Source organism: Psychrobacter sp. H25 (assembly GCF_059076335.1).
On sequence record NZ_JCACRV010000001.1, the window covers coordinates 2,537,549 to 2,652,891 of the forward strand.

General features: G+C 43.6%; 85 protein-coding genes and 1 pseudogene (2 of these 86 running past the window's edge). 54 read left to right on the top strand and 32 right to left on the bottom strand.

The features are described from left to right. The 3 genes from rpoB to AC5JPO_RS10400 form a co-directional block, all read left to right on the top strand. Positions 1 to 1,684: the 3' end of a DNA-directed RNA polymerase subunit beta gene (gene rpoB / locus AC5JPO_RS10390; protein ID WP_443525566.1), read on the top strand. 2,435 nt of this gene lie to the left of the window's left edge; the window shows 1,684 of its 4,119 coding nt (coding positions 2,436–4,119); its start codon lies beyond the left edge, outside the window; the stop codon is at positions 1,682 to 1,684. 151 nt (positions 1,685 to 1,835) lie between these two features. Then, positions 1,836 to 6,053 (top strand): DNA-directed RNA polymerase subunit beta', encoded by a 4,218-nt coding sequence (gene rpoC / locus AC5JPO_RS10395; RefSeq protein WP_443525568.1) that lies wholly within the window; start codon positions 1,836 to 1,838, stop codon positions 6,051 to 6,053. A 166-nt stretch (positions 6,054 to 6,219) separates the two neighbouring features. Continuing rightward, complete coding sequence (locus AC5JPO_RS10400) at positions 6,220 to 6,744, top strand: DUF6586 family protein (protein ID WP_319050989.1); 525 nt, start codon at positions 6,220 to 6,222, stop codon at positions 6,742 to 6,744. 114 nt (positions 6,745 to 6,858) lie between these two features. On the opposite strand, the gene AC5JPO_RS10405 is transcribed toward AC5JPO_RS10400, so the two are convergent. Continuing rightward, positions 6,859 to 9,513, bottom strand: coding sequence for a penicillin-binding protein 1A (locus AC5JPO_RS10405; RefSeq protein WP_443525570.1), 2,655 nt, complete (start codon positions 9,511 to 9,513; stop codon positions 6,859 to 6,861). Positions 9,514 to 9,705: 192 nt separating this feature from the next. On the opposite strand from AC5JPO_RS10405, the gene pilM reads away from it, so the two are divergent. The 11 genes from pilM to AC5JPO_RS10460 all read left to right on the top strand — a co-directional run bounded on the left by pilM (position 9,706) and on the right by AC5JPO_RS10460 (position 26,746). Continuing rightward, positions 9,706 to 10,761, top strand: a complete 1,056-nt coding sequence (gene pilM, locus AC5JPO_RS10410) for a type IV pilus assembly protein PilM (RefSeq protein ID WP_319050987.1) — start codon at positions 9,706 to 9,708, stop codon at positions 10,759 to 10,761. Continuing rightward, a complete protein-coding gene (locus AC5JPO_RS10415) occupies positions 10,761 to 11,408 on the top strand; it encodes a PilN domain-containing protein (protein WP_443525571.1) in 648 nt (215 codons plus the stop codon). The genes pilM and AC5JPO_RS10415 overlap by 1 nt, the downstream gene beginning before the upstream one ends. Beyond that, positions 11,405 to 12,124, top strand: a complete 720-nt coding sequence (locus AC5JPO_RS10420) for a type IV pilus inner membrane component PilO (protein ID WP_319050985.1) — start codon at positions 11,405 to 11,407, stop codon at positions 12,122 to 12,124. Before AC5JPO_RS10415 ends, AC5JPO_RS10420 begins: the two co-directional genes overlap by 4 nt. Then, positions 12,124 to 12,657, top strand: coding sequence for a pilus assembly protein PilP (locus AC5JPO_RS10425; protein WP_443525573.1), 534 nt, complete (start codon positions 12,124 to 12,126; stop codon positions 12,655 to 12,657). Before AC5JPO_RS10420 ends, AC5JPO_RS10425 begins: the two co-directional genes overlap by 1 nt. Positions 12,658 to 12,684: 27 nt before the next feature. Next, a complete protein-coding gene (locus AC5JPO_RS10430; RefSeq protein ID WP_443525574.1) occupies positions 12,685 to 15,039 on the top strand; it encodes a type IV pilus secretin PilQ in 2,355 nt (784 codons plus the stop codon). Between the two features lie 203 nt (positions 15,040 to 15,242). Next, on the top strand, positions 15,243 to 15,803 hold the full coding sequence (aroK, locus tag AC5JPO_RS10435; RefSeq protein WP_443525576.1) for a shikimate kinase AroK: 561 nt from the start codon (positions 15,243 to 15,245) through the stop codon (positions 15,801 to 15,803). Between the two features lie 106 nt (positions 15,804 to 15,909). Then, on the top strand, positions 15,910 to 17,019 hold the full coding sequence (gene aroB / locus AC5JPO_RS10440) for a 3-dehydroquinate synthase (RefSeq protein WP_493853931.1): 1,110 nt from the start codon (positions 15,910 to 15,912) through the stop codon (positions 17,017 to 17,019). 163 nt (positions 17,020 to 17,182) lie between these two features. Then, positions 17,183 to 18,298, top strand: coding sequence for a hypothetical protein (locus AC5JPO_RS10445; RefSeq protein WP_443525579.1), 1,116 nt, complete (start codon positions 17,183 to 17,185; stop codon positions 18,296 to 18,298). Positions 18,299 to 19,180: 882 nt separating this feature from the next. Continuing rightward, positions 19,181 to 23,644: a glutamate synthase large subunit gene (gene gltB, locus AC5JPO_RS10450; protein WP_443525580.1), complete on the top strand. Its 4,464-nt coding sequence runs from the start codon at positions 19,181 to 19,183 to the stop codon at positions 23,642 to 23,644. Between the two features lie 265 nt (positions 23,645 to 23,909). Beyond that, a complete protein-coding gene (locus AC5JPO_RS10455; protein ID WP_319050978.1) occupies positions 23,910 to 25,331 on the top strand; it encodes an FAD-dependent oxidoreductase in 1,422 nt (473 codons plus the stop codon). A 203-nt stretch (positions 25,332 to 25,534) separates the two neighbouring features. Beyond that, the gene (locus tag AC5JPO_RS10460) at positions 25,535 to 26,746 is read left to right on the top strand and encodes an FUSC family protein (RefSeq protein ID WP_443525581.1); all 1,212 of its coding nucleotides are present in this window, start codon (positions 25,535 to 25,537) and stop codon (positions 26,744 to 26,746) included. Between the two features lie 94 nt (positions 26,747 to 26,840). Here the strand turns inward: AC5JPO_RS10460 and AC5JPO_RS10465 are convergent, their stop codons facing one another. Beyond that, the gene (locus AC5JPO_RS10465; protein ID WP_443525582.1) at positions 26,841 to 27,968 is read right to left on the bottom strand and encodes an ABC transporter substrate-binding protein; all 1,128 of its coding nucleotides are present in this window, start codon (positions 27,966 to 27,968) and stop codon (positions 26,841 to 26,843) included. A 368-nt stretch (positions 27,969 to 28,336) separates the two neighbouring features. Between AC5JPO_RS10465 and AC5JPO_RS10470 the strand changes: the two genes are divergently transcribed. Continuing rightward, positions 28,337 to 29,134, top strand: coding sequence for a 3-oxoacyl-ACP reductase (locus AC5JPO_RS10470; protein ID WP_443525583.1), 798 nt, complete (start codon positions 28,337 to 28,339; stop codon positions 29,132 to 29,134). 66 nt (positions 29,135 to 29,200) lie between these two features. On the opposite strand, the gene AC5JPO_RS10475 is transcribed toward AC5JPO_RS10470, so the two are convergent. After that, entirely contained in the window at positions 29,201 to 30,040 is an 840-nt protein-coding gene (locus AC5JPO_RS10475) for an HAD family hydrolase (RefSeq protein ID WP_443525584.1), read from the bottom strand. Positions 30,041 to 30,359: 319 nt separating this feature from the next. Here AC5JPO_RS10475 and AC5JPO_RS10480 point away from each other — a divergent pair, with 319 nt between their 5' ends. The 3 genes from AC5JPO_RS10480 to AC5JPO_RS10490 all read left to right on the top strand — a co-directional run bounded on the left by AC5JPO_RS10480 (position 30,360) and on the right by AC5JPO_RS10490 (position 32,577). Continuing rightward, positions 30,360 to 30,899, top strand: a complete 540-nt coding sequence (locus AC5JPO_RS10480; protein ID WP_443525586.1) for a hypothetical protein — start codon at positions 30,360 to 30,362, stop codon at positions 30,897 to 30,899. Between the two features lie 432 nt (positions 30,900 to 31,331). Next, positions 31,332 to 31,805 carry a BLUF domain-containing protein gene (locus AC5JPO_RS10485; protein WP_319050971.1) on the top strand — a complete coding sequence of 158 codons (474 nt, stop codon included), beginning with the start codon at positions 31,332 to 31,334 and terminating at the stop codon, positions 31,803 to 31,805. A gap of 310 nt (positions 31,806 to 32,115) precedes the next feature. Beyond that, on the top strand, positions 32,116 to 32,577 hold the full coding sequence (locus tag AC5JPO_RS10490; RefSeq protein ID WP_443525587.1) for a BLUF domain-containing protein: 462 nt from the start codon (positions 32,116 to 32,118) through the stop codon (positions 32,575 to 32,577). Positions 32,578 to 32,808: 231 nt separating this feature from the next. Here AC5JPO_RS10490 and parC read toward each other — a convergent pair whose 3' ends face one another. Then, entirely contained in the window at positions 32,809 to 35,115 is a 2,307-nt protein-coding gene (parC, locus tag AC5JPO_RS10495; protein WP_443525588.1) for a DNA topoisomerase IV subunit A, read from the bottom strand. A gap of 567 nt (positions 35,116 to 35,682) precedes the next feature. Between parC and AC5JPO_RS10500 the strand changes: the two genes are divergently transcribed. From AC5JPO_RS10500 to AC5JPO_RS10525, 6 genes are all read left to right on the top strand, one after another. Then, positions 35,683 to 37,326, top strand: coding sequence for a vWA domain-containing protein (locus tag AC5JPO_RS10500; protein ID WP_443525590.1), 1,644 nt, complete (start codon positions 35,683 to 35,685; stop codon positions 37,324 to 37,326). A 354-nt stretch (positions 37,327 to 37,680) separates the two neighbouring features. Further along, positions 37,681 to 39,408 (top strand): AMP-binding protein, encoded by a 1,728-nt coding sequence (locus tag AC5JPO_RS10505; RefSeq protein ID WP_443525592.1) that lies wholly within the window; start codon positions 37,681 to 37,683, stop codon positions 39,406 to 39,408. A 501-nt stretch (positions 39,409 to 39,909) separates the two neighbouring features. After that, a complete protein-coding gene (locus tag AC5JPO_RS10510) occupies positions 39,910 to 41,709 on the top strand; it encodes an AMP-binding protein (RefSeq protein WP_443525593.1) in 1,800 nt (599 codons plus the stop codon). A 182-nt stretch (positions 41,710 to 41,891) separates the two neighbouring features. Continuing rightward, on the top strand, positions 41,892 to 42,608 hold the full coding sequence (gene rph / locus AC5JPO_RS10515) for a ribonuclease PH (protein ID WP_194364566.1): 717 nt from the start codon (positions 41,892 to 41,894) through the stop codon (positions 42,606 to 42,608). 117 nt (positions 42,609 to 42,725) lie between these two features. Continuing rightward, positions 42,726 to 43,217, top strand: coding sequence for a hypothetical protein (locus AC5JPO_RS10520; RefSeq protein WP_443525594.1), 492 nt, complete (start codon positions 42,726 to 42,728; stop codon positions 43,215 to 43,217). 263 nt (positions 43,218 to 43,480) lie between these two features. Further along, a complete protein-coding gene (locus AC5JPO_RS10525; RefSeq protein WP_443525595.1) occupies positions 43,481 to 44,251 on the top strand; it encodes a hypothetical protein in 771 nt (256 codons plus the stop codon). 111 nt (positions 44,252 to 44,362) lie between these two features. Here AC5JPO_RS10525 and hemJ read toward each other — a convergent pair whose 3' ends face one another. The 6 genes from hemJ to serB all read right to left on the bottom strand — a co-directional run bounded on the left by hemJ (position 44,363) and on the right by serB (position 50,318). After that, on the bottom strand, positions 44,363 to 44,797 hold the full coding sequence (gene hemJ, locus AC5JPO_RS10530) for a protoporphyrinogen oxidase HemJ (protein ID WP_319050960.1): 435 nt from the start codon (positions 44,795 to 44,797) through the stop codon (positions 44,363 to 44,365). A 319-nt stretch (positions 44,798 to 45,116) separates the two neighbouring features. Continuing rightward, positions 45,117 to 46,238, bottom strand: coding sequence for a biotin synthase BioB (gene bioB / locus AC5JPO_RS10535; protein ID WP_443525597.1), 1,122 nt, complete (start codon positions 46,236 to 46,238; stop codon positions 45,117 to 45,119). Positions 46,239 to 46,537: 299 nt separating this feature from the next. Further along, positions 46,538 to 47,044, bottom strand: coding sequence for an SCP2 sterol-binding domain-containing protein (locus AC5JPO_RS10540; protein WP_443525599.1), 507 nt, complete (start codon positions 47,042 to 47,044; stop codon positions 46,538 to 46,540). 189 nt (positions 47,045 to 47,233) lie between these two features. Then, on the bottom strand, positions 47,234 to 47,626 hold the full coding sequence (aciT, locus tag AC5JPO_RS10545) for an AciT family ciprofloxacin tolerance protein (protein WP_443525601.1): 393 nt from the start codon (positions 47,624 to 47,626) through the stop codon (positions 47,234 to 47,236). 289 nt (positions 47,627 to 47,915) lie between these two features. Then, positions 47,916 to 48,911, bottom strand: coding sequence for a DUF368 domain-containing protein (locus AC5JPO_RS10550; protein WP_443525603.1), 996 nt, complete (start codon positions 48,909 to 48,911; stop codon positions 47,916 to 47,918). Between the two features lie 219 nt (positions 48,912 to 49,130). Further along, positions 49,131 to 50,318, bottom strand: coding sequence for a phosphoserine phosphatase SerB (gene serB / locus AC5JPO_RS10555; RefSeq protein WP_443525604.1), 1,188 nt, complete (start codon positions 50,316 to 50,318; stop codon positions 49,131 to 49,133). A 399-nt stretch (positions 50,319 to 50,717) separates the two neighbouring features. On the opposite strand from serB, the gene AC5JPO_RS10560 reads away from it, so the two are divergent. From AC5JPO_RS10560 to AC5JPO_RS10585, 6 genes are all read left to right on the top strand, one after another. Beyond that, positions 50,718 to 52,148, top strand: coding sequence for a hypothetical protein (locus tag AC5JPO_RS10560; RefSeq protein ID WP_443525605.1), 1,431 nt, complete (start codon positions 50,718 to 50,720; stop codon positions 52,146 to 52,148). 175 nt (positions 52,149 to 52,323) lie between these two features. Further along, complete coding sequence (locus AC5JPO_RS10565; protein ID WP_057761656.1) at positions 52,324 to 52,560, top strand: PA3496 family putative envelope integrity protein; 237 nt, start codon at positions 52,324 to 52,326, stop codon at positions 52,558 to 52,560. A gap of 264 nt (positions 52,561 to 52,824) precedes the next feature. Then, positions 52,825 to 53,382 carry a YecA/YgfB family protein gene (locus AC5JPO_RS10570; RefSeq protein WP_319050953.1) on the top strand — a complete coding sequence of 186 codons (558 nt, stop codon included), beginning with the start codon at positions 52,825 to 52,827 and terminating at the stop codon, positions 53,380 to 53,382. A 158-nt stretch (positions 53,383 to 53,540) separates the two neighbouring features. Beyond that, positions 53,541 to 53,975, top strand: a complete 435-nt coding sequence (locus AC5JPO_RS10575; RefSeq protein WP_443525607.1) for a YbjQ family protein — start codon at positions 53,541 to 53,543, stop codon at positions 53,973 to 53,975. A gap of 76 nt (positions 53,976 to 54,051) precedes the next feature. Then, on the top strand, positions 54,052 to 54,549 hold the full coding sequence (locus tag AC5JPO_RS10580) for a YbjQ family protein (RefSeq protein ID WP_443525608.1): 498 nt from the start codon (positions 54,052 to 54,054) through the stop codon (positions 54,547 to 54,549). 422 nt (positions 54,550 to 54,971) lie between these two features. Then, a complete protein-coding gene (locus tag AC5JPO_RS10585; RefSeq protein ID WP_443525609.1) occupies positions 54,972 to 55,895 on the top strand; it encodes a bile acid:sodium symporter family protein in 924 nt (307 codons plus the stop codon). Positions 55,896 to 56,062: 167 nt separating this feature from the next. Here the strand turns inward: AC5JPO_RS10585 and AC5JPO_RS10590 are convergent, their stop codons facing one another. Then, on the bottom strand, positions 56,063 to 57,229 hold the full coding sequence (locus tag AC5JPO_RS10590; protein WP_443525610.1) for a formate/nitrite transporter family protein: 1,167 nt from the start codon (positions 57,227 to 57,229) through the stop codon (positions 56,063 to 56,065). A 312-nt stretch (positions 57,230 to 57,541) separates the two neighbouring features. On the opposite strand from AC5JPO_RS10590, the gene AC5JPO_RS10595 reads away from it, so the two are divergent. The 4 genes from AC5JPO_RS10595 to AC5JPO_RS10610 all read left to right on the top strand — a co-directional run bounded on the left by AC5JPO_RS10595 (position 57,542) and on the right by AC5JPO_RS10610 (position 63,638). Then, the gene (locus tag AC5JPO_RS10595; RefSeq protein ID WP_443525611.1) at positions 57,542 to 60,475 is read left to right on the top strand and encodes a valine--tRNA ligase; all 2,934 of its coding nucleotides are present in this window, start codon (positions 57,542 to 57,544) and stop codon (positions 60,473 to 60,475) included. 578 nt (positions 60,476 to 61,053) lie between these two features. Beyond that, complete coding sequence (locus tag AC5JPO_RS10600; protein WP_443525612.1) at positions 61,054 to 62,400, top strand: AAA family ATPase; 1,347 nt, start codon at positions 61,054 to 61,056, stop codon at positions 62,398 to 62,400. A 3-nt stretch (positions 62,401 to 62,403) separates the two neighbouring features. Then, positions 62,404 to 63,384, top strand: coding sequence for a DUF4435 domain-containing protein (locus tag AC5JPO_RS10605; RefSeq protein ID WP_443525613.1), 981 nt, complete (start codon positions 62,404 to 62,406; stop codon positions 63,382 to 63,384). A gap of 122 nt (positions 63,385 to 63,506) precedes the next feature. Next, a complete protein-coding gene (locus AC5JPO_RS10610) occupies positions 63,507 to 63,638 on the top strand; it encodes a hypothetical protein (protein WP_265088134.1) in 132 nt (43 codons plus the stop codon). 89 nt (positions 63,639 to 63,727) lie between these two features. Here the strand turns inward: AC5JPO_RS10610 and AC5JPO_RS10615 are convergent, their stop codons facing one another. Beyond that, positions 63,728 to 64,624, bottom strand: a complete 897-nt coding sequence (locus AC5JPO_RS10615; protein WP_443525614.1) for an ABC transporter substrate-binding protein — start codon at positions 64,622 to 64,624, stop codon at positions 63,728 to 63,730. 637 nt (positions 64,625 to 65,261) lie between these two features. Between AC5JPO_RS10615 and AC5JPO_RS10620 the strand changes: the two genes are divergently transcribed. The 3 genes from AC5JPO_RS10620 to AC5JPO_RS10630 all read left to right on the top strand — a co-directional run bounded on the left by AC5JPO_RS10620 (position 65,262) and on the right by AC5JPO_RS10630 (position 67,415). Beyond that, a complete protein-coding gene (locus AC5JPO_RS10620; protein ID WP_443525615.1) occupies positions 65,262 to 66,209 on the top strand; it encodes a DUF2971 domain-containing protein in 948 nt (315 codons plus the stop codon). Between the two features lie 341 nt (positions 66,210 to 66,550). After that, entirely contained in the window at positions 66,551 to 66,973 is a 423-nt protein-coding gene (locus tag AC5JPO_RS10625) for a YbaN family protein (protein WP_443525616.1), read from the top strand. Between the two features lie 232 nt (positions 66,974 to 67,205). Beyond that, the gene (locus AC5JPO_RS10630) at positions 67,206 to 67,415 is read left to right on the top strand and encodes a cold-shock protein (RefSeq protein ID WP_045453470.1); all 210 of its coding nucleotides are present in this window, start codon (positions 67,206 to 67,208) and stop codon (positions 67,413 to 67,415) included. A gap of 194 nt (positions 67,416 to 67,609) precedes the next feature. On the opposite strand, the gene AC5JPO_RS10635 is transcribed toward AC5JPO_RS10630, so the two are convergent. Next, the gene (locus AC5JPO_RS10635; protein WP_443525617.1) at positions 67,610 to 68,734 is read right to left on the bottom strand and encodes a YeiH family protein; all 1,125 of its coding nucleotides are present in this window, start codon (positions 68,732 to 68,734) and stop codon (positions 67,610 to 67,612) included. Between the two features lie 246 nt (positions 68,735 to 68,980). On the opposite strand from AC5JPO_RS10635, the gene AC5JPO_RS10640 reads away from it, so the two are divergent. Continuing rightward, positions 68,981 to 69,916: a LysR substrate-binding domain-containing protein gene (locus AC5JPO_RS10640; protein ID WP_443525618.1), complete on the top strand. Its 936-nt coding sequence runs from the start codon at positions 68,981 to 68,983 to the stop codon at positions 69,914 to 69,916. Between the two features lie 102 nt (positions 69,917 to 70,018). Here AC5JPO_RS10640 and AC5JPO_RS10645 read toward each other — a convergent pair whose 3' ends face one another. Beyond that, positions 70,019 to 70,480, bottom strand: coding sequence for a universal stress protein (locus tag AC5JPO_RS10645; protein ID WP_057761630.1), 462 nt, complete (start codon positions 70,478 to 70,480; stop codon positions 70,019 to 70,021). 141 nt (positions 70,481 to 70,621) lie between these two features. Beyond that, complete coding sequence (locus AC5JPO_RS10650) at positions 70,622 to 71,083, bottom strand: universal stress protein (RefSeq protein ID WP_443525619.1); 462 nt, start codon at positions 71,081 to 71,083, stop codon at positions 70,622 to 70,624. A 331-nt stretch (positions 71,084 to 71,414) separates the two neighbouring features. Between AC5JPO_RS10650 and AC5JPO_RS10655 the strand changes: the two genes are divergently transcribed. Next, complete coding sequence (locus AC5JPO_RS10655; RefSeq protein ID WP_443525620.1) at positions 71,415 to 74,495, top strand: insulinase family protein; 3,081 nt, start codon at positions 71,415 to 71,417, stop codon at positions 74,493 to 74,495. Between the two features lie 71 nt (positions 74,496 to 74,566). Here the strand turns inward: AC5JPO_RS10655 and AC5JPO_RS10660 are convergent, their stop codons facing one another. Beyond that, entirely contained in the window at positions 74,567 to 75,130 is a 564-nt protein-coding gene (locus AC5JPO_RS10660) for an NUDIX hydrolase (RefSeq protein WP_443525621.1), read from the bottom strand. 345 nt (positions 75,131 to 75,475) lie between these two features. Between AC5JPO_RS10660 and AC5JPO_RS10665 the strand changes: the two genes are divergently transcribed. Continuing rightward, positions 75,476 to 76,210 (top strand): NUDIX hydrolase, encoded by a 735-nt coding sequence (locus AC5JPO_RS10665; protein WP_443525622.1) that lies wholly within the window; start codon positions 75,476 to 75,478, stop codon positions 76,208 to 76,210. Positions 76,211 to 76,357: 147 nt separating this feature from the next. Here the strand turns inward: AC5JPO_RS10665 and AC5JPO_RS10670 are convergent, their stop codons facing one another. Together AC5JPO_RS10670 and nhaA are read right to left on the bottom strand one after the other, a co-directional pair. After that, complete coding sequence (locus tag AC5JPO_RS10670) at positions 76,358 to 77,698, bottom strand: oxygenase MpaB family protein (RefSeq protein WP_443525623.1); 1,341 nt, start codon at positions 77,696 to 77,698, stop codon at positions 76,358 to 76,360. A gap of 442 nt (positions 77,699 to 78,140) precedes the next feature. Beyond that, a complete protein-coding gene (nhaA, locus tag AC5JPO_RS10675; RefSeq protein WP_319050935.1) occupies positions 78,141 to 79,343 on the bottom strand; it encodes a Na+/H+ antiporter NhaA in 1,203 nt (400 codons plus the stop codon). 477 nt (positions 79,344 to 79,820) lie between these two features. Here nhaA and AC5JPO_RS10680 point away from each other — a divergent pair, with 477 nt between their 5' ends. After that, entirely contained in the window at positions 79,821 to 80,576 is a 756-nt protein-coding gene (locus tag AC5JPO_RS10680; protein ID WP_443525624.1) for a TSUP family transporter, read from the top strand. A gap of 96 nt (positions 80,577 to 80,672) precedes the next feature. Here the strand turns inward: AC5JPO_RS10680 and AC5JPO_RS10685 are convergent, their stop codons facing one another. The 3 genes from AC5JPO_RS10685 to radC form a co-directional block, all read right to left on the bottom strand. Beyond that, the gene (locus AC5JPO_RS10685) at positions 80,673 to 82,049 is read right to left on the bottom strand and encodes a dicarboxylate/amino acid:cation symporter (RefSeq protein WP_319050933.1); all 1,377 of its coding nucleotides are present in this window, start codon (positions 82,047 to 82,049) and stop codon (positions 80,673 to 80,675) included. Between the two features lie 497 nt (positions 82,050 to 82,546). After that, on the bottom strand, positions 82,547 to 85,477 hold the full coding sequence (locus tag AC5JPO_RS10690) for an acyl-CoA dehydrogenase (RefSeq protein WP_493853932.1): 2,931 nt from the start codon (positions 85,475 to 85,477) through the stop codon (positions 82,547 to 82,549). A gap of 360 nt (positions 85,478 to 85,837) precedes the next feature. After that, a complete protein-coding gene (gene radC / locus AC5JPO_RS10695; RefSeq protein WP_443525626.1) occupies positions 85,838 to 86,521 on the bottom strand; it encodes a RadC family protein in 684 nt (227 codons plus the stop codon). Between the two features lie 242 nt (positions 86,522 to 86,763). Here radC and coaBC point away from each other — a divergent pair, with 242 nt between their 5' ends. Together coaBC and AC5JPO_RS10705 are read left to right on the top strand one after the other, a co-directional pair. After that, positions 86,764 to 88,173: a bifunctional phosphopantothenoylcysteine decarboxylase/phosphopantothenate--cysteine ligase CoaBC gene (gene coaBC / locus AC5JPO_RS10700; protein ID WP_443525627.1), complete on the top strand. Its 1,410-nt coding sequence runs from the start codon at positions 86,764 to 86,766 to the stop codon at positions 88,171 to 88,173. Positions 88,174 to 88,230: 57 nt separating this feature from the next. Further along, entirely contained in the window at positions 88,231 to 89,013 is a 783-nt protein-coding gene (locus tag AC5JPO_RS10705) for a TSUP family transporter (RefSeq protein ID WP_443525629.1), read from the top strand. 165 nt (positions 89,014 to 89,178) lie between these two features. Here AC5JPO_RS10705 and AC5JPO_RS10710 read toward each other — a convergent pair whose 3' ends face one another. From AC5JPO_RS10710 to AC5JPO_RS10725, 4 genes are all read right to left on the bottom strand, one after another. Continuing rightward, a complete protein-coding gene (locus AC5JPO_RS10710; RefSeq protein WP_319050928.1) occupies positions 89,179 to 89,385 on the bottom strand; it encodes a DUF2905 domain-containing protein in 207 nt (68 codons plus the stop codon). A gap of 12 nt (positions 89,386 to 89,397) precedes the next feature. Then, positions 89,398 to 90,327, bottom strand: coding sequence for a histone deacetylase family protein (locus tag AC5JPO_RS10715; RefSeq protein ID WP_443525631.1), 930 nt, complete (start codon positions 90,325 to 90,327; stop codon positions 89,398 to 89,400). 146 nt (positions 90,328 to 90,473) lie between these two features. Beyond that, positions 90,474 to 91,316 (bottom strand): type III secretion system chaperone family protein, encoded by an 843-nt coding sequence (locus AC5JPO_RS10720; RefSeq protein WP_443525632.1) that lies wholly within the window; start codon positions 91,314 to 91,316, stop codon positions 90,474 to 90,476. Positions 91,317 to 91,371: 55 nt separating this feature from the next. Further along, complete coding sequence (locus AC5JPO_RS10725; RefSeq protein ID WP_443525633.1) at positions 91,372 to 92,439, bottom strand: hypothetical protein; 1,068 nt, start codon at positions 92,437 to 92,439, stop codon at positions 91,372 to 91,374. Between the two features lie 161 nt (positions 92,440 to 92,600). Between AC5JPO_RS10725 and ccmA the strand changes: the two genes are divergently transcribed. The 5 genes from ccmA (at position 92,601) to ccmE (ending at position 96,015) form a co-directional block, all read left to right on the top strand. Further along, on the top strand, positions 92,601 to 93,230 hold the full coding sequence (ccmA, locus tag AC5JPO_RS10730; RefSeq protein WP_443525634.1) for a heme ABC exporter ATP-binding protein CcmA: 630 nt from the start codon (positions 92,601 to 92,603) through the stop codon (positions 93,228 to 93,230). A gap of 45 nt (positions 93,231 to 93,275) precedes the next feature. After that, a complete protein-coding gene (locus tag AC5JPO_RS10735; RefSeq protein ID WP_372863650.1) occupies positions 93,276 to 94,022 on the top strand; it encodes a heme exporter protein CcmB in 747 nt (248 codons plus the stop codon). A gap of 205 nt (positions 94,023 to 94,227) precedes the next feature. Then, positions 94,228 to 95,016, top strand: coding sequence for a heme ABC transporter permease CcmC (gene ccmC / locus AC5JPO_RS10740; RefSeq protein ID WP_319050922.1), 789 nt, complete (start codon positions 94,228 to 94,230; stop codon positions 95,014 to 95,016). Positions 95,017 to 95,032: 16 nt separating this feature from the next. Continuing rightward, positions 95,033 to 95,254, top strand: a complete 222-nt coding sequence (gene ccmD / locus AC5JPO_RS10745) for a heme exporter protein CcmD (RefSeq protein ID WP_319050921.1) — start codon at positions 95,033 to 95,035, stop codon at positions 95,252 to 95,254. A gap of 260 nt (positions 95,255 to 95,514) precedes the next feature. Then, the gene (ccmE, locus tag AC5JPO_RS10750; RefSeq protein WP_443525636.1) at positions 95,515 to 96,015 is read left to right on the top strand and encodes a cytochrome c maturation protein CcmE; all 501 of its coding nucleotides are present in this window, start codon (positions 95,515 to 95,517) and stop codon (positions 96,013 to 96,015) included. Between the two features lie 109 nt (positions 96,016 to 96,124). Here the strand turns inward: ccmE and AC5JPO_RS10755 are convergent, their stop codons facing one another. The 7 genes from AC5JPO_RS10755 to AC5JPO_RS10785 all read right to left on the bottom strand — a co-directional run bounded on the left by AC5JPO_RS10755 (position 96,125) and on the right by AC5JPO_RS10785 (position 104,803). Further along, positions 96,125 to 96,973: an aldo/keto reductase gene (locus tag AC5JPO_RS10755; protein ID WP_443525638.1), complete on the bottom strand. Its 849-nt coding sequence runs from the start codon at positions 96,971 to 96,973 to the stop codon at positions 96,125 to 96,127. A gap of 438 nt (positions 96,974 to 97,411) precedes the next feature. Continuing rightward, entirely contained in the window at positions 97,412 to 98,377 is a 966-nt protein-coding gene (locus AC5JPO_RS10760) for a MetQ/NlpA family ABC transporter substrate-binding protein (RefSeq protein WP_443525639.1), read from the bottom strand. Between the two features lie 167 nt (positions 98,378 to 98,544). Continuing rightward, on the bottom strand, positions 98,545 to 99,231 hold the full coding sequence (locus AC5JPO_RS10765) for a methionine ABC transporter permease (protein WP_443525641.1): 687 nt from the start codon (positions 99,229 to 99,231) through the stop codon (positions 98,545 to 98,547). Between the two features lie 19 nt (positions 99,232 to 99,250). Further along, the gene (locus AC5JPO_RS10770; RefSeq protein ID WP_443525642.1) at positions 99,251 to 100,021 is read right to left on the bottom strand and encodes a methionine ABC transporter ATP-binding protein; all 771 of its coding nucleotides are present in this window, start codon (positions 100,019 to 100,021) and stop codon (positions 99,251 to 99,253) included. 254 nt (positions 100,022 to 100,275) lie between these two features. Continuing rightward, on the bottom strand, positions 100,276 to 102,429 hold the full coding sequence (locus tag AC5JPO_RS10775) for an ATP-binding protein (RefSeq protein WP_443525644.1): 2,154 nt from the start codon (positions 102,427 to 102,429) through the stop codon (positions 100,276 to 100,278). 81 nt (positions 102,430 to 102,510) lie between these two features. Continuing rightward, positions 102,511 to 103,233 (bottom strand): response regulator transcription factor, encoded by a 723-nt coding sequence (locus AC5JPO_RS10780; protein ID WP_058025471.1) that lies wholly within the window; start codon positions 103,231 to 103,233, stop codon positions 102,511 to 102,513. A gap of 292 nt (positions 103,234 to 103,525) precedes the next feature. After that, positions 103,526 to 104,803, bottom strand: coding sequence for an efflux RND transporter periplasmic adaptor subunit (locus AC5JPO_RS10785; RefSeq protein ID WP_443525646.1), 1,278 nt, complete (start codon positions 104,801 to 104,803; stop codon positions 103,526 to 103,528). A 698-nt stretch (positions 104,804 to 105,501) separates the two neighbouring features. On the opposite strand from AC5JPO_RS10785, the gene pilG reads away from it, so the two are divergent. The 6 genes and pseudogenes from pilG to AC5JPO_RS10815 form a co-directional block, all read left to right on the top strand. Further along, complete coding sequence (gene pilG, locus AC5JPO_RS10790; RefSeq protein ID WP_114701589.1) at positions 105,502 to 105,879, top strand: twitching motility response regulator PilG; 378 nt, start codon at positions 105,502 to 105,504, stop codon at positions 105,877 to 105,879. A 170-nt stretch (positions 105,880 to 106,049) separates the two neighbouring features. Next, the gene (locus AC5JPO_RS10795) at positions 106,050 to 106,412 is read left to right on the top strand and encodes a response regulator (RefSeq protein WP_319050912.1); all 363 of its coding nucleotides are present in this window, start codon (positions 106,050 to 106,052) and stop codon (positions 106,410 to 106,412) included. 3 nt (positions 106,413 to 106,415) lie between these two features. Continuing rightward, a complete protein-coding gene (locus AC5JPO_RS10800) occupies positions 106,416 to 106,946 on the top strand; it encodes a chemotaxis protein CheW (RefSeq protein WP_443525647.1) in 531 nt (176 codons plus the stop codon). Between the two features lie 528 nt (positions 106,947 to 107,474). Beyond that, a pseudogene (locus tag AC5JPO_RS10805) lies at positions 107,475 to 108,536 on the top strand (methyl-accepting chemotaxis protein); the annotation flags it as partial. 116 nt (positions 108,537 to 108,652) lie between these two features. Then, positions 108,653 to 109,591, top strand: coding sequence for a CheR family methyltransferase (locus AC5JPO_RS10810; protein WP_443525649.1), 939 nt, complete (start codon positions 108,653 to 108,655; stop codon positions 109,589 to 109,591). A gap of 30 nt (positions 109,592 to 109,621) precedes the next feature. Next, positions 109,622 to 115,343, top strand: partial view of an Hpt domain-containing protein gene (locus tag AC5JPO_RS10815; protein ID WP_443525650.1) — the 5' portion only. It continues 1,226 nt past the right edge of the window; the window shows 5,722 of its 6,948 coding nt (coding positions 1–5,722); the start codon lies at positions 109,622 to 109,624; its stop codon lies beyond the right edge, outside the window.

The window sequence follows — 115,343 nt, forward strand, 5'->3', positions numbered from 1 at the left end:
GCTTGCACTTGGTCAGAACATTCGCATCGCATTTATGCCGTGGAATGGTTACAACTTCGAAGATTCAATCTTGCTATCTGAAAAAGTCGTGAAAGAAGATCGCTTCACTACTATTCATATCCAAGAATTGACTTGTGTGGCTCGTGATACCAAGCTAGGTACAGAAGAGATCACTGCTGATATTCCAAACGTTGGTGAAGCAGCGTTATCAAGCCTTGATGAAGCAGGTATCGTTTATATCGGTGCTGAAGTTGACGCTGGTGATATTCTAGTTGGTAAAGTGACGCCAAAAGGTGAAACACAACTAACGCCAGAAGAGAAACTACTACGGGCTATCTTTGGCGAAAAAGCGGCTGACGTGAAAGACACTTCACTACGCGTACCAACTTCAAGTAAAGGTACGGTTATTGATGTACAGGTCTTCACTCGTGATGGCGTTGAAAAAGATGCACGCGCAAGAGCGATTGAAAAATCGCAGCTTGATAGCTATCGCAAAGATTTGAAAGAAGAGCTACGTATCTTTGAAGAAGCAGCACGTGGCCGTATTGGTAATCTCTTAGATGGCCAAAAAGTCAGCGGCGGGGCTGGTCTAAAAGCGGGTACGGTAATGGCTTTGGCTGACATGAAAGACATGAGCCTTGAGACATTGCTTGATATCCAACCAGTAGAAGAAGAAATCTCTGAGCGTTTGACCCAGATTTCTGATTACTTGGTTGATAAGCAAAAAGATATCGATGTGAAATTTGCTGAGAAAAAACGCAAATTGACTGCTGGTGATGACCTGCAACATGGCGTACAAAAAATCGTTAAAGTATATCTAGCGGTTAAGCGTCGTATTCAGCCTGGTGATAAGATGGCTGGTCGTCATGGTAACAAAGGTGTTGTATCGCGCATCATGCCAGTTGAAGACATGCCTTATGATGAAAATGGTAATACCGTTGACATCGTATTGAACCCGCTTGGTGTACCATCTCGTATGAACATCGGTCAGGTTCTAGAGACGCATTTGGGTATGGCAGCGAAAGGGTTGGGCGAGAAGATTGACGGTATGCTCAAATCTCAAGCAGCAATCAAAGAGCTACGCGACTTCTTGGATAAAATTTATAACCAAGTTGGCGGTGAGCAAGTTGATCTTGATAGCTTGAATGATGACGACATCATGGCGCTAGCAGCTAACTTACGTGGCGGTGTCCCAATGGGTACAGCGGTATTTGATGGCGCAAGAGAAAGCCAAGTCAAAGATCTGCTTGAGCTTGCTGGTATGGATCGCGATGGTCAGCAGACACTGTATGATGGTCGTACTGGTCAGAAGTTTGACCGTAAAGTAACCGTTGGTTACATGTACATGCTTAAATTGAACCATTTGGTTGATGACAAAATGCATGCGCGTTCAACGGGTTCTTATTCTCTAGTGACGCAGCAGCCACTCGGCGGTAAAGCTCAGTTTGGTGGTCAGCGCTTTGGTGAGATGGAAGTATGGGCACTAGAAGCTTATGGCGCGACGTACACGTTGCAAGAAATGTTAACGGTGAAGTCGGATGATGTTGAAGGCCGTACGCGTATGTACAAAAACATCGTTGATGGTGAGCAGTATATGGATCCAGGCATGCCTGAGTCGTTCAACGTACTGACCAAAGAAATCAAATCACTGGGTATCAATATTGAGTTAAAACAAAGCAACTAACCCATTGTTTAACTTAGTTGTCCACTAAAGGCAGTCTGCTTTGTTGCTGCTGCTTTTAGTGATTTGTCTCAACCCTATTCATTGCCTTCATTCATCTCATCCGCGTCTATAGTACGCTGTCAGATGATTATAAAGATAACGGAGAAGCAACTTGAAAGATTTACTCGATATCATGCAAAGCCCTACCGGCAACGGTAACCAAGAGTTTGATAGCATTCAAATTACTTTAGCCTCACCTGACGTCATCAAGTCATGGTCGCACGGCGAAGTGAAAAAGCCTGAAACCATTAACTATCGCACGTTCAAGCCTGAGCGTGATGGTCTTTTTTGTGCCAAAATCTTTGGCCCAGTAAAAGATTTCGAATGTTTATGTGGTAAATATAAGCGCCGTAAGTTCCAAGGCGTTATCTGTGAGAAATGTGGTGTTGAAGTTACCACTGCTAAAGTTCGTCGTGATCGCATGGGTCATATCGACCTAGCCAGTCCTGTGGCGCATATCTGGTTCCTGAAATCATTACCAAGCCGCATCGGTCTATTGCTAGACATGACGCTACGTGATATCGAGCGTGTTCTATATTTTGAAAGCTACATCGTAACTGAGCCTGGTCTAACTAGCTTAGAAAAGTACCAGTTGCTTGATGATGAAGATTATTACAAAGCGCTTGAAGAGTTTGGTGACGAATTCACAGCCAAGATGGGTGCTGAAGCCGTTCAAGACCTATTAAAAGACATCGATATCGATCTTGAAATTGATGAGCTACGTGAAGCGATTCCACAAACTGGTTCTGAGACTAAGCTTAAGAAGATGTCTAAGCGTCTCAAATTATTAGAAGCATTCCGTGATTCTAATAATAAGCCTGAGTGGATGGTAATGAATATCTTGCCAGTACTACCACCAGATTTGCGTCCTCTAGTACCGCTAGAAGGTGGCCGCTTTGCGACATCAGATCTAAACGATCTATATCGCCGCGTGATCAACCGTAACAACCGTCTTAAGCGTCTACTTGAGCTAAGCGCACCTGATATCATCGTACGTAACGAAAAGCGTATGTTGCAAGAGTCAGTAGATGCGTTGCTTGATAACGGTCGCCGCGGTCGTGCCATCACTGGTAGTAACAAGCGTCCATTGAAATCTTTGGCAGATATGATCAAAGGTAAGCAAGGTCGTTTCCGTCAGAACTTACTTGGTAAGCGTGTCGATTACTCTGGTCGTTCGGTTATCGTTGTAGGTCCAACACTACGTCTACATCAGTGTGGTCTACCGAAGAAAATGGCACTAGAACTATTCAAGCCATTTACTTATAACAAGCTATTGTCTCATGGTCTAGCGACTACGATTAAAGCTGCTAAAAAGATGGTAGAGCGTGAAGAGCCACAAGTGTGGGATATGCTGGCCATGGTTATCCGTGAGCATCCAGTACTCTTGAACCGTGCACCAACACTTCACCGTTTGGGCTTGCAAGCATTTGAGCCAGTATTGATCGAAGGTAAAGCAATCCAGTTGCATCCGCTTGTTTGTACTGCATTCAACGCCGATTTCGATGGTGACCAAATGGCCGTTCACGTGCCATTGACGCTAGAAGCACAGCTTGAATCACGTGCCTTGATGATGTCTACCAACAACATCTTGTCACCTGCGAATGGTGATCCGATCATCGTACCATCTCAGGATGTTGTACTGGGTCTATATTACATCAGTCGCTCGTCTATCAATGCCAAAGGCGAGAGCATGATTTTTGCTACCGTTAATGAAGCATTGCGTGCAATTGGTTCAAACGATCTACATGTAAACGCTAAGATCAAAGTGCGTGTTACTGAGACGCAAATTGACGAAGACGGCAACGAAACCAAAGAGATCAGTATCAAAGATACGGTTGCTGGTCGTCTACTTATCTGGAACATCATGCCTAAAGGTATGACGTTTGATGAGTGTAACCAAGAGATGACGAAGAAAAACATCTCTCGTTTGATTAACTCTTGCTACCGTAAAGTTGGCGTTAAAGAAAGTGTTATGTTTGCTGACCAACTGATGTATCTTGGTTTTGCTCAAGCAACGCTATCTGGTGTGTCTATCGGTATCGATGACATGGTCATTCCACCACTGAAAAAGAATATTATCGAAGTGGCAGAAGGCGAAGTTCGCGAGATCGAAGATCAGTTCGAGCAAGGTTTCGTAACTGCTGGTGAGCGTTATAACAAAGTCGTTGACATTTGGTCACGTACTAATGACAAAGTCGCTAAGGCGATGATGGACAACTTGGCAACAGATAAAGTTATCAACGCACAAGGTGAAGAGGACGAGCAGAAGTCATTCAACTCTATCTTCATCATGTCGGATTCTGGTGCTCGTGGTAGTGCGGCACAGATTCGTCAGTTGGCAGGTATGCGTGGTCTGATGGCGAAACCAGATGGCTCAATCATTGAGACACCGATTAAAGCTAACTTCCGTGAAGGTTTGACCGTACTACAGTACTTCATCTCAACTCACGGTGCACGTAAAGGTCTAGCGGATACCGCACTGAAAACAGCTAACTCGGGTTACCTAACTCGTCGTCTGGTTGATGTGGCGCAAGATTTGGTTATCACCAGCGATGATTGTGGTACCGAAGAAGGCCTACTCATGAAACCACATATCCAAGGTGGTGAAATCATTGAGAAGCTAGGTGAGCTAGTACTGGGCCGTGTTACTGCACGCGATGTTGCGTACAATGATGATGCTGATAAGATCTTGATTCCAGCGGGTACATTGATTGATGAGTACTGGGTTAACGTTCTAGATAACAACGCAATCGATGATATCTGGGTGCGCTCAGTTATTACTTGTAATATCGAACATGGCGTGTGTTCACAGTGTTATGGTCGTGACCTTGCACGTGGTCATAAAGTGAACATTGGCGAGTCAGTTGGTGTTATGGCTGCTCAGTCTATCGGTGAGCCGGGTACTCAGTTAACCATGCGTACGTTCCACGTGGGCGGGGCCGCGAGCTCAGCTTCTGTAGATAACAGCATCTCTGTACGTAATGCTGGTCAAGCGCACTTTGAGAACATGAAAACAGTACAGCATACTGATGGTCACTTAGTCATCGTATCGCGTTCAGCTGAAATCGCATTGACCGATGAGCTTGGCCGTGAGCGTGAGCGCTATAAAGTACCATATGGTTCAAGCGTCCTTGTAAAAGACGAAGAGCAGGTTGAAGGCGGTCAAACTATCGCTAAATGGGATCCGCATACGCATCCAATTATCACAGAATTTGCTGGTACAGCACGCTTCAGTGACATCACTGATGGTATGACTGCAACAGTAAAAGTTGATGATGCGACTGGTATGAGCTCGTTTGAGATTCTAGCGACTCGTGACCGTTCAAGCTCAGCAAAAGACTTACGTCCTGCGATTATCTTGAACACTGATGAAGGCAAAGAAGTGGTTTACTTCTTACCAGCTGAAACGATCATCCGCGTAAGCGACGGTGAAAAAGTAGCAGCCGGTTCGATTCTAGGCCGTGTACCACAAGCGTCTTCTGGTACAAAAGATATTACTGGTGGTCTACCACGTGTTGCTGACTTGTTCGAAGCACGTCGTCCAAAAGATCACGCCATCATGGCAGAAATGACTGGTGTGGTTAGCTTCGGTAAAGAGACCAAGGGTAAAAACCGCTTTATTATTACTAATGAAGATGGTGAAGTACATGAAGAGCTAATCCCGAAATGGCGTCAAATCAACGTCTTTGAAAACGAGACAGTAGCACGTGGTGAGGTTATCGCTGATGGTCCACAAAACCCGCATGATATCTTACGTCTGAAAGGACAAACTGCGCTTGCTGACTATATCGTCAATGAAGTACAGGACGTTTATCGCTTGCAGGGCGTAAAAATCAACGACAAGCACATCGAAGTTATCATTCGTCAGATGCTGCGTAAAGTTGAAATCACTGACGGCGGCGATTCAAGTCACTTCAAAGGTGATCAGGTCGAGTATGCAGATATCAAAGCATTGAATGCGAAGCTAGAAGCGGAAGATAAATTCCCAGTACAGTTTGAGCGTCAATTGTTAGGTATCACCAAAGCAAGTCTTGCAACTGAAAGCTTTATCTCAGCAGCGTCATTCCAGGAGACAACCCGTGTACTAACTGCGGCTGCTGTGACTGGTAAAGTGGATGAGCTACGTGGTCTGAAAGAAAACGTGGTTGTTGGTCGCTTGATTCCTGCAGGTACGGGGCTCGCTTACCACAAGGCACGTAAAGAAGCAGCAGATCAGAAGCTACAAGATAAAGATCTTAATGCCGCTTTCGATATGACTGCAAGCACTGATAGCAAAGACTTCGCTAGCTTTGATGAAGCATTTGCTCAAGAGTTGAATCAAGACAACTAATCGTATTAAGTATCTTGATTCATTCTTAATTTGATAAAAAGCCAGCCTAAGTTGCTGGCTTTTTTGTGCGTGTAAAAAACTGAGAAAGGCATGGTGCTATCATCTAAAAAAATAGTACACTGGGAAATAGGCTCTAATTCACTATTTATAAAAGGACAATTAGCAAATGGCAGGTAAAACACGCGTCGCTAAATACCAAGCAGATCGAACCAATCAAAAGCTATATTTTTGTCGTTTATCTTGCCAAGCAGCAGGCGGTTCCAATGACAAGCAGTTATACCAGGCACATTGTGAAACCGCTATTTTCCATTTGCATGGCGCACTATTAGCATTTATTCAAGAACTGGGTCATTTCTATAGTTTAAACATGACTGCACCAACGTTGCTCGATATTGAGCAAGCACTGAGCGAGCGTACGCAAGTATCTCCTGAGATTCAGCGCTTACAGCAATTGCAGCAGCAAGGTTTTGTGGCAAATATAGAGCGTGCTTATCAACGCTGTCTCTATGCGGTACCACCAGATACTGTTGTAGACAATACACCAAACGACAACTCAGTATCACCAGATCTTATTGTTAATGTTGTTACTCTATCGAATCAGTGGCTACCTGATGAGGCCACGATACGCGAATGGCGTCAACAGCTTTTAGAGTTGATTGAGCAGTTGCGTGCAGGGATGGTTGAGTTCTAATAAAACTGCTTGGAAGTATAAATGAGATAATAACTAATAGCATAAAAAAAGACCTGTTCAGTGATTACTGGACAGGTCTTTTTGCTCTAAATACGTGCTATAAATTTATAGAAACTACTCTGGCATTGGTGGCATACGCTGAACGGGTGTTGCTGACAAAGCATTTTGTGATGATCCGTCAGTACTCCGACTGTTGCCCGATGCCTGTGTCTGTGAAATGCTTGAGTTTTCGATAGGTTCAGGGGCAGTTGGTTTGCGCTGCTGGGTTTGAGTTTTAACCGGTTTTGCAGGTTGATTGGTATCGGACAACTCATCATCGTCAGCAGCATTAGAGACAATGCCATCATCAGTCATTTCTATAATTTGCTGTTGTTGCTTTTTAGATTTTGAGCGATTATTGATAGATACCCACTGATTTGGTGTGTCTTCGAGCTGTGCTTTCATGAAGTCTATCCAAACGGGCAGGGCGGCCACGCCACCGTACTCACGGCGACCCATAGATGTCGGTTGATCAAAGCCCATCCATACTACTGTTGCATTGGTAGGATGAAACCCTGCAAACCAGGCGTCTTTAGCTTCATTGGTGGTACCAGTTTTGCCGCCAATATCATCACGTCCCAAAGCTTTTGCTCGTACTGCAGTACCGCGCTGCACGACATCACGTAGGATATCTGCCATCTCAAATGCGACTCTAGGTTTTAGTATTCGCGGTGCTTGTTTGGCCATGATGTACTGTACAGCAGGCGCTTTTAAGCGATCTGACTGTGGACCTGCGTTGTAGATCGTATCATCAGCAACAGTAGTAGCTTCTTCTTCAGTCTCTCCATCACTCTCTAAGTCTTCAGTAGTCGACTCATCGGTGGTGCTAGTCTCATCTTCGAGTGATTGATTGTATTCCTCTAATAGCGTTTTATTGACCTCTTCGAGTTGCTCGTTGAAACACAATGCACAGGCTTGGAGAGGGTTGGCTTGGAATAGTAGCTCGTTCTTATAGTTATAGATTTGCTCAATAAAGTAGGGCTGTACACGATGACCACCGTTGGCAAAGGTCGAATAGGCCGTTGCCATTTGTAAAGGAGTTGCTTGTCCTGCGCCGAGTGCTAGCGATAAAGTCGTTGGTAGTTTTTCTTTGTCTAAGCCAAACTCATCTAGTAAGTTACGGGCATCGGAGATACCAATGGCCTGTAGTAAGCGGATAGAAACCAAGTTGCGAGACAGGTACAAACCACGGCGCAAGGTGATATCGCCCAAGAAACGTTCGTCCGAGTTTTTAGGTTTCCAGTCCCCTACTTGTATAGGACGATCTGAGACAATACTATCTGGACGATAGCCTTTTTCTAAAGCAGCGGTGTAGACAAGCGGTTTAATGGTTGAACCAGGTTGACGCCAGCTTTGTAAGGCTCGGTTAAATTTACTGTGGTTAAAGTCAAAGCCGCCTACCAAGGCATTGACAGCACCAGTTTCTGGATTCAAAGAAACCAAGCTACCTTGTACTTCAGGTATTTGACCCAGTTGCCAACTGCCATTGTTAGTAGGTATTACGCGAACGATATCATTTTTGCTGACCACTTGGCTGGCATTATCAGGGTAGTAACCGATACGGTTGGCAGAGATATATTTACGTGCCCAGCGCATACCAGACCAGTTGACTGTTACGTTTTCACCTGACTTCAAGGTCGCTTCAAAACTACGAGCGTTGACTTTGGTAACTTTAGCAGGGGACATATTGCTATAGCGCTGGAAATTTTCGAGAGGCTCGTCATTTGCTTCGGCACCGCGCCAACCATGACGGTGCTCATAGGCCACTAAGCCTGTTAGTATGGCAGCTTCTGCATCTGTTTGTGCTTTGCTATCGACCGTGAGACGTACGCGCCAACCGCCATGCATGACTTGCTCACCGTAGCGTTCAACTAAGGTAGCACGCGTCATTTCTGCTAAATAAGGCATATTTACATCAAGCTTTTCTTGATATAGTTTGATGCCCACAGGTGAGTTTACGGCTTCATCATGTTGAGCCTTGGTAATGTAGCCAAGCTCATGCATACGGCCAATAATCCAGTTGCGGCGAGTCAAAGCCCGCGTAGGATTGGCAACAGGATTGTATTTAGAAGGGGCTTTTGGTAGACCGGCAAGCATTGCCATCTCAGCAATACTTAAACTGTCTAATGATTTACTATAATACTTTTTGGCAGCAGCGCGAATGCCGTAAGCGCCTTCGCCCAAATAAATCTTATTGACATATAGAGTTAAAATATCATTTTTACTCAGCTCGTCTTCGATTTTACGTGCTAAAAATAATTCCGTCAGTTTACGATTTAAGGTACGCTCTGGACTCAAAAAGTAATTTTTGGCGACCTGCATGGTGATAGTAGATCCACCAGTTTGACTATCGTCATCAGTCACAACTTCAGTAACTGCGCGCCCAAGCCCTTTGATACTAATACCACTATGCTGAAAAAAAGAAGCATCTTCTGCTGCTAAAAAAGCATGAGTCAAATCTTTTGGTATTTCATCAAAAGTGACTGGCAATGATAAACGGTTACCATATTGACCAATCAATTTGTCATCGCTACTATAAATCTGCAATGGCATTTCTAGGTTGGCAGTTTTGATTTCTTGAGTGCTAGGCAGAGTCGGCGATAAATACATCGCCATGCCATAAAAACCAATGGGCACAGCAAGTGCTAAGATGACTGCCAATGCTAGGCAAGCGACAAAAAGCCCCACCAAAAAGTGAATGAGACGAGCGGTAGCATTTTTTTTGGCCATAATAAGACTTATTAATTAGAGTTTGTAGCGGATAACTCATTATACCTTGAACAAAATCAGCAGGTCATAATAAATGTGTAAGTAGGCCTTAATATATTTTTAAACGCTTGAATCTATCAATTAAGTAAAGTATTGTATTCAATTATTACAAATAACTATCAGATTGTACACTTAATATAAGGTATAGAGTTTGTGAGGCTATTTACTTCTAAAAGTCGACATTTGATTGGTGTGGATATTTGTGCCACTTCAGTGAAGTTGGTTGACATACAGCGCCAACAAGGCATGTTCCATCTCAAATCTTATGGTATCGAGAGAATACCGGAAGGTATAGTCGTTGACAAACTCTTAGTAGACACAGAAGCGGTTGGCAACATTATAGCCAGTCTAGCGAGACGGTGCCAGGTAGCGGGCAGTAATGCGGCAACAGCTGTGTCAGGATCTGCTGTCATTACCAAAATCATTGACATGGATATGGTACTAAACGATGTTGAGCGCGAAGCACAGATACGTTTGGATGCTGACCAGTATGTGCCTTATCCACTAGAAGACGTCAATCTCGACTTTGAGGTGCTAGGCCCGTCTTTAGTTGATGACAATATGGTGCAAGTGTTGCTCGCAGCCTCTCGCTCAGAAAACGTCGACCAACGTGTTGATGCCCTCACATTTGGTGGTATGCAAGCCAAGGTCATGGATATTGAGTCGCATGCTATTGAACGCGCTTTTGGGTTGATGGTAGACAATCTGCCAAACATGCCAGAGTTGGTTGCATTGGTAGATATTGGTCATAATCAAACTACCTTGTATATCGCAAAAAATGGCGAGTTTATTTATAGTCGTGAGCAGTTATTTGGCGGGGTGCAACTGACAGAAGCCATCCAGAATCGCTACGGATTATCGTTTGAAGAAGCAACGCTGAGCAAGCGTGAACGTACTTTACCTGATGATTACTATCCTGAAATCTTGACCCCCTTTATAGAAAGTACCATTCAACAAATCACTCGTTCTTTGCAGTTTTATTTCTCTTCTAGTCAGTACAGCAGTATTGACCATGTAGTACTTGCAGGCGGTAGTAGCTCTATCGCAGGTCTCGCTGGATTGGCACAACAAAAACTCGGGGTGAGTGTTAGTGTGGCCAATCCATTTACCAATATGACCATTGCGCCTAATATTGATAATGAACAATTGACCATTGATGCACCAAGCCTAATGGCTGCATGCGGTCTTGCGTTAAGGAGCTTTGACTAATGGCTCGTATTAACCTTTTACCTTGGCGACAAGAAGAGCGTGACCGTCGCAACAAAGAGTTTATGACTCTGGTAGTCGCAGTGACTCTACTCACTTTACTGGCTGCATTTGCTTCATGGAGCTATTTCAATAATGAGCTCGATGAGCAGCTTGATGCCAATGCATTAATTGAACAAGAAAACGCACGCTTAGATACGGCACTCACTGAAATTGACAGTTTAGAGCAGCGCCGTGAAGATATTATCTCGCGTATGCAGGTTATTCAGGACTTGCAGGGTCGCCGTCCGGTTCCTGTACGCTTATGGGATGACTTGGCTCGTGCCATTCCACCAGCACTATATTTGAACAACCTAAAACGCGAAGGCGATGTTTTGACTTTGACAGGCCTTGCAGATAACCCAAACATTGTGTCGAGCTTGATTCGTAACTTAGATAGTAGTAAGTGGATGGGTAACTCGGCAGTGAGTAATATTCAGCAGAATATCAGTGCTTATGAAGCAGCCCCAGTACTTAATAACACTGTCGCTACTGGCGAACAACCACGTCCTGTATACCCTGAAGACAGTTATGTGCAGTTTGTGGTAACGACTAAAGTACAATCTGAGACACCTGTTCCTGCTGAAGATGGTGTGGGAGGGGAGTTATGAAGCTTGTCCGCAAGAAAAGCCTAGTCAAAACTAAGAAAACGGCGTTAAAACCGAAAAAGCAGTTTGACTTAAATGAATTCCGCCGCAGCTTTGAATCGTTGGATTCTGAGAACTATGGCAGCTGGCCATTACCAGTAAAGGTAACGGTAATTGGTCTTATTATTACCTTTATCGCGGCACTGTCATGGGCGCTACCAATTAGCAGCAAAATAGATGAGATCAAGGCAGCTGAGAGTCAGCAACAGACCTTGCTTGACAGCTACCGTGAAAAAGAGTCACGTGCGCGTCACTTAGAAGCTTATCAAGCGCAAGTTGTGCAAATGGAAACTGAATTTAATACCTTGTTAGATCAGTTGCCAAAAGATACCCGTGTGTCAGAATTGGTAGAAGGTATCAATATGACAGGTGTCGGTAGTAATATTCGTTTCCAAGATATATCAGTAGAGCCTGAGATTGAAAACGAATTCTTTATTGAGCAGCCGATCCGTATCGCGGCTTTGGGTGAGTATCATCAATTTGGTAGCTTTATCAGTGGCCTTGCTGCATTACCTCGAATCATTACTATGCATGATTTTGAAGTGAGTAACCCGCAGCCGAGTTTGGATGTTTTACCAGAACTGAATTTGGTACTGCAAACGAAGACTTATCGTTCCAAAGAAGCTGCTCCTGAAGATGAAGCAGCAGTCGCTACTGATACAAACGCAGGAGGCAACTAATGAGTATACAAAAATTACCCATGTTGTTGGCTTTGAGTGTCTCAGCTGTATTTATGGCTGGCTGTGCTGACCGTATCGGAATGGCAGAGCAAGCGATGACTGATATTCGTAACCAGCCAGCACAGCCTATCGAACCACCGCCTCAAGCTGAACTGGTAGAAGATTTTGTCTATAGTGCCAGCGCGCAGCGTAGTCCTTTTCTACCGCCAAGCTTGGTCAATGTACAAGGTCCTACGACGTCTATTGATGGCGTCCGCCCAGACATTACAAGGGTCAAAGAACCACTTGAGCAATATGAGTTATCGCAACTGATCTTTCGAGGAGTCGTGGTTTCACCCGAAGGTCAGCGATACGCATTGGTACAACGCCCTGATGGTTCAGTTGCTAGTGTAAAGGTAGGTGATTATCTTGGATTGAATGACGGCCGTATTGTTGAAATCACGCCGACCCAGATTAACTTGATTGAAATTGTGCCAGACAGCCGCGCAGGGTTTGTTGAAAAACCCCAGTCGCTGGTATCCCCCATAAGCTAAGTCGGCAGATTTTTTGAGGAATAAATAATGACAGTACGCAATAACAAGGTAATGACGATGAGTAACCGCGTTTCTTCTGCTTTTGCCATTTCAGCATTGGCAGTGAGCATGGTAGCAGTAAGCAGTAGCGCTCATGCGGCTCAGCGTATCAATAATGTCTCTGTGGTACAAACGGCACCAGCAGTGACACAAATGCGTTTGGGGTTTGCAGGACTACCTGTATTGCCGGCAGCCTACCAACTTGATGATCCTAGCCGCTTAGTACTAGATTTTGAACAAGTGCAAAACGGTCTTACTAGTCGCTTTAACGAATACAATATTGGTATGGTCAACGATGTCACCACGTTGAGTAGCGATAGCACAACGCGCCTTATCGTTGGTCTCAAACAGTCAGGAAATTACACCACAGCGATTGAGGGTAATGATCTACTATTGACGATTACTGATCCTAACCGCCCAGTGGTAACTGATGACCCTATACAAGATGTCCTTAATAACAACAATGGTATAACCACCACGGCAGTCGTGACACCAATTGTCGAGACGAGTGCTACTCCTGTGGCGGCTGTCCAAACAACCAGTACCACAGTAGTAAAAAACGAAGTGCCAGCCGACACGATGGTGGTAAGAGTTAATCCACTACTAAATCCGCAGCTCGCTTCCTCACAAGTAAGTAGACAGTACAGTTATGACGGTCTAAGCGCGGTCAATTTTTCGGCAGGTAGTGACGGTGGTGGCAACGTCAGTATGGTACTGGCCAATGAAGCCATCCCAGTGGACGTACAGCGTCAGGGTAACAAGCTTGTGGTACGCCTAACGGGCAGTACGGTTCCTAGAAACCTGTTGCGTCGATTAAATATTAATAGTGGTCTGGTTAGTAGTATTGATACAAAAAACCAAGGTCAAAATGGTGTTGTCACTATCAACATGACTGAGGACTACGAATATCAAGCTTACCAGTCAGGCAATCAATTAAATATCAGTATCAATAGGCCTGAGCTGCTACGTGAGCCGACGCTTGAAGAAAGAGTATATAGCGGCGAGCCGTTGTCTATGGAGTTTCAAGACGTTGAAATTCGTAGTGTTCTAGATATCTTAGCGCAGTTTACTGAGATGAATGTTGTGGCTAGCGATTCAGTCGCTGGTAATATTACGTTGCGTCTGATTAATGTACCTTGGGATCAAGCGCTTGATATTATCTTAAAAAGTAAAAATTTAGGTAAGCGCGAAAACGGTAATGTCATTTTGGTCGCGCCTTCTACAGAGCTTGCAGAGCAAGAAGCTCGTGAGCTAGAAGCACAACAAGCGGTTCAATCTTATGCACCGCTCCGTACTGAATATATTCGTCTGAGCTATGCAAAAGCACAAGATGTCTTAACACTTATTTCTCAAGGCAGCGGCGCATCGAATAACAACAGTAGTCTGTCAAATCGAGTAGATGACAACAATACGTTATTATCCAGTCGTGGCACGGTAACGATTGATGAGCGTACCAACACACTCATCATTAAAGACGTGGCGGATAGCATTGAGAATATCCACAAATTAATCAGTAAAATCGATATTCCTGTTCGACAAGTCATGATTGAAGCGCGTATCGTGAGCGCCACTGATACTTTCAGTAAAGAGATTGGCGTAAGCTGGGGTATCTTGTCTAGTGGCGCAGCTACTAACCGTAACTTATTGGTTGGTGGTAGTAATCAGACGTTAGCAGATCTTAAAGATTTTGATATAGAAACCACGACAATTAACGGACAAACGGTTTCTTACCCTTCTTATGATATCACTAGTCCTGACAACCTCAATGTGGATTTGGGTATTGATAATGCGGCTGGCAGCATTGCCTTTGGCTTACTAAATATTTCTGATTACATGCTCGACCTTGAACTGTCCGCCTTGCAAGCAGACAATCGCGGTGAGGTCATTTCTACGCCGAAAGTGTTGACCGCTGATAAGCAAACCGCGAAAGTCTCTTCTGGTACACAGATTCCTTATCAGGAAGCCTCAGCTAGCGGTGCAACTACGACCAGCTTCAGAGAAGCAGCATTGAGCTTGGAGGCCACACCGAACATCACACCTGATGGTAAGATTGGCTTGCAGTTGCTTATCACCAACGGCACGCCAGTGTTCACTAATGGCATCGTTGCTATCAATGAAGACTCTATATCAACCAACGTCACTATCGAAGATGGTCAAACGGTTGTACTGGGCGGAATATTTAGAAACCGTACCAACAATAATGTAGACAAAGTGCCTTTCTTAGGTGATTTACCATACATCGGTCGCGCATTCCGTAGAGATGTCCGTAATAACAACAAGGAAGAGCTACTCATCTTTATCACACCAAAACTGATCAATGATGGTACTAGTCGTCTGAACTAACCGTCTATCTATTGCGCCTTAGTTAAAAAGCAAGCCATCGTGCTTGCTTTTTTTGTGCGCGAATCAAATATCTCTAAGATTGCGATATACCTACATTGGCTAATGGGCAGGACGCTCTAAATATTACTGACAATAATCATGGCGCATTACTAGCCAGAATATCAATGACGTTGTATCATAGCTAATTTAGCTGAGTGAGTATTATGGTGCAGGAATTGCCGTCGGTGTTTTTAGTGGGACCGATGGGAGCAGGGAAGACAACGATTGGCAAATTGCTTGCCAAGCAACTGGGTCGAACTTTTGTAGATAGCGATTGGTATATTGAATCGCAAACAGGTGCCGATATTGCTTGGATATTTGCCAAAGAAGGCGAAGCAGGTTTCCGTGAGCGTGAAACACGTGCCATTGATGAATTGACTCAAACGCCCCAAATCGTATTAGCGACAGGCGGTGGTGCGGTCATGTGTGCCGAAAACCGAGCGTTTTTAAAACAACGTGGCATTGTGGTTTATCTAAATGCACCCGTTGATGTACAAATGGCACGCACTGCTAAAGACAAATCGCGACCACTCCTACAACAGCCTAATCCCAGAAAAATCTTGCAAGAGCTATATAGCATTCGTGACCCATTATATCGTCAGGTTTCGCATATTATTATGCCCACTGGTCACACCTACCCACGCCATATGGTCAATCAGTTATTGCAGCAGCTAACCACGTTTTTTGACTGTACTGATGCATCGCTGACAGATAATGAGAAATAGGTCGATATTATAGATGTTAATTTTTAATAATTTTAACTGTTAACAATAGTATCGACCTGTCAATTCAGTTACTTTTACCCTAATAAAAATGCTTAAGGAGTGTCTCATGACAGCATCACTATTTCATGATCGCCTAACTGTTCACGCTCAGAGCCATGACTATCCAATTGTTATTACTGAAGATGCTGAGGTAGAAAACAGTAGTATGGCAAAACAGATTGCCCCTTATATCAGTGGTCGCCAAGTATTAATTGTCACCAATGATACGGTCGCCCCCCTGTACCTAAAAGCATTGGAAGACGAGCTGGCAGAGCAATTCACAGTAAAGGTTTGTGTGTTGCCAGATGGTGAGCAATACAAGAACCAGCAAAGCATTGATAAGATCTATGATGCACTAATGACAGAGCACTTCAATCGTGACGTCACACTTATTGCGCTTGGCGGCGGCGTGATTGGTGATATGACAGGTTTTGCTGCAGCCAGTTTTATGCGAGGAGTGAACTTTATCCAAATTCCAACAACACTATTATCACAAGTTGATTCTAGTGTCGGGGGTAAGACGGGTATCAATCATGCACAAGGCAAAAACATGATTGGCGCGTTCTGGCAGCCGCAGATGGTGCTTGCAGACATGAGTACGCTCAAAACCTTACCTGCGCGTGAGCTATCGGCAGGCGTTGCTGAAATCATCAAATATGCGCTTATTATGGACGATGCATTTTTGGTATGGCTTGAAGAGAATTTGCCAGCGATGATGGCACTAGATTTGGCTGTGCTTGGTGAAGCCGTGAAGCGCTGCTGCCAATACAAAGCAGATGTCGTAGCGCAAGATGAAAGAGAATCCGGTGTACGTGCATTGCTTAACTTTGGACATACCTTTGGTCATGTGATAGAGACTCATCAAGGTTATGGCAATTGGTTACACGGTGAGGCAGTAGCCGCTGGCATGATGCAAGCTGCTGAATTATCCCAAAAAATCGGTTGGTTGACCCATGATGATGTTGCACGCATTAGACGCGTTCTAATTCTAGGTAATTTGCCAATTACGCCGCCTGCAATTGATGCACAAACGGCTCTGAATTTAATGGGTCACGACAAAAAAGTCAAACACGGACAAATCAGGCTGATTTTGTTAAAATCAATAGGCAGTGCGGTGTTAACTAATGATTTCGATTCGGCACTGTTATCTGAAGTGTTATCACAACATAGCGCATAGTTTATCAAAATCTTAGCGATCAGTTGTTTATATCAAGCGTTGGTAAACACTTTTGATGAGCGTTTTTGATAAGTACTGAGGTTATTAAGGTTACTGACGGCACCTCTGCTAGAATGAGTATTTCTACACTCCTCTTAAATGTGTTTTTACCAAGGATATCTCCATGGCAGCATCAAAATCGACGACGCGTACCGCTAGGCAGTCACACAGTCGTCAAGCATTGATTTGGCTAGTAGTGACGCTGCTGTTGGGCGTTGTTACCGCCCTAGTGTGGATGCTCAGTCAGACACCAGCAATGGGTGCCAAAATCGAAAACGAGCCGGTATCAGTGCCGCAAATGCTAGCAGAAGAGTTTGAACAGCCATTGCAGATCGAGTCGCTACATGAGCTTGATACGGATGTGCAGCCAATCAGTTTTGATGCAACTGTCCGTGATTTACGTAACTATCCTGATGAGTTCAAGGATAAGCGTTACTTACTCGCTAATAAAGGCAAGTGGACCGTGCAGGTGATGAACGTTGCTGAGAATGATGTGATTGTCAGCTATCTTGAAGGCCGTGCGGATCGTGATAAGTTTGCTTATTTTCGCTACCTTGATGAAGAAAAACAAATCCGTTATATGTTGACTTATGGACTGATGAGTAGTCCACAAGAAGCGGCAGGCGCATCTAAATTGGTAGATTTTAAGCTACCTGCTAATGTGCGAGTGCTGCCAGAAGAGATCAATCGATATGTCAGTATTATCGATAACTACGAACGCCCTGATCCAGTAAAAGACTTGAGTACCAAGCGTACGCGGGCTGTGAATCTTAAGCCGACTAAACGTGAAGTACCAGCACGTCAGCAGGCTCAAGCAGTCAATAATACTAGTAACAATCAAGCTACCGATAGCGGGTCTAGTCAAAGCAGTCAGAGTACCGCTAGTAGTAGCCGCAGTACAGAAGAAAGCATCCGCCAGTCAGTCGATACCTCAGCCACGCTATCCGTTACTGAAGAGCGTACCGTTGGAGGAGAGCCACAGTCTACTCCTGAAGCACCAGCAAAAACTGAAAATGATGCCAATAAACCAAAACAGGACAACAAAAAGCCAGTAACGCCAGCACCTGAAAACAATACGACTAGTAAAAAACCACCAGTCGTACCTGCACCAAAACCACCAAGCACAGCTAATACTGGCACCAGTAACAGCTCAAACGCTACCAATAAACCTGCTAGCACAAACGCACCTAAAAATAACAGTGATAGCATAAAGACACTGATAGAAGATAAAAGCAACTGATCTTTATTTGTCGTTGCTTATAGAACCCACTAGCCAAATAGCTAGTGGGTTTTTTTGTGCTATTTTCTAGGTTGCTAATAGTAGGTCTGAATAATTTAAAAGAGATATCAACGGAGATAAACTGATATATATCAACGCAGCGAAGCCTTATATGGTCTTATTACATTAAATTTTTAATAGCGTTGTTGTCTATCCTATAACCAATAGTAATAAGTCTTCTTACAAATTATGGCTGATGAATCGACAGAAAAGACTAGATTTTTTGTGAATCATTAACTAATATAACTGTGGGCGACGTTCTGTATAGTTATCGTAAAAACTGTTTATTAAACAATCATTTAGTTATAAATCCAAGGTTTTTTTGGTTTTGTAACTATAATTTGTTGTCTCAAGCGCGGCTACTTGCCATCTACAATAAAGTTATCGTAAGTGACGCAACCTCTCTTATTATCACTCTTTTTAGGGTGAATAAAGCGCTTGAATACAGAGCGTCAGATATTCAAAACGAACCAAATGCACGGTTATTAAATGGTCAGATGTCCAGCCTTCATTGCTAGACATGACAACATAACAAACGATGCTTAAACGAATGACATAAGATATTAATGAGTAAGTAACTGGCATTTAGGAGTATAAGTTACCCCGTTGCCAAGGGCTGCTACTTACTGTCTATTAATATATGAAGCATATGTCACGACATTATCTAATGACCAGGAGGGTCAGGGGTTTACTTGCTGCTAGAGCATGATGTCTATTGAGCCTCGCGCCATTTACTAATTCGAGAAAACCCGAATATCCATTATCAGCCCGTTCTGCCTACGGGTACCAGCTTATATTCCGCATTGGAGGTGTAAGTTGCCCGTCTACTTAAAAGGACAAGCTATGTCGATGATTTCCTCGCAAACACACCTGGCCACGCCAGATGATTTTTCTGATAATTGCGGTTTTGGTCTGATTGCTCATATTGAAGGTCAAGCCAGCCATGACTTGGTAAAAACCGCCATTCATAGTTTAAGTTGTATGACACACCGCGGCGGCGTAGCAGCTGATGGTAGAACTGGTGATGGTTGTGGCCTGCTATTAGCAACGCCTACCGACTTTTTTAAACAGATTGCCCATGAGCAGCAATTTGCAATCACAGATAATTTTGCTGTTGGTATGGTGTTCGTCAATTTGGACGATGATAAAGCCAAACATAGCCAGCAAGTGCTAAGCGATGAGATTAAAGCCCAAGGATTAGAAGTAGCTGGCTGGCGCGATGTGCCACTTGATTTGAGCATCGTCGGTGATATTGGCCGTGAAACGTTGCCAGACTTTAAGCAAGTATTCGTCAACGCGCCAGATGATTTGGCTGCGGATGACTTTAATCGTAAGCTGTTTGTCGCACGCAAAAAAGCAGAGCAGCGCTTGGCTGACGACGAGCTGTTTTATGTCTGTTCATTGAGTTGCCAGACAATTATCTATAAAGGTCTGGTGATGCCTTCAGATCTACCAGCATTCTTTTTAGATTTACAAGATGAGCGCCTGGCGTCACATATCGTTGTGTTCCATCAGCGTTTCTCCACCAATACATTGCCGCGCTGGCCATTGGCACAGCCATTCCGTTACCTTGCCCATAATGGCGAATTGAACACCATCACAGGTAACCGCAACTGGTCTAAAGCACGTACGCCAAAACTCAAATCAGATAAACTGCCTAACTTGAATGAGCTGACACCACTTGTAAATAGTACAGGCTCTGACTCATCAAGCTTAGACAATATGCTTGAAGTGCTAATGTCTGGTGGTATGAATCTGTTCCATGCAATGTCGATTTTGGTGCCACCTGCATGGCAGAATGTCGATAGTATGGACATGGACTTACGCGCGTTTTATGAGTTTTACTCGCAGCATATGGAAGCGTGGGATGGTCCAGCAGGACTCGTGATTCAAGATGGTCGTTATGCCGTTTGTATGCTTGATAGAAACGGTCTACGTCCGTCACGTTGGGTAACTACCAAAAATGGCTATATCACTGTTGCCTCAGAGGTTGGCGTTTGGGATTATGAGCCAACGGACGTATTGGCAAAAGGCCGTGTTGGGCCTGGTCAGATGCTAGTAATCGATACGCTAACAGGTCAAGTGATGGATACCACAGCCATTGCAAACTTACTGAAAAACGCACATCCGTACCGTAGGTGGTTACGTGAAGAGGCGACGCGTGTTCGTGATGATGAGCGCTTAGAAGAAACTTTGGCCACGCAATCGTGCCGCGGTGACAAGTTAAAAGCCTTACAGAAGATGTACCACATCACCAATGAAGAGCGTACAGAAATCATTCGCCCCAATGCCGAAAACGGTCAGGAACCAGTTGGCTCGATGGGTGATGACACGCCAATGGCAGTGTTGTCACAGCAAATTCGCCATGTCGGTGATTTTTTCCGTCAGCAGTTTGCTCAGGTAACCAACCCACCAATCGATCCACTCCGTGAATCTATTGTGATGTCATTGCAGACATGCTTAGGTGCTGAGACTAACGTATTTGCACCATCAGCGAGAGACGCGCACCGTATTATCTTGTCGTCACCAGTTTTGTCAGCCAGCAAGATGCAGCAGCTTGAAAAACTGGATGATCCAGCGTTTAAGATGGCCCGTATTGATCTAAACTATGACCGTACTCTGGAGCTATCTGATGCTATCGTCGCTATTTGTGAGGAAGTGGCAGATAACATCCGCTCAGGTCATACGTTGATTGTCTTATCTGATAGAGATATCGATGCAGACAAAGTACCGGCCAACGCTATTATGGTTACTGGCGCCGTACACCATTACCTTATCGCTCAGGGTATTCGTACCGATGCCAACTTAGTGATTGAGACAGGTCTTGCTCGTGACTCGCATCAAATAGCAGTATTGATTGGCTTTGGTGCAACCTGTGTGTATCCATACCTAGCATATGATGTCATTGATGACTTGGTTGCTACTGGTGAGCTGCTTGGTGATCCGATCCAAGCACGCGTCAATTTCCGTAAAGGCCTGGATAAAGGCTTACTAAAAATCCTTTCGAAAATGGGTATCTCTACCATTGTCTCTTATCGCGGGGCACAGCTGTTTGAAGCAGTTGGTCTATCAGAAGAAGTGGTAAATCTATGCTTTAAAGGCGTACAAAGCCGTATCAAAGGCGCTACCTTTGCAGATCTTGCTGCTGACCAAGCGCAACTGGCTGCCAATGCATTTAAGCGCCGTGCACCACTAGATCAGGGTGGCTTGCTCAAGTTTGTCTTTAACAAAGAGTACCATGCTTTTAACCCTGATGTGATCAACAGCCTACATACAGCAGTACGTACAGGTGATTATGAGAACTATCAGAATTATGCCAATCTGGTCAATAGCCGTCCGGTTGCGACGTTACGTGATTTGTTGCAACTCAAAACTGACAACAGTATTGATGTCAATGATGTAGAGGATATCTCTGAGATTTTAACCCGTTTTGATTCAGCTGGTATGTCGTTAGGCGCGCTATCTCCTGAAGCGCACGAGTCAATCGCGATGGCTATGAATACCATCGGTGGGCGCTCAAACTCTGGTGAAGGCGGCGAAGATCCTGCGCGTTACGGTACGCTGCGCAACTCAAAAATCAAGCAAGTTGCCTCTGGTCGTTTTGGCGTGACGCCTGCCTATCTACGCTCAGCTGAGGTGATGCAGATTAAAGTTGCTCAAGGCGCTAAGCCAGGTGAAGGTGGACAGCTGCCTGGTGGTAAAGTAAACGCGCTGATTGCACGTTTACGTTATTCGGTGCCAGGAGTGACACTGATCTCACCGCCGCCGCATCACGATATTTACTCTATCGAAGACTTGGCGCAGTTGATTTTTGATTTAAAACAAGTCAATCCAGACGCATTAGTATCAGTTAAATTGGTGTCGCGTCCAGGTGTGGGAACAATCGCAACGGGCGTTGCAAAAGCCTATGCCGATCTGATTACTATCTCAGGTTATGATGGTGGTACAGCAGCGTCTCCGCTATCGTCTATCCACCATGCAGGCTCACCATGGGAGCTGGGTCTGGCTGAGACTCATCAGTCTCTACGAGTGAATGGATTACGTGATAAGGTACGTGTTCAGACTGATGGTGGCTTAAAAACAGGACTGGATGTCGTCAAGGCCGCTATTCTTGGTGCAGAAAGCTTTGGTTTTGGTACCACGCCGATGATTGCGGTTGGTTGTAAATACCTACGTATCTGTCATTTGAACAACTGCCCAACAGGCGTAGCTACCCAAAAAGCCAAACTGCGTGATGAGCATTTCATTGGCGAAGCAGAAATGCTGATTAACTTCTTTAAGTTTGTGGCGACCGAAACACGCGAATGGTTAGCAGCGCTAGGGGTTCGTAGTATGGAAGAGCTGGTCGGTCGTACTGACTTGCTCGATATTTTAGAAGGCAATACTGAAAAGCAGCGCCATCTTGATTTGACCCCATTGCTATTTAGTCATCCAGCTAGTGTGGGCAAAGCCCAGACGTGTCAAGTGGAGCGTAACGAGCCATTTGATAAAGGGTTACTTGCTGAACAGATGATTAGCGATATGATTGTGAATATTCGCCAAGGTTCAGGCGGTGATTACAACTATTTCGTTGGTAACTGTGACCGCTCTATCGGTGCTCGTATCTCTGGTGAGATTGCACAAGTATGGGGCAACCTTGGCATGAGTGATATGCCGATCAAGCTTCGTCTTACTGGTACAGCAGGTCAGAGCTTGGGTGTATGGAATGCGGGCGGTCTGAATATTGAGCTTGAAGGCGATGCCAATGACTATGTCGGTAAAGGTATGGCAGGCGGTGAGATTGTTATTTACCCGCCAAAAAATTCGAACTTTACAGCACAAGAAACCGCCATCATTGGTAATACCTGCCTATACGGGGCAACAGGCGGTAAGCTATATGCTGCTGGTACAGCAGGTGAGCGTTTTGGGGTACGTAACTCAGGTACGCATGCTGTCATCGAAGGCACAGGTGATCATTGCTGTGAATACATGACAGGCGGTATCGTGACTATCCTTGGACGTACTGGCCTCAACTTTGGTGCTGGTATGACCGGTGGTTTTGCTTATGTACTCGATATGGAAGGAGATTTCTTTGATCGCTGTAACCATGAGCTGATCGATCTCAACCGTATCTCAAGCGAGCAAACCGAAGAGCATCGTATTCACTTGCAACAAGTGATTGAGACTCACGTAGAAAAAACAGGTAGCGCATGGGGCCAGACCATACTAGATGACTTTGAACATTACGTTCGTAAGTTCTATTTGGTGAAGCCAAAAGCGGCAAATATCGCAAGCCTCCTCAAAACCACTATGGCAGATCCTCAGTAGTCGATCTGTAATGCTTACTCAGTAACGATCATTTGCTATTTATGACTTTATGATCGCTACTTGGTAGGCATAGAGTATCGATAGTTTTGATTAGGTTAGCCAGCGTTCCGTTTTTAGAGACGTTTAACTCACAGGTTTTTAGCAGGTAAGCGACCACAGTACATCATAAGTCTCAGTGTTAACCCAAATAGGGTAGCAGATAAATGAGACATTGCTGATGGTCGCCGCTCACTATAAAAGAACCTTAGATAAAAGAGATAGCACCATGGCAAAACGCTTAGAAAATAATTTTCAGTTTTTAGATGTACCTCGTTTTGATCCCACCAAAAAAGACATTGCCACACGTTCAACAGAGTTTGTCGAAATTTATAAACCGTTCGAAAACGAAGCCGTTGCACAGCAGTCGCATCGTTGCCTTGAATGTGGTAACCCTTACTGTGAGTGGAAATGTCCAGTCCATAACTATATCCCTAACTGGCTAAAACTGGCCACCGAAGGACAGATCTTTCAAGCAGCTGAACTCTGCCACCGTACCAATACGTTGCCTGAAGTTTGTGGTCGTGTTTGCCCTCAAGATCGTTTGTGTGAGGGCGCTTGTACGCTGAATGATGGCTTTGGTGCCGTGACTATCGGCAATGTAGAAAAATACATTAACGATACTGCGTTTGCATTGGGCTGGCGTCCAGATATGTCTGAAGTCGTTTGGACAGACAAAAAAGTCGCGGTCATTGGTGCAGGACCAGCGGGTCTTGGCTGTGCAGATATTTTGGTCAGAAATGGCGTCAAACCTGTCGTCTTTGATAAGCGTCCTGAGATTGGTGGTTTGCTGACTTTTGGTATTCCTGAGTTTAAAATGGAAAAAGACGTCATGCGCAATCGCCGTGTGATCTTTGAAGACATGGGTATGGAGTTCCGCTTAGAGACTGAGATCGGCACTGACGTCACTATTGACGAGCTATTGGCTGAGTATGACGCGGTCTTTATGGGTATGGGAACATACACGTATATGCGCGGCGGCTTTGCAGGTGAAGAGCTGACAGGCGTTTATGATGCGCTAGATTACTTGATTGCCAATGTAAACCGTTGCAATGACTGGGAAAAAGATGCCGAAGAGTATATCGACTTCAAGGGCAAAAGAGTGGTGGTACTAGGCGGCGGCGATACAGCGATGGACTGTAACCGTACCAGTATTCGCCAAGGTGCTGAACAAGTGGTCTGTGCCTATCGCCGTGATGAAGAAAATATGCCTGGCTCACGCCGCGAAGTAGTCAATGCACGTGAAGAAGGCGTTGAGTTTTTATTCAACCGTCAGCCTACCGAAATCATTGGCTTAAATGGTAAGGTTAATGGGGTTAAGGTCGTGACGACTCACTTAGGTGAGCCAGATAACCGCGGTCGTAGGCGTCCTGAGCCCATTCCTAACTCTGAAGAGATTATCCCATGTGATGCGGTCATTATGGCATTCGGCTTTAGACCCAGTCCTGCTGATTGGTTTGAAGGTTATGAGGTTGAAATGGATCTCAATGGTCTTGTACTGGCTCTTGAAGAGCAGCCTTACAAGTTCCAAACCAAAAATCCAAAGATCTTTGCTGGGGGCGATATGGTTCGCGGTTCTGATTTGGTCGTCACGGCGATTTGGGAAGGTCGTCAGGCAGCGGAAGGTATCCTAGACTTTTTGGAAGTGTAGTTATATTTACCTAAGCTTAGCCACTTATGGCTTTGGTTCATAATTGAACGTTTTTTGTCTTTAATAGGCAAAAGGCGTTTTTTTTGATTAATGCTTTGTAAATGGAGGTTCAACTGCTAGCATGTTTGTGAGCAATCTATGTGCTGTATGATCTGTTTTAATAGTCATCTATCTCGCTTATCAACTAAAAAGAGTAGCCTTGCGTGAAACCAACCCTTTACCAGCGTATTACTGCTCCATTTACTGAACCTTATGTTCGATATCAGCATGCAGATGTTTTGCACGCTATTCGTTTGGGTGCGGCCGTAATACTGGCTTTTTTGGTCAACAAACTCACTGGTTTGCCACATGGAGAGTGGACGACCATTACGGTTTTTATCATTCTTGGTTTGTTGCAGTATCAAGGTGCGATCTATACTAAGGCAAAAGAGCGCATATTAGGTACGCTATTCGGTATTGCTGCTGCCCTTGGCGTACTATGGTTCAATCAAAATGCAGGCGCATGGCTATGGGTAGACTATGCGCTCATCGGTCTACTAAGCGGTATCATTGGCTATCTAGCTGTCAGAAAGCTTGGATATACAGGACTGCTGACGGGTATTACCATGCTGATGATTGTCTCTGACTTGGGCAATAACAGTATTGGTCAAGATGGTATTTACCGTGCTCTAAATATTTTGTTGGGTACAGGTGTTGCCGTTGCGGTTACGCTTATTTTGCCACTGAAATCGACTTTGATGTGGCGGTTCTTGCTGAGCAGCAATCTCGACGCCTGTAGCAGTCTCTACGCGGGCGTAGGTCATCATATTGATGCAGCAGATGGGGTAGTGGATGATTCTGTCCAAAAGGTAAACCCAGTAGCTTTTCCTGTAGAGGAGGTGCCTGTCGATCGAGCACTAGTCAACGCGTTGCAGCAAATCAATAAACGCCTGCTAGCCGTACGCCCTCATATCGCCGCAACAGCAAGTGAGTCAGGGATTGAAAAAGAGACGCTAGAGACGATTCAGCGCACGCATCGTAATATCATTGGTACGATTGATTTATTGTTGAGTGCTGCACCGCGCTTGGCGAATATCGAGATAGATGAAGAAAACCATGTGCTATTGATACATTATCAGCATGAGTTGACGCAAGCTATGCAGCATATCGCAGCGGTGCTACGTAGCCCGAGCGACGAAGTGTTTCGTCCTATTACTCGCATTGCTGTATCGGAGTACCCAAGCGTGCAGCACTTGGCGTTTGAATGGCAGGGATATTTTTGGTTGACGCAGACTTTGCAGACGCAGCTGCAGCAGTTGAGTGATTTGCTACAGACCTGTAAGCCTCACTGGTTTGCAGCGTCAGGTTTGGGTTATCAGCGCCGTGAGCAGCGCCGGATGAAAGAGCAGGGCGGTGAGACAGATTTGCACTTATAACGCACAAAAAAACGCTGACCATTTAGGATCAGCGTTTTGCTCTTAAAGATTTACTTTATTTCTAAAACTCTAAATCGTTACTAAGCTATGGCTATTAACGACCAGTTTTTAGTTTATCCCAGTACTGCTGATATACCTGCAACGCTTCGTCGCCTACATCTTCTTGGAACTCAGCTTGTGCAAGGACTTCTTTAGAAGGATAAATTGTCGGGTTGTTCTGAACACTGTCGTCCATCAGCTCACGCGCAGCCATGTTTGGTGAGGCATAACCGATCTCTTCACTAACGATCTTAGCGTTTTCAGGACGCAGCAGATAATCGATAAATTTGTGTGCTGCATCAACTTGTTTGGCGTTTTTTGGAATAACAAAGTTATCCATCCACAATATCGCGCCTTCACTTGGGTATTTATAAACCAAGCTGGTCAGACCCTCGTCATTTGCCATGACAGCCTCGCCATTCCAAGTCATACCAAGCGACGTTTCACCCTCAATATAGGGCATACGTGTTGCATCAGAGTTAAAGGTCTTGACATTTGGCATCAAGTCAGTCAGCTTATCATAAGCCGCTTCGATCTCGTCAGGGTTGCTACTGTTACCCGAGTAGCCAAGCGTCAGCAAAGCCATACCAAACACTTCACGTACATCGTTGGTCAGCATCACCTGACCTTTGTACTTAGGATCCCATAAGTCATTCCAGCTATTTACAGTCGCAGGATCGACACTATCACCATTTATCGCAAGACCGGTGCTACCCCACATATAAGGGATAGAGTACTTATTTTCAGGATCGACTTTGGTGTTAGTAAATGACGTATCGAGGTTTTTAAAGTTGCTTAATTTAGACTTATCTAGCTCTTGCAACAGTCCTTCTTTCGCCATTTTTTCGACATAATACGTTGAGGGTATTGCCAGATCGTATTGACTAGAGTCATCAAGCAGTTTGAGTTTGGCGTACATCGCTTCATTAGAGTCAAACGTGGTGTAATTGACCGAGATGCCAGTCTCTTCTTCAAATCCATCCAAAATCTCTTGCGGCATATACTCTGACCAGTTGTACAAGTTGAGCGTCTCATTGCTCGCCGCAGCGCTACCATCTGCAGCGTTATCAGAACTGCTACAACTGGCCAGTGCCAAACCAATCGCTGCTGCTAGCAGTGCCTTTGGTACGATACGTCCGATAGGGGTTGGGTTGTCTGGGTGAAACGATGATAAATGAGTCAAAATAGCTCTCCTAAATAAAGACAATACAAAGTAAAAAGAAAATGAAAATAGCAAAACGATAGATGAATAGCGTCACCAATAACCCTATTATGGTTATTATTCCATGCGATTTAAAGGGCAATTACCAAGACAGTGCGGAGTCATACTAATAAAAACAGTGAATATTGCTCATCGAATAGACTTATACATTAAGTGTAGAGGTAACGCGTGCTAAGCAGGTTTTTTAGGTCATTGCCAATGATAAGCTGAGTGATGATAGTATATAACCATACTACAATGGGTATAGGAAGCAGTATAAAGACCAGCATAGTCTCACAGCCGAACCTATAGAACATTGAACACACCACAATAGTAAAGGATGCAATACGATGTCTGAACACACCTCTGTTATACCAGCGCTACTCACCAATAAGGTTGCAATTGTCACTGGCGCTAGTCGCGGGCTTGGTGCACAGATTGCCCAGCAAATGGCAGCAGCAGGCGCCATTGTCTGTGTCAACTATCTAAGCAGCGTAGACGCCGCCAATACGGTAGTTGCTGATATCGTAGGGGCGGGCGGACAGGCCTTTGCTTATCAGGCAGATGTTACTGAGCTTGAGCAAGTACAAGCAATGGCTGCTGAGGTCGTCAGCCGTTATGGTCATATCGATATATTGGTCAACAATGCCTTACCGTATTACAAGTTTGACCCAAGTGCTGAATACACCAGTATTGAAACCGTCAAGTGGTCGCATTTCTCGCAGCAGATGGATGGTATTGTCAAAGGCGCAGTCAATACAACACAAGCCGTATTGCCACAGATGAAAACACAGCAGATGGGTAAAATTATCAATATCTCAACCAACCTTGTCTACAACCCTGTCGTCACTTATTACGACTATACTACGGCAAAATCTGCACTGATTGGCTTGACGCGTAATTTAGCAAGCGAGCTTGGGCAATATGGTATTCGTGTGAACTTACTGGCAGGCGGGTTATTAAAGACAACCGATGCGAGTAGCTTGACGACTGAAGACGTGTTCGATTATATCGCGATCACCACGCCGCTGCGTCAAGCAACTTCGGTAGCTGACTTTGCCAACTCCGTATTACTTATGGCATCTGATTTGAGTATGGCTATTACTGGACAATCAATTGCTGTTGATGGCGGTCTGACTATGCCTTAGATTGTATGATTAATGCGAGTCAAAGTAGCCAAATCAATAAGCGCGATGCTTGTATTTGGCTACGGTTTATTTAGCTACGGGCACCGCATAAAATGGCTCTAATATTGCTTGTATACCATACTCTTCGATTGTCCCCGTGACGAAATCAGCACGCTCTATCAGATCAGGTTGTGCATCGCCCATCGCCACGGCGAATCCAACCAAATCAAACATCTCAAGGTCATTAAACCCATCACCAAACGCCATGCAGTCGCTTGCCTCTACGCCATAATATGCACATACATCTTTTATTCCGCGGGCTTTAGAGGCATCCGCGGGTAAGATATCTGCGCCAATTTGATGCCAGTGAACCAGCTTTAGGTCGTACTGTGCAAAGTCAATATTCTGCATCTTTTCTTGCTGGTTATTAAAAAATACAGAACACTGATAGATGGTGTTTGATTGATAGTACTCAGGGTCAACGATAGAATTGGGCGTTATCGCATTGAACTGACGTAATCGATCGTTTTCACCCGACCATGCGATATGAGTGGCGGAGTCAAACTTATGAATGAGCTGGCTCTGCTCACAAAGACGCACGATTTTTTCCGCTTGCCCATCCGTCAATGGATAGTGGCTGATTCGGCCGTTTTTATCGAAGCTATATTGTCCATTCATACAAATAATAGCGTCCAATACGCCGACATCAAGCAGACCCAGAATATCTTCGGGCAGTATAGCTTTGGAGCGACCAGTCGAAATCACCAATTTAATATCAGTGTCTGCTAGCTGTTCAAGGGTGGTTTTATTGTGTGCAGCAATGATACCGCCACGACTCAAAGTATCATCAATATCAAAAAATATGATTTTGGGCGCTGGGGTCTTAGTGGTTATATTTTCTTTGGCAATTTTATCTTCGATAAACATGATGATCCTATTATTTTTGGTCGTTTAGATACTCATGATTTAAATACTACTACAACAGCGCTAAAGAGATAAATACTCATAGCGTAACCTGTGATGTTGTAAAGTCATCTGACAATCAAGTGCTCGATGCTATCGTGTTAAGGTTGACTGACGTTTGTCCAAAAATGTAACAAAACCCCCAACGATATCGGTCACTGAATAGCGTAGTTTTACTAATAGGGCAGTTTAACTAGTAGGTTAGTACCAAACCACCGCCAACAGTTAGCAATATACTAATCATGGTACGTCGCTAACGCATCAGCTATTTAAAGGAATAAATATGAACGTTTCTACTATTATTAATATTTCTACTATAAAGTCACTCACCACAAAAACGCTTATGGTTTGTACAACGTTAGCCTTATCTACGCATGTCTTTGCGATGGATGTTACATTTGACGATGCTATTTGGAATGGTAAAACAATACCTGAAGGGCAGCAATGTTTGAACTACGATGGCAAAAGTCCAGCCACACCCAGTATGACTGTCTCAAATATTCCAACAGGTGCAGAGAGCTTGGTGTTCGTTTATAACGACGTCAGCAATAAGCGTATGCAAAGTGGTGGACATGGTATCGTAGAGTTTGCGCTACCAGAAGGCGCAATGAATGCCAAAGTACCACGTGTGTTCGGGCATACTTATGAAGTGCCAGTCGGTATTGAGATGATAGCAGAGTATCGTAGCCGTAAGGGCGATATTCGCGGTGCCTACAAACCACCTTGCTCAGGTGGCAAAAACCACCTCTATACGGTGGATGTGCAGGCATGGCAAGGTGATACGGTACTCGCTGAGACAACCGTTGAGATGGGTCGCTATTGATATATAGATAATCTAAAATTAAATACAAAGAGTTTTTTATACAGCGTTTATAAGCGGGTTTTTAATCAATGCAATCTAGCTGTATGTGTTAAATATATGACAGTAAATGGTGGAAAAATTGATTAAAATTAGTAAACAGATACTAAAACGTCATCAACTCAACAAGAAAAACCCAGCTAGTGCTATTTTGGGATTGAATTAGTGTTATAAAGAAATATGGATTAAACTTTTAACTGATTAGAATAATGCTATCGCCCTAGTAATGCCAAGAGTTGTAGTGTTATTTTACTATGACGAATATTGGTATGGTATCGTGTTAAAATGTTTAAGCTATAATTTCAAAATCATCAAAAGCTAAAAATTTTTATTGATTGTATTTAACTTCAAAATGTATCTTAATTTAGATTATCATTTTTATAAATGAGGTATTTTATGTCTTCTATTATAAGCCATGTTCCAGAAAACAAAAAAAGAAATGGCGAACATATCCTTATCAACATGACATACATCGCCAGAAATGTCGATCTAGACTCAGGTATCGAGTTGACTCGTGCACTTGAGTATTGGAGGAGGTATTTTGAAGAAAACGGTATCGTTTCAGCGTTGGTTATTAGTGAAGGCTATTTTGTCCAAAGTTTTCAAGGAACAAGGCCTGCCATCAGCACTGCCTTACACAAGATATTCGATGAGCATTCAACCATCTTTCCTAATATTATCAACATAGAGGAAATAGAATCACGTCAATGGGACGGTTTTTTGATCAAACATTTAACGTCAAGTAATGAGGATGAGTTGTATGCCTTAAAAAGCTTCTCAGCAGGCTCTGACTATAACCCTTATCTCATGAGAAGTAGCCAGATTGAAAACTTTTTGCACGAAATTTTTGCAGACCAAAAAACTTTATGATGACATAACCACCTAACGATCAAAAGAGGGTTGGGAAGGAGAGTTGATAAGTTATTCTCGCTACAGATCTCCTAAAGAAGGGTATTGTAAGTGCTGTTCTTAGAGTTTAATAAGCTAAAATTGAATAAAAATACAAGCTGGATTTTCGATAATTAATAACTTAAGGTTATCAATTAACAGTCATATAACAAAAAAACTAAGAGGCTATTGATTAGGGTGATTCTTAAATAGTATCTTAAGTTAAATGGATTTTTTAATTAGATATCTTATGCACAGATTTATTGAATTCTAATTCAGAAGAGAGAAGGGAATGATTTCAGACGAGAGAAATAAAAATGGTGCTCACATTCTCACCAGCTTGACGTATATTGGTAAAAACCGCGAAAAAGACAATGGTGTCAAAATGGCTCGTACGTTTGAGATAGCAAGACGAAACAACGAGCAAAGCGGTATAACTTCAGCACTTGCCATCAATGATAACTATATTATTCAAAATATTGAAGGTTCAAGACTTGATGTCAACGAGCTGATAACCAGAATCATCACAGAACGTCCGCATTTATCAATTCATGTAGTAGAAATTAAAGAAGTGGAAGTACGTAAATGGGATGGTTTTTTGATTAGATATTTAACGTCAGGTCCTGAATACGAAGTGCATACCCTCAAACATTTTTCGGCAGGAACTGATTTCAATCCCTATCTTATGTCAAAGGATCGCATCATAAGCTTTATGGATGCGCTTTTTACAGATAAGCAGCTTAGTGAAATTTAAACTGAGTGTATGTGTTCGTTAAAATGGTATTTTGCCACTTTAGTTTTAATAGCTTCTAGTGTCAGTAGCTCATAGCTTTGACATTCAATATGGTTAGCTACTTTTCTCTAGTTATACAAATTCTTGTTCGTGATAGTGCAAACCTTTAATAGTACAAAAAAGCCGCCTATATCATATAGGCGGCTTTTTAATGTGTGGTAACTGGGCTTGGTTAAACTTGAGAGACTAAAACTACCCAACCTCAACGCTCGTCACATTCTGAAATCCTCTTGGCAGCTGTCCACCCCGGTTGCCGCGACTACCTGTATAGTTAGCCAAATCATTCGGCTTTAGTGTCACATGGCGTTTACCAGCGGTGATGACAAGGCTATTTTGTTGACTCAGTGGCGTGATGGCGAGTACCTCTTCGCCATCTTTTAACTTGATCAGCTTATTTCCTTTACCGCGAGCCTGTTCAGGCAAATCATCGAGGGCAAATATCAGTAAATATCCGGCATTGGTTACCACAGCGACATGATCAGGACTTATATCTAGCTTGGTGGTCTCGTCATCAGTACTATCCGCCATTTTTACTGGTGCATCGATACGAGCAACAGACAGCAGACGGCTATCAGCAGCTAGATTAATGACATTTTTACCTGCCTTTTGATTGCTGTCTAAATTACCAAGAGTGTTGATAAAACCATAGCCCTGCGAGCTGGCAAGAATGATGCGTTGATCGTCAGCACCCGTCAATAGCTGCTCAAAGCTGGCACCTGCTGGCGGCTTCAATACACTGGTTAGTGGATCACCTTGACCGCGCGCTGAGGCGAGGTTGTGCGCATCGACACTGTAGCTGCGTCCAGTACTGTCAAGTACGTAGATTTTTTCATTAGATTTACCGCGCACATGGGCTTGATAGCTGTCACCTGAACGATAGCTCATACCAGCGGCGTCTACGTCATGACCTTTGGCAGCACGAATCCAGCCTGCTTTTGATAAGATGGCAGTAATAGGCTCACTCGGCACCAGGTCAGACTCTTTTAAGGCTTGTGCTTCTTCACGTTCTGCTAATGGTGATACGCGCTCGTTGCCATGCTCTTTCATATCGGCAGTCAGCTCATCAATCATCAGATTGGTCAGACTGTCTGGATTATCCAAGTACTCTTGAATAGTGGCACGCTCGGCAGCCAATTCATCTTGCTCGCGGCGCAGCTCAATTTCCTCTAGCTTTGCTAATTGACGCAGACGAATATCCAAGATTGCATTGGCTTGAATATCAGTTAAGTCATAGTCCTGCATCAGTGTCGCTTTTGGATCGTCTTCTTCACGAATGATGCGAATGACTTCGTCGATATTAAGATATGCAATCAGCAAACCTGCCAGAATGTGCAAGCGCTTATCGATTTTATCAAGACGATACTGCAAACGGCGAGTGACTACTGAACGGCGACAGATGAGCCATTCTTCTAACACTTCTTTTAGGTTTTTGACCTGCGGTTTACCATTGAGGCCAATCATATTCATATTGACGCGGTAATTGCTCTCTAGGTCTGTACTGGCAAACAAGTGACTCATGACACGCTCGACATCGACCCGCGTCGAGCGTAGTTCCAATACGATACGGCAAGCATTCTCGTGATCCGACTCATCATGAATATCGGTGATCCAAGGCAGTTTTTTGTCCGTCATAAGCTTAGCTATTTGCTCTTGGATTTTGTTGCCTGAGACTTGGTAGGGCAGCGCATCAATGATGACGAGATTCTTTTCTTTGCTATCGATATGGAACGTGGCACGCATTTTATAGCTGCCACGACCAGTCTCGTACATCGCCTGCAAGTCTTTTTTGCTAGTGATGATCTCAGCTGGGGTTGGCAGATCAGGTGCTGGTATCGATTGCGTAATCTGCTTGACGGACAGCTCAGGATTTTTCAATAAACGAATCGCTGCGCGCACCACTTCATTGAGATTATGTGGCGGGATATCCGTTGCCATACCGACTGCAATACCTGTCGTACCGTTCAATAGTATATTAGGCAAGCGAGCGGGTAGGGTAGTTGGCTCTTGCATGGTGCCGTCAAAGTTATCTTGCCAGTCGACCGTGCCTTGACCGAGTTCTGCAAGCAAGGTATTGGCATAAGCTGACATTTTTGCTTCGGTATAACGCATAGCCGCAAAGGATTTAGGATCATCTGGGCTACCCCAGTTGCCTTGACCTGTGATGAGCGGATAGCGATAGCTGAACGGCTGTGCCATCAGTACCATGGCCTCATAACAAGCGCTATCCCCATGCGGATGGTACTTACCCAGTACATCACCGACAGTACGTGCTGATTTTTTTGCTTTAGCAGAGGACTTTAGGCCAAGCTCGCTCATAGCGTAGACGATGCGGCGCTGAACAGGTTTTAGACCGTCGGCGATATTGGGTAGTGCCCGATCCATGATGACGTACATGGCGTAGTTGAGATACGCCTGCTCAGTGAATTCTGCAACTGAGCGAGTATCCATCGGTTCATTAGCAATGGGTGGAGCAATCGTATTATCAATAACATCAGACATAAAATAGATTTCGCTTATAGATTTTTAATTAGTATGGTTTATATAGTGATGCATAGCGTGAATAGGCGTCGCAGTGTCTACTGGGTTCGGCGCAACATCCACTTAAAATTAAGATAGTGCTATCGTAAAGGATATTGAGCCAATTAAAAAGGCGTATGTCAGAATATACGACAGCTCGTGACGTGCTTATGACTTACCTTTATAGACTTCCAGTATAGTGTTTTGACACGTAGCTTTCGCCCGTTAAGTTGAGTATAGTAAATCTAATATTTTTTTAAGTTATTAATAAATATCTCATTATATTGGCTATAAAAATTTATTAGCTGGCAAGTTTATACTATCGACAAGGACACGTCGCCATTGACCTATTTACAATAAGGAAAATCTGCTATGTCATCTGACCATTTATCATCAATACCAATACGTAACGCTGCGAAAAACACGACCAGGCATATAGTCAAAAGCTCACCTAAGAACTTACCTAAAAGCACATTCTTAACAGTCACTATTGCCACTATCGCCAGTTTAGGACTTGTAGCCTGCAGCTCATCGCAGAGAGACAGCTCCGTGTCAACTGTGACCAGTAGCTCCGTCGGTCAGGACACAGTCGTGGTATCAGAGTCTATGATGATTGCGCCAAACAAGATGAGTGTAACCAATGCCTCACAGATGATGATACGTGCTGCGCCTCAGTTGGGTATTCGTCCTTTGCCTAGTATAGCAATACAGCCAAAAACAAGAGACAACTATCAAGAAAACACCGCCAACCCTGTGCACCGTACGACCGATATGGCAGTATCGACACTGTCTATTGATACAGATACAGGCAGCTATGCCAACGTGCGCCGCTACCTAAACGAAGGTCAGCTTCCTCCAGTTGATGCTGTACGGGTAGAGGAGTTGATTAACTATTTCAATTATCAATTTGATGATGCTAAGCGCATCGGCAACGCGCCATTTGTTGTGGCAACTGAAGTTGTTGAGTCGCCATGGGATAGCGCCGACCAGAACAATAGAATAGTCAAGATCGGTATCAAAGCCGTTGAAAAAAATGGGTCTTATAAGACTGACACGCAGTCTATGCCACCTGCCAACCTCGTATTCTTAGTCGATGTCTCAGGCTCTATGTCATCGCGTGACAAATTGCCACTAGCGCAATCCTCGCTCAAGCTGCTGACAGAGCAGATGCGTGCTCAAGACAGCATTAGTATTGTGACGTATTCAGGCAGTACTAATGTGGCATTGTCTGCGACTACGGGTGACCAAAAAGCAAAAATACTTGCTGCAATTGATAGCTTGAATGCGGCAGGGTCAACCAACGGCGAAGACGCTCTAAAGCTGGCTTATAGACAAGCTGAACAAGCAATGAAAAAGATTGGTATCAACCGTATTATCATGCTGACCGATGGCGATTTTAATGTTGGTATTAGTGATGTCGATGACATGCTAGATGTGGTCAAAGCCAATCGTGACCGTGGCATCTCGTTATCTACTGTCGGCTTTGGTCGCGGTAATCTAAACGACTATATGATGGAGCAAATGGCAGATAACGGCAATGGCAATTATAGCTATATCGATAGCTTAACAGAAGCTAAAAAGGTCTTTGGTGATGAGCTAGCAGCGACATTCAATACCGTTGCCAAAGACGTCAAAGTACAAGTAGAGTTCAACCCTAATGTGGTAAGTGAGTGGCGCTTGATCGGTTACGAAAATCGTGTGCTTGATGAGCAAGACTTTAACAATGACAAAGTCGATGCAGGTGAGCTGGGCGCTGGCAAAGCGGTCATTGCGCTTTTTGAAGTGACACCAACAGGACAAAAAGGCTTATATAGTGATAGGCGTTATGGGACGAGTAATGATAAAGAGATGAATGCCAGTATCAACAAAGGTAAAAGAACCAATGAGCTTGGTTATCTAAAGATACGTTATAAGGATCCTACAGGCAGCCGCTCAAAACTGATTAACCAGCCGATTGTGAACGCTGCTCAGGTACTTACCAAAGCCAGTATGGATACCCAATTTGCGATAGCCGTGGCAGGGTTTGGTCAGCGTTTAAACCAGAGCGATTATATAAACAATTGGCAATATGATGATACTGCCAAGCTCGTGCAGAACACCATCGACGCTAGAGCAAGTAGCGACAAAGATGGTATTCGTCGCAACTTTTTGACATTGACTGAGCTGGCCGGTGCGCTTGAGAGTACCCGATAACAGGCCTGTACCATGCCAAAAGTATTACTAAAAGTAAAAAACACACCATGCTCAATTTGTAGGGTAGGATTGGTTGCTAACTATGTAAATGATTGATATTTATGTCAATAGTAGCAGTCAAGCCAGTTTGAGAACTCGTGTAGCAATCTTTTATATTGAGTAGTCTGTACAAAGTGTGTATGTTAATGAACAAAGGGCTACTTACCACTATATTGTCCGCTTATCATCGTATGATTATATCTTAGTCTCGCTGACCATTATGATGGCAAGCTTGTGCTCTGATTTTTCGCATAGGTATCATATTGCGATTTGCATGAGTGGACGGTAATGTTTATTACTAGGAGAGAAAAGATTATGGAAAATCAAGGTAACATGACTCGTCGTGACGACAAAGTATGGGTAAAAACGTATGAAAAGCTAGGCATTCAGTATGATATCGATATGCCACCAGCCAATACGTCTCTCATCGATATCATTGAGCAAAACTTCATCAACTATGCTGGAAAGACAGCATTTGTCTGTATGGATGTAAAGCTGTCTTACGAAGAGTTGGATCTCTATAGTAAACAAGTCGCCGCCTATCTACAGTCACTAGGATTGCAAAAAGGCGATAAAGTTGCGGTGATGATGCCCAACATTTTACAGCTGCCTGTTGCTGTACTGGGCGTGCTGCGTGCTGGTATGACGTTGGTCAACGTCAATCCACTCTACACGACTAAAGAGCTGTCGCATCAGTTAACAGATTCAGATACCAAAGCTCTGATCTTACTTGAGAACTTTGCCAAAACTTATGAAGACATCGGTCAGGATTTAGTTGACCATGTTGTTGTGGCTTCAATGGGCGATATGATGAGTCCGCTCAAAGGATTTATTGTTAATGCTGTTGTACGTCATGTCAAAAAAATGGTACCTGACTATCATATCAAAGGCAGTGTTAAGTTCAAAAAAGCAATGAACCGCTTTTCTGCTGCAAACTATAAGCGTCCCAATAACATCGGTCTCGATGATGTCGCTGTACTGCAGTATACTGGTGGTACTACTGGTGTCGCCAAAGGCGCGATGCTAACGCATGGTAACTTGGTGGCCAACCTGATTCAGAGCGATACGTATCTAGGTGATGCTTTTGAGAAGTTTGAGAAGGGTAACGAGCAGCCGGTTATTATGACTGCTCTACCGCTATATCATATTTTCTCGTTTACCGTTTGTGGTATGTATGGCTTATATCGTGGTTGTATTGGTCTACTCGTACCAAACCCGCGTGATCTACCAAGCTTGATCAAAGCATACAAAGATTATCCGCCAGCGTTTTTCCCAGCAGTAAATACATTGTTTACCGCGCTTGCTAACAACGAAGAGTTTCAGTCGTTAAACCATAGTAAGCTTGAGATGTCTATGGGCGGCGGTATGGCAGTACTAAAAGACACTGCGACCAAGTGGGAACAAGTAACGGGTAACGTCATCGTTCAGGGTTATGGTCTGTCAGAGACTTCGCCAGTGGCGTCAGCAAACCCACATGGTACAGGCGAGTTTTCAGGCAACATCGGTCTGCCGATGCCTGCCACTGATATGGCAATCTTGGATGAAGAAGGCAATGAAGTTGCTCTAGGTGAGCGCGGTGAGATTAGTATCCGTGGTCCTCAGGTAATGAAAGGCTACTGGAAACGCGAAGATGCGACTGCTGAGGTTATGACCTCGGATGGTTTCTTCCGTACTGGTGATATTGGGGTTATGGATGAGGAAGGCTACTTTAAGATTGTCGATCGCAAAAAAGACATGATTTTGGTGTCTGGCTTTAACGTCTATCCAAACGAAGTAGAAGATGCAATGTCGATACATCCAAAAATTTTGGAGTGTGGTGTTATCGGTATTGATGATGAGAAGAGTGGTGAGGTGCCAAAGATTTATGTGGTACGTAGTGACGATAGCCTAACAGCGGATGAAGTCATCGCTTACGGTAAAGAAAACCTAACTGGCTACAAACGTCCTCGCCATGTTGAGTTTATCGATGAGCTACCAAAATCTAACGTCGGTAAAATCCTACGTAAAGACCTACGTGCGCTCGAAGAGAAAAACAACGGCTAGGCTACCAATCCTCAGTGTCAGACAACTATTTTATGAGTACAGTCATTAATAACGTTTACTTATAAAATACTAGAATGATCAATGCCGTTATAATCAAAATGATAAGGTTGCTCTATGCTGCCTTATCATTTTTTGTATTCGTAATCTTTGTGAACATTCCCGCTCAAGTGGTATAGATAGAGAATTTGTGGCAAAACTGCTATAGTGCCCACCGATATATTTTTGTATTTATTTACAACAGAGTATTAATTTTACTTAGTATGATTTGCAAAACGACTATGATCATTATGACTTTGCCCTACCGAGGCTTAATATCATTTATTATGCGCTAAGTGATGTTTTTCGGTCTACAAAGCTTACGCATGATACCGCTTGTGAACGGTAAATAGCTTGAGGCTAACTGCTGTTTATTTACGAGCGTATTATCATAAACCAAATATAAAAAATGGTGTTTTTATATAGAATATTCTATGTCTTCAACGGTAACATTTAGGGAAAATTATGACGGATAACATCAATAAAGAGACGACAGGCAACAACGCTGAGACCAATGGCACAGGCAATACATCTGAATATACTTATCAGGATAATGCATTTCCTACTATGCCTACCATCGCCAGTGACAGTCCGTGGCTGAGCGCGTATGAGCGCTATAGCATCGATGCGACCATCGATATGCCAGAGGACAACACCTCTTTACTTGATGTATTCGAGCGTAACTTTAGCCGTTATGGGCAAAAAACAGCCTATATCTGCATGGGCGCGTCTATTAGTTTTAAGCAGTTAGATCTATATAGCCGCCAGATTGCCAGTTATTTGCAGTCGTTAGGTCTGGTCAAGGGCGATAAAGTTGGGGTCATGATGCCCAATATCTTGCAGTATCCAGTCGTGGCTTTGGGCGTTATTCGCGCCGGTATGATACTGGTCAATGTAAACCCGCTGTACACCAGTCGCGAGCTGTCGCATCAGTTGCATGACAGCGGTGCCAAAGCATTGTTTATCGTTGAAAATTTTGCAAAAACCTACCAAGACGCAGAAGACAAAGGTCAAGTTGAGCATGTCGTCGTCTGTAAAGTTGGTGACATGCTGGGCACAGTAAAAGGGACCGTGGTCAATCTTGTGGCTCGCCATATCAAAAAAATGATTCCTCCTTATAGCATTCCAAATAGCGTAAGTTTTAAGCACGCATTAGGCGCGGTATCTGCCAGTAAGTATGAGCGTCCTGAGTTGAACTTAGATGATGTGGCGTTGCTACAGTATACTGGTGGTACGACAGGTGTGGCTAAAGGTGCGATGTTGTCACATGGCAACCTAGTCGCCAATATGCTACAGGTCAGCGCATTGATGAATAGCGCATTTGATGATGATGTGGATGGCAGAGATGTGATCTTGACGGCGCTACCGCTATACCATGTATTCTCCTTTATGGTGTGCGGCATATGCAGCATGTACCAAGGTTATGCTGGTCTGCTCATTCCTAACCCGCGCGATCTTGATGGTCTTATCAAAGAGATGGGGAAATACAAACCGTCTTTTATCCCAGCCGTAAATACACTGTTCAATGGCTTAGTACATAAAGAGAGTTTTGCTGGCTTAGATTTTTCTAATCTAAAAGCCTCTATCGGCGGAGGTATGTCTGTATTGCCGAGCGTCGCCAAAGAGTGGCACAAAATCACTGGTCTGCCGATTGTTGAAGGCTATGGTTTGTCTGAGACCTCACCAGTCGTCGCTTTCAATCCGATGACTATTGCAGAGTTTACGGGAAAGATCGGTATCCCTGCGCCTAGTACTGATGTTGTGCTAATCGATGAAGAAGAAAATGTAGTGGCTATGGGGGATCGCGGTGAGATCTGTGTCAAAGGTCCACAGGTCATGATTGGCTATCAGAACCGTCCGCAAGAGACGGCCGAATCATTCACTGCTAATGGCTACTTAAAGACAGGTGACATCGGTATCATGGACGAAAAAGGTTTTATCAAAATCGTCGATCGCAAAAAAGACATGATTTTGGTATCTGGCTTTAATGTCTATCCAAATGAGATCGAAGAAGCCATGAGCGAGCACCCAGCTGTGGTCGAGTGCGGTGCTATCGGTGTGCCAAATGATGAACGCGGCGAAGAGCCAAAGCTGTTCGTGGTCAAAAAAGGTGAGGTCACCGAAAAAGAGCTGCTCGATTACGGCAAAAAACAGCTGACTGGTTACAAGCGTCCACGTCACATACAGTTCGTTGATGAATTACCAAAGTCGAACGTTGGCAAAATCCTACGTAAAGAATTGCGTAAGATGGAAGGCTTAGAATAGCTCTCAACGTCGATTATCCCCTAATGAATGGCGCGATAGCTGGTGTGAATCTTGCTATTGCGCTGCTACCACGTTAGGATATCTTAAGATTTTAGTCAGACAAGCACCTATTAATTGGTTCATTAGCCATCGACAGTGCGCTTTTATGACACTGCTTTTACAACATCGTACTAGGAATTTTTATGCGTATTGACAATCGTGAACTTGACCAACTTCGCTCTATCAGCTTTGAGCGCCACTATACTAAGCATGCTGAAGGGTCCGTACTGGTCAGTTTTGGCGATACCAAAGTACTCTGTACGGCTAGTGTCGAATCTGGCGTGCCGCGCTGGCTCAAAGGTAAAGGCAAAGGCTGGATTACGGCTGAATACGGCATGCTGCCACGTGCGACCAACACCCGTAATCAGCGTGAAGCGGCCCGTGGTAAGCAATCAGGTCGTACCCAAGAGATTCAGCGTTTGATAGGTCGTAGCTTACGTGCCATGATTGATCTAAGTAAGCTCGGTGAAAACACCATTTATCTTGATTGTGATGTATTACAGGCAGATGGTGGTACTCGTACAGCCAGTATCACTGGTGCGGCAATTGCACTGATTGATGCGTTAGAAACCATCCAAAAGAGCAAAAAACTTAAAGCAGATCCACTCATCGGATTGGTCGCTGCGGTTTCTGTCGGTATGAAAGACGGCGAAGCTTATCTGGATTTGAACTACGAAGAAGACTCTAGTTGTGACACTGATTTGAACGTGGTTATGACTCAAAAAGGCGAGTTTATTGAGCTGCAAGGAACTGCTGAAGAAAAGCCGTTCACTCGTGCACAAGCAGACGCTATGCTATCAATGGCAGAAAAAGGCATCGCTGAATTGATTAAGATGCAACAGACAGCGCTTGGCTGGTAGTCCAGTTATCATATAGTACGCTGTCTTTATCTTTGGTTTCAATAACTGCCTGTTAGCTTCTGATAGGCAGTTTTTTATTAAAAAATATCTCCTGTATCTATTAATAGGTAAAAATGCATGCTTAAGCTGACTGACGATGGCGCCAAAATCACCTTACAGGGTCAGCCAAGTACTGCTGACAATGGTATGTTCTGGTTTGGGTCTGCACTACTGATAGGCGCGGTCGCGGTGGCTATGGCAATGAGTCTACTGTCTGAACGATTGGCGATTGGTGCGCTGGCACTACTTATCATCGGTAGCTTTGTATTTAACAAAAAACGCCAGCAGCATAAGAAAGCCATGAGCGGTGTGATCAGCAGTGGTACATTGTGGGTGCGCGCTGGTGAGCTGGTTCATGACAATTTAGGCAAGCGTGAGCATATCCATCTCACTGATAATGATAAAATCGTGATAAATGGTGACACCCTACAGATTGTTGATGATAGTGACGTCCGTAAATACCATATTGCAGGTTTTGAAAGTATTCAAGAAGTAAAAGCAACGAAAGCTATATTAGAAGGGCAGGCGCTGACCAAACGTCACGTAAATATCAAAATGAAAAGTAACTGATATGATCGCTCACTCTCATACGGTGCGAAATCACAGCTATTATCTTCGTATCATCTAAATTCCTAACCCAAATGTCATTTTAAATTCTACTCTGCGCGCCTCTCCAATAGTGCCATCCATCATTATATTTGCACCGTCTATCGCCCATCTAAAGCGAATAGTGCTTGCAGACGCCTATCTAAATGGTTTATAAGTAAGCGTATAAACATTAATCCTACTATTACTTATACTGTCATTGATACTTTCTTGACCAGGAGTTAGTCATGTCGCGTTTGTCTATACCGTCAGTCGCAGCGTCGTGCAGTTTGTTGTTATTTACCTGTAGTATCACCGGACAAGCCCATGCAGATAGTATGAGTGCACTTATTGCGCAAAAGTCAGTTCAGTCTGATACCCATACACGCTATACATCATCCTATCCAGCAGTCCCTGCTGTCAAAGTAAGTACACACTCTACCATTCAACGTGCAAGCTTACCTCGACGCTCTACCGAAGTATTGCCAACATACAATAACAACTACGCTACGAGTTCTACTTATCAGTACCCTGAGATGCAGCGTCAGGCGCCTCAAATATTGCCTGCGTTTTTATCAGGGAATTATGACAACGTCGATAACGAGTATTTGCCGCTACTAAGTAGTGCTGAAACGCAAAGCAGTAGGGCTGCGCGTGAGGTAGTGAGTACGGCCCGCAAAATGGCACTTAACGAGCGCACGATTATTCAAGGTGGCTGCTGGGACTATTTAAATGCTGTATTTAATCGGGCAGGGGTATCGCGTGATACCATACACAAAGGCACTTATGCGCAAGGGCCCTATGCTAGTAGCAGTGAGATTGAAGCAGGCGACTGGCTCTATTATATCAATCATGGTTACAATGGCGTCGAGCATAGTGGACTGTTCGTCGGTTGGGTCGATGAGCGTGCCAAGCAAGCATTAATACTGAGCTATGCTGGCGAAAATCGCCGTGAGCCTGCGCGCTACCGTGTTTATGATTTAAGCAATGTTTATCAAATTATGCGCCCTAGTGTTTAGTGTTTGATATTTCCAGTTTGACAACATGTTCTATAATTGAATAAAAAAGCGTCCGCAACTCATTGAAGTTACGGACGCTTTTGTTTTACAGGTTAAATGGTTCTTCTGAACCTAAAACGGTTTTACCACGACCAAAATCACGATAATCACTAAGGCAAAGACAGGTACTTCATTGAACCAGCGCCAGAATTTATGAGTTTTATAATGCGGATTATCAATCAGCTTCTTACGATAAAACCCACAAGCGCCATGATAGCCTGACAGCAGCACTACTAATAGCAATTTGACATGTAACCAGCCTTGGGTTTTGTAGACATCCCAGCCCAGCCCCAACATCCATAGACCGAATACCCATGTCGCGATCATCGATGGTGTCATAATACCGCGATATAGCTTGCGCTCCATAATAGAAAAGCGCTCTTGGCTAATGGTATCATCACTCATTGCATGATAAACAAACAGGCGCGGCAAGTAGAAAATCGCCGCAAACCAGCAGACCATCGAAATAATATGTGCCGCCTTGATCCAGTTGAAATAATCTGCCATTACTTAATCTCTTGTTATTAGCCATGTGTTACTAGGGCGTGTCCCTAATTCAAACTTTTATCACTAAATGGGCTAAAAATGGTTAAATCTTTGACAAACGGCGTCAAATAGCTGGTCAATATCTCGATATTGTCTGTACCATTTTCCTTGTTTGCCTGCGATTTATCTTATTTCTATCTCCATTTTTAAAATAGGGAAACGCCCTAGGCTTATTTTCATATACTGTCTGTTAGGGCTAACTGTTGATACGTCAAATGCAGATTATGGATGCAGGTTACTGATGCATGTTGTTAATGCATAGCAACTGCACATGGCCACATTAGTCAGCCAATACCACTTGGGTTTGATGACCGTTCATTGCATCCATTACAGGTAACACTTTAGGTGCTCTTGGGGCGGCAAACTGCTTGGTTAGACCAAGCTCACGCATGAGTCTATCGTCGCCTGATTGACTTGCATTACCAGTCGTCAGTAACTTGTCGCCATAAAAGAAAGAGTTGGCACCTGCCATAAAGGCTAGGGCTTGCTCAGAGTCTGATAGACTCTCACGACCAGCAGACAAACGCACGTAACTGGTTGGACAGCAAATACGCGCCACAGCAATGGTACGAATCCACTCAAGTACTGACAATTGACCTTCCGCCAACACTTTATCACCAATTGGTGTCCCAGCAATAGGAACCAACAAGTTCACAGGAATAGATTCAGGTGCTTTTGGCATCTTGAGTAGCTCGTGAACCCAATCAATACGGTCATCACGGCTCTCGCCCATGCCAACGATGTTGCCACTACAGACATTGATGCCAGAGTTGCGCACGTTTTCTATCGTATCCAAACGCTCGTCATAGCTACGTGTGCTGACCACCTGCTCATAATAGCTACGCGAAGTATCTAAGTTATGATTGTAATAGTCCAGTCCTGCATCGGCGAGCTGCGTTGCTTGATTGGTATCGAGCATACCTAGCGTCATACAGGTCTCAAGCCCCAATGCTTTGACTTCCTTAACGAGCTCTACCACATAAGGCATATCTTTGGCGCTTGGATGCTTCCAAGCCGCACCCATACAGAAGCGTGAGGAGCCAGCTGCTTTAGCACGTTTTGCTGCAGCGATGACCTTGTCCACTTCTATGCGTTTTTCTGCTTGTAGCTTTGTCGTGTCGCGGTGGTGACCCGATTGAGAACAATAGCCACAATCTTCAGGACAGTTACCCGTCTTAATAGACAGTAGTGTACTGATTTGTACTTCATTGGCTTTGAAATGCTCTCTATGAATAGTTTGCGCTTGTAGCAGCAAATCCATTAACGGAAGGTCAAACAACTGAGCGATATCGTCACGGCTATATATTGTCGAAGTACTATCATTGATTAGGCTATCCTCGATTGCGCCGTCATCAATTAGGCTATCGGCGTTTGGTTCAGAGATGCTAAGCAGTCCTGCCATAAGGTAAGTCCTTTTATAGATATTAGTTAGTATTGGGTAAAATCAATATTGTTATCTGTTGTCATTTATAAGGTAACAAAAAAGGTTGCAGTATAGTATACCGCAACCTTTTTAGAAAATCAGAACCCTGCTAGAGAGTATGTATAAATGTCACAGTAGCGCACATAAATAGTAAGGATTTATATTCTGCTCAACTGCATGACAAACTTTTTACTACTTACTATGATCTAATACATTAGCCGTTTATGTAACCAGCTCAATACTAAATCTCTGATTTATTTGACCTGACTTACGATTATTTATTTACCCAATTTATGCTTAGCAACCCCAACCCAATGTCCAGCAAGCTGCTGTGCTTTATAAACATAAGGCTTGGCTTTTTGGAGGTATGGTTTGCACTCTTCTGGTACGGCTGGCACGATATGTTTAGCCAGTTTATTGAACCACATCATTAAGCTGTAGTCACCTTCAATGCTCAGATTGCCTTCTTGAACAGCTGTCATAAACGCAGGTAAGCTGCCTTTGGTCAATAGCTTTACACCAGTCATAGAGTCTTTAAAAGTGATGGTAAGATCTGCGTCTTTTGCATGACCACTTTGTTGACTAAACTGTCCGTTATCAAAGCTAAAAGAACGAGCGATATCAGATTCGGTACTGGCAAACTCAATGGTGACGTTGCGATCAGCAAACAATGCTTTGACATCTTCGTTGTCGCTATCAGCTAGCATAGATAGACGGTAGCCAACGACTGCGAGCAATGCATCTAATGGGTCAGATTTGATATCTAATACAGGAATAGTAAACATAGTGGAACTCCTAAAGGATGGGGCATAAAAATAAAACGTACTTTATACCAGTTTTTATAATAAATATATAATTAGATTATAAACTATCAGATGCTTTGAACTCTTTAGGAGTTAAGTAGAGTGCGTTAAGTATCTTGTAACATTCGATGTCAGTATTATGAATGAGACAGCGGCATATATAAGACAGGATTAGTGAAAGCGTGGATGGTAATCATCATCGTAAACAGGTGTATGCTCAACATAACGTGCCGCTTCCAGCTCGCGCTGCTGACTCACTGACTGGCTCACATCGTCGTAACGCAATGCTCGATACAACACCCAACCTGCCAAAGGCAACCAGCTGATACCCATAGCAATGACATAGCTGTGCCATTCTGACAGTGCAGATAACATCGAGCGACCTGCCAAGATATTCTGGATAACCTCAACGCTCAGCCAATAAACCATCCCGCCAAACAGATACCATAAAAGCCAACGCTGTGATGATAAGGCGAGTGCCACAATCATCCCTACCAGCAAGCCATAGCCCAGCCAAGCTGTGCTACTCCATGCCTCTACACCAATAAAAGAAAAAACCGTCATTACCATCATTCATCTCGCTATTCATAAGGTGAACTCCAATGAAGCTATTATGAAAGGTTATCGGACAAAGCTAAAGAGGGTATAGGCGACTTTGCGACAACCGTTGACGTTTGATTTTTTTAGTTTGTTTTTAAGATATTTGATGGCTAGGTTTTAGGCTAAGCGCCGTGAGGACTGGCGCTCATTTTGAGTGATACGGAAATGGTTTTGCTTGCTTGGGATGTCATCTGTTAGCTGGTAAGTTCGCTAATATGATTGTCAGTTTTAGAATTGACAGTCTGCCAAACGCTTAGACTCGATTGGTACGATTGCCCCACCACGATAGTAAGGACACCAAAACAGCGCCGATCAGCATAAGACCAATTGTGGTGACCCAGTGTGGACCAGTAGGATATTGCCATGGCATGACGTTATTGATTGCCTCGCTGTTAAGCGCACCCGAAACATCTACTTTCCACGGCCAGACTTTTACTAGAGAGCCTGCGATAAACCCTGTCAGCAGTGCCAATGTTGCTTGATAGTAGCGGGACAATAACCACTTTAATGCGCGAGTAAATAACAACAATCCAGTCGCCATACCTGCGACGACAGTTAGGATGACGCTTAGATTCATCGTGTCGACTGCTTCTAGTACCGCATCGTAAGCACCTAACAGTAGCAAAATAAAAGACCCTGATATACCTGGCAGGATCATGGCACAAATAGCGATTGCCCCTGCAAAAAACAAATAGGGCAGACTGGGTGTGGCTGCGAGTAGTGGCAGGCTACTAACGCCCACAGCAGTAATTAATCCAATAGTAAACAATGCCACACGGCCTATGTTCCAGTGCTTGATTTCACTCAATAAGATAAATACGGTCGCGACAACTAACCCAAAAAAGAACGACCAAATGAGGAGCGGTTGGTTGTCCAGTAGATGCTTGATGATACCAGCTAGCGTAGCAAAACTTGTGACAATACCAAGTAGTAAGCACAACAAAAATGTCGCATCAACGTGGCGCCAAATCGCAGCGAATCCTTTGATGCCGCCTTCTTGGCGAAATATCTGCCATAGATTGGGACCAATGCTACTAAGCGCATTAATCAAGCGCTCATAGATGCCGGCAATCAGTGCAATGGTACCACCAGAAACACCAGGTACGATATCAGCGGCTCCCATAGCCATTCCTTTGAGATAAACCCCCAAAAGTTGTTTTGGGTTGTCGTTGCGTACAGGAGCCGTGCTGGTATCAAGTAGCTGCGCTGCTGACGGCTGGTTTGGCCGTGGAGATTGTGGTGCCGTCATGAACAGTCCTTTATTTTTTGGAAGTGAGTATGGTTTGAGAGTAAGTGTCATCTAAGCATGAATGACTAATAAGCAATGAAAAATATAAGTGGTGGGTACTACTAGAATATTAAACCATCGAAGTAAAACCATCTCATAAGGCATGCACTAACGCATAAAAGCTGGATCAATGAAAAAAACATCAATCCAGCTTAGCAGGTACTCTAGAATGTTTAGTGATTACTCAGTAGGCGCAAGCGCTGGATAGCCGAGTGCATAAAGCGTACCCTCAAGACCAGTCACATTAATAGCGGCATCTGCACGTGCTTGCACGATTGGCTTAGCATGATAGGCAACCCCTAGATCAGCAAGCGCCATCATCGGCAGGTCATTAGCACCATCTCCGATACAGACCACTTGTGACATCTTGATGCCCAAGCGTTCAGCAGTATGCTCGACGATAGCGGCTTTTTTGGCACCATTAACAATAGGAAACTGCACATGACCAGTTACTTCATTGTCTTCAATATCCAAGGCGTTAGCATGGACTTCATCGATACCCAGCTGCTCAGCGATATAGCGGGCAAAATAAGTGAAACCGCCTGAGACCAGCACCGTATGATAGCCCAATGCTTTTAGCGCACTGATGGTGGTACGTGCACCAACTGATAATGTTAAGCGGTTACAAATATCATCAAGTACCTCAGTAGAGGTGCCTTTTAGCAACGCCACACGCTGAGCAAATGACTCATCAAAATCAATCTCGCCGCGCATCGCAGCTTCAGTGATGGCTTCGACCTCTTCACCAATACCAGCCGTTTTTGCCAGTTCTACGATGACTTCTTGTTCAATCAAAGTCGAATCCATGTCAAAGCAAGCAAGCTTATGGGTGCGCAGCATATGACCGACAGACAAAATATGACAATCGACAACGTTTAGGTCGACAGCACTATCTGCAATACCAGTGTTGTATTGTTCAGACAAATCATGACGCAGGCGAGTGGTTAGCTGATCATCGATGATGTGGGCGGCGGCAGTCTTTTTGCCAGGATGCATCAGGGTATCAGTCACGGGTACTAGCAAATAGCGGTACACTTGAGCATTGGTAAAAGGGAGGCGCTGTGCATCTGCCGCCGTCGGCTCCGTATCAGATACTGTGATATTGACAAAACTGGCATCAGTATCTTCTGCGACAGTCACCAAATGCCAGCTTGGCTGTTCATCTACCCAAGACTGAATATATTGATGAATATCGATTGCTGACACTTGCGTCGGTAGTACGACGATAAGTGCAAAAACAGGTAGCGATTGTAGCGCATCAAAATCTTGCAGATTGGTATCATCAGGCAATAATGTCGCAATAGAGTCGACGGCTTGCTGCCATGCTTTGCTGTCTTTTGGTAACGAATAAGAGGTATTTTTTGGCATGGCTCATTTGTCCCTTGTATGCTCATATAAGATTGGGAATAATAACAGTTTTCCTGAGCAGCGCCTATAGATGACGCGCAAAGTAACAATGATGTTTAAAAACAGAAATGATGCTCAAAAACAGATCTTATGATGTAAGACGCGATAGAAATGCATTGCTGTTATTATGATAAATTTATAAAGCGACTCACGCTATAAGGTTTGTTATGGTGATATAGTAGACAAGACAAACTGAGCAATAGGTAGTAACGCTAAGCCAAAGACATCAGAGCCTATGTGCTGATAAACCTCAGTGAAGTTGCATCAGTATGCCCGCATCAACATTTTCTAAAAAATAGCCAAAAAATGAGCAATAGCCTCGTTTTTTAATTTCTTTTCTCCAAAAAAGTTTACCATATCATGACGTATTTAGCGCCGCGGCAAGGGTTGTTTGCCATTATTCTTCTGGTTAGTTTTTGTTTGCAGACGCTGTTGTTGGTCATCAGTACCGACCAACAGCTGAGCAAAAGTCGTGCGTTAAAAGGCGAGCAGATGGTCGCCCAGCTGATTGATGAAGCAAGACTGTCTTTAGAAAACAAAGACCGAGTCAGTCTTAGCGTTATTGCTAATCGCTATACCAGCGAGCAAGATGTGACGCGAATACTTATCAAAGACAACACCGACGAGATCCTAGTGCCAGTAGGTAACGCGCCGATGCAACAAGGGGATACGATTCGCCAAATCGCAACCAACGGTGACGCGGTGATTGGTAGCGTCGCACTGACCCTAAAAGATGTCAGTAAGGGCGAAATCATTACCATGCAATGGCCGTTCGTGATCGGCACAATGCTACTGCATTTATTGTTATGGTTAATTTATGGTTATCTTGCACGCCCTACCAAGGAGCAAATCAGCGCACTAAGTCGCAGTATTCAAGAGCTGTACCGCGAGCAATATAATCAGGTCGACCAGCGAGGCTACAATCGTGATCTTGAGCGCCGCACAGACACTAATAGTAAAGCATCTAGCGCCGCTCCCGAACAAGCGCTGACCGAAGACACAACGAACACACGTACGTTCAATGTACATAACGAAGTCAACGAATATCTCAGAACACAGCAAAATCAAGGCGTCAATGACGAAGCGAGCAGCTTGACCGCCACGACTGAGGATAGTGTCGTTGGCGCAGCAGCGACGAGCGACGATCAGCCCAGTAGTCATACAGCTAAACTGTCTGCGACGCGAAACGTTGATAGCGTACGAGTCCAAATCGTCTTTCATGATGAGTTCAATATGCTGGAGCGTTTAGCACCAGCTCAGCGCCTACCTTATCTGGCGCTGTGTACGCAACTGCTCAATCAGGCAGTGACCGAGCTACTCAAACAGCCACTATTGCTGGGCGTCAGTGCGACCAATGAGGCACGTTTCGAGGACGATGGCGCAAGCGTGGTATTAAAGGCGGACAATAGCCATGCAAAAGTGGCGCTGGCTGGTGTGATGCTCGCCAAATTGTACTTGATGCTTAACAAAATCATTCACGATAAGCACATTGAGCTGTCACGTTTTGCCTTACCAGCAAAAGCAGGTGTCAGCGATGAGGCGCAAGCAGAAGCAATGACACATCTGCTACAGAGTATCGGCAAAAAAGAGCAGCTGTTGATACTATTACCTAATGCAGGTCTCAAACAGATCAGCAATCATGTACAAGTACATAGCATCATGCGCCCAACGACAGTTTATGAGCGAGAATGTGCGATATTCGATGGTGGTAATGATTCCCTGATTCAGCGATTGGCAGACGTGCGTAATGCGGTGCTGATGATTGAAGACGACGATGAGTCATCTATGTAGAGGCATTATTTATATTACAATTGTCCGCTATATTACCTATATCACGGTCTTGGCACTGAGGCCGAAATGTGACATATTAAGAAAAAGCATTGACAACATTCAACAGAGACTTTATAAGGCATATATATATTAATGTATATTTAATACCCTTGCCTAAAAATGATAGGAGTTTGTCATGAGTGACGCTGATATTGACGACGATTTTGATGATGATTTTGTCGACGATGATGATGCAAAGATGGTTGAAGAAGCTGAGACGAGCGTACGTACGCGCTTGAGTAGTTTAGAGAAGCGTCGACTGATCGATAATTTGCTAGAAGAAAAGCGTTTGGCTAAAGAATTAAAAGACGATCTAGATGATATAGACAATTTCGATGAAGACGGCGATGACTGGGACGATGATGACTTTTAATTTGTATGCTTTGATCGTCTAAGCTGACTAAAGTGCTTTAATGATCGACCGACACATTACTATTCAATTGTTGATATAGAGTACTCGCTGTTTGTTGTTATTTACAGTTGCTCGCAGTCGTTTCTATCTGATGATACATACTTCATAAAGGCTGCTTGGTTTTAGTGATTCAAGCAGCTTTTGTTTTCAGACCATCCACCATCTTGCATACAACGGATCAATTGCTGCGGTTGATGACACCTATCTTTCAAGGACTACCAAACCATGAGTAACCAACTAAGTTTTGATGAATTACTAGATTATTTGGATAACCAAGAGAGCCAGTTCGTGCTCGATAGTGTCGCGGCGCATGGCTTTTTGACAGCGACTGTCATCGGTCGTCCACTGCCTAACTGGATGGATGCGCTTTTTGAAGGACATGTGAGTGAGATTCCAGACAATGTCATCGATGGCATCAAACGCTGGCGTGACTCGATCATGGCTGAGCTAAAAAACGAGACGCCGATTGAGTTACCATTTGGTGAAGATGCTGGTGACGAAGAGGTAGCAGTTGATTTTTCAGATGAGTCGGATATCGTGGCTTGGTCGATTGGTTTTGTCGATGCGATGTATGGCGATGAGGCGAGCGATTGGTTCGAAGACGAAGAGACAGCAGAAGACGTTGCTGTACTGACCTTGCCAATGATCGTACTAAGCGGCATCGATGATGAAGATCCAGAGCTGTCTGAAATGCGTAAAGATGAAGATAAGATGGTACAAATGGCTAATAGCATCGAGGGTAATTTGACCGAGCTGTTCTTATTGTTCCATACCAATGACTAGTCGTTACTCTAGGAGACTATACCACTGTGTGGTACTACTAGCGGCATATAGTGGCACGCACTAGTACAATAGCATAGTCTCTTTACTTATATTAAAGCTGCCCCATGTATTTTGGTCATTTTCTTAGATACGTTATAAGTCACTGATAAGGTCTTGTTATGGCTGTGCAACTCTCCAATCTTGAACACCTGCCCAATTATCAAATCACCGAGCGCATAGATGTGGTATACGGCAGCACAGTACGCTCAAAGCATGTAGGCAAAGACTTGTTTGCTGGACTAAAAAACATCGTCGGTGGTGAGCTGACGGCTTATACCGAGCTGTTAGAAGAGTCACGTCAAGAGGCGATAGATCGTATGATAGTCAAGGCAGAGGCGCTGGGTGCTGATGCGATTGTAGGACTACGCTTTTCAACTTCTAGTATCGCACAGGGTGCCTCAGAGCTGTTTGTCTATGGTACGGCTGTCAAAGCGGTACCGCAGCAACAATTCCAAAACCCGCCAAGTGATAGCCACCATCACTCAGCTCAACATATGAATCCTCAAACCCCAACCGCGCCCGATGATTTACCGCGTTTCAATCCCTTTGGTTAATTTTGTTTGATTAATTCATTTCGGTTAATTATATAATGCTAAAAGCTGTAGTGCTGTTTATGATGAGAGACGTGCCATGAATGACTCACTGATGCAAGTGCTTATCAATTATGGGCCGTTTGTCTTTCTATTCGCTGCTGGTTGGTTTTTTGGCTCGCGTCACGAGCGTCAGCATTTAGCGCAGCTAAGAGTAGCAGAGCAAGCATTGGGTGATATTACCGTCTCAAGTGAACGCTTCTATCGTCCTCTGCTGGCGACTGGTAGTGAGGGTGAGCTGGTACTGGGTAGTGTTGTCATCGCGCAAGATTATTTTAAAATGATTATCGCCCGTGTACTGAGTGTCTTTGGCAAAAACCTAACTACCTACGAGACATTATTAGATCGCGCGCGCCGTGAGGCGATCGTCCGTATGCGCACCCAAGCAAAAGCCAAAGGCTACACACATATCTATGGTTTGCGCTTAGAAGTCACCAATGTCAACCAATTGGGCAGTATGGTAGAAGCCATAGCCTATGGTACAGCGGTAATCAGTACTGACCATACATCTGCTACACCTCACGTGATACCCGTCTAGATCGTTTTTACCTCAGTCTCAGACATATAAACTGATAGTTGACTGACGAGTAGTCAAAAAAATCAAATACATACACTTTTACAACGATATACTGAATTTTGCCGTTCCGTTATTATTTCGGTTCGTATGGACTAAAAATCGTTATTGCCAAAAATTAGTACTACAAGAATCAGTATTACAAGTACTCGTACTATAAAAACCAATACCGTAAAAGACCAGTACCATAAAGAATTAATACCGTAAAAGATGAGTATCATCAAAAAATTGTCGTTCTAAGCACACAGTTGTGTGAATCAAGATTATATAAAGAGCTGACAACATCGATGGCTGTTACCCCAGATATCAGCAGGATTGGCTGATTGAGCATCACAACGTTGTCATAAACTTGCCCGTGTAAGGGCTCTATCTACAAGGATGTAGTTATGGAAGGTGTGGAGTTAGTCACGTTTGTAAATTCAAAAGTTATTCCTATCAGTATTTTTTTAATTATGATGGGAATGGGACTGTCCCTAGTTACCAATGACTTTAAACGAGTCGTCAAGTACCCCAAGGCCGTCGGTATAGGTCTCACCAATCAGCTTATATTTTTACCACTGGTTGGTTTTGCTTTAGCGGCGTCTATGTCATTAGAGCCTGAGTATGCGGTTGGGGTTATGTTGCTGGTACTGTGTCCTGGTGGCACCACATCAAACCTATTCACTTACCTTGCCAAAGGCGATGTCGCCCTGTCGGTTACAATGACCGCTATTGCCAGCGTCATTACTGTATTTACCATTCCTATCGTACTTAGCTTTTCGCTCGTCTACTTCATGGGAGCGGGCAGCGAGTTTCAACTGCCAGTCGCCAAGACCATGATTAGTCTGATTGCGCTGACTATCTTGCCGGTTAGTATCGGGATGCTGATCAAAAAATATAAGCCTAACTTTGCTGATAGAGCACAGGTTATGGTATCCCGTTTTGGGGTGATCTTTTTGAGCTTCTTGGTGCTTTTCTTGAGCTATGTGCAACGAGACATCATTGTAGAGGCCCTAATTGCTACTGGTCCTGTATCGCTCATATTAAACGTATCAACGATGGCACTTGGGTATTATACGAGTAAATGGTTTGGTCTCAATCCTGAACAGAGAAGATCAATCACCATGGAAGTCGGTCTACAAAACAGTACGCTATCGATGTTTATGGCATTGACGCTGCTCGCTAACTATAAGATGTCGTTGACGCCAGCTATCTACACGCTAATTATGTTCTTGACCGCTGGTATCATGGTCAGAGTATTCACAGCTCAGCACAATAAAGCCAAAAAAACCGAGATAGAAAACAGTGTATTGGCAGCACGTAGAATGTAAGGTGCTTAAAATATTAAGATAACCGTAATAATGTATGATTGCGCCAGTTGAGACAGTACTTGGCAAAAAAGTAGTAATGTATGATGCAATAAAAAAGCCCGCAATACGCTTCGTATAAGGAAGTGCGTTGCGGGCTTTTGTGTGTAGTACCTCTTTTTATCTCAAATCTAAAATCTTCGTCTGTCTATTTTTGCTCTCGCCTCGGCAGTTTGCTCTTTGACCTTTTCGATTTCAAATAAGAACGTACGGTTTTTGAGTACGGCAACGAATACCACGCCACCCACCGTATTGCCCACCAGTACCACGACTAAAAATACCAAATAGTGCCAGAGGCTGACGGTATTGCCATATAGCAGTGCTGAAAATACCTCGATGTTGCCCACGATACTATGGTGCAATCCCAAGAACCCAATACTACCAGTGATGAGGGTGACCAAGACGATACGGCTCAGAGTGTCACGGGCAGAAGTCACTAGCCATGCAGCGACGCCCATCATCCAGCCTGCCAGCACTGCACTGCCAAAGATAACCCACCACTCAAACCCCAAAATATGCTCGGCATAGGCGTCAATAGCATGATCTGTAAACAGGTGCATGTGTAGACCTAGACCAATCATAAGGGCTGCAAATATACAACCGCCCACGATATTACCAGCAATAACGATGCCCCACAGCCTGAGCAATTTATGCAGTGGTTCGATTTTATTGAGTACAGGCAGACTGAGTAGGGATGTTTGTTCAGTAAATAATAACGACTGACCGATCACCACAATAATAAAGCCAATCGGATAGAGTAGGGACGACAATACCATCGCATAGCGACTGGGCAATACGTCATTTAGTAGTGCAAACGCGGATAAAATCACAAAAAAACTGATACCAATCTCGAGCCCAGCGGTAAAGGCACTGGTAAATAACGACCCAAGTGAGCGCTGAAAGGTTTCTTTGGCATGGATGACTTGCTCTACCAAGATACTGGCGTAGCTTTTTGCTTGGCTTAGATTGTCATCACTGGCGACTTTTTTGATGGTTTCTTTATCTTCTTCGCTGATTTCTTCTGGCAAGTCATCATTATCCAGTTCTTCTGTGGCTTTTATGTGGTTATCTGAGTGATGGCTGTCCACATCAGAGCTGTCTATATGAGAGCCGGCGTGAATGTCTTCTACGGCGTGGCTGTGCTGTAGGGTATGACTGTGCTCCATACTGTTATTTTTGTGACTGCCATTCAGCGCATCGTCATCTGAATTTACGTGACTTGTGGTACTCGTATGCAGAGCATTATCGTTTGGCAAGTTGCTTTGAGAGTTAGAGGGTTGCTCGGTATCTTGGGGCACGGTCAGCTCACTGTTGGTTATATAGTGTTTTAGTACGTTTCAGGCTTGGTAGTTTTAAATTTTAGTATGCTCAAATACAGCTACCATTCATATTTTATCGTATGAGGGTAAGATATTCTGTTGCGCGTTTGGCTGACTGGGGTTGTTAATTGAGGAATAAATGCGGTTCACGTCCTATAAATTGCCTTACTATCTAACAAAATCTGCCTATCTGCGTTAAAATCACACTATCAATAACTTTCTCTGTTTTTATAGCATTCTGTGCCATCTCAGTTTGACCACATTCATTACCAACAATAAGATCACCCTATTATGAGTAACCAGACCCTCACGCAATCTATCCAAGCGGCGCTAAGCCAACTAGAAAATGCCTATAATCCTGCACAAGTCGAAGCAGGTATGTATCAAGGCTGGGAAGAGAGCGGCTATTTTCAGCCGACGTTTGACAAAGACGAGTCGTTTTCTATCGCGCTGCCACCACCAAACGTCACAGGCTCGCTGCACATGGGTCATGGTTTTAACAACGCCATCATGGATGCGCTCACCCGCTATCACCGCATGGATGGTGACAATACGCTGTGGCAACCAGGTACAGATCATGCGGGTATCGCCACCCAGATGGTTGTTGAGCGTCGTCTGGAAGCGCAAGGTATCAAGCGCCGTGACATGACCCGTGCAGATTTCATCGATAAAGTATGGGAATGGAAAGAAGAGTCGGGCGGCAATATCACCAGCCAAATTCGTCGTCTAGGTAGCTCGGTTGATTGGTCGCGTGAGCGTTTTACCATGGATGATGGTCTATCTAACGCAGTAAAAGAAGTGTTCGTTCGCCTGTTTGACGATGGACTTATTTATCGTGGTAAGCGTCTGGTGAACTGGGATCCTAAGTTCCAAACTGCGCTGTCTGACCTCGAAGTCGAAAACCATGATGAAAAAGGTAGCTTATGGCATTTTCGCTATCATTTCACGGATACAGAGCTGACCACTCAAGATGGTAAAAACTATCTGGTCGTAGCCACCACACGTCCTGAGACTTTGCTCGGTGATACTGCTGTTGCGGTCAATCCTAGCGATGAGCGTTACGTGCATTTGGTTGGCAAAACTATTACTTTGCCGATTACGGGTCGCGTCGTGCCTATCGTCGCTGATGATTATGTCGAAAAAGACTTTGGTACGGGTTGTGTCAAAATCACTCCAGCGCATGACTTTAACGATTATGAATTGGGTCGTCGCCATAGTTTGCCATTGATTAACATCCTTGATGAGCGCGCCAATATCCTACCAGCGATGGAAGTCTATCCTGACTTGCAAACGCGTGAGCCAGAATTAGAGACCACACCGAGCGAATACGCAGGACTTGAGCGTTTTGCCGCGCGTAAATTCCTTGTAGAGCAAGCAGGCGAGCAAGGCTGGCTAGAAGATATCGAGGACTACGCGCTAAAAGCACCACGTGCTGAGCGTGGCGGTACGATCGTTGAGCCATGGTTGACCGATCAGTGGTATGTCGCTGTTAAAGAGCTGGCTAAGCCTGCGATTGATGCAGTAGAAGACGGCAGTATTGAGTTCGTCCCTGCACAGTACAAAAACATGTATATGGCGTGGATGACTGATCTGCAGGACTGGTGCATCAGTCGTCAGCTGTGGTGGGGTCATCGTATCCCCGCATGGTATGACGATGCGACAGGTGAGATTTATGTCGCCCGTGATGAGGCGGAAGTGCGTACTAAATACAACCTAAGCGACGATGTAAAACTGCGCCAAGATGATGACGTGCTCGATACATGGTTCAGCTCAGGTCTATGGACGTTCAGTACGCTTGACTGGGCAGACGTCAACGCCGATCCACGCGTGATGGACACTTTCCATCCGACCAGCGTGCTCGTGACAGGTTTTGACATTATCTTCTTTTGGGTTGCGCGCATGATCATGATGACCATGCACTTTGTGAAAAACGAAGACGGTACGCCGCAAGTACCGTTTAAGACCGTATATGTGCATGGTCTGGTACGTGATGGCAATGGTCAGAAAATGTCAAAATCGAAAGGTAACGTCTTAGATCCGATTGACCTAATCGATGGTATTGAGCTAGAAGCGCTGGTAGAAAAACGCACCAGCAACATGATGAATCCAAAAGACGCGGCCAAGATCGAGAAGCAAACGCGTAAAGAGTTCCCAGAGGGTATCCCAGCTTATGGTACGGATGCACTACGCTTTACCTTTACCTCGCTTGCTAGTACTGGTCGCGATATCAACTTTGACCTTAAGCGTGTCGAAGGCTATCGCAACTTCTGTAATAAAATCTGGAACGCCAGCCGTTTTGTACTCATGAACTGTGTCGATGGTGACAGCAATGCCAAGCCTATCGACCAAACGGCGAACCCTGACGTGTGGGAATTACCAGAAAAGTGGATCATGAGTCGTCTGAACTCTACCGTTGCCGATATCCATCAGCATTTCGCTCAGTATCGTCTCGATATGGTCAGCCAAGATATCTATGAGTTCATCTGGAACGAATACTGTGATTGGTACGTTGAGCTTGCCAAAGCCAGTCTAAATGATGACTCAGTATCTGACGAGCGTAAAGCGCAAATCCGCTATGTGCTACTGCACGTACTAGAGACGGCGCTACGTTTCACCCATCCAATCATGCCGTATCTGACTGAGCAAATCTGGCAGACCATCGCGCCACTACTGGGTCGTAAAAACACCGACAGCATCGTGGTCGCTGACTATCCACAGACCGATGACAGCCAAATCAGCGAGCAAACTGAAGCGGATATGGCGTGGCTACAGGAGCTAATCGCGAGCGTCCGTAACATCCGTGGTGAGATGAAATTGGGCAATGCGGTACGTTTGCCAGTGCTACTACAAAACGTCTCTAGCGATGAAGAAGCGCGTCTATCACGTATCAAAAACCAGTTCAAAGCGCTTGCTAAAGTCGAGAGCCTAACCATCGTCAAAGAAGGCGATGATGTGCCGCTATCGTCATCAAGTATGGTCGGTCAGCTACGGGTACTCGTACCGATGAAAGGGCTAATCGATCCTACGGCTGAGCTAGCACGTCTGGGCAAAGCGCATGAAAAGCTACAAAAGCAAGCCGACGGCATCGCGCGTAAGCTAGGTAACGAAGGCTTTGTCAGTAAAGCACCTGCGGAAGTGGTCGATGCTGAGAAAGCGAAACTGGCTGAGCTAGAAGGGCAGTTGACCGCGACGACGGCGCAGATGGAGCAGTTAAAAGCATTATAAGAAAAGCAAAAGCTTAAAAAGCATGGCCTCAGCATCGGAGTCCTTTAAAAATGGGCAAATATGCGATGCATGGGGCGTTGTTCTTTAATCACTCAGCTCGGCGCTCGTCCCTCGCGCAAGAACCTATCATTGATAGAGGAAATATGGGTCAAGTGGCTAGATACTTAACCTGTGTCTACCTCTGTTCAGGTTTTTGTTATCGTGTTTCCTCCTGTAGAGAATGAAACAGAAGTTAATACTCAATCCGTTAAGTAAAAACGCAAACTTGGGTTTTTACAAGGTGAGATGACGATGCCGAACGAGACTCATTGGGGTGATGATTAATTGAAAAGTTTTTAGGGTAGGTTAATGGATTATCTACTTGAAACTTATATTGTGCATTACCATGAAAAGTAAAAAAGTTAAAGATATTATTATGAAAATTTAAAATAGCTTGCTTGCGATTTTGCAGTTTTCTTACTATGTTCTAATTATATCTGCACTTTGATATTAGCTTTAATATTCCTGTAATTTAATATTAATTCTATTAGTTTTTTTAATAAATATCTATAATAATAGTCTACGCAAAGGTAATGATTATGAGAAATAATGAGTTCGATATATCTAAAGAGGAGGTGAATTTTCAAACAACACCTATAGGAAAATTAGTCATTAAAAAATTACATGGCGATAAAGACTTAAATGTAGATATATATGATAATTGTTTAATCATAGTTGGAGATAACGGGTTTGGTAAAACTAGTGTACTCAATATAGTGTATTCTATTTTAAGTGGTAACATGAAACACTTAAAAGATGTAAATTTTTCAGAAGTTGGGTTATATTTTACGGATACTAAAACGAATAAACCTAGTTCTATAAGTATTAGTAGGATAGAACTTAGAATCTATGAAGAATTCAGTAATATAAGTAATCATAAGACCACTATTTCTTTTAACTCAAAAAGTTCTAAAATTATTAAACATTTTTATAATCAAAAAATTAGTAAATATTTGGATGTAGATTCAGATCACTATCATGATGAAGTGATAACTAGCTTAGTTAATGAGTCGGAATCAAAAGATTCTATAGAAAGTATTTTTGATAAATATGAAGAAATCAAAAATAAGATTACCAGAGCTAAAGACCAACTAAATTTTCAAACATTATTCCTTCCTACATATCGAAGAATTGAACAGAATTCTGAGTATTTCGGGCTAGAAGAAGTAGAGGATGATAATATAAATTTTGGAATGGATGACGTAAAGACTGCTATTAAGAAAATTACAAACGAAATTATTCAGTCTTCAATTAACTGGGTATCTAAAGTCAATGGTGAAATAATAAATGAAATAATAAATATCGAAGACGAAATAATAATATTTGATAAAAGTAATGAAGAGCAAATAAAAAAAACACTAAATAGGATTGATGAAAGACATCTCAATAGTGCAAGTAAAGAGAAAATATTTAAATTGATTGAAAGTGGAAAAATTGATGAGAATGAGACTCTTGTATATTTTTTGAATAACATGCTTAAGCTATACAAAGAGCAAAACAAGAATGATAATAAATTAAAAGACTTTTCTAAGGTTTGTAATAAGTATCTTAAAAACAAAAAAATCCAATATGATGAAATAAAGGTAAAGTTAAAAGTACTGAAAGGTATAGATAACGAAGAGATAGATTTTAGCTTACTTAGCTCTGGAGAAAAACAAATAATATCTATTTTCGCAAGGTTGATTTTGACTGATGATAAAAATATAGCTGTAATTTTTGATGAGCCTGAAATATCAATATCTATTAAGTGGCAAAAAATGATTTTAGAAGATATTTATAATTTAAAAAATTGCGGTTTTTTAATAGCTTCAACACATTCTCCATTTATTTTTTCAAATAGATTGCAGAAGTATACAGTAGATATTGAAGAAAAAATTGGAGCCTAGTCTATGAGTATGGTGGAAGCTATGTTATCTGAGCTTGAAGATACTTCTGTATTATTAAGCAAGTTTATGGATATCTCGAAGAGTAAAGCTTATAAAAAGAAAGAGTTGATTCCCTGTATTGTAGAAGGTGATGAAGATTATAGTTTTTATGAACCTAAAGTAAGGCCTTTACTAGAAATGAGTCTAGAGAAAATTATAAGTGGCGGTATAGATAAAGCTATTGAATTTTTAAATGTTATAAATGAAAGTAACTATTACTCAGGTAGTATATTTATAATATTTTTAGATTCTGATTTCGGTCTAAATTTGCAAAATAAATTAGAAGATTCTAGAGTTTTTTACTTGAATAAATACAGTATAGAAAATTTTTACATAACCGACGATTTCTTTTGTAATATATTAGAGTCCTTAACTAAGTTAGAGAAAGAAAGAGATAGTGAGACTGGTGAGATATCTGAAGATTCAGACTTTATTAAAGTTAGGAACTTTATTCTAAGCGAAAGAGACAATCTATTGTTACTCTTGGAAGACTATATGATATGTCTTAGAGCAATAGTAACTGGTGAGTCAGAAATTGAATTTAAGTCTTTTAAAGATATATTACCTAAATTAGTCCAAGATAAAAATTTAATTAATGATAATAATGAGTTAATTATACCTAATTTCAAAAATATTTTTGACTTAGAATATTTGAGTCAAGCAGAAATAGGCTATGTGGAAAATAACATTTTAGATTCTAAAGAGTATTTCAGTAGAGTCACTTCTTTGGATTCATACAGAGGAAAAGAGTTAGTTTTCATCGCTCATAGGGTGTTGTCTTTAGCTAAAAGTACTTTTCATAAAAAAAGTGACAGAATAAATACTAAGTTAAAATTTAAGAAGCAGATTAAAGAAGAAGATTTCATATGTGATTTTACAGCTTATACAGAAGAGCCAAAAGGTTTGAGAGATTTTATCGAAAATATAAAAGCCAGCTATATTTGAGCTTTTAACTAATGCTATAGATTGATTAAAAGTTATTCCAGTCTTCTTTGAGAGCAATTTTTTACTGCCAATAATTAGCTTATTATCTTTAAAGGAATAATACGTTAACGTTAAGGAACACCATGAACCATCTCACCGTCGGACAACGCGCGCCTCTAAGCAACCTTGCTATTGACGATACCGCACCCATCACGCTTAAGTTCACTCGTCAAAGCCCGATAGAGATGGACATCAGCTGCTTAGTATTAGTTTAACTTCGCTCTTATTTAAAACAATAAAAAAACCGCCACAGCAAAACTATGGCGGTTTTTTATTATTCAAAATAACTTAACTTCTAAAATCTCTATAGCGCCCACAGCGATTGATACTGCTCATCAGTCAACGTCACAATATCGATCTCGGCTAGCATCTCGCGCAGTTCTTCCCACTTATTTGCATCAGGTGTGATTGGCGTGATCAATCTGCCCAGCGTATTATCAATGATGGCACCCATCAGCGCATCTGCTTCGGTTTTGCTATAGTCGTAATACATGCGGTGAGCGGTGGCTGGCTCGTTTTTACACAGCTCTGTCATTTGGTTGGTCACGTCGATAAAGGTATCTATCGCGTCTTTTTTCGCGCTATAGATCTCATCCGTCGTCAGAATCTCTAACGCCGAAAAGTTGGGATAAGGTGACAGATGCTGATCGATAAACGTAAAGTCCAACCCTTCATGAGTTGCCTCAACGCCCTCAAAGTTATAAAAGCACAGCCACGCACCATCGAGACTTGGGTCTTCTTGCAGGTTTTTGATGTGATAGAAGTCTTTTTGCACAAACGTCACATTATCACGGCTGATAGTAAAGCCATTTTTCTTGGCATAACGCGCCAATATCTCAAAGCCAATACGATTGGTTTTTTCTTCAGCAGCAGGGGTACAGATGCGAATCGGCTGATGGTTCTTGAGCTTATCCATACTGGACTGCTGCATCAATATGCCACCATCGGTCTCAAAAAAGCAGCCCAATGCGCGCAGATTAGGTGCGTAATGTTCAAACAGATGAATCGGCTCATTCACATGTAGATCGATGCTTTGATTCTGTAGTTCAGCAAAACCATCATAATGGTCATCTGGCTCAATAATAGTGATATCTAACCCTGCTTGCTCGTATGCGCCTGTGATCACACCCGCGATAAAAGGCAAGTGATCAGGGTTCAAGAACCATTCGAGAGTGAGGATCAGTTTAGTAGTCGATTGCATGGTTGTTTCCTTTTTAATGATAGAAAACAATCAGACTGATGCTGTTCAAATACAACATGAAAGGCGAAACAAGAAAAGCAAAATCTACATATGATAGGCGTATGGGTATTGGTACCTCATTTATCCATATCGCATATCTGCGTTCCTTATTTACGTACCTTATCCATAGACGATAAGGTATGTCATGCTTGTTTCCTACGTCAGTGCTAACTGCTTCAGGTTCACGGGTGTCTCTCAGCGATGGTTTTGACGACGTTAGAACGTCAAAAGCAAAGCACCCCGACAAGATTGAGTGGTATTACAGTATTTTTAAGCAGTAGCGCTACTGAATCAGTACCGCTAACGGCGACTGTAGATAGCTTTTACCAAATAGTTACTACTGATGGTTATTACCATATGGCTATTGCCTCATCATAGACGACCTACGAGCGGTAATGCAAGGTATTGGATTGAGTCATGAGTTGGTATGCTTTGTGCAGTTGTTATATGTTATGCCTTTGATAGGCGATCGAAAATATTGGCAAAAAAAGGTATGATTAGTAAACTGAAGTCGAATATAACGATAAGGTTTGTCTGTCTTTGCTATTACAGCTAGAAATGCTCTGTCATCTATATGTGAGACCTAATGAGTTAAGTTATGAGTAAAGTCTATCACTATACGAGTACCGCTGGATTTTTGGGTATAGTCAATGACTCAAGCATATGGGCGACCAATATCTTTTTTTTGAATGATTATCAAGAAATGAAAAAAGGTATTGATTACGTCAGAAAAAATCTAAAAGACGAAAAGTTATTTGAGTCTATGTCGCAGGACTATCAAAAAATTATCGAAAGATTGCAGGAGATATCTACCGATCACTACAGTCTGGAGGCTGATGCAGAGTTGTCGCTCACCAACTATCTGCTAGAGATGCTGGTGGGGCTCAGTCAGCAGTTTTATATCACCTCTTTTACACATAACAAAGACTACCTGAGACAGTGGACATCTTATTGTGAACACAATGACGGTATCTGTATAGAGTTCGATGAGCACGTACTGTCAGATGGTTTTAAATACAATAAATTCAATCGACACTCTCAAGCGCATCACAGGTTCGATAGTATTATCTATAGTTACTCCAATAGTATAAAAAGGTATTTTGATAAGCATAAAATAAGAGAGGTGTTCTTAAATAGAAAACAAGCACTGGTCAATAATGTGCGCAGTATTAGGGAGCATAGTGCGCTCAGAAAGACAGGTACGGAGTATAGATATAATGCGACCGCTGACTTACTGTTCTCTTCTATACTTGAGGCGCTAACAGAGTTTGCGCTGATAAGGAATCCACAATTCTCTGATGAAAAAGAGAAAAGATTGATACTGACGGTGATTAATCAGCATGACAAATCGATTAAGTTTCGCTCAAAATCAGGCGTGATTATTCCGTATATTCCTGTCCATATCGATCTAAAGAGCATTACCAAAGTGATCATATCGCCGACAGATGATGCGACCCTCAGACGAAAAGGGATCGAGCTGTTAAGAGGCCGGTATAATTTGGACTTTGAGATATGTGAGTCAGAGTGTCAATTAAGGAAAATATAAGGGATCAGCCCGTACGAGGGCAGATAATATAAACTTAAAAATATTCAAGCATTGAGACGCATTCGATCTTATAAAAGTAATCGCTCTTTAGACATAAAAAACCGCTCATCATTCAATGGGGAGCGGTTTTTACGGTTAGTGAGCTCATTAATGGTTTTTTCTGAAAACGACTCGGTATATGAAACAAAAGACAAACTAAAGACGCAAAAGTAATCTTGTGTGCCTATAGTGTCTAAGGCATGATGAATGCTCATCTGGACTGATATCAATAGCGCTGATAGATGATCGCGTTGATTGATGTCGTTCTTTTACTCACTTGCTAACCATACGATACGGCTGTCATGAGCAATAATAAAAAAGCGTTTTATCATAGGCCAAAGACCAATCAATCCAAAAGCCCAATGATGCGTTGGACGTTTGTGACGCTCGGCTGGATATTTTTTGTTTTAGGAATTATCGGTATCTTATTGCCGGTTATGCCGACAGCACCATTCATACTACTAGCAGCAGGGTGCTGGGCGCGTAGTTCTAAGCGCTTTCATTTTTGGCTGATCAATCACAAGTATTTTGGTAAGTTTGTACGCGATTGGGAGGAGAGCCATGCCGTTCCTCTATATGCCAAGTGTCTGGCAACGGTCATGATGGCAGCATCAACCGCTATGTTATTTTATCGCTTACCTACGGATATGATGTGGATAGCATGGCTGGTAGCCGCTGTCTGTAGCGGGGTCGCGATATATTTATTCCGTCTGCCAAACGCCTAAAATTGTTGCAATTTGTACCAAATATGGCGCCAGTTACACGAAAGATGAGATAAGGCTTGCGATACTAGGATGTACCCCTTATAATACGCCCAAGCTTAAGAGCAGTTCTGCACCAAATCATTACCTCGTAGTATTAGTTATAATCCTTCGTTTTAATATTTATCGTTCAGTAGCTATTTGCAAGCGTTACCGGTCATTAGACCATTAATAAATTTAAAAGTAGGATTATACTATGTCAGACGTTCAAAAAGGTACAGTTAAGTGGTTCAACGAAGCTAAAGGTTTCGGTTTTATCGCTCCAGAAACTGGCGCAGACGTTTTTGCTCATTACAGCGAAATCACTGGTTCAGGTTTCAAAACTTTGGCTGAAGGCCAAGAAGTTGAGTTCACTGTAACTCAAGGCCAAAAAGGCCCACAAGCACATAACATCGTTGCTATCTAATTTGTCTTTATAGACAGATAGATGAATAGATGTAGAAAAGCGAACCTTCGGGTTCGTTTTTTTTCGTCTGCTGTTTGATATCAAACGACATGATAGATATAACAACACCGCCAACTGTGTGAATAGTTGGCGGTGTTGTTTTTGGGCTATGATATAGAAAGTGATATCAGTCGCTAAAATATAAAATCGACTTCTTATATTAAGCTGATACCAATATTAATCAGACCGCCGCCCAGCAACAACCAACCAAACATCACTGCGCCTAAGACTAGAGGTTTGACGCCAGCTTGCTTAATCGCGTTTAGATGTGTGGTCAGACCTAACGCAAACATTGCCATTGTCAGTAGTACATCATCTAACATCACCATACTGCGTACGATACTCTCAGGCATCGGTACCCACGTATGTGTCAACACAATACCAATGAATATAAACGCAAACCATGGCACCTTGACTTGTTTGACGCGGGTTATAAATGATGTTGTCTCGTTCTTATTGCTTTTATCTTCTATATTGGAATTATCTACGGTGCGATCTTTGGTTAGCGCAAAAGACAACACGAGTAAAAAAGGCGCGAGCATCATGACGCGTATCATCTTGGTCACAACAGCAGTGTCACCAATCTCAGTGTTAATGGCGTTGCCAGCGACCACGACCTGTGCCACTTCATGTACAGTAGAGCCTGTATACATGCCATACTGCTGGGCGCTCAGCCAAGGTTGTAGCCAGCCAAGATGATAGAGAAAAGGGTAGAGTAGCATTGCGATAGTACCAAAAACCACAACCGTTGCCACGGCGATAGTGACTTTGTGCGCTTGCGCGTTGACGACTGGCTCTGCTGCAATGACGGCAGCGGCGCCGCAAATACTTGCCCCTGAGCCAATCAGAATGACGGTTTCTTTATCGACTTTTAGCCATCTAGTACCCAGCCAGTAGGTTAATAAAAAAGTAGACGTCAGTACCAGAGTATCGGTCGCAATCGCTGGCATACCAACGCTTGCTACTTGTGTCATGGTCAGCTTAAACCCATAAAACATGATGGCAAGTCGTAGGATTTGACCTTTTGCAAAGCATACGCCGCCGTTTAAACGTTCAGTGAATTTGGGGTAGATAGTATTGCCCAATACCATACCAAGCAATATCGCAAGCGTTAAGGATGACAAGCCGATAATGCGCCCGTTCGACCACACATCTAAACTGCTATCCAACCATAAGCAGAACAAACTACCGATCAATACCACAGCCAAACCTGCCAAGTGACGTTGGCTCGGGACGTAGTTATGAGCTGAGCTGCTGATGAATTGGAGTAGTGTATGCATGACGCGGCACCCTATTACTGATAGTAAGATAAGCATGAGCTTATGAGTAGACAGTATATGCCTGCTACATTTATAATAAAAACAGATTAATAAGATACAAGCTATCGATTTTTTAGGTTACAGTGTTTTTAGTATTGAATGTTGAGAGTGTTGAATTTTAAAAGTATTGATAAAAGGCTGCTGCTACACACTAAATATACTTAGCCTATAAGAGCATTCAAAAACTGACGCAAGGCCATCGATGTCATGAAAAAATCTGTGCAAACATTACCAAAGATTACGCTCAAGCAGCTTGCGGTTTTTGTCAGTATTTATCAGACAGGCAGTACCAGCCGCGCCAGTGAAGCGCTGCATCTATCACAGTCAGCGGTCAGTAGCGCGCTGACAGAGCTTGAGTCTAGACTACAGATGCCATTGTTTGAGCGCGTTGGTCGCAGGCTCAATCAGCACCCCAATGCGCATCCTATTTATGTACAGGCGCAAGCCATCCTAGGGCAGTCACTCACGCTTGAGCATTATCATCAGTACCAAGCAGGACAGATTCATATTGGGGCGAGTACCACAATCGGTAACTATGTACTGCCGTCATTGCTTGGTAAGCTCTATGAGGCGCTGCCAGATGCCAATGTCGATATATATATTGCCAACACACAAGAGGTCGTGGGTGAGGTTGAGCAGTTAAATATTGACATTGCGCTAGTAGAAGGGATGCCGCGACCGATAGATATGAAAGCCATTGAGCTGCGCGAATGGCGAACAGATACGCTGATGATATTTGCTAAACGTGATAGCAAGTGGCTAAAGGATATCGCTATATATCACCAAGACGAGGATGGCTATCGTCTGACTATTGAGCAGCTCGAACAGTTACCATTATTGGTACGTGAAGCAGGGTCGGGCACACGGCAAATTATCGATGAGCAGTTGCTAAAATATCTGCCCAATGCCGAGGTGGTTAAGGCGATACATCAGTCAGAGGCTATCAAGCATATGGTGAGTGCAGATATTGGACTTGGCTGTCTATCACAGCATGTGATTGAGACAGAACTTGCGTCAGGTGAACTAGTACAAGTCGATGTTGCTGGGATTGATTTGTCACGGACGTGGTGGCTGGTCTGGCATAAGGCAAGGCATCAAAGTCCGATATGGCAAACCTTTATAGATATTATTCAGCAGAGATGAATAAGAGAAGGTAAATCATAAAAAAGCGCAGCGTCTATCTCGGCGCTGCGCTTTTAATTTTAATTGTATACGTTATTCATATCAGAGCATTGTGGCTCAACGCTATGCTGAAACGGGCTTGTCTAGTCTCACCACAAAACTATCACAAGGCACATTGGGTAAAATATTATCTGCTGTCGCGCCACTGATCCATGCCGCGATACCAGTACGCTTATGGCGACCGATGACCAATAGGTCTACATCGTGTTTGTGACAGTAACTGACGATACCTTCACTACTAGAGATGGCCGTAGTGACTTCTGATGTCGCTGCGTTCAGCTGATTGCGTTCTAAGAACTGGGCCAGTTTGGCGCGTGCTTCTTGGCAACGCTCATCATCAATCTCATCATATAGGCTGGAGGCGGGTACCAGCTCGTAACCGAAACCAACCATCGTATCTTTTACGATGTGTAGCACCGATAGCTTAGATCCTGGACGGTTTTCAACGATACGCTTGGCTTTTTGCGCGACGATATCCGCATCAGAGAGTAAGTCAGTGACCAGTAGTATATGTTCGTAACTCATAGCGTCTTCCTCATGTCAGATAGTATTTACTATAGCACTACTATAGAGCGCTGTTAAGTGGTGCTTGCCTATCTTTGAGGCTCTCCGTAATATGAGTTCAGGTGTATTAATATTTATCAAACCAAAGACTCAATACACTGCTTATTCCGATACGGGTTCGCTCAGTTTGACAACCAAACTGTCGCAAGAGATGTTTGGCAATATACTATCGGCGGTCGCGCGCACCAACCAAGCGGCGATACCTTGACGGTCATGCCGCCCGATAATGAGTAAGTCGACCTCTTTTTTATTGCAGTAGTTAACGATACCTTTACTGTTAGAGATAGCAGCGGTCACTTCAGAGTTGGCGGCTTCTAACTCATTATACTCAAGGAAGCGTGCCAGTTTAGCGCGTGCTTCTTGCCATTTTTCGCCATCGAAATCGCCCGAAAGACTAGATGAAGGTACCAGCTCGTAACCGAAGCGCACCATATCATCTTCAACAATATGCAGAACAGATAACCTAGCCTCAGGCGAGCCTGCAAGGATACGTTTGGTTTTTAGAGCGACCTTGTCGGCATCAGATAATAAGTCAGTCACCAGTAAAATGTGTTGATAGCTCATAAGTGGCTCCTTTTGGTGTTTACTTTTTAATAGCCATTTTTATAGTAGCAGTGCAGGCTATTTTTGTTAAGTGACTCAACCATTGTTTATCTATAGTTATTGTTGCCTTTGTGTTTTGCTAGGGCTGTTTTAGTATGTAGAGGGTTGCTGAGTTCGATGTCATCGATTATTGCGTGAGGGTTGACTTGACTTATCGATGCCGCAGCCCCACTAATAGCGCTAAGCCAAGACTTTTTAGCCACTTTTTATAACTGATAGATTAATAATTATTACCATTTTATTTACCCTGATAGTCAGGGCACTATACGCATTGTAAGCGATAAGGATAACTATGACTGACACCCCATTTACTGCGGATTTAACGCTGCATCCAGCATTTGAGCTGCTCGAGCATCGCCATATTGAGGCGCTATCGATGGATGTGCTGATCAGTCAGCATGTAAAGACAGGCGCGATGCATTATCATCTTGCGCATCCAAGTGACGAAAATGCGTTTTTGGTGGGCTTTCGTACTCAGCCAATGGATTCAAAAGGCGAGGCGCATATTTTAGAGCACGTCGCATTATGTGGTTCTAAGAAATTCCCAGTACGTGATCCGTTCTTTTCAATGATAAAACGTTCATTGAACACGTTTATGAATGCGATGACCGCGGCGGATTGGACAGCCTATCCCTATGCCACGCAAAATAAAAACGACTACTTTAATTTGCTGTCTGTATACCTTGATGCGTCGTTTTTCCCCAACATTCATCCGCTTGATTTTGCTCAAGAGGGCATCCGAGTAGAGCTGGACGAAGACGATAAACCGCAGTTTAAAGGCATTGTCTTTAACGAGATGAAAGGGGCTATGAGCGGCGAGATTGATCAGCTCTATCATACGGTGGCGCATCATGTATTTCCAACGACGACGTACCACTATAATTCAGGTGGTGATCCTGCCCAGATTCCTGACCTGACACATACTGAGCTGACCGAGTTCCATCAGAGCCATTATCATCCGTCAAATAGTGTCATCATGAGCTTTGGTAATATCCCTGTCGCCGAGACACAAGCAAAAATACATGACGACGCATTGACTCAGTTCGAAGCAGGCAAAAAGCACGTATCACGCCCAGAGCAGCGTTTGTCTGCGCCAATCAGTGCGGTCGATACTTATACTGCTGACGAAGCCGGTCCAGATCAGACCCATCACGTGGTCGCTTGGTTGCTACCATCGATTACCGATCCAAAGCAGCGCTTGGCATTACGTCTGCTGGAAGGCGTGTTGATTGAGCATTCAGGCTCACCACTACGTGCTTATCTTGACAGTCACCCACTGGGTAAAGCCCCAAGTCCGTTGTTGGGACTTGATGACAGCCATTACGAAATGGTCTTTTATACCGGTCTGCGTGGTTCTAACCCTGAGCATGCCGAAGCGGTAGAGCAAGGTATCATTGATCTACTGACTGAAGTGGCAAGCACGCCAGTCGATGATGAAACCATTGAAACCATCCTCCATCAGATTGAGATTGATCAGCGTCATATTGGTGGTGATAGCGTACCTTATGGTCTAAACCTTATGCTAGAAGGCTTTAGCACCGCTATCCATGATGGTAATCCTATCGATGTATGGGAAGTAGACGAGCATCTACAGTGGCTACGCGCGCAAGTCGTCGATCCGCAGTGGCTACCGAATTTGATCAAAACGCATCTACTAGACAATCAGCATCGAGTCCGTGTGACGATGACACCTGACAGCGAAAAAACCGCCCGTCTAGCAGCAGCTGAACAGACTCGCCTTGATACCATAGCGATGGATTTGACTGCTGATGACAAGGCTATCTTGAAGCAACAAGCACTAGATTTGGCTGCGCGTCAAGCCGCGCCCGATGATTTAAGCCTGTTACCAAAGGTAGGTCTAGAAGACGTACCAGCGGATATTAGCTTTAAAGCAGGCAAACAAAAACAAGTGCGCCTGAGTGGGCAGGACAGTACTTTATTTGAGTACGAAGCGGGCACCAATGGTCTGTATTATTACCAAGTGATCGTACCGTTGACTGAGGCGATTGGTAACGCGAGCGCCGATGAGCTACCAGTGAATGATGTCATCAATCATCCATTGCTGCCGATCTATCTAAGTTTGCTATCTGAGCTAGGGACTGACTCGCTCAGTGCCCATGAAATGCAAGCCAAGCAAGCCGCGCACTCATCAGGTGTGACAGCACGTATCAGTCAACGAACCCATGTTGATGACAGTCAGTCCATCGGTAGCTACTTTGTGGTCGCAACACGTGCGCTCAATCGCAAACCTGAAGCGATTGATTTGCTCAAAGAAGTCATGGAGCACAGTATCTTTACTGAGCATGATCGCATCAAAGAGATTCTACAGCAGCGTCAAGCCAGCTGGCAGTCAAACCTAGCAGGCTCTGGTCACTCGTATGCGATGCAAATTGCCAGTCGCGGTATGAGTCGTCAAGCGCAGCTAGAGTATGTACGTAGTGGTCTACCAGCACTAAATGCGCTCAAGGACTTCTTGACGCACGCGAGTACTGATGATGCACAGTGGGATCAGTTGGCAACCAGCTTGATGGACTTACATCAACGCTTAATCAGCTTACCTAAGCATGCCGTTATTATCTGTGAAGCCGAGCAAACAGAACGTTTGAGCAGCTTAATTGTCGATAGCTGGACAGATAGCCAAGCAGCAACGTCTACTGAAAAAGAAACTGATACTAAAGCAAATATTCCTAGTGAGTTTGCAAATCTGCAGTTAGATACCGCTTTAAATGGTGAGACTGATGCAGTCAAGGCATTAGAGAGTGGCGATGATGTTAAAAACGATGTGCTCGATGTTGCAGATCTAGCGTGGCTGGTGCCAACCAACGTCTATCATAATGCTAGCGCCTATACGGTACCAGCGGCTGATCATCCTGATACTGCGGCTCTGATGGTATTAGCGCCGTATTTGCGTAACGGCTACTTGCACAGTGCGATTCGTGAGCGCGGCGGTGCGTATGGCGGCGGTGCAGGCTATGACGCCAATGCATGTGCATTTAAGTTCTTTAGCTACCGTGATCCACAGTGTGCAGAGACTTTTGAGCACTTTGAGGCCAGTATCGAGTGGGTCTTGAATGAACCGCAAACCGATGAGCAGTTAGAAGAGGCAATCTTAGGGATTATCTCAGGTATGGATAAGCCAGGCTCTCCTGCAGGGGAAGCAATCAAAGCATGCTTTGCCAACTTACATCATCGCGGTGCTGACTGGCAGCGTAAAATGCGCGCTGCGATTTTGGCCGTGACCATTGATGACTTGCAGCGTGTTGCTAAGCAATATCTGCAGGGTCAAAAACACGTACGTGCAGTGCTAGCCCCTTATGACAAAGAAGAGACGGTAAAAGGTCTGGGCTTTGAGGTTTGCAAAATCAAGAGCTAAATCAGCAAGACTGCTATCAATAACAAAAAAGCCAAGCATCATGCTTGGCTTTTTGTGATTTAGTATATGAATTAATAGCGCTTGATGCTCAAATCCTTACCAATTTTTTCTTGGTGAACTGGGAAGTCGGACCATTCGTCAAACTGCTTGCGATCAGCAAAATAGCTCTTTAGGGTGCGGCGGATGGCTTCAAAAGCCAGCTCGTCCCATGGAATCTCTTCTTCACTAAATAGCGCACATTCAAGACTCTCTGAACCAGTACCATAAGCACCGTCTTTTAGATTTCCCAAATAAATCGAGTAAATCTGTCCAATATCTGGCAGGTCGTAAACACAGTATAGATGCGGATGTATCACGGTGGCATCAGCTTCTTCGTAGCTCTCGCGTGCTGCACCTTCAGCCATGGTTTCGCCATTTTCCATAAAGCCTGCAGGTATGGTCCACAAGCCATATTGAGGTTCGATCGCTCGCCTACATAGCAGTACTTTATCTTCGTGTACCACTAGTGAGCCGCAGATAACTTTTGGGTTTTCGTAGTGGATATAATGGCAATTAGGGCACACCAAGCGCGGCATATTGTCTGTAGGTGGGATTTTTCGTTCTGCTTTATGACCGCATTGGAGACAATAGCTCATATCGACTACCTTATTAGAAAAGTTATGATGCATAGTGATTTTGTAGGTTGTAAGGCCCATATTTTGAGATGCTGTAAGATATTATTTTAAGAAACAGCTGTGATCTTAAGATAGCACATATTATTGGCATACAGAATCAAGATAACAGTAACGCATCATTTCACTGATAAGTATGCTGTAGTCTGGTATAAATGTGCTTAGCTGCTATTTTTTAGACTGCAAATCAGTCGTATCGATAGTCACTACTTATGTTTTTGGTTAATGATGGTCAGCAATAAGCTAGAATTAAACAAGCGAAAACGCTTTTGATAAAGCGAAATTACGATAAAAAACAAGGCAATTATAATGTTACTTTCTCCAGAGACTGTAAACTTCAATAACCTGTCAGTCGCTGTACCGAGCTTTATACGACATCCCACACTCAGAAAATTAGCTGAGCGTGTGCAACATGAAACCCTAAATACGCTAACCAGCCCAGCGATGTATGAAGCGCACAACACCTCGCACAGCACGCGCATTTTAGATAGCTTGTACCAGACACCGATTGCTGACGCCTCAATACTGGTCGCGATCACTCATGAGCGTAGACCAAAACTGCTATTAACACGCCGCGCCGCCCATATGAACAGTCATGCGGGTGAGGTGTCTTGCGTGGGTGGTAAACATGATCGAGGCGATGGTAACAATGTCGTCACAGCACTGCGTGAAGCCTGTGAAGAAACAGCACTACCACCCAACAAAGTCCAACTGCTTGGACAGTTGCCTATCCAAACGTCCAAAAGCGGTATGAGTGTACGCCCTATCGTTGCACTTATTGCGCCAGGCTTGGTACTGGTACCTGAGGTAGGAGAGATATCACGTATTTTCTGGGCGGACTTTGAGTCGTTAGTCACTCAGCCCACAGTAGAGTATGCGGTAGAGTATAAAATGCAAGATCAAGTAGCGACTTTACTGACACCAAGCTGGCAAGTCGATGGTGAGACGGTGTGGGGGCTGACAGGACGTGTCATAGCTAACCTGCTAGAGACAGGGTTCGATCGACAGTTAGAGTGGTATTACCGCGTGGACAACAACCGATAATATAACATTTAGATTTATAGCATCAAAAGCATTCCTTCACGAGTTTGTACTTAAATAGGGCTGCTTATCTAAGTACTACTATCCAAATGATACTATATAAGTACGGCTGCTATATTTGATAAATCATTTAGAGTCTTATAGACCGCTTTATTTATAGTAATCGTCGTTTTTCTTGAGCCACCAGTTCATATTATCTTGACGTTTGGCACGGAACGCCTCTAACTTATCGGCAATGTTTTTGTTATGTCCTCGCGCGGTATCTAGAGCAAACAAAATAGGCACTGAAGATAATACGCCAAAACGTATTTTTGATTTTGGTAAATCTAAGCCATCACCAATATCATCACCGACTAAGGTACGAGTCACACTGGCGTTGACCATTTCCACAAACCGCCCACGGCGATTGTCTTCGCCCATGAGCTGACGTGGTAAATCATGCAAGGCTTTTGCAAGTGGCTGCCCCATCTTAAAATCAAGCTGCTGAATGGATAGGTAGGTATACAGCCATTCCCAGCAGGCTGATTCATCTTTTGGCAGACGATCTAAATCAACGCCCATCCAATAGCTGGCAAGATTCCATAAATGCAAGATACCTTCTGCTTCCTCGGTGCTAATACGGGCACCCAGCAGACGTAGACCGCGCATAATCAATAAAGAGAACTGCAAGTGCGTGGCAATCATATCGGTTTGATTGATGGGCACACCCCAATAATCGGTGTTCCAGCTGCCATCAGGATTATGATGCTGGTCAGCATTTAGTATCACACCTGTCGCGGCATTGCCCTTACCTTTGAGTAAGTTCTGACGTACCAAAGTATGAATTTGACGTACTTTGATGGACTGTCGCCAGCCTTCAGAGCCGATGGCCAATACTTGATCAATAGCGTTATGATGATTACGCGTACTCATATCTAACTGCGGATGCTCAGACACGGCCAAGATATAGGCATAGGTGCGCATGAGTCGCGGCAGTGCGTCATGCATCAGTGCGCCAGTCTGAATCAGTGGCAATGATAGGGCGGGGATGCTATAGCCTGCCATGAGTGCTACATTACGCAGTAGCCAAATGAGCATCAATGGATAGCGTCTGTAAGCAACGGCACCAATCTGAGCCAGTTTGGGGTCGAACCAGTCAGGATGCGTACTGAACTGCTCGGCTAATGTACTAAATGAGGGGTGAGCTAAGTGATCGCCAGATATATCGTCACCAAGAATAACTTGCTGCAAAGGCTTCGCAAAACGAATGTTCTCAGCGGCAAATGCATCTGCAAGTGGATCACCAATATCGTAGCCGGCAACTATTTCATCAAGTAGGGTAGGCGAGATTTTAAAATCTTTCGGTAATAGATACCGTTTGATCCGCTTTAAAACCTGTAAATCACTATGATCACTGATGGCGGTGGTGCGCCCGTGACGCTGATAGGATTTTTTTGATTGATGATGAGGTTGTGTAGAGATACTTGCAGTATTGGTGGTTTTCTTACTCATATGATCAAGTGCCTTTATGATTAAGTTATAGCTTGATTTAGCTATAGATCTAATATCTGCAACATCGAATCCGTCTATAGCGATCCCTCATAAAACCGAATTGATGCATCCAGCTGTCTTTGCGTCTGCTTAATATGGTGTTTGATACGATATTTGATATAGTGCCTTTCAGCCAATAGTGATAACAGTGTTGCACAAGCGTTTTTTCGCTAGCAAGACCGAAATTCGAGCCATTTTTTAGCTTATCGATTTCTGTATGATAATCCTTAACAAGCCTTTGACCGCTGTTAAATTTATCGTTTAATAGATAGCCATTTAATAGATAGTTACTGAGGTTTTATGAGTCAGCTGGTTGCAGTATATCTATCCACGATAACAAGCGACCTGTACATAATAAAAAACGACTTATAAGCTAAAGGCTCATAAGTCGCTCGTTTTGATATTAATGAGAGCGGGTCAAGTCGACCGACGTGCCGCTGACATTGTCTTTTAAGCTCACTTTGAGCATGATATAACCTGCGATACCAGAGACGATAGAACCCATGATGATACCCAAGCGCTCATCAAACATCGTTGTATCACCAGCAAACGCCAAGCCGCCAATAAATAAGCTCATGGTAAAGCCAACGCCACATAATAATGCTGCGCCATATATTTGCTTATAGTCCATCCCTTTTGGCATGGTTGATAGACCAAGCTTGAAGATTAACCAGCACATGACCATAACACCCACTTGTTTACCGATGAACAGGCCTGCAGCGATACCTAGCGGCACTGAGTGGAATAGCTCAGCAAGACCTGCGCCCTCGAGTGATATCCCCGAGTTGGCAAAAGCAAATATTGGCAAAATACCAAAGGCAACAGAGTTATGGAGATCGTGCTCTAGCTCCTCTAATGGAGAGTGCTCAGGATCAGTACGGTCAAACATAGGGATAAATAAGGCCAAAACCACGCCTGCCAATGTGGCATGGATACCTGATTTGAGTACCGCAATCCACATAACGATACCGATAAGCAGATAAGGCGTAATACTGGTTACGTTGCGACGATTGAGCAGATACAAGAATGGCAGACATAGACCGGCTACTGCCAATGACTCCAATGACAGCTCACTAGTATAAAATAGAGCAATGATTAAGATCGCACCAATATCATCAAAAATAGCGATAGAGACCAAGAATACTTTTAGGGAGTTGGGTACGCGGCTACCTAATAGACTCAGAATACCCAGTGCAAACGCAATATCAGTTGCTGCAGGAATTGCCCAGCCTTTCCAGTACTCAGGCTCATTGAGATTAAAAAGTATGTACACCGCTGCTGGCATAATCATACCACCTAATGCTGCACCAGCTGGCAAGATGATTTGCTTGACGTTAGACAGCTCACCAATGAGTACTTCACGCTTGAGCTCAAGTCCAACTAAGAAAAAGAAAACCGCCATAAGGCCGTCATTGATCCAGTGGTGCGCATCTTTGGCAATAGCAAAATCGCCAATCTGAATCGCAACTGGCGCGTGAATGAAACTTTCGTACCACACATGAAGAGGGGAGTTGGCAATGATCATTGCAGCAACGGCAGCCAATGCTAAGACGATACCGCCTGCTGCCTCAAATTCAAAAAATGCCTTAATCCTTCGTATTGCCATATCATCCTCATTCGCTAAATACAATTTACTAAATAACCTCAAATATCCATCAATGTCTGCGCTACCAACAATGCGAGGGTAGCAAATAGACAGCAACAGTTTCTCATACTCTTATCGATATAGACAACAAAATACGCCCAAACAAACCTGCTAGCCCACTTTGTTGTACTCATTATAGTGACATTATAAAGGTGATACGCTGAGCAACATAGTTGTAAGTCGTTAAATCTTTTTAACAAAAGGTCTTTTATAAATGATACCCCAGTCGTTATTAAACAAATTTAGCAGACTTTGGTAGGTTTTTGGCTTTTTTTGCAGTTTTATCTCTATAATGATCGACGCTTTACGAGGTTGTCCCGGCTCCCTTGTCGATTTCAATGACTCAATTGTCTGACTGCTAGTAGCCTCACATCAGTGACATGCTAGTCTCATCTTTCAAGCTCACTTTTTTCTTACGATATTTTGCAGGTCAGCGTTATGGATTTAACATTCTCATTAGAGATCATTTTGATGCTCACTGCGGTGGCAGCATTAGCAGGATTTATTGATGCTATTGCTGGGGGCGGTGGACTACTGACCATACCTGCCATGCTACTGGCTAACATCCCACCGGTACTCACGCTAGGCACCAACAAGCTCCAAGCGGCCTCAGGTGCGCTTGCAGCTTCTATTACCATGATCAAAAAAGGAGTCGTTAAACCACAGCGTATAAAATTGGCGATTATTGCCGCTTTTATCGGGTCAGTCATAGGTACCATCGCGGTGCAGATGTCGCCACCAGATTTACTCGAAAAACTGATTCCTTTTTTGATTGCGGCTATCGGTATTTATACGTTGTTTGCGCCTAGGCTTGGGGAAGTGGAAGCTGCACCGCGCATCTCAGAGGGTAAATGGCAAAAGATTGTGGCGCCACTCATTGGTTTTTATGATGGCTATATTGGTCCAGGTACAGGGATGTTTTTTGCGCTTGGCAATGTAGCACTGCGTGGGCGACAGATTATCGAGGCGACAGGTACCGCAAAAGTATTGAATTTATCTACCAATATCGGCTCACTCATATTCTTTATTTTGGGCGGTAATGTACTGTGGAAAGTAGGACTGGCGATGATGGTAGGTCAAACTATTGGTGCGTATTTTGGCTCACATATGGTGGTAAAGGGCGGCAGCAAGCTCATTCGTCCGATGATTGTCGTGGTATGTTTGGCCATGCTGACCAAGTACGTTTTTGGCTAAATAAAAATAATAAATATACTCATCACAAAAAAACCTCAGTCCATGTGCATAGGTGACTGAGGTTTTTTTATGACATTATTTATCCAATAGATGTGATTAGCGGCGACGATCTACGTCATCGTACTCACTACCCATGATGCCATCGCTGAATACTTCAGAGAATTCACGCTCGTTGTTTTCGTCGATATGACCATCGAATACGTCTTTTGCACCAGCGTTAGGATCATTATAAATAGCCAAATCCATTTTGCCTTCTGATTTTGCTACGATAGTCGTAACAGCAGCATCGCCGCCGACATTTACAGCGGTACGTAACATATCAAGGATACGATCCACACCCAAGATTAGACCAATACCTTCGATTGGTAGACCAACCTGAGCAAATACCATAGACAGCATTATGAGACCAACACCAGGCACACCAGCTGTACCAACAGAAGCAAGAACCGACATTAAAATAACGGTCAAGTATTCGGTAACTCCCAGATCAATACCATAAATATTGGCAATGAAAATGGTCGCAGTACCTTGCATAATGGCAGTACCATCCATGTTGATGGTGGCACCAAAAGGAACGGTAAACGACGCAACTGAGTTATTAACACCCATACGCTTGGTAACGGTACGCAGCGTAATAGGAATCGTCGCGTTCGAGCTTGACGTACTAAAAGCAAAGATCTGTACTTCACGCATTTTTGCCAAAAAGGTCTTGATAGATAGACCTGATGCGACTTTGAGTACAATCATCATCGTGATAAAGAAGTGGAATGCTAATGAGCCAACTAATACCGCAACATAACCAAGTAGTGACCAGATCAAGTCTAGTCCCAGCTCTGCCATTGCTTTGGTCAATAGTGCAAACACACCATAAGGTGCTAGGTTCATAATGATCGTCACCATCTTCAAGATGACTTCATTAATAAGCTCTAGGCTCTGAACCAAACCTTTGGCAGGCTTGCCAACCATCAAGATACTCACACCGATCAAAATCGCAAAGAAGATAATCGATAACATGTCACCATTGGCCATCGCACTGATAGGGTTCGATGGGACAATGTTTGAGAATACATCAAGTAAAGGCGGTGCTGACGCGGCTTCAAAAGTCGCATCAGTACCAATGTTCATGCCTTTACCAATACCAAATAGTGAACCCAGTCCAATCGCTGTTGCAATCGCAAGCGCGGTGGTGAACATATAGATCATAAATGTTTTGGTACCGATACGTCCTAATAGACGAATATCACCAATACCGCACACACCGCAGATCAGTGAGATAAGTACCAATGGTACGACCAACATTTTTAGTGAGTTAACAAATAGCTTACCGATAATGGCAAGAAAGCCATTAGTGATATAGGTATTAACAAACCCACCTTCGCCATTCAATCCCGAATAGTTTAAAAATAAACCCAGTGCAATACCGAGCACCATGGCAACAATAATCTTGCCCGTCAGTCCCAAATTCTTCCACATAATTCATATCCTTTGTGTGCACAACAGCGCTATAGTCAGCAATCACTCAGAGATCATGATCGTGTTTATTTATCTAACTATAATGCGTGTTATGACTATTAAGTTATTATGATTGTCGTTTGATGTCACGTTTTCGGGGACAATATAAAAGAATAGTTAAGGGCACTGCAAGATTTTTTTACCATTTTATTCTGAGACGATGATAATTTTCACAACGATGTGCCCATAAAATAATCATTATTTATTCTAAACCGTTTGTTTCTTATATGAAACAAAATATTTATGAAAGAGTTTTGAGGCTGGCTAAACATCGAGATTTTATATCGGATATCGGACCAACCTAATGCAACGGACTCAGTATCGACTTTAAATGCCCCTAAATTTTAGTAATAAAAAAAGCCAAACGGTCGCATAGGGACAGTCTGGCTCTTTGAGGGTAGATAGCGCCACTATAAGTACTAAGCGTAATAGTGGCGCTATCTACAATAAATGCTTATTTATACTTTATCATCCTCGTGTGGTACATGCACTGGCTGCTCCGAATGCTTGAGGGTATTCGCTTCAGCACTATTATGAGCCTCATCGGGTGGATCAATGTGGCGACTGTGATTGTTACTCATACGCTCACTGAGATGTGACTCAGCATCACGGTAACGATGATCTAATGCGTCTGCTTGCGGTTTTGATTTCTTAAAATCTGTCTGTGAGGTTACTTCTTCGGCAGTATCCTGTTCGCTTACCATCTCTACGTCACCATCACTCTCGTAACCGTGATTGGGGTTTTCGTCACCCGTTTTTGTGTCTGTATTTGAAGTATCATTCAGCTTACCAGTAGCTAGAGCATCGGTAGCTGGAGCGTCAGTATCCGCTGCCGTATCAATATCGTCAGACATACCGCGTTTGCTTTGAGCCTGTTGTTTTAGCTGAGCGTAGTCCGTCAGTTGATGAACCGCGTTTTCAAGAGCGTGTGGATTGTCACGCTCTAGCGCTTCTGATAGATGCTCGTCAAATGTATCGGTCAATAACGAGTCAAAGCGCATGGCATTATATTGAATCAGTACTTCCGCTTCTTCTTCGGTAATACCGCCGTTTTGGCTGGCATGTACCACATGATCCTCAAACGTCAGTCCTTCAAAGCTGTCTTGATGTTCTGCTTTTTTGAACTTCTGCCACAACGGTTCAATTTCAACTAACGTCTGATAAGCATGTTCCATACGACCAGTCACATCGTCTGCATCGGTATTGTAATAGACCATGGTTTTCAGATAATCACGAAATGGGTTTGCCGCAAAATCATCCATGAACGTATCGCCCAATTGACGCTTGAGCTCATCACTCGCGGGCGTAAAAATACGCCCGCTAGGGAAGGTCACAAAGCTAACCACATTGGCTGCCATACGATTCGGGAAGTTGGCAAAGAAAGAGACAAAGGCTTCTTGAGCCGTATATAAGCTATTTTGTAGCGCAACTTCGGCATGTAAGCGTTCAGACTCTGATTTACTACCATACTCATAAAACTGCAAGATGGCAGTCGCAATGAATAAGTGGCTATGAATATCTGCTAAGCGACCAGACAGCATCTCTTTGCGTTTTAGATCACCTGCTAGCAAACCTAACGCCATATCCGCAGTTAGTGCAAAGCTCGCGCTTAAACGGTTAATGTGCTTGTAGTAAGGACGAGTGAAAGCATCAGCAAAACTTGGTGCATCATTACTACCACCAACGTACCCTGCTACAAACGCTTTTGCACCACGGTTGAAGGTATAGCCTAAATGCTTGAAGAAAAGAGTATCGAACTCTTGGGTTGCCGCAGCTTTATCTTCGCTTTGTAGCAGTTGCAGCTCGTCAAATAGATAAGGATGACAGCGCATTGCACCTTGACCAAAAATCATTAATGAACGCGTCAGAATATTAGCACCCTCAACGGTGATAGATACAGGGATCGCTTGATAAGGTGTCGCTAAGAAGTTACGTGGACCCATCTGTACGGCGCGGCCACCGACCACATCCATACCGTCGTTGACCACACTGCGCATGGTTTCAGTCGCGTAGTATTTTGCCATAGCAGTCATGACTGACGGCGTACCACCTTGGTTCAACCCGCAAGTCACCAAATGACGGAACGCTTCTAACATATAAGTGTTACTTGCCATACGGCTAGTAGCATCCTGCACACCCTCAAACTTACCGACTGAGATCTTGAACTGTTCGCGTACTTTTGCGAAGGCACCGACAGACAAATACGTCATTTCACTGGCTGATGTAGACAGAGCTGGTAAAGAAATACCACGACCGACGCCGAGACATTCCATCAGCATACGCCAGCCGCGACCAGCGTTTTCGACACCGCCGATGATGTAATCTAACGGGATGAAGACATCTTTGCCATCGACTGTACCATTCATAAATGGCGAGCCGATCGGATTATGACGTGGGCCTGTTACGACGCCTTCGTGGCTAGCAGGAACAAGCGCACAGGTAATACCATAATCAGTTTTTTCAGGATTACCAAGCAGTCCTTCTGGGTCGTGCATTTTGAATGCCAGACCGACTACAGTAGCGATAGGCGCCAAGGTAATCCAGCGCTTAGAGAAGTTCATACGCAGGCCAAGTACTTGCTCGCCCTCATACATGCCGTAACACACCACACCAGTATCAGGAATCGCACCTGCATCAGATCCTGCCTCAGGACCAGTCAGACCAAAGCAAGGCACTTCATCGCCTTTGGCAAGACCTGGTAGCCAGCGCTGTTTTTGCTCATCTGTACCATAGTGCATTAGTAGCTCACCAGGGCCGAGCGAGTTGGGAACCATACAGGTCACAGCAGCAGTCGGTGAGCGCGACGCAATCTTACTCATCACGCGGCTTTGCGCATAAGAGCTAAATTCTAGACCACCGAACTCTTTTGGAATAATCAAACCTAAAAAGCCGTTGTCTTTGATAAATTGCCATGCTTCAGGTGACAGCTCCTTATCCTTGTGCTGAATTTGCCATTCATCGAGCATGGTACACAAGGCCTCTACTTCATTATCAATGAAGCTTTGCTCTTCTTCTGATAATTTCGGATAAGGGTAGCTGGCAAAAGTATCCCAGTTTGGCGCACCCATGAACAGCTCTTTTTCCCACCAGCTAGTACCCGCATCAAGCGCTTCACGTTCGGTATCACTCATACTTGGCATCGCACCGCCGAGTGCCTTATAGACAGGCTTTGTAATCAAGGATTGGCGCAGTGGTGCAACGAGTAAGACCAAGCATAGCAACGCCATTGGTACACCCAAGATGAGCGACCAGGGACTAATAACTGCCGTAACGATGACCGTTATTAGAGCGACGATACTGCCAGTAACCCTTGATAAGGACAACAAAAAGATGGCCAAGACCACGGCTAATTGAATGATGACTGCCAAAATAAACAAGCCAATTGCCATGACTATCTCCTTTGAAATGCTGGATAAAAAGCGTGAAAAGTATTTGAGTGAAACAGGTAACTGTAATTATCGTTATGTTTTGCAACTCACTATCTTATAAATAAATCGAATGACTTTCTAATTACTAAATGTCCGGTTCTACATTTTTTAAATGCCAGTATTAACGGTCTAGTAAGTGATCGATAAATAAATGAAAAGAATGGTCACTAATATGAGACAGTTGTCGATGACTATCAAGACCCAAAATGCTACGCTGTGTCGACAATATGTATCAAGCAGTGTATAGCTATTAGACTCTGATGGATTAAGCCTTAAGAGTGACTAAAATATGGCGACTTGCTAAGCAACTAGCGTTATAGACTAGCCAAAAGGCACAAGACAGCTTTCGGCATAGGATAAGGTTTCATTACGACCAACAATAATATGATCGACAAGTGATATGTCTAATAATTCACATGCTTTTTTTAGCTCATAAGTCAGTAGGTTATCCGCATTCGATGGCTTTGCGTCAGTATGAGGGTGGTTATGAGCAATAATCAACTGACTGGCAGCGTGGCTCAGGGCATGTCGCAATACATGCTTGATACAGACAGAACAAGATGAGATACCGCCAGTAAACAGTATCTCAAAGTTCAAAAGGTTCAATGCATTATCGAGACATAGTACGGCAAACACTTCACGATGCTCGCCGCGCAACTGGGTACTGATATAATCTTTGACCACCTGCGAGCGTCCAAGCGCCTGACCTGTCTTGAGCTTGCTATCTAGATAGCGTGTGCCCATCTCAAGCGATGCCAGTATCTGAGCGTATTTCGCAGGCCCAATCCCGTGACAGGCGAGAACGGTCTGTTGCGGCGCAGACAATAGCTCAGCTAAGCTGCCAAATTGATCGATTAATTGACGCGCCAGCTCAATCGCTGATAGAGACTGAGTCCCTGTCCGCAAAAATATAGCCAATATCTCAGCATCGGATAAATGAGCTGCGCCAAATTTCAGTAGTTTTTCGCGTGGTCTGTCGTCTTCATGCCAGTCTTTGATTGCCATTGTCACTCCTTGAAAATGGATTGATACTGCTTGTAGCCTACTTACAATAACACGGTCAATAACTCGGTGGCGGCATCAATATAGCAAGCCAGACTCATGTGCCACTGATACTCAATTTCTTGTATTGTCTTATTGCGTGTGGACTATAACGAGGTAAATACGGAAAATCTTACCCAATTTATCTCATAGTTGTTACTATAAGCGCAATTTTATCTTTTTACTTTTTTGTTGATGCCACGCTTATGTCCAATATTGTGCTTGCTATTACTGGCGGTATCGCCGCTTATAAATCTGCCATATTTGCCCGTTTATTAATCAAATCAGGCTTTGATGTGCGCGTCATTATGACGACAGGCGCACAAGCTTTTATCACGCCGCTAACCCTACAAGCGTTGACAGGTAACGAAGTGCATGTCTCATTGCTTGATGAGCAAGCAGAGGCTGGCATGGGTCACATTGAGCTGGCTAAATGGGCTGATTTGGTTGTCATCGCACCTGCCTCTGCCAACACGCTCGCACGTCTGGCCATGGGTATGGCAGATGACTTGTTGACGACAGTGTGCCTTGCCACTACAGCACCTGTCATTGTTGCTCCTGCGATGAATCAGCAGATGTGGGCGCATCCAGCGGTAAACTTAAATGTACAAACCCTACGGGATATGAATTATCAAATTATCCAACCAGCTAGCGGTGAGCAAGCGTGCGGTGATGTAGGCGCAGGGCGATTGCCTGAGCCTGAGCAGTTATTAGCCGAAGTATTGCTATTCAATGCAATGCAAACGACCCCCCAGCTGTTAGCAGGCAAGAGGGTCGTTATTACTGCAGGTCCAACGGTAGAGGCAATTGACCCTGTACGCTACTTATCCAACCACTCTTCAGGAAAAATGGGTTTTGCTTTAGCGCGTGCCTGCGTTGCAGCTGGTGCAGATGTCGTCTTGATTGCAGGCGGCAAAGTCGCTTTGCCTACACCGCTCAATGTCACACGTATCGATGTGCTGTCTGCCGAAGATATGCTGATTGCTGCACAGCAGTGTGTGGATGGCACGCACAGTGAGCTGCAACTGGATTTTGAAGAAGAACACGACCATTCTCATGAGCATATGCACGATCATTCTCATACCCAATCCAAAGAACACCATCATAGCGATTGTGGTTGCGGTGAAGATGGCAATCATAATCACGACTATGACCACGACTCGCTACATTCTCATGATCACAACCCAGTCACAAAGGCAGATGTCTTTATCGCGACTGCAGCAGTTGCCGATTATCGTACTGAAGAAGCCGCACCGCAAAAAATCAAAAAAACGCAAGATGCGATGACGCTTAGCCTGGTTAAAAACCCTGATATTTTAGCGACCATTTCTCTTGCGCATCCAGAGCTGTTTGTCGTCGGCTTTGCCGCAGAAACGCAAGATGTTGAGCGTTATGCACGTGGTAAATTGGTCGCAAAAGATCTCGATATGATTGCTTGTAACGATGTCTCACGCGCAGATATTGGTTTTGCCAGCGATGATAATGCAATGCAGGTATTCTTCTCAGAGTATTATGCACGTGATGCGATAGCACTAGAAAAGACCAGCAAAGACAAAATCGCTGAGCAGTTGGCTGGCATCATCGGTGAAGTAATCGGTCAACGCAAAAACGGCTAAAGGTACAGGCTTACAACCAGTAGACATGAGCGCAGAGCCTAAAATGGTGTGACCGATATGATAGATATGGCTGGTAACGATAGCACTCAGATGCTAGTGCTAACGATTATTTTTGCGCTGGCATCGCTGTTACATGGTATTAGTGGGCTGGGTGTGACCTTGGTGACGACCACGGCGCTTGCCAGTATTTACCCGTTGCCACACGCCATTGTCTTGGTTATTTTCCCCTCTTTACTACTCAATGCAATGACATGGTTGGCAGGTGGTGAGCGCACTATTTGGCAAAACTTTATCTATTACGGCAGGCGCTATTGGCTGCTTGCGCTTACCAGCTTACTCGGTAGTATTTTGGGCGCTAAGCTGTTGCTATGGATCAATAGCGCTTATATTTTATTGCTATTGGCGGCGGTGATAGCCTTTTATGTGGTGAGTAGTCTACTCGGAAAACAAATCCGTCTACCAGATACCAAGCCGGTACTGATTGCTGTTGGCTTTAGTGCAGGCGTTATCGGCGGTTCGACCAATGCCATGTCTACCATCCTGATGATGTATCTATTGTCTGCAAGTGATGATAAAAACACTATCGCCAAAGTGGGCAACATGTGCTACTTCTTAGGAAAAATCGCCCAAATTATCGTCTTACGCGAGCCTATCATGGCGCTCAGTAGCGGCGAGTGGCAGTTAATTGCTTTTTTGAGTATATTGTCTATAACCACGCTTTTGATTGGTATTCGTTTACGTCGTTATTTGCCACAAGCACGTTTTCGTCAGCTTATTTTATTGATCTTAATCGTGCTTGGCGTACGCGTTGGCTGGCAGGGGATCACAGCACTATTGTAGTATCGTTGTCTTAATGCACTATGCTAAGTCAGAGCCAATATAGGAGGGACGCTCAACATAACAATGGTCAGCTGAAAGGCTAGCTCAAAATCTTGCTGAAGCTACCAAGGCTACTGAGATTGCAAGAGTTGGTTTAGTCGGCACAATCGAGTCTCTCAATATGGTTTAACGGTTAAACATATTTAAGAGAATAGTCGCGACGACACTAATCACTATCATAGTCACTACTGGGAAATACACTCGCGTATTGCCTGAAGTATGTTTGATATCGCCTGGCATATTACCTATCCAAGAAAAAGCACTTGGAAACAGCAACCAGATAATACCGATAATAACCAGCACAATACCTATGCCTATCAATAGTTTCGCCATATAAACTTTGCCTTATGTCGTTGTAAGTTGAACAGTCTCACTAAAATATATCTGCTGTGCCAAACGAAAAGTATTACAGTGCGCTTCGACCACATCTTCGATATCTTCTGAATAGCCACCGCCCATCACGATAGCAACAGGAATGCTGGCAGCTTTTGCTTGTTGCAAGACGTATTCATCACGTGCTTTGCAACCTGCTGGTGTCAAACCAAGTTTGCCAAGCTTATCTGTTGCAAGCACATCAACGGCAGACTGATAAAAAATCATATCTGGCGCAACTTCAGCAATTAAACGAGGTAACGTCTCCTCTAATATCTGCAAATACGCTTCATCACCTGCATCGTTGTCCAGCTCGATATCTAGATCGGACACTTGCTTACGAAATGGATAGTTCTTGGCACCGTGCATACTAAAGACAAAGACGCGTGGCTCATCCGTCATGATACTGGCGTTACCATTGCCTTGATGAACATCCAAATCTACAATCAAAATCTTTTGTGCCTGTCCGCGATTTAATAATAAGTTGCTGGCAATACAGACATCATTAAAGACACAAAACCCTTCTCCATGACCGGCAAAAGAATGATGAGTACCACCTGCAACATTCATGGCCACGCCATATTGCTGAGCATAGAGTGCGCACTCATAGGTGGCATGAGCAATATAGCGGCCACGCTCCACCAGCTGCGGCGTCATCTCAAACCCAATAGCTCGCGCAGCCTTTCGTGGTAGGGTTTGCGTTTTGAGCTGATACCAGTATTCTGGAGTATGTGTGGTCAGAATCTCAGCTTCGCTTAAGCGGGCAGGGGCAAAGAAATTGTCTTGGGTAATGGTTCCTTCTGCCAGTAGGCGCTCAGGAATCAAGATGTACTTTTGCATGGGGAAGCGATGTTTTTCGGGCACAGAATAACGAAAGACATCAGAGTAGGCAATTTTTAGCATAAAAATTCTAGCTTCATATTGAGGGTTGTTGTAGATAGGGTGGTTATTTTAGATAGATAAGCACAAAGACAGAGGCGAGCTATCGCTAATTATCGCTTGATAAACAACCAGTTTACTGAAAAAACTGGCTTACTGAATAAACCGAGTTATTGAACAAACTGGGTCGGCAAGAAGAATGTACGCGCATCTGACTGCTGACGTAGCTCGATAAGCAGCGTTTGCATATCTTCAGCAGGATCTTGATTGTTGATTAGGTTATCAAACAGCTCATTGGCAACGGTAGTCATCGCGACCACGCTTTGCAGCAAGTGCTCAATGATATCATTATCAATACCGACGGCTTCAACGTCGATAGCGTTTTTGTAGCGTATCTCCCCATCATTGATATCCATCTCTAAATTACCGATCAGCATGTCATAATTGATCTGGGTAATGAGTAGTAGTGCCGCGTTTTGATGACTCTCTGGTATCAAAAATGGCAAGATACCATAAACAGCCAGCAGCTTATTTTTTTCTTGTACACGAAACAGATAACCACAGTTGACCTGTTTGTGGCGCATTCTCAAGGATAAGTGATGTGATTGCTGGCTATCATTCGTCTTGGGTCGATAATGCGTATAGTGCCATTGCTTATCGCTGAAATATTGTTTTAAGCAGTCGACAATGGGCGTGTCACTGGGGCGCTGTGTTTCTGCTACTGAATGATCAGGCTTTAGACGAGAGGAGTTTAGTTGCTCACGGACTTGGCTGGCATCTGGTTCAGAGGTAGCGGCAGAGGAGTTATTATCAGTAGTCTCAGAACTACGGGCAATGACATTAGTGTATATACCAGTTTTATCGTTAGCAGTGTTAGCATGGTGGTCAGCGTTACTATCAGCGAGTGATAAATCTGCTTGCTCACCTGTACCATCGATAACCGACTGCGGCGCGGATGCAGTCAGTAACCGTTTGATTTTTTGCCACAGGCTGAGTTTGTTGCGTTGACCCATAATAGTATGCTGACAAGTAAGTAAAGTTAAAATAGCAAACAAGCAAAACGACAGCTTAATCTTGGTTCAGCGCGAGTCCTTCTTTAATAGTAGGCTGCGCATAAAATGCTTCTAGCATGTCATGTAGATGAGCGGTAAACCAAGGCGCATCAATAGCATCTTTGACGATAGGCAGTAGCGAAGCACTACATTGACGCATCGCATCGTCATCAATGTGCAGACCCGCAGCGATAGTTGCCATCGTGTCAGACTGATGATTGGCATACCATGTGTCGATACTTGCTGACACCAAGCTGTGCAAATACGGTGATACTCTGAGACGGTTGTAGCTTTGCTGAATACTGGCTTCGATATGATCAATACTACTATTGCCAGGCTCATCGCTTAGATAGGTTTGCAGCTCGCTGATCGGTTGATCTTTGATACGATCCCAGCCCATGACCATTAGACGCGCTACTTCTTTATTCGATAAGTGTTCTTGTGCGTTAAATTCGGCTTTTCGTGTCAAATCTTTAATATTACGATGCAAATACGTTTGCAGTTTTTCATCGAGGTTTCTATTGGTTGCCTTCTCAAAAGAGCTGCGTCCAAGCTTCATTAATTTACCGACGCCGCCTGCTTTATCAAGTGTGGTATCCATAAAGTCATTGATAGCATGATAGAGCGTTTGGGTCAGTAGGTCTGCAAAGGTTTCGTTGCCGACCAGCGTATGAATCAATACGTTACGCTGCTGTTCATGGCTACCGATGTAATTAGCAAGGGTTTCAACTTGTACATCATCGACCAATTCAGACAAAGGCACGTTGTCATTGACCGGGTGATAAATGAGGGTGTGCAAAATATCACGTATGTCTTTGCGCATTACCTCAGTCATCGGCTGGTTTAATAGCCAGTCCTTCATCACATGCTGCAAATGCTCGCATTTAATATATTTGCTCAAGGGCTGCGCCCCAAACCATTGCCACGCCTCCATCGCTAGAGGTTCAGCCTGCTGATGCAGCCACTGCTGTATAAAATCAATCTGAGCATCAATCAAGCTATCTACTGTTAAACGGCTGGTTGGTGAGGTATTAGTCGTGTCGTTTTGGCTATCTGGTAAAGTCTGCATAGGTTTCAAAGTCATATTTTGAGGTCGTATTTTTTGAGGTTGTACTTTTTAAAGTCAGAGTAATCGACAATTTGTTATACTGTGTGTTTGTGGTGGTCATAGGGTATTATGCCACGAACATTACCTTTATTTGTGAGGAATGTTGACTGCCACTTGATAAATAATCAGAGGTTTGGATGACGGTTTTGGATACGCCTTTACTTACACTTGACGAGCTGACGGTTCAGCGCGGTGAGATACCGCTGTGTGAAGGGGTCTCATTGCATTTATCTGCCGGTAGTATCTGCCATCTTATTGGGGCAAATGGTACGGGAAAAACGACGTTGCTCATGCAGTTAGCAGGATTGTTGCCAGTTCTGGTAGGTGGAGTTGCTTATCAGGATCAATCGAGCTTGCCTATCCAGCCGCTTTATGTCTCGCATCAGTTGGGTATTCATCCTAATCTAACCGTCGCGCAAAATCTGACGTTCTTACTGAACTTGTATGGTATCAGCCCAAGCGCATCCGATATTGATGATGCGCTCACTTGGGTAGGTCTACAAGGGTTTGAGACGATCAGCTCAAGTCATCTGTCTGCGGGACAAACGCGGCGTATCACGCTGGCACGCTTATATTTATTAACCCCTGATGTGACGCCATTATGGCTGCTTGATGAGCCTTTTACAGCGCTGGATGTGGATATGGTGGCGAGAATGGAGGCGCGGCTATGTGACTTTGCACAGGCTGGTGGGTCGATACTCATGACCAGTCATCAGACGGTCGGTGTGGCCAATCAGGTACTCGATTTGTCAGATTATATGGTCTAAATGGGACTGCTAGCAGTACTATCAGTATAGGTAAAAGGACGAATAATGACAGACAGTCCAACGCAAGCAAACTCAGCTGCAGTGGCAAGCAAAAAACCCGTGAGTATCGTCACCACACCGCGTGGGATTGGGTTTGGTCAGCTGTGGCGCCGCGAATGGCAAGTCAAGCAGCAAGGAGCGGTGCAATGGTTGTATCCGCTAGTCTTGTTTTTAGTGATTATTACTTTATTTCCGCTAGCGGTGGGTAGTGAGCCTGCGCTGTTACAGCGCCTTGGTGTATCGGCAGTCTGGATCGCGGCATTATTGTCACTGGTCATGGGTGTTGATGGTTTATTTAAGCCTGCGCTTGATAATGGTACGCTTGCGCAATTGGTCGTCGCCAAAGCGTCACTACCGTTATGGGTGCTGATACGTCTGGTCATTCACTGGATATTTAGTAGTGGTATTGTGGCAATGCTGAGCTTGCTTGCGGTGCCTTTGTTTCAGCTGAGCTGGTTTGAGGCATGGGTGTTGATGGCATCTATCGTGACAGGCAGTCCGATGCTGTTGATGCTGTCAGCGGTCGCTAGTAGCCTGACACTATCACTAAAGAATGGTGCAGTGCTGGTGCCTTTGATTGCGTTGCCTATGCAGTTACCCGTATTGATTTTTGCGACAGGCGCGGTCGACTTATTTGCCACGGGACTTAACGGTTTGCCTATATTAGCACTACTATTGGCAGGAAGCATTATCTCAGTATTGGTGATGCCTTGGGTGATTGCAACAACCCTCAAAATGTCATGGCTCAATTAAGAGGTATGTTCGAAACCCCGTAGTCCAAATCCAGCGTATTAACATCGTGTTGAAAACGGGCAATTTTGCTATAATAGTCTATTGAATACGTACACAGATCTTTGTAGATTCTATCCAGTGTTTAACGCCAGCAGGTGAGCCAATAGGAGTGCTTTTTTGCACTATATCGGTCAAAACCAGTAAGCTGTGTAATAGGTTTATTCTCATGCCCAACCTGAATAACGTCTCATCCCCTAGCTTGTGGCAGCGCATTTGGCAGGGTTTCTTAACCACTGTAGGCACCAAGCAGTTTTTTCGTATTTTTGGCCCTTGGGTCAAGTGGCTTGCGATATTAGCCAGTATCTGTTTGCTCATTGGTAGTGTATGGGGCCTTGCTTTTGCGCCGCCTGATTATCTTCAGGGTAATAGCTATCGCATTATCTTTATCCATGTACCAGCGGCCAGTCTTGCTATTTCTATCTATTTTTCTCTTGCAGTTCTGGGAGTGATTTATTTGGTATGGAAGATTAAGACTGCCAGCTTAGTCGCGCAGGCGCTTGCTCCAATGGGGTTTTTGCTATGCGTTATTAGTTTACTCACAGGTTCCATTTGGGCAAAGCCAACATGGGGCACCTATTGGGTATGGGATGCGCGCCTGACGTCAATGCTCATATTGGCATTTCTATACGCGGGCGTCATGGCGCTGTTTGCTGCTTTTGAGCATACCGCCAATCGTGGTAAAGCAGCCGCAATACTATCCATCGTAGGCGCAGTGAACCTGCCTATTATCAAGTACTCAGTGGAGTGGTGGAACACCTTGCATCAAGGGGCGACCTTTAGTTTGACGGCAGCACCCAAAATGTCGGCAGATATGTGGATGCCGCTACTACTAATGATTATAGGCAGCTATTTACTGGTTGCGACATTAGCGATTTATCGTACCAATACGCTGATTTTAAACCGTGATCAAGGCAAGGCATGGGTCAAAGAATACATTCGTAGTCAACACAAGTAACGGTCAGGAATATACTATGCAGCCCTACTTTTATAGCATATCTGAGTTCATTGCCATGGGTAAGCATGGGGTTTTTGTATGGACATGCTGGGCGATTACCGTCGGTGTAATATTGGCTTTTATCATCTACAGTCGCAGACAACGCCAAGCGCTCATCAAACAGCTCACTATCCAACAAGCGCGCCAGGCACAACGTACTACCAAAACACAAACACCTGCTACCAAAAATTTTGAATAAAAAGAGTTCTGAATAAAAAATCATCTTAATATCATAGTTTTACTGTAAGGCACCGTATCCTTACACTGACAAAAATATGACTTTATAGGCAATGATGAGGCTTATTGATTTGTCTGAAAAATGCTACCATATAGCGATTAGAAGAGTACGATTAGAAAGACATTTTCGGAACGTTTTTCTAATGGTGGTTTCTTCAAATTTTTCTGTTTGATAGACAGATTATGGTTTATAAAACAGCGACTCGTTAATGGGGTAGTGGTATGAATGCAGTTCGTCGGAAAAAACTGACGTGGGTTATGTTTACGCTGGCAGGTGCCGCCGTAGCAGTTATGTTGGTTATCTATGCTATCGGGCAGCAAACTGACTACTACTTTGATGCGACTGCCATTGCTCAAGGAGAAGCGCCTCAAGACAAACGTATTCGTGCTGGTGGTATGGTGGTTGCAGGTAGTGTGCAGCGCGCAGCGGATAATCCTCTAAATGTCGAGTTTGCGATCACTGATTTTCAATCGACAGTACCCGTGACTTATCAAGGTATTTTGCCAGATTTGTTTGCTGAAAACTCAGGCGTGGTCGCCACTGGTAAAATGCAAGGCGAAACCTTTGTGGCAGGTGAAGTATTGGCTAAGCATGACGAAAATTACATGCCACCAGAAGTTGCCAAGTCTATGAAAGAAAACAATCGTAGCGGGGTAGTGCCTTCCTCTGAGCAATATAACCCTGCCGTAAAAATTCACGAGACTGACACGCTACAACAGTAGTGGCTGTATGCATTTAAGCTATAGAGTATTTAGAATATAAAAAAATCCACCGATGATCGGTGGCTTTTTTTTGTTCTACATTCAACCAATTAACGAAGTACTCGCCACATTAGTCATCCCATACAGGAGTATAATCAGGATGCTCAATCTTACGACCATCAGAGCTTGCAAGCTTACCAATTTTTTCTAGCTCGTCTGCACTCAGCTCTACCTTGGTAGCATCTAAATTGCCTTGTAAGTGATCAGGATTCGAGGTTTTTGGGATAGCAACGCGGTGCTTGTCTGACAGTATCCACGCCAACGATATTTGCGCTGGTGTTACATTGTGATTATCAGCAATCTCTTTGATAATATCGTTATCAAACACATCGCCACGCGCTAGCGGTGAGTAGGCTTCTAGCAAGATATGGTGATTATTCAAAAAGGTTTGTAGTGTGTCTTGCTTGATAAACGGATGAAACTCTACTTGGTTCACTACGATAGGCACATCAGCAGATTTTTTGGCTTCAATAATATTGGCAATATTAAAGTTCGAAACACCGATATGACGCGTCAAACCTTGCTTTTGTAACTCACACAATGCAGGAATAGTTTCAGACAATGGTACGCGGTCGTCTGGCCAGTGTAATAGCAATAGATCGACATAGTCTACGCCCAGATTTTCTAATGATTTTTGCGCAGCAGCTTTTAGCTTCTCTGGCTCAAACTTCATATCGTCAGGAAAAATCTTGGTAGTCAAAAAGAATTTATCGCGAGCTATCCCTGATTGTTTAATACCTTCACCAACTTCTTTTTCATTGTCATAAGCTTGGGCGGTATCGATATGCTCATAACCCATCTGTAGGCCTTTTTTGACCACATCGATACAATCTTGTCCCGTTGACTGCCACGTGCCCAATCCTAAAACGGGAATATTTGCTTGTCCAGCAGTACGAATATTATAGCTTTTGGCACTCATATTATTATCCTTGTTCTGTTTGTAGTTTCTATTATTATTGATTAATTTCGATATAATTACTGATAGTAAGGCAATCGGTATTATTTGATAGGCTTAGTTAAAGCAATAAAAATTTTGTTCGATCATCATTTTTAAAAGGTCGATATTTAATTGTCGACGCGTCACTAATCAGTCTCGTCTACTATAAGAAAAACGAGCCCAAAGTGGAAGGTCGAGTGACGCAACCCTACAAAGGGCAAACAGGCTGTAACGTGATATTTAATAATCAGATGGATCTACACAGGCTATTCAAGAGTAAAAAAGTTTTATAGTTATTGCCATAAAAAAACGTCCATCACTATCAAGTGACGGACGTTCATAATCATAAATATACTTAAGCACTTAAAGCTCAGGTACTCAAAGCCTAAATACTTACGATTTGGATATGCAGTCTAAGTCTTACTGAGCAGCAGCTTCTGGAGCGTCAGCGCTTTCAGTTTCGGCAGTGCCCATATGCGCGCTGTGGTCAGTACCCCAGATTTTTGGGTACTTGTAGCCAGGGAACGTTTCGTGAGCGTACTTTTTGAAAGCTTCTGAGTTATAAGCATTGGTAACATCCTCAACCCATTTCTTGCCAGTATCAGCAGATTTGATTGCTGACCAGTTGACATAAGAGAAGCTTGGCTCTTGGAATAGTGCTTCAGTCAGCTCGATACCAGAGTCAGTAGCATAGTTGCCGTTGATTACTGCAAAGTCTACTTCGTCACGTGCACGTGGCAGCTGGGCTGCTTCTAGCTCAACGATTTCAATATCGTATTTGCTATTGTCAGCGATATCTGCTTTTGATGCAGTTAGCGGATCGATATCGTCTTTGAGGGTAATCCAGCCAAGATCATCCATCATGACCAACGCACGGGCAAAGTTACTTGGGTCGTTAGGCGCAGAAACACTCATGCCTTTAAATGCAGCATCAAGGCTGTCTTTTTTACCAGAGTAGATGCCAAGTGGTGCAGTTGGTACTTGGAATACTTCGACAAGATCAAGATTGTTCTCTGTCTTGAAGGTATCGAGGTACGGCTTATGCTGGAAAATGTTGATATCCAAATCGCCTTCAGCCAATGCAAGGTTAGGACGCACATAGTCAGTAAATGCAATTAGCTCAACTTCATAACCTTGTGCTTCAAGTGTACCTTTCACTTGGTTACGAACCATATCAGCAAAATCGCCTTCAGTGGTACCGATAACGATTTTGGTATGTTCAGGATCGATATCGCTAGCGGCAGTTTCAGCAGTTGATCCTTCGGTGACTGGTTCTTTGGTCGCTTCTGGCGCTGATGAATTGCTGCAACCAACCAAGACCAAACCTGATACACCAACAGCGGCAAATGCGCTGGCCAACTGACGGCTGATATCTGTTAATTTCATAATATGTCCTTAATAATGAATGGGATTAAATAAAATGTTTATTGTCTAAACATTAAAAAAGCAACATTATAAATAGTAATGCTGCTTTTTATGAGCGCTGAGATGGGATTGAGTGTTGCCAAAAATAAACCTAGTCGCTCGTAATGTCAAGTATTCTCTAAAGCGGTTTAACGTTTGTCCAAACGATTGGCAAGCCAGTTACCAGAGGCTTGAATTGATATGACCATGATCGATAGTACAATCACAATAAAAATCATGACTTCGGTTTGATAGCGATAATAGCCATAACGAATGGCCAAGTCACCCAAACCACCGCCGCCGATCATACCTGCCGCCGCCGAATAAGACAGCAAGCTGATACAAAGAATAGTCACTGACAGTACCAGGCCTGAGCGTGCTTCATTGAGCAATACTTTGATAATAGTAAAAGGCCCGGCGCCCATCGACTCAGTGGCTTCAATGATACCGCGCGGCACTTCACGTAGGTTTTGCTCGACCAAGCGCGCAAAATAAAACGATCCTGCAATTGCCAGTACCAATGATGCCGCAATAGGACCAATACCTGTGCCAACAATAGCCTTGGTAAACGGACTCATCGCAATCATCAAAATTACAAATGGGAAGGCACGCATAAAGTTGGTGATACCACCAAGTACACCGTACAGTGTCTTGTTTTGCAAAAACTGTCGATCACTAGACAAAAACAAGAATACGCCAAACAGTCCACCGATGATGATGGCTACCGTGGTCGAGATACCAAGCATGATAAAGGTATCAACGAACGCGCTCATAATCTCTTTACGTAGAACAAGCAGCTTGTCTATAGAGGCGGATAATTCAGTACCAGTTAACATATCTATTTCTCCTGCCTCATTAGTCCTCAACGACTAAACCTTTGCCAATTGGGGTGGTTGCCTGAATCAGACCATCTTGTACATCGGCTACTTCTAACAACTGACCTTGATGCAATAATGCGGCACGATCGCAAAGCCGGCGTATCACACTCATCTCATGAGTTACGATAACGATAGTCACGCCAAGTTGCTCATTGATATCGCGCAAACAGGTGAGTAGACTGCGAGTCGTTGCAGGATCTAGTGCACTGGTTGGCTCATCGGCCAATAGTACTTTTGGGCTCGGGGCAATTGCACGGGCAATACCGACACGTTGTTTTTGTCCACCTGATAATTGAGCAGGGTAATGACCTGCTCGATCAGTCAAATCTACGATTTCAAGACAGTCCATAACGCGCTTATGAATATCATGACTAGGATAGCCTGACACTCTCAAATTAAATGCGACATTGTCAAAGACAGTATGATTAGACATCAAATTGAACTGCTGAAAAATCATACCAATATTATGACGGGCAATACGCAGTTCACTAGCAGATAACGTGGTCAAGTCAGTACCATCTATCATGACTTGACCTGAGTCTGGACGTTCAAGCATATTGATGAGACGCAATAAGGTCGATTTGCCTGCACCTGAATAACCCATTAGACCAAAAATTTCGCCTTGCTTGATCGTTAGAGACGTCGGCTCAACAGCAGTAAACCAATGCGGTTTGCCGTCTTTGTCTTTGATTGAGCGGTCGCTTAAAAAACTTTTGGTCACATCGTTTAAGACAATCATGTCGTTCATGGAGGGCTCAAAATTTAATAAATTTTTTGTGATTATTATGCGTCGTTATGGCTCTATCGCTATGCGAGGAGCCTAACTAAAACAACGACGGTCAATAACCGTATAATAAGGGGCGGTAATATAGCATATTATCTGGCACTTTGGATATGCACATCCGTGTCCAGCTTATGATGAATAGCTATTAAGGATAGGGCGTTTGGAAGGTAGAAGGGGCGGTAATACAACGAAAGTCGTTATACTCTTAATATAAGTGATCAATCATGCTGATGATAATGAGGATCGTGCTTGACAGGTATAGCAACCAAGAACCGAGTATGACCATTTAGCGTATCGGTAGTGATGCGACCTTGATGTGCGGTGACAATTTGTGAAACCAGCGATAAACCTAAGCCAGAACCTTTGTTCTTCTGCTGTAAGCGTACGAATGGGCTAAACACTTCTTCGCGTTTCTCTTCAGGGATACCTGTCCCTTCATCAATCACTGCCAGTACTGCATATTTAGGTTGCGGGCGTACAGGTTCAGCCTTTGCCTTTTTCATATGCTTGGCAAAAAGTCCTTCTTTGCGCGGCGGCGCTGATATGTCATTGCTGTTTTTAGTATTGGTTTTAGCGCTGTCTTTACTGGCATTTTTAGTGTTAGCTGTTTCATTGAGCATATTTTCAGTGTTCTGCTGACGGTGACTCTCGAGAGTGTCTTTGCTAATGAATGTTTTGTTATCTGTAGACTGGACTGTACCATTAGGAATAGGGTGGTCAGTATTTTTAGTAGTTGCTTCGGAGTCAGAGTCAGGAACAGCTCTCCACATTACTTTTTTGACTCTATCAGTCAACTCATTGGTGAAGCTATGGTAGTTCGCAAGTAATGACGAGTCATTAGCCGATTTTGGCATACCTAAATGGTTTGCTGAGCCTCTACTAGTATCAGTATTATCTTCTGTCAGAGTAGTATCTATACTATCGCTAGTCGTTGTATTGGTGTCTATATGAGTGTCTATGTCTTCACTAACGGGCACATTTTCACCGTTCATATATATCGGCGGTGCTGGTAACTTATCTATGAGGTCGACTGATTCAGGTTTATCAGTATCGTTTCGCTCATAATTATCATAGCCATCATGTTCACTTGGATTATTTTGATGGTTCGCAGTGACATCAGTCTGATTATCATAAGAATCAAATTCCAAGCTATTATAATCAGTGAAACTGTTGGCGAGTACCGTTTGCAACAGATAATCAGGGACTACTCCAGCGTCTTCGATAGTTTGAACCCCATAAAGAAGCACAGTGACAGGCGGCTTGCCATGCAGCATAGCATTGGTCAATAGATTACGGATGAGGTGAGTCAACATTGATGATTGACCATCAATCATAATGTGCTCACCAATCAAGGTCGCTTCAGGATAGTGTTGACGCTCTTGATTGACAAGGTCATATAAGTCTAAATCTTCAATCTGTTGCAAGGCATGGCCCGCATCTAGACGACTGACCAATAAGATACTCTCTACCAAGTCATTGAGCCCCGATAAGTCTCGAGTGATGGCATGAGCGCGCTTATCAAATTTGGCTTTGGTATCAGTTGGCAACGCACCAGCTAACATGTCCATCATTTCGATCTGTAAGCGAATACGCGTGATGGGTGTACGTAACTCATGGGAGGCATGTGCCAGTAATAAGTTATTGGCATCGACGAGATGCTCGATTTTTTGCGCTGCTTGGTTGAAGCCTCGTGCGAGTGAAGCGATTTCATCATTACCCCGAGCATTCACGCGAACCGTAAAATCGCCATCACCCAGTTGAGTCATCTGCTGGCTCAACTGATCGATGCGCCAGGTCATGGTACGGGCTATGAGCCAGAGAACACCTGCCATAATGATGAGCAGCAATAGAGTACCAGTAAACAGATTTAGCGCAGCAGACAACACAGGTTTTTTGGGTGGCAAACGTGATTCATACAGTAGCGTATAGCCCGTACTACTATATACTTGCGCCTGTTTGGTAGGCGGAGTATCTGCGAACGAAGGAAAAACACGTGAAAACAAAGAAGGCGTTGGCGGTAATTCTAGTGGTAAGTCACTGTTGTCAGTCTGCATGAGCATCCGACCTTCACTGTCATACAAGCCCATTTTTGCTTGAAGAGACTCATCAAAAATATCAAAGCTTTTTTTGACAACAGCGAGCATGAACCGCGACTGTAGACGGTTATCTTTACTAATAGAGATATTTAATTCATGTAAAAATGGATCGATTTGTCCTAAGATCTGCGTCGCTAATATCTCCGACCGTATGCCTGCATCTTTGTCATGGACCAATTGGGTCAACAACACCATCGCTACGGCAAATAAAGTAAGTGCCAGCATGACGCTGGCAAATAACTTGGCAAATACGGAACGAAAACCCAATTGCTGCATTAAACAATCTCTACTATCGGACGCTGATATGGACTGGTACGACTGAGCTCAACAAGTTGCTGATTAATCGACTGTGTTAGATTAAACCTGATCAGTAGCAAATTGATAGCCAACGCCGCGTACCGTGATGATGCGTTTTGGTTGACGCGGATTGTCTTCAATCAGAGCACGCAGACGCGAGATATGAACGTCAATAGCACGGTCGATATTGTCTGAGCTGTCATCATTTGGCATTGCCTGCCATAGCTGCTCGCGATTTAGTACCTTGCCAGAATGAGTGGCAAAATAATGCAGCAGTTGGAACTGATGCGTTGTCAGACGTACAGGCTCATCATCGATAGTCACTTCATGGCTATCAGGGAACACACTCAAACGACCAAAAGTTAGGCTATCTGATTGGCTGTCTGCCTGATTTGGCTGTTCGTGACGACGAATGACAGCACGGATACGAGCGAGAAGCTCGCGTGGCTCAAAAGGCTTGGCGATATAGTCATCAGCACCCATCTCTAATCCTAGTACGCGGTCGGTAGTATCACCTTTCGCAGTTAGCATGATAATAGGTACTTTGTTGGTCATATTGTTTTTGTTGCCACGGATTTTTTGGCACACTTGCATACCATCCATATCAGGCAGCATCAAGTCCAGTACGACCAAATCAATATCACGCTCTTTGGTATCTAATAGATCGAGACCTTCTTGACCAAGACCAGCATGATGGACATCATAGTAGTTCATGGTCAAATAATCACTAATCAGCTCTGCTAAATCTGGATCGTCTTCAATCAATAAAATCTGCTTGCTCATGGGATATCCTCTAGTTGTTGTTATGATTTGCTAAAACTCTAATACGCGCTAATTGCCTAATTATGATAATTGTTCGAATGATTTTGACTTTAAAGCAATTAAATCATTAATATAATTAAACAGGCGAGCCTCTAATTTTTTAAATGTATAAAAGACTAAGCCATTATAAAAAGGCTGTCTAAAATACTCGGTTAACGCTATATAAGGTACGTCATAGTGCCTAATTATGCTGTTACAAAACAAGAGAAGCTTTGTTAATGTTTCTACATAATGTAACTGTCAAGGTAAGCTGCTATGACACGATGACTTTTTTCCCTTCAGAATCAACAGGTAAATCAGCCAAACAAATCAAACTATCGTTACTCACCCCAGCGATTAAATACTGCTGGGTATTCGGATCATATTCAACAACCTCAATAGGCTGGCGTGTTAAGCGCTGGTCTTGCCCAATAACCCAAACATTAGCAGCCAACGGTCTAAGTGGCATATATGGCGGCTTTTGTAGCTCTGTTAAATCAACGTCATGCAAAGCGCGCTTGGGTACGATTGTACCGACATCTATTTGTCCGTAGTTGACTCGCCCAGTGACTTTCATCTCTGGCAGTAGTTTGTCACGACTGGCTTCATTGTCAATGACGTTAACATAAACCAAGAGCTTTTTTGGTTGACTGGTTGAGACCAGTTTGCTGACTTGTCCAGTAAATTTATCAGTCATACTCTCGACCGTAAAGTTAACGGTTTGACCCACTGAAAGCTGAGGTTCTGCTTGGATAGGCAGGGTCGCTGCAAAATGCAGTTTTGTTTCATCACTAAGTTGCAATAAAGACGCGCGCGCTGCCATCTTTTGCCCAGCTTTCGCATTTAGGTTTTCTACGCGACCTGAGAAGCTGGCATGTATGGTAATCAAATTGTATTGTCCACTTGGTGTTGCGGCGCTACTCTCTACGTTGTTGCTATCGGATTCATTGTTGGTAGATCCGCTACTGTTAGTGCTATTGCTATTAGCACCATCGTCAGCTTTTGCGGTTACTAAGTCTGTTGCTGGTGACTTTATATCATTGGTAGTTTCTTTTGCGACCGCAATATCTTTATCTTTAGTTGGCTGTACAGCTTTGGCACTTGCATTTGCTTGCTGTTTGTCTGCTAGCGTTGACTCTTTGGTTTCAGTAGCTGCTGTATCGTTGTCTATAGAATCATCTGTAGATGCTACATCTTTAGCAGTACCTGCACGCCTAAAAACAAGCAGCGGTGACCCTTTCTCTACCCATTGACCTTCACTGACTAAGGTTTCTTCGATGGTTATAGGATGTACTGCCACAAATGAGGTCTGTTTAATAGGCTCGATATTACCTTGCAGACCAAGACTTGGCTGATATCGTGAAGGCTTTACACTGAGTATATGATCTGGTGTCATGGTGACGCTATCACTGGTAATGACAAGCGGCGTATCTATAGCGGCTTCATTTTCAGCAGCGACTGGCTCACTATTGGATGGTGATGGCTGACAAGCAGCGAGCAATAAAGCACCAAGCAAGTATAGGCTTTTTTTCGAATGTTTATAGGCTGTCATAGCAGTTACCATTATAGTCATTACCTTATTATATAGTGAATTGTCACGTGGTGGAATGAGTGCAGCCTACTTACCAAACTTAAGTAGGTTAAGCCCTTTTGCCAGATCAGCAACAAAAGTTATTCATTTATCAGATAAGAACAGATGTTTTTAAGACTCAATAGTCTGAATATTAATTCGTGAATAACTGGAAAAGGGTTAATAACTGTGCTAAAACAAACATAAAGAAATACACTGATACATTTTTATCACAAATGCAAATTATTCAGCAATGTGGCTATTGATTCTATATAATGCAAAAGTATCGTAAATTTGTTTACTACATTGATTTGATTACTTTGCTTTGGCGATGATTGATTTTAAAATATGCCTAAAAATATGCCCAAGTGTCTTCAGCGCTTACATGAGTTTGATTGATATCCACAAACAAGAGTAGGGTGACAAGCCCAATATACTAAGAATAACGCTCGATTATGTGAGCTTATTAATTGCAAAGTGCGTATAGTAACCCATGTTGACGCTGTGTTTGATGGGCAGACACTGATAAAAAATAGCCGCTGTCAGAATAAGTTTTGATATATGCTTAATCTTCTGTATCGTTTTAATGCTGACTGTCGTTACGGTCTGAGATTAATGGTTAAGACTTTGTATAGACAGAAGAGCGTTACGTATAAATAGTTGTTCATAGGATAATGATAATGGAAAATAATTTTGATGGCCTAAAAGTGATGGTAATTGATGACTCAAAAACCATTCGCCGTACCGCAGAAACCTTGTTACAAAAGGCAGGCTGTGAAGTAGTAACTGCTATTGATGGTTTTGATGCTTTAGCAAAAATTGTTGATAATAATCCAGACATTATTTTTGTCGATATTATGATGCCTCGTTTGGATGGTTATCAGACTTGCGCATTGATAAAAAATAACCCAGATTACGCCAATAAGCCTGTAATTATGTTGTCGTCTAAAGATGGTTTGTTTGATAAAGCACGTGGTCGTATTGTCGGGTCTGATGAGTATTTGACCAAGCCATTTAGTAAAGATGAGCTTTTTGATGCTATCAATCAGTACCGCTAGTCAGGTATAGCTAGACTTAACCGTAATGATTGTTAAGATTGGAAGTGATTGCTCAATTTTTGAGTAATTATGATAAAAAATATACCACCAATAAATTTTGGGTATTGTTTTCAATCGTTTTACTTCAACAATATATCCTCATGGATATCTTAGAAATAAAGGAAATCCCTATGGCTACAGTTTTAGTCATTGACGACTCGCCATCAGAAATGGCGAAATTTCGCGACATGCTTGCCAAAAATAATTTTCAAGTACTAGAAGCTTCAAACGGCGAGCAAGGCTGTCAAATGGCCGCTGATCATTTGCCAGATGTTATTTTGATGGATGTGGTTATGCCTGAGATGAACGGCTTTCAAGCCACGCGAAAGATTACTCGTGGCAAAACAACCGCGCATATTCCTGTCATTATGATCAGTACCAAAAATCAGGAAACCGATAGAGTTTGGGGCAAACGCCAAGGCGCTAAAGAGTATATGAGTAAACCAGTTGACGAAAATGGATTGGTCAATATGATTCGCAAAGTGATGGAGTAACTTGTGGCTTCTAGAGGATTTATTGAGCTTCTGCGTATAGCAGATTTGGCACGTGCGCGTAAAAGTGGTCGCCGCGGTGGTCAAGCATTTGATTGGCAGGGTGTGGTATTTGAAATTGGTGGGCAACGCTTGGTTGCCCCTATGGGTCAGGTATCAGAGGTGTTGTCCATGCCAGAATACACAAGCTTACCTCTAGTAAAGCCTTGGATGCTAGGTATTGCCAATATCCGTGGACGTTTGTTACCGCTCACGGATTTGTCACATTTTTTGCAAGTTCCGAGTCGACTGTCTCAGTTAAGCCAGCGAAAAGTTATGGTTGTTGACCATGATAATAGTTTTTCAGGACTACTGGTCGATCAAGTGCTCGGTATTGAGCAGTTTACTCAGGATCAGTACCGCCCAGAAGCGATTGATCCTAATTCACCATTTGCGCCTTATAACCATGGTAAGTTTTTGAAAGAAGAGCAAGAGTGGTATGTCTTCATGCCAAGCTTGCTTGCACAGGATCTACAATATTCAGATGCTGCAATATAGTAATCGACAATAGAATACCTGTCTGTGAAGTAATGGCAGATTAATAGCGACTGACACGATTTAGTGAAATGTCAGCATTTATACAGGCTTTGCTAATCATTGTTTTGATAACAATAAGATTGTCAAAGTCAGTCACGATAAGACTTTGACGATTGTTTGAAAGGGATATGCAAGATGAGTGATGTTATAAGAAAACCTGTAGCTGGTATGAGTAATACAACAGCGGACGGTAAAGATGCTAATAATACATGGAAGCTGTTATTAGGGTTTTTCGTTTTATTGAGCATAGCCTGCCTGATCTGGCTGATCAATTCGCTATCATCAGTGAGTCAGTATTTTGGCAGCTTCAATCAGTCTGTTATCTTACCAGCCGTGATATTTGCGGTTGGTGCCCTAGGTATTATGTTTGCCTCGTATCAGTTGCTTAAGCAGCGCGGTGGTTCAGAGCGTTTGCTTATTGAAAAAGAGACGTTACGTCGTCGTCAAGAAGCAGAAGCAGAGTCTGAACGCGCTCGTCAGATTCAAGAAGAAAACGAACGTAACCAGATCGCTATTCTACGTCTACTTGATGAATTGGGTGACTTGGCAGAGGGTGATTTGACCGTCAATGCTACGGTATCAGAAGATTTTACTGGCGCCATTGCTGATTCGGTAAACTTTGCAATTGACCAACTACGCCAATTGGTCTTGGTTATTAACAGTACCGCTGATCGTGTATCACAGTCCTCAGATCAAACCCAGATGAATGCGGTTGAGTTGGCCGAAGCCTCTGAGCATCAAGCGCAAGAGATTGCAGGTGTATCAGCTGCGATTAACGAGATGACCGTATCAATTGACCAAGTTTCGAACAACGCTGCAGAGTCTGCAACCGTTGCTCAGCGTTCAGTTGCTATCTCGCATAATGGAGCTGCGGTTGTACAGCGTTCGATTGAAGGTATGAACGTTATTCGTGATCAGATTCAAGAAACATCAAAACGTATCAAACGTTTGGGTGAGTCTTCGCAAGAGATTGGTGATATCGTTGGTCTAATCAACGATATTGCAGATCAGACCAACGTTTTGGCATTGAATGCTGCCATTCAGGCATCGATGGCAGGGGAAGCGGGACGAGGTTTCGCTGTTGTTGCTGATGAGGTTCAGCGTCTGGCTGAGCGTTCAGCAAACGCGACCAAACAGATTGAAACATTGGTAAAAACCATTCAGGCAGATACTAACGAAGCTGTTATGTCGATGGAATCAACAACTTCTGAAGTAGTACGCGGTGCACGTCTTGCAAAAGATGCAGGTGAGGCACTAGAAGAAGTACAGAGCGTTTCTAATACGTTGGCTGACTTGATTCAAAGTATCTCAAACGCTGCATTACAGCAGGCTGAGTCTGCTGGACACATCTCTCACACCATGAATATTATTCAGGACATCACCTCACAAACATCGTCTGGTACGATGGCAACCGCACGTTCTATTGGTGAGTTGAGTGAAATGGCTGCAGCCCTACAGGAATCGGTTACTGGTTTTAAAGTATCAGATGATGATGCATTGTTAGATGATGACATGATGAATTCTGAAGAAGTATTATCAGAAACTGTTTAATCATTTGTTGTTAGCATTAGAGCGTCGCTGCTTCATATAGCGCTCCCTCGATGAGACTATTAACTAAAATGCTGTACAGGCTATGATGATGTACAGCAGCAATCATAGCAGGTGACGTGAACAATCGTACTCAACCAGACAGAGCTCCAGTCAATAACGCTGAATTTGCATTGAGCGAAGCTCTGAGGCAATCAGGTCGTTTTGATGCGGGTCAATGGCAAAAGTACATAGAGCACGAGATTGGCTTTGTACTCCCAGACATGCAGCTGCAGTGGTTGATCAATGCAATTGAATGTACGGCAATATCAAATGGACTGACCCTCGAGCAGCTATGGATTCAGCTGCCAAAAAATAGTGAACTGCGTCAGCAATTTTTAGACAAAGTTTTGATTCACGAAAGTCGATTTTTTCGGCACAAGCCTTCCATAGATTTTGTCACAAAATATGCATTACAGCATCAAAATGCAAATGAAGTAGATAGCCCATTTCGTATTTGGAGCGTTGGCTGTGCAAGTGGACAAGAAGCATGGTCTTTAGCTATGAGTCTGTCAGCAGAACAGTTGTCAAACTACTGTATATTGGGAACCGACGTGAGTGAACAGGCGATTATAGACGCACGTTTAGCACAATATGACAAACGGCAGCAGTCTTTAATACCTGAGCGGTGTCAGCAGTTCGTTCAGCCTATAACTACTAAGAGTATAAGTCGTAGGCTGAACACAGGTGGCATAGCTGATCAGTCAAACATGTCAAATAGTACCCAGTCCAGCTGGCAGATAGCATCAGTCTTAAAACCGTATGTTAATTTTGCTGTGCATAACATCATTGAACAACAATCTCCCACTTCGCATCTTCAAAATGTGATCATCTGTCAAAATATGCTGCTATATTTTCGTAAGTTTGATCAGCGTGATATTTTGGCACGGCTCTCAGAGCAGTGTGCGTTAGCGGGTTATATTATATTGGCTCCAGGTGAGGCGTTGTTTTGGCGTCCTTCAAATATGCGCCGTATTGCGCACCCACAGGTTAATGTGTGGCAAAAAATCAGTGCCTAAATTAGTGCCTAGACGAGTTAGGATAAACCTATGAAAAACCAGCCCAATGACATAGTGACGCTTGAGTGGTTGTTGCCACTGTTTGATCAGCAGTTATCACAGATATCTGATGGCTGGCAATTAGAGGCTGATATCGCTAGCTATGAGCAGATGATATCGTACTATCATCAGATAAGTGGTGCATTGATTATGGTTCGTCTTCCTCTATTAGCAGGTCTTGCTAATAAGCTGGGTTTGCTTGCGAGCTTAGGAGACGATGACAGCTTCTCTAGTAAAGACTGCCGGATAGGACAATTTTCTCATAAGCTGCTGCAGCGTGAGTTGAATTACTATACGCGTACAGGCAATTATCACGTTGCTGTAATAGACAAAGCTGCTTATGAGCTGACGCAGGTACTGTCTCAAAGAGGTATAGCAACAGAGCTCATTGTCGATGATACTGATGCTCAGCATGAATATTTAGGTAATGGTGATATTGACGACAGTATTATCAAAAGTATTGAAGTGACAGTACCCATTACTGAAGTTACAACCCGTTTAGTTGATCAGCAATATCAGCAACTGTTATTAGTATGGCGACAGCAAGTACAGAAGTTATTGACTGCTAATGTGAATCAGCCATCAGTACTGAGCGTTCTAGAAAAAGTAGTTCAATATCTCTGGCAGACGACTCAAGATAGAGAGCTACAACGTCTTTGGTACTTGACTCAATTGTGGCTAAATGATCTTGCGCACAACGACACGCCATTACCTGAAAGTTATGCACAACTTCTCAGTCAGTTGGATCATGTTATAGAGTCTTATGGTCAATCAGTGACTTTATCCTCAAGCTTTGTCAAAAGCTTAATTACGACTGTCTACATTGAGCTCAGCTACTTAGTAACGAGTAGCGATCGCACTCAGTCTGTTCTTGATAATGTATCACAGAGCATACCGCCGATATCACGTTTCTTACCGCAAATGCTCAGTGAGCTTGAGACGCTCATTTTTGATTTGGACCAGCCAGTTACTCTAATAAACCCTCTAAAATATATGAAGAACCAGCTTGAGAGTCGAGGTTGGACACAGTATGTCTCGCAAGCTGAATCAATCATTGCCGATTTAGAACAAGTTATCTTTTCAGAGACAGATGCTGCGCAAGAACAATTACAAATTGAGCGTAAGCTACAAGAGTTGTATAACGATATCTATGATATTGAACAGACTATATCGCTCAAAATCGGTGACGCTGCTTCTTTTGCTACAATACCTGAAGCTTCTTATAGTACCGAAAAGCAGTTAGAGGGCGAACCTAAATCGGTCTCTACCGATAGTGAATTACGTGAGCTACGTATTGCCGTTGAAAATATCAAACAAAAATTCAATGAGTACCTACAACGTCAAACGGTTCAGTTATTGCCAGAGATTGCTGAGTTTGACAATATAGCTCAAGCTTTCGAGAATATGGGGTTGTCAGACGTTAGACAGACTATTAATGATATAGGTCATATATTTGCGCAATTACGCACCGGCGATGTCACAGTACTTAGCTGGGACTTGACTCAAGCATTGGCTGAGGGTTTGACTTCTATTGAGCTCTTACTAGATTACCTAGCGCAGCAAGTCTTTGATCAAAAGCTGCTGACACAAGCTAATGAGTATACGATGAGAGCTACTCAGCTTTTGAATGCTCACATAGAAGCACCAGACACAGTCAGTGAGACGTGGCCAATGCAAGCATCAGTAGCAATGGATGTTGTTCGTTATGATGATAGTGGTGAGATTGCGCCTGCTGATGAAAATGATGAGCCAGTGTTAGCACAGGCTATAGTGGATACCAGTGCAAATGCCACTGCTGATACAGAGAGTAGTGATGCATTGATACATGCTCGTGAGCAGGTCAAGCCTGATAACTTTGATATCGATGCAGATATTCGTGATATTTTTATTGAAGAAGTCACAGAGGTAATTGCCGATCTAGAAGACTTCCTTCCTATCTGGCAGCAAGACTCACAAGACTTAACACCATTAACTGAAGTGCGTCGCGGTTTCCATACGCTAAAAGGGTCTGGTCGTATGGTTGGCGCCTTTAGTATTAGTGAGATGGCATGGTCAATCGAAAATCTACTCAATCGTCTGTTAGATAAGACCTTGCCTGTAACAGATGAGGTCGTCAATTTAGTCATTGATACTGCAAAACGTCTACCAGCTTTAGTAACCGATTTTGAAGATCAACAACCGCCAAGTTACGATCCTGCGATTACGATTCTACAAAGTAGTAATTTGATGACGCAGCAGCCTATCAATGCAGGTCTTACTGTGTTTGAGGCAGAAGTTAAAACAGAAGCTACTGAGATAGAGAGTGCCAAGATAGAAAGCACTGAAACAGAAGCTGAATCTGATATAAACAACTCTGCTATGATGGATGACATAGAGCTGGATACGTTACTCTCAATAGGCGGTAATGACGAACTATCGAGCTCTGAAAGTAATAATATGCTGACATCATTATCTGATTTAGAGATTCCGCCCGTACTTATCCCATTCATGCAAGAGGCGACGCAGCTACCAGCTGATGCAAATGATGCAGATCCTGATATTAAAGAAATATTCTTAGAAGAAGCCAATGAGGTATTAGAGGAAATCGTTCCACTATACGAACAGTGGCAGCTATCGTTATCTGATTTAGATGGTTTAAAAGATATCCGCCGCGGCTTCCATACGCTAAAAGGGTCTGGTCGCATGGTAGGGGCAAACTATACTGCCGAGCTGGCGTGGGCAATAGAAAATATGCTCAATCGCGTACTGGATCATAGTGTTGTCGCCTCAGGTGAGATGCGTCAGCTGATTTCAGATGTGTTGAGTACGTATCCTAAGATGCTAACCGCCTTTGAAGATAATAGCCAAAATTATCCAGCCGTAACACCGTTGTGGATTGCTTGTGCTAATGCCTATAGTAAGCAGCATGGCGATGAATTCAGCTATTCTAACTTGTATGAGCAAATAACTACGAGCCCTGAACAAGCAAGTGAGAGTCTGAAAACTGAAGCCATTCAAGAGCCGATACTGGTATCGGACTCAGATGAAACTACTGTTCACTATAATGTTGATGATAATGATGGCGCGATGGATACCACGCTACAGACGATCAATTCTGTCAACGAAAAAATGGCAGAAGCCGCTGTCGTTCTAACGCCTCAAAGTGAAGAGGAAAGAGCATTTTGTAAGATATTTATTGATGAAGCAGAAGAGCTACTTCATCATATCGATCAGTTTGTCAGCGACAATCAAGATCAGTACCGTATTGAGATAACAGATGATATCGTACGTGCATTCCATACCCTACGCGGTGCTTCTGGCTCAAGTGCTTTAGCGGCCATCAGTGAAGTGGGTGCAACGATAGAGCATAGTCTAGAGCTGTTACAACAGCAAGATATTCCTATGAATACTCAGCATCTAGAAGCGTTGGCCCAATCTTCTACATTGATAGATGGGTACTTAAATAGTTACAAACAGAACCTAGAACAGCATAGCGTGGCCGTAGAAGACTCGCAAAGTCAGCAAGACATAGCATCATTGCAAGCCATGCTTGGTGAGCAATACATTATCAGTGATACGGCAGTGATCTCTGATGATAAACCGACGATAGAAGAGTTGCTGGATAGTAATATTGACACGCTATTGGATGCTGAATGGGAATTAGATGATGCCTTGAATCATACAGAAGTCGCGCATACTCAAGATTATATAGCTCAGCAAATCTTACAGATAGACGCTCTCTCTAATAAGGCGCAGGCATTTCCGAAGTTTGTGACGGTTCTAAATGAGCTAGGTAATGTATATAGCTATCTAAATGACAATATCGATAGAGCAGGTGACAAAGATATTCAGGCGACGCTGCACGCTGGTCATGCTCAGCTAGTAGGGCTATTTGATGCCTTGGCCGGTAGTACTTCATTGAAGATCGACCAGCAGGTCATCGACGAGCTACAGAGTATCTATCAAAGTGATAATAGTCTCGAAGATGCAGATAGTAGCTTTACAGTTCGTACTACTGCAGCGCCTGAGCTACAGTTTGAGACAATTGATACCGACATTGAGCTATTAGAGATATTCTTAGAAGAGGCGCAGGAGCTTGATAATGCGCTAGATGAAAGCTTTAATAAGTGGCGTGACGATATCACCAATATCAACGCACTCAAAGTCTTGCAGCGTCACTTGCACACCATCAAAGGTGGGGCACGTATGGCGGGTATCCGCAGTATTGGCGATCTTACCCACGAAGCAGAAAGTGTGTATGAGTCTTTTGTAGAAAACAGACGAGCGCCGACTGCACAGTGGCTTGAGATTATGCAAATGGTGCAAGACACGATGTCATTGCAGGTCATGCATATCGTCAGTCACAAAAAATCTTTCTTTACCTCAGAGCTCATTGAGCAATTAAGAGCATTTGAAAAAGCACCAAGCTTACCAGAAACAGTGGAGCTAATCATACCAGTTCCAAATAATCATTTTGAGCCAGCTGTTGCCGCTCCAGTGGTTGATGTTGATACTGGTACCGAAGTGTTAGAGACCGTAAGTCTAGAGACGATGATTAAGCAGTCATGGGCTAATGGGCTACCTGATCCAGATATACTAGCAGTATTCTTGGAAGAAGCTGAAGAGCTAACCAATCGAAATAAGTATCTGCATTTGTTCTTAAAAGATACAGGCAATACTATAGCGTTACAAGCACTCCAGCGTGATTTGCATACCATCAAGGGCGGTGCGCGAATGGTGACAGCCTCTGGTATCGCAGATTTAGCTCACGAGATGGAATCAGTGTATACAGACTTTGTCAGTAATCGCCGTCCAGCGACCAAAAAAGTTCTAGAGCTCTTAGTAGCCAGTCATGACTGGCTCGCTGATGCCGTATTTATTCTTCAACAACAGGTCAATCCACCAACGCCTACATTGCTGATTGGGGCATTAGAGCAGTTCGGTAAAAACCCTGATAGTCTCAAACAAATACCTAAAGAGTCGCTACAGTCTCAGCGCGAAGCAATTTTGATTGCTAAAGAAAACCAAGACTCTCAGTATCTTGCCAAAGATATCGGCGAAATGCCTTCTATGCTTAGAAGTACTAACGACGAAGATGAAAACGCCAATAACAATGAGATGATTCGTATCTCAGGCGGGCTGATCGAGCACATGATTAACTTATCTGGTGAGTCAGCGATTAACCGTGCGCGTATTGATATGGGCATCAGTAGCTTAACCAATAGTATCGAAGAGATGGGTACCACAGTACAGCGACTGGCAGATCAGTTACGCCGTATGGAGATCGAGCTTGAAGCTCAAATTTTGTCCCAGATAGATGAGGAGTTGATTAACAATGAAGACTTTGATCCTCTAGAAATGGATCAGTACTCATCATTGAACCAGCTGTCTAAATCTTTGACAGAGTCGGCTTCGGATTTGGTGGACATTAACCATACGCTATTAGAAAAGACCCGTGATAGTGAAGGTCTGTTGCTACAGCTTTCACGAACACAGACCGAATTACAAGATGGATTGATGAATTCGCGTATGGTTCCATTTACGCGTTTGACACCTCGTCTTGAGCGTATTGTACGTCAGACAGCCAATGAGTTGAACAAATCCGTCGATCTAACAATCATCAACGCTGATGACGAGATGGACAGAACCATTCTAGAGCGTATTACCTCGCCACTTGAGCACATGCTACGAAATGCGGTCGATCATGGTATTGAAACGACGTCGACGCGATTGA

Bases quoted from the DNA above. Each gene is read 5' to 3' on its own strand.
- AC5JPO_RS10400 (WP_319050989.1), top strand. From the start codon at position 6,220: ATGGCAGGTAAAACACGCGTCGCTAAATACCAAGCAGATCGAACCAAT.
- AC5JPO_RS10405 (WP_443525570.1), bottom strand. From the start codon at position 9,513: ATGGCCAAAAAAAATGCTACCGCTCGTCTCATTCACTTTTTGGTGGGG.
- AC5JPO_RS10415 (WP_443525571.1), top strand. From the start codon at position 10,761: ATGGCTCGTATTAACCTTTTACCTTGGCGACAAGAAGAGCGTGACCGT.
- AC5JPO_RS10420 (WP_319050985.1), top strand. From the start codon at position 11,405: ATGAAGCTTGTCCGCAAGAAAAGCCTAGTCAAAACTAAGAAAACGGCG.
- AC5JPO_RS10425 (WP_443525573.1), top strand. From the start codon at position 12,124: ATGAGTATACAAAAATTACCCATGTTGTTGGCTTTGAGTGTCTCAGCT.
- AC5JPO_RS10430 (WP_443525574.1), top strand. From the start codon at position 12,685: ATGACAGTACGCAATAACAAGGTAATGACGATGAGTAACCGCGTTTCT.
- aroK (WP_443525576.1), top strand. From the start codon at position 15,243: ATGGTGCAGGAATTGCCGTCGGTGTTTTTAGTGGGACCGATGGGAGCA.
- aroB (WP_493853931.1), top strand. From the start codon at position 15,910: ATGACAGCATCACTATTTCATGATCGCCTAACTGTTCACGCTCAGAGC.
- AC5JPO_RS10445 (WP_443525579.1), top strand. From the start codon at position 17,183: ATGGCAGCATCAAAATCGACGACGCGTACCGCTAGGCAGTCACACAGT.
- gltB (WP_443525580.1), top strand. From the start codon at position 19,181: ATGTCGATGATTTCCTCGCAAACACACCTGGCCACGCCAGATGATTTT.
- AC5JPO_RS10455 (WP_319050978.1), top strand. From the start codon at position 23,910: ATGGCAAAACGCTTAGAAAATAATTTTCAGTTTTTAGATGTACCTCGT.
- AC5JPO_RS10470 (WP_443525583.1), top strand. From the start codon at position 28,337: ATGTCTGAACACACCTCTGTTATACCAGCGCTACTCACCAATAAGGTT.
- AC5JPO_RS10475 (WP_443525584.1), bottom strand. From the start codon at position 30,040: ATGTTTATCGAAGATAAAATTGCCAAAGAAAATATAACCACTAAGACC.
- AC5JPO_RS10480 (WP_443525586.1), top strand. From the start codon at position 30,360: ATGAACGTTTCTACTATTATTAATATTTCTACTATAAAGTCACTCACC.
- AC5JPO_RS10485 (WP_319050971.1), top strand. From the start codon at position 31,332: ATGTCTTCTATTATAAGCCATGTTCCAGAAAACAAAAAAAGAAATGGC.
- AC5JPO_RS10490 (WP_443525587.1), top strand. From the start codon at position 32,116: ATGATTTCAGACGAGAGAAATAAAAATGGTGCTCACATTCTCACCAGC.
- parC (WP_443525588.1), bottom strand. From the start codon at position 35,115: ATGTCTGATGTTATTGATAATACGATTGCTCCACCCATTGCTAATGAA.
- AC5JPO_RS10505 (WP_443525592.1), top strand. From the start codon at position 37,681: ATGGAAAATCAAGGTAACATGACTCGTCGTGACGACAAAGTATGGGTA.
- AC5JPO_RS10510 (WP_443525593.1), top strand. From the start codon at position 39,910: ATGACGGATAACATCAATAAAGAGACGACAGGCAACAACGCTGAGACC.
- rph (WP_194364566.1), top strand. From the start codon at position 41,892: ATGCGTATTGACAATCGTGAACTTGACCAACTTCGCTCTATCAGCTTT.
- AC5JPO_RS10520 (WP_443525594.1), top strand. From the start codon at position 42,726: ATGCTTAAGCTGACTGACGATGGCGCCAAAATCACCTTACAGGGTCAG.
- AC5JPO_RS10525 (WP_443525595.1), top strand. From the start codon at position 43,481: ATGTCGCGTTTGTCTATACCGTCAGTCGCAGCGTCGTGCAGTTTGTTG.
- hemJ (WP_319050960.1), bottom strand. From the start codon at position 44,797: ATGGCAGATTATTTCAACTGGATCAAGGCGGCACATATTATTTCGATG.
- bioB (WP_443525597.1), bottom strand. From the start codon at position 46,238: ATGGCAGGACTGCTTAGCATCTCTGAACCAAACGCCGATAGCCTAATT.
- AC5JPO_RS10540 (WP_443525599.1), bottom strand. From the start codon at position 47,044: ATGTTTACTATTCCTGTATTAGATATCAAATCTGACCCATTAGATGCA.
- aciT (WP_443525601.1), bottom strand. From the start codon at position 47,626: ATGACGGTTTTTTCTTTTATTGGTGTAGAGGCATGGAGTAGCACAGCT.
- AC5JPO_RS10550 (WP_443525603.1), bottom strand. From the start codon at position 48,911: ATGACGGCACCACAATCTCCACGGCCAAACCAGCCGTCAGCAGCGCAG.
- serB (WP_443525604.1), bottom strand. From the start codon at position 50,318: ATGCCAAAAAATACCTCTTATTCGTTACCAAAAGACAGCAAAGCATGG.
- AC5JPO_RS10560 (WP_443525605.1), top strand. From the start codon at position 50,718: ATGACGTATTTAGCGCCGCGGCAAGGGTTGTTTGCCATTATTCTTCTG.
- AC5JPO_RS10565 (WP_057761656.1), top strand. From the start codon at position 52,324: ATGAGTGACGCTGATATTGACGACGATTTTGATGATGATTTTGTCGAC.
- AC5JPO_RS10570 (WP_319050953.1), top strand. From the start codon at position 52,825: ATGAGTAACCAACTAAGTTTTGATGAATTACTAGATTATTTGGATAAC.
- AC5JPO_RS10575 (WP_443525607.1), top strand. From the start codon at position 53,541: ATGGCTGTGCAACTCTCCAATCTTGAACACCTGCCCAATTATCAAATC.
- AC5JPO_RS10580 (WP_443525608.1), top strand. From the start codon at position 54,052: ATGAATGACTCACTGATGCAAGTGCTTATCAATTATGGGCCGTTTGTC.
- AC5JPO_RS10585 (WP_443525609.1), top strand. From the start codon at position 54,972: ATGGAAGGTGTGGAGTTAGTCACGTTTGTAAATTCAAAAGTTATTCCT.
- AC5JPO_RS10595 (WP_443525611.1), top strand. From the start codon at position 57,542: ATGAGTAACCAGACCCTCACGCAATCTATCCAAGCGGCGCTAAGCCAA.
- AC5JPO_RS10600 (WP_443525612.1), top strand. From the start codon at position 61,054: ATGAGAAATAATGAGTTCGATATATCTAAAGAGGAGGTGAATTTTCAA.
- AC5JPO_RS10605 (WP_443525613.1), top strand. From the start codon at position 62,404: ATGAGTATGGTGGAAGCTATGTTATCTGAGCTTGAAGATACTTCTGTA.
- AC5JPO_RS10610 (WP_265088134.1), top strand. From the start codon at position 63,507: ATGAACCATCTCACCGTCGGACAACGCGCGCCTCTAAGCAACCTTGCT.
- AC5JPO_RS10615 (WP_443525614.1), bottom strand. From the start codon at position 64,624: ATGCAATCGACTACTAAACTGATCCTCACTCTCGAATGGTTCTTGAAC.
- AC5JPO_RS10620 (WP_443525615.1), top strand. From the start codon at position 65,262: ATGAGTAAAGTCTATCACTATACGAGTACCGCTGGATTTTTGGGTATA.
- AC5JPO_RS10625 (WP_443525616.1), top strand. From the start codon at position 66,551: ATGAGCAATAATAAAAAAGCGTTTTATCATAGGCCAAAGACCAATCAA.
- AC5JPO_RS10630 (WP_045453470.1), top strand. From the start codon at position 67,206: ATGTCAGACGTTCAAAAAGGTACAGTTAAGTGGTTCAACGAAGCTAAA.
- AC5JPO_RS10635 (WP_443525617.1), bottom strand. From the start codon at position 68,734: ATGCATACACTACTCCAATTCATCAGCAGCTCAGCTCATAACTACGTC.
- AC5JPO_RS10640 (WP_443525618.1), top strand. From the start codon at position 68,981: ATGAAAAAATCTGTGCAAACATTACCAAAGATTACGCTCAAGCAGCTT.
- AC5JPO_RS10645 (WP_057761630.1), bottom strand. From the start codon at position 70,480: ATGAGTTACGAACATATACTACTGGTCACTGACTTACTCTCTGATGCG.
- AC5JPO_RS10650 (WP_443525619.1), bottom strand. From the start codon at position 71,083: ATGAGCTATCAACACATTTTACTGGTGACTGACTTATTATCTGATGCC.
- AC5JPO_RS10655 (WP_443525620.1), top strand. From the start codon at position 71,415: ATGACTGACACCCCATTTACTGCGGATTTAACGCTGCATCCAGCATTT.
- AC5JPO_RS10660 (WP_443525621.1), bottom strand. From the start codon at position 75,130: ATGAGCTATTGTCTCCAATGCGGTCATAAAGCAGAACGAAAAATCCCA.
- AC5JPO_RS10665 (WP_443525622.1), top strand. From the start codon at position 75,476: ATGTTACTTTCTCCAGAGACTGTAAACTTCAATAACCTGTCAGTCGCT.
- AC5JPO_RS10670 (WP_443525623.1), bottom strand. From the start codon at position 77,698: ATGAGTAAGAAAACCACCAATACTGCAAGTATCTCTACACAACCTCAT.
- nhaA (WP_319050935.1), bottom strand. From the start codon at position 79,343: ATGGCAATACGAAGGATTAAGGCATTTTTTGAATTTGAGGCAGCAGGC.
- AC5JPO_RS10680 (WP_443525624.1), top strand. From the start codon at position 79,821: ATGGATTTAACATTCTCATTAGAGATCATTTTGATGCTCACTGCGGTG.
- AC5JPO_RS10685 (WP_319050933.1), bottom strand. From the start codon at position 82,049: ATGTGGAAGAATTTGGGACTGACGGGCAAGATTATTGTTGCCATGGTG.
- AC5JPO_RS10690 (WP_493853932.1), bottom strand. From the start codon at position 85,477: ATGGCAATTGGCTTGTTTATTTTGGCAGTCATCATTCAATTAGCCGTG.
- radC (WP_443525626.1), bottom strand. From the start codon at position 86,521: ATGGCAATCAAAGACTGGCATGAAGACGACAGACCACGCGAAAAACTA.
- coaBC (WP_443525627.1), top strand. From the start codon at position 86,764: ATGTCCAATATTGTGCTTGCTATTACTGGCGGTATCGCCGCTTATAAA.
- AC5JPO_RS10705 (WP_443525629.1), top strand. From the start codon at position 88,231: ATGATAGATATGGCTGGTAACGATAGCACTCAGATGCTAGTGCTAACG.
- AC5JPO_RS10710 (WP_319050928.1), bottom strand. From the start codon at position 89,385: ATGGCGAAACTATTGATAGGCATAGGTATTGTGCTGGTTATTATCGGT.
- AC5JPO_RS10715 (WP_443525631.1), bottom strand. From the start codon at position 90,327: ATGCTAAAAATTGCCTACTCTGATGTCTTTCGTTATTCTGTGCCCGAA.
- AC5JPO_RS10720 (WP_443525632.1), bottom strand. From the start codon at position 91,316: ATGGGTCAACGCAACAAACTCAGCCTGTGGCAAAAAATCAAACGGTTA.
- AC5JPO_RS10725 (WP_443525633.1), bottom strand. From the start codon at position 92,439: ATGACTTTGAAACCTATGCAGACTTTACCAGATAGCCAAAACGACACG.
- ccmA (WP_443525634.1), top strand. From the start codon at position 92,601: ATGACGGTTTTGGATACGCCTTTACTTACACTTGACGAGCTGACGGTT.
- AC5JPO_RS10735 (WP_372863650.1), top strand. From the start codon at position 93,276: ATGACAGACAGTCCAACGCAAGCAAACTCAGCTGCAGTGGCAAGCAAA.
- ccmC (WP_319050922.1), top strand. From the start codon at position 94,228: ATGCCCAACCTGAATAACGTCTCATCCCCTAGCTTGTGGCAGCGCATT.
- ccmD (WP_319050921.1), top strand. From the start codon at position 95,033: ATGCAGCCCTACTTTTATAGCATATCTGAGTTCATTGCCATGGGTAAG.
- ccmE (WP_443525636.1), top strand. From the start codon at position 95,515: ATGAATGCAGTTCGTCGGAAAAAACTGACGTGGGTTATGTTTACGCTG.
- AC5JPO_RS10755 (WP_443525638.1), bottom strand. From the start codon at position 96,973: ATGAGTGCCAAAAGCTATAATATTCGTACTGCTGGACAAGCAAATATT.
- AC5JPO_RS10760 (WP_443525639.1), bottom strand. From the start codon at position 98,377: ATGAAATTAACAGATATCAGCCGTCAGTTGGCCAGCGCATTTGCCGCT.
- AC5JPO_RS10765 (WP_443525641.1), bottom strand. From the start codon at position 99,231: ATGTTAACTGGTACTGAATTATCCGCCTCTATAGACAAGCTGCTTGTT.
- AC5JPO_RS10770 (WP_443525642.1), bottom strand. From the start codon at position 100,021: ATGAACGACATGATTGTCTTAAACGATGTGACCAAAAGTTTTTTAAGC.
- AC5JPO_RS10775 (WP_443525644.1), bottom strand. From the start codon at position 102,429: ATGCAGCAATTGGGTTTTCGTTCCGTATTTGCCAAGTTATTTGCCAGC.
- AC5JPO_RS10780 (WP_058025471.1), bottom strand. From the start codon at position 103,233: ATGAGCAAGCAGATTTTATTGATTGAAGACGATCCAGATTTAGCAGAG.
- AC5JPO_RS10785 (WP_443525646.1), bottom strand. From the start codon at position 104,803: ATGACAGCCTATAAACATTCGAAAAAAAGCCTATACTTGCTTGGTGCT.
- pilG (WP_114701589.1), top strand. From the start codon at position 105,502: ATGGAAAATAATTTTGATGGCCTAAAAGTGATGGTAATTGATGACTCA.
- AC5JPO_RS10795 (WP_319050912.1), top strand. From the start codon at position 106,050: ATGGCTACAGTTTTAGTCATTGACGACTCGCCATCAGAAATGGCGAAA.